The organism is Kutzneria kofuensis (genome assembly GCF_014203355.1).
Lineage (GTDB): Bacteria > Actinomycetota > Actinomycetes > Mycobacteriales > Pseudonocardiaceae > Kutzneria > Kutzneria kofuensis.
The window spans coordinates 3942999-4056495 of the sequence record NZ_JACHIR010000001.1; the positions used below are offsets into that span (position 1 = coordinate 3942999).

Annotated in this window: 110 protein-coding genes and 2 tRNA genes (2 of these 112 only partly in view); 46 read left to right on the forward strand and 66 right to left on the reverse strand. The window is 71.3% G+C overall.

The window, feature by feature from the left end; all coding sequences use genetic code 11:
- Positions 1–187, reverse strand: partial view of a hypothetical protein gene (locus BJ998_RS18135; RefSeq protein WP_184863202.1) — the 5' portion only. Its footprint begins 131 nt before the window's first position; 187 of the gene's 318 nt are visible here — the first part of the coding sequence; its start codon is at positions 185–187; the stop codon falls past the left edge of the window.
- Positions 188–425: 238 nt separating this feature from the next.
- Positions 426–917 (reverse strand): RICIN domain-containing protein, encoded by a 492-nt coding sequence (locus BJ998_RS18140; protein ID WP_184863204.1) that lies wholly within the window; start codon positions 915–917, stop codon positions 426–428.
- Between the two features lie 410 nt (positions 918–1327).
- Between BJ998_RS18140 and BJ998_RS18145 the strand changes: the two genes are divergently transcribed.
- Positions 1328–1477, forward strand: coding sequence for a hypothetical protein (locus tag BJ998_RS18145; RefSeq protein WP_184863206.1), 150 nt, complete (start codon positions 1328–1330; stop codon positions 1475–1477).
- Positions 1478–1534: 57 nt separating this feature from the next.
- Here BJ998_RS18145 and BJ998_RS18150 read toward each other — a convergent pair.
- Both BJ998_RS18150 and BJ998_RS18155 read right to left on the reverse strand, forming a co-directional pair.
- A tRNA-Ser gene (locus tag BJ998_RS18150) sits at positions 1535–1619 on the reverse strand.
- Between the two features lie 21 nt (positions 1620–1640).
- A complete protein-coding gene (locus BJ998_RS18155) occupies positions 1641–2075 on the reverse strand; it encodes a MarR family winged helix-turn-helix transcriptional regulator (RefSeq protein WP_184868746.1) in 435 nt (144 codons plus the stop codon).
- Between the two features lie 154 nt (positions 2076–2229).
- Between BJ998_RS18155 and BJ998_RS18160 the strand changes: the two genes are divergently transcribed.
- The 3 genes from BJ998_RS18160 (at position 2230) to BJ998_RS18170 (ending at position 6249) form a co-directional block, all read left to right on the forward strand.
- The gene (locus BJ998_RS18160) at positions 2230–3921 is read left to right on the forward strand and encodes a bifunctional metallophosphatase/5'-nucleotidase (RefSeq protein ID WP_184863208.1); all 1692 of its coding nucleotides are present in this window, start codon (positions 2230–2232) and stop codon (positions 3919–3921) included.
- Between the two features lie 485 nt (positions 3922–4406).
- The gene (gene ypfJ / locus BJ998_RS18165) at positions 4407–5309 is read left to right on the forward strand and encodes a KPN_02809 family neutral zinc metallopeptidase (RefSeq protein WP_184863210.1); all 903 of its coding nucleotides are present in this window, start codon (positions 4407–4409) and stop codon (positions 5307–5309) included.
- 49 nt (positions 5310–5358) lie between these two features.
- Positions 5359–6249, forward strand: a complete 891-nt coding sequence (locus BJ998_RS18170) for a hypothetical protein (protein ID WP_184863212.1) — start codon at positions 5359–5361, stop codon at positions 6247–6249.
- Here BJ998_RS18170 and BJ998_RS18175 read toward each other — a convergent pair.
- Positions 6246–6884, reverse strand: a complete 639-nt coding sequence (locus tag BJ998_RS18175) for a GNAT family N-acetyltransferase (RefSeq protein ID WP_184863214.1) — start codon at positions 6882–6884, stop codon at positions 6246–6248. The genes BJ998_RS18170 and BJ998_RS18175 overlap by 4 nt on opposite strands.
- A 54-nt stretch (positions 6885–6938) precedes the next feature.
- Here BJ998_RS18175 and BJ998_RS18180 point away from each other — a divergent pair, with 54 nt between their 5' ends.
- The gene (locus BJ998_RS18180; RefSeq protein WP_184863216.1) at positions 6939–7925 is read left to right on the forward strand and encodes an NAD(P)H-quinone oxidoreductase; all 987 of its coding nucleotides are present in this window, start codon (positions 6939–6941) and stop codon (positions 7923–7925) included.
- On the opposite strand, the gene BJ998_RS18185 is transcribed toward BJ998_RS18180, so the two are convergent.
- A complete protein-coding gene (locus BJ998_RS18185) occupies positions 7915–8544 on the reverse strand; it encodes a class I SAM-dependent methyltransferase (RefSeq protein WP_184863218.1) in 630 nt (209 codons plus the stop codon). The genes BJ998_RS18180 and BJ998_RS18185 overlap by 11 nt on opposite strands.
- Positions 8537–9736, reverse strand: coding sequence for a cysteine desulfurase-like protein (locus BJ998_RS18190; RefSeq protein ID WP_184863220.1), 1200 nt, complete (start codon positions 9734–9736; stop codon positions 8537–8539). The genes BJ998_RS18185 and BJ998_RS18190 overlap by 8 nt, the downstream gene beginning before the upstream one ends.
- Before the next feature lie 59 nt (positions 9737–9795).
- On the opposite strand from BJ998_RS18190, the gene BJ998_RS18195 reads away from it, so the two are divergent.
- From BJ998_RS18195 to BJ998_RS18230, 8 genes are all read left to right on the forward strand, one after another.
- The gene (locus tag BJ998_RS18195; protein ID WP_184863222.1) at positions 9796–10353 is read left to right on the forward strand and encodes a bacterial proteasome activator family protein; all 558 of its coding nucleotides are present in this window, start codon (positions 9796–9798) and stop codon (positions 10351–10353) included.
- Positions 10354–10433: 80 nt separating this feature from the next.
- Positions 10434–11342, forward strand: a complete 909-nt coding sequence (gene wzm / locus BJ998_RS18200) for a galactan export ABC transporter permease subunit Wzm/RfbD (RefSeq protein ID WP_312890183.1) — start codon at positions 10434–10436, stop codon at positions 11340–11342.
- 16 nt (positions 11343–11358) lie between these two features.
- Positions 11359–12180, forward strand: coding sequence for a galactan export ABC transporter ATP-binding subunit Wzt/RfbE (gene wzt, locus BJ998_RS18205; protein WP_184863226.1), 822 nt, complete (start codon positions 11359–11361; stop codon positions 12178–12180).
- Complete coding sequence (gene glfT1 / locus BJ998_RS18210; RefSeq protein ID WP_184863228.1) at positions 12177–13079, forward strand: galactofuranosyltransferase GlfT1; 903 nt, start codon at positions 12177–12179, stop codon at positions 13077–13079. The genes wzt and glfT1 overlap by 4 nt, the downstream gene beginning before the upstream one ends.
- Before the next feature lie 499 nt (positions 13080–13578).
- Positions 13579–14001, forward strand: a complete 423-nt coding sequence (locus BJ998_RS18215) for a hypothetical protein (protein WP_184863230.1) — start codon at positions 13579–13581, stop codon at positions 13999–14001.
- A gap of 121 nt (positions 14002–14122) precedes the next feature.
- Positions 14123–17188, forward strand: coding sequence for an AfsR/SARP family transcriptional regulator (locus BJ998_RS18220; RefSeq protein ID WP_184863232.1), 3066 nt, complete (start codon positions 14123–14125; stop codon positions 17186–17188).
- Between the two features lie 86 nt (positions 17189–17274).
- Positions 17275–19551, forward strand: coding sequence for a hypothetical protein (locus BJ998_RS18225; RefSeq protein WP_184863234.1), 2277 nt, complete (start codon positions 17275–17277; stop codon positions 19549–19551).
- Positions 19552–19703: 152 nt separating this feature from the next.
- Positions 19704–20960 carry a hypothetical protein gene (locus BJ998_RS18230; RefSeq protein ID WP_221338051.1) on the forward strand — a complete coding sequence of 419 codons (1257 nt, stop codon included), beginning with the start codon at positions 19704–19706 and terminating at the stop codon, positions 20958–20960.
- Between the two features lie 61 nt (positions 20961–21021).
- On the opposite strand, the gene BJ998_RS18235 is transcribed toward BJ998_RS18230, so the two are convergent.
- On the reverse strand, positions 21022–22968 hold the full coding sequence (locus tag BJ998_RS18235) for a glycosyltransferase (protein WP_184863235.1): 1947 nt from the start codon (positions 22966–22968) through the stop codon (positions 21022–21024).
- Position 22969: 1 nt separating this feature from the next.
- The gene (gene glf, locus BJ998_RS18240) at positions 22970–24157 is read right to left on the reverse strand and encodes a UDP-galactopyranose mutase (RefSeq protein WP_184863237.1); all 1188 of its coding nucleotides are present in this window, start codon (positions 24155–24157) and stop codon (positions 22970–22972) included.
- 149 nt (positions 24158–24306) lie between these two features.
- On the opposite strand from glf, the gene BJ998_RS18245 reads away from it, so the two are divergent.
- Positions 24307–26277, forward strand: coding sequence for a DUF6541 family protein (locus tag BJ998_RS18245; protein WP_184863239.1), 1971 nt, complete (start codon positions 24307–24309; stop codon positions 26275–26277).
- A 66-nt stretch (positions 26278–26343) separates the two neighbouring features.
- Here BJ998_RS18245 and BJ998_RS18250 read toward each other — a convergent pair whose 3' ends face one another.
- Genes BJ998_RS18250 through BJ998_RS47565 form a run of 7 tightly spaced genes read right to left on the reverse strand, consistent with a single transcriptional unit; the run spans position 26344 to position 32741 of the window.
- Entirely contained in the window at positions 26344–27249 is a 906-nt protein-coding gene (locus BJ998_RS18250; RefSeq protein ID WP_184863241.1) for a glycosyltransferase family 2 protein, read from the reverse strand.
- Positions 27250–27256: 7 nt separating this feature from the next.
- The gene (locus BJ998_RS18255; protein WP_184863243.1) at positions 27257–27619 is read right to left on the reverse strand and encodes a DUF2304 domain-containing protein; all 363 of its coding nucleotides are present in this window, start codon (positions 27617–27619) and stop codon (positions 27257–27259) included.
- Positions 27616–28380 (reverse strand): glycosyltransferase family 2 protein, encoded by a 765-nt coding sequence (locus tag BJ998_RS18260; protein ID WP_184863245.1) that lies wholly within the window; start codon positions 28378–28380, stop codon positions 27616–27618. Before BJ998_RS18260 ends, BJ998_RS18255 begins: the two co-directional genes overlap by 4 nt.
- A gap of 55 nt (positions 28381–28435) precedes the next feature.
- A complete protein-coding gene (locus BJ998_RS18265) occupies positions 28436–29749 on the reverse strand; it encodes a lipopolysaccharide biosynthesis protein (protein WP_184863247.1) in 1314 nt (437 codons plus the stop codon).
- A gap of 25 nt (positions 29750–29774) precedes the next feature.
- The gene (locus tag BJ998_RS18270) at positions 29775–30695 is read right to left on the reverse strand and encodes an NAD-dependent epimerase/dehydratase family protein (protein WP_184863249.1); all 921 of its coding nucleotides are present in this window, start codon (positions 30693–30695) and stop codon (positions 29775–29777) included.
- Positions 30696–30704: 9 nt separating this feature from the next.
- On the reverse strand, positions 30705–31901 hold the full coding sequence (gene lhgD / locus BJ998_RS18275; protein ID WP_312890184.1) for an L-2-hydroxyglutarate dehydrogenase: 1197 nt from the start codon (positions 31899–31901) through the stop codon (positions 30705–30707).
- Positions 31902–31928: 27 nt separating this feature from the next.
- On the reverse strand, positions 31929–32741 hold the full coding sequence (locus tag BJ998_RS47565) for an HAD family hydrolase (RefSeq protein ID WP_184863251.1): 813 nt from the start codon (positions 32739–32741) through the stop codon (positions 31929–31931).
- A 54-nt stretch (positions 32742–32795) separates the two neighbouring features.
- On the opposite strand from BJ998_RS47565, the gene BJ998_RS47570 reads away from it, so the two are divergent.
- Complete coding sequence (locus tag BJ998_RS47570; RefSeq protein ID WP_184863253.1) at positions 32796–33680, forward strand: LLM class flavin-dependent oxidoreductase; 885 nt, start codon at positions 32796–32798, stop codon at positions 33678–33680.
- A gap of 188 nt (positions 33681–33868) precedes the next feature.
- Here the strand turns inward: BJ998_RS47570 and serS are convergent, their stop codons facing one another.
- Genes serS through BJ998_RS18305 form a run of 4 tightly spaced genes read right to left on the reverse strand, consistent with a single transcriptional unit; the run spans position 33869 to position 37416 of the window.
- Positions 33869–35128, reverse strand: coding sequence for a serine--tRNA ligase (gene serS / locus BJ998_RS18290; RefSeq protein ID WP_184863255.1), 1260 nt, complete (start codon positions 35126–35128; stop codon positions 33869–33871).
- 49 nt (positions 35129–35177) lie between these two features.
- Positions 35178–35603: a DUF350 domain-containing protein gene (locus BJ998_RS18295; protein WP_184863257.1), complete on the reverse strand. Its 426-nt coding sequence runs from the start codon at positions 35601–35603 to the stop codon at positions 35178–35180.
- Positions 35604–35616: 13 nt separating this feature from the next.
- Positions 35617–36783: a glutathionylspermidine synthase family protein gene (locus BJ998_RS18300; RefSeq protein WP_184863259.1), complete on the reverse strand. Its 1167-nt coding sequence runs from the start codon at positions 36781–36783 to the stop codon at positions 35617–35619.
- A gap of 3 nt (positions 36784–36786) precedes the next feature.
- Positions 36787–37416: a hypothetical protein gene (locus tag BJ998_RS18305; protein WP_184863261.1), complete on the reverse strand. Its 630-nt coding sequence runs from the start codon at positions 37414–37416 to the stop codon at positions 36787–36789.
- Positions 37417–37483: 67 nt separating this feature from the next.
- On the opposite strand from BJ998_RS18305, the gene BJ998_RS18310 reads away from it, so the two are divergent.
- Positions 37484–38434 carry a septum formation family protein gene (locus BJ998_RS18310; RefSeq protein WP_184863263.1) on the forward strand — a complete coding sequence of 317 codons (951 nt, stop codon included), beginning with the start codon at positions 37484–37486 and terminating at the stop codon, positions 38432–38434.
- Complete coding sequence (locus tag BJ998_RS18315; RefSeq protein ID WP_184863265.1) at positions 38434–38784, forward strand: metallopeptidase family protein; 351 nt, start codon at positions 38434–38436, stop codon at positions 38782–38784. The genes BJ998_RS18310 and BJ998_RS18315 overlap by 1 nt, the downstream gene beginning before the upstream one ends.
- Here BJ998_RS18315 and BJ998_RS18320 read toward each other — a convergent pair whose 3' ends face one another.
- Both BJ998_RS18320 and pheA read right to left on the reverse strand, forming a co-directional pair.
- Positions 38785–39411 carry a histidine phosphatase family protein gene (locus BJ998_RS18320; protein ID WP_312890185.1) on the reverse strand — a complete coding sequence of 209 codons (627 nt, stop codon included), beginning with the start codon at positions 39409–39411 and terminating at the stop codon, positions 38785–38787.
- The gene (pheA, locus tag BJ998_RS18325) at positions 39408–40328 is read right to left on the reverse strand and encodes a prephenate dehydratase (RefSeq protein WP_184863267.1); all 921 of its coding nucleotides are present in this window, start codon (positions 40326–40328) and stop codon (positions 39408–39410) included. Before pheA ends, BJ998_RS18320 begins: the two co-directional genes overlap by 4 nt.
- A 112-nt stretch (positions 40329–40440) precedes the next feature.
- Here pheA and BJ998_RS18330 point away from each other — a divergent pair, with 112 nt between their 5' ends.
- Positions 40441–41037 (forward strand): macro domain-containing protein, encoded by a 597-nt coding sequence (locus tag BJ998_RS18330; protein ID WP_312890186.1) that lies wholly within the window; start codon positions 40441–40443, stop codon positions 41035–41037.
- Here BJ998_RS18330 and BJ998_RS18335 read toward each other — a convergent pair.
- On the reverse strand, positions 41034–41537 hold the full coding sequence (locus BJ998_RS18335) for a GNAT family N-acetyltransferase (RefSeq protein WP_312890187.1): 504 nt from the start codon (positions 41535–41537) through the stop codon (positions 41034–41036). The two genes, BJ998_RS18330 and BJ998_RS18335, sit on opposite strands and share 4 nt — an antisense overlap.
- A gap of 47 nt (positions 41538–41584) precedes the next feature.
- Here BJ998_RS18335 and BJ998_RS18340 point away from each other — a divergent pair, with 47 nt between their 5' ends.
- Positions 41585–42217 (forward strand): response regulator, encoded by a 633-nt coding sequence (locus tag BJ998_RS18340; RefSeq protein ID WP_184863271.1) that lies wholly within the window; start codon positions 41585–41587, stop codon positions 42215–42217.
- Positions 42218–42246: 29 nt separating this feature from the next.
- Here BJ998_RS18340 and BJ998_RS18345 read toward each other — a convergent pair whose 3' ends face one another.
- Genes BJ998_RS18345 through BJ998_RS18360 form a run of 4 tightly spaced genes read right to left on the reverse strand, consistent with a single transcriptional unit; the run spans position 42247 to position 49155 of the window.
- Positions 42247–43365 (reverse strand): GAF domain-containing sensor histidine kinase, encoded by a 1119-nt coding sequence (locus BJ998_RS18345; protein WP_184863273.1) that lies wholly within the window; start codon positions 43363–43365, stop codon positions 42247–42249.
- A 15-nt stretch (positions 43366–43380) separates the two neighbouring features.
- The gene (cydD, locus tag BJ998_RS18350) at positions 43381–46635 is read right to left on the reverse strand and encodes a thiol reductant ABC exporter subunit CydD (RefSeq protein WP_312890188.1); all 3255 of its coding nucleotides are present in this window, start codon (positions 46633–46635) and stop codon (positions 43381–43383) included.
- Positions 46632–47639 (reverse strand): cytochrome d ubiquinol oxidase subunit II, encoded by a 1008-nt coding sequence (cydB, locus tag BJ998_RS18355; protein WP_184863275.1) that lies wholly within the window; start codon positions 47637–47639, stop codon positions 46632–46634. Before cydB ends, cydD begins: the two co-directional genes overlap by 4 nt.
- A 10-nt stretch (positions 47640–47649) precedes the next feature.
- A complete protein-coding gene (locus BJ998_RS18360) occupies positions 47650–49155 on the reverse strand; it encodes a cytochrome ubiquinol oxidase subunit I (protein WP_184863277.1) in 1506 nt (501 codons plus the stop codon).
- 339 nt (positions 49156–49494) lie between these two features.
- Between BJ998_RS18360 and BJ998_RS18365 the strand changes: the two genes are divergently transcribed.
- Positions 49495–50097, forward strand: coding sequence for a TMEM165/GDT1 family protein (locus tag BJ998_RS18365; protein ID WP_312890190.1), 603 nt, complete (start codon positions 49495–49497; stop codon positions 50095–50097).
- Positions 50098–50100: 3 nt separating this feature from the next.
- Here the strand turns inward: BJ998_RS18365 and BJ998_RS18370 are convergent, their stop codons facing one another.
- Genes BJ998_RS18370 through BJ998_RS18380 form a run of 3 tightly spaced genes read right to left on the reverse strand, consistent with a single transcriptional unit; the run spans position 50101 to position 52782 of the window.
- Positions 50101–50742, reverse strand: coding sequence for an IclR family transcriptional regulator (locus tag BJ998_RS18370; RefSeq protein WP_184863279.1), 642 nt, complete (start codon positions 50740–50742; stop codon positions 50101–50103).
- A 1-nt stretch (position 50743) separates the two neighbouring features.
- Positions 50744–51919, reverse strand: coding sequence for a fumarylacetoacetase (gene fahA / locus BJ998_RS18375; protein WP_184863281.1), 1176 nt, complete (start codon positions 51917–51919; stop codon positions 50744–50746).
- Positions 51916–52782: a hypothetical protein gene (locus BJ998_RS18380; RefSeq protein ID WP_184863283.1), complete on the reverse strand. Its 867-nt coding sequence runs from the start codon at positions 52780–52782 to the stop codon at positions 51916–51918. The genes fahA and BJ998_RS18380 overlap by 4 nt, the downstream gene beginning before the upstream one ends.
- A gap of 70 nt (positions 52783–52852) precedes the next feature.
- Between BJ998_RS18380 and BJ998_RS18385 the strand changes: the two genes are divergently transcribed.
- A complete protein-coding gene (locus BJ998_RS18385; RefSeq protein WP_184863285.1) occupies positions 52853–54025 on the forward strand; it encodes a homogentisate 1,2-dioxygenase in 1173 nt (390 codons plus the stop codon).
- On the opposite strand, the gene BJ998_RS18390 is transcribed toward BJ998_RS18385, so the two are convergent.
- Entirely contained in the window at positions 54013–55029 is a 1017-nt protein-coding gene (locus BJ998_RS18390) for a hypothetical protein (protein WP_184863287.1), read from the reverse strand. The two genes, BJ998_RS18385 and BJ998_RS18390, sit on opposite strands and share 13 nt — an antisense overlap.
- A gap of 35 nt (positions 55030–55064) precedes the next feature.
- Positions 55065–56003 carry a hypothetical protein gene (locus BJ998_RS18395; RefSeq protein WP_184863289.1) on the reverse strand — a complete coding sequence of 313 codons (939 nt, stop codon included), beginning with the start codon at positions 56001–56003 and terminating at the stop codon, positions 55065–55067.
- Positions 56004–56226: 223 nt separating this feature from the next.
- Here BJ998_RS18395 and BJ998_RS18400 point away from each other — a divergent pair, with 223 nt between their 5' ends.
- The 9 genes from BJ998_RS18400 to BJ998_RS18440 all read left to right on the forward strand — a co-directional run bounded on the left by BJ998_RS18400 (position 56227) and on the right by BJ998_RS18440 (position 67440).
- A complete protein-coding gene (locus BJ998_RS18400; protein WP_184863291.1) occupies positions 56227–57465 on the forward strand; it encodes an SWIM zinc finger family protein in 1239 nt (412 codons plus the stop codon).
- Between the two features lie 2 nt (positions 57466–57467).
- On the forward strand, positions 57468–58835 hold the full coding sequence (locus BJ998_RS18405) for a DUF5691 domain-containing protein (protein ID WP_246489320.1): 1368 nt from the start codon (positions 57468–57470) through the stop codon (positions 58833–58835).
- The gene (locus tag BJ998_RS18410) at positions 58832–59929 is read left to right on the forward strand and encodes an ATP-binding protein (protein WP_184863295.1); all 1098 of its coding nucleotides are present in this window, start codon (positions 58832–58834) and stop codon (positions 59927–59929) included. Before BJ998_RS18405 ends, BJ998_RS18410 begins: the two co-directional genes overlap by 4 nt.
- Positions 59929–62112: a DUF5682 family protein gene (locus tag BJ998_RS18415; RefSeq protein WP_184863297.1), complete on the forward strand. Its 2184-nt coding sequence runs from the start codon at positions 59929–59931 to the stop codon at positions 62110–62112. Before BJ998_RS18410 ends, BJ998_RS18415 begins: the two co-directional genes overlap by 1 nt.
- Positions 62109–63266 carry a VWA domain-containing protein gene (locus BJ998_RS18420; protein WP_184863299.1) on the forward strand — a complete coding sequence of 386 codons (1158 nt, stop codon included), beginning with the start codon at positions 62109–62111 and terminating at the stop codon, positions 63264–63266. The genes BJ998_RS18415 and BJ998_RS18420 overlap by 4 nt, the downstream gene beginning before the upstream one ends.
- Before the next feature lie 85 nt (positions 63267–63351).
- Positions 63352–64140 (forward strand): DUF2470 domain-containing protein, encoded by a 789-nt coding sequence (locus BJ998_RS18425; protein ID WP_184863301.1) that lies wholly within the window; start codon positions 63352–63354, stop codon positions 64138–64140.
- A gap of 18 nt (positions 64141–64158) precedes the next feature.
- Positions 64159–64962, forward strand: coding sequence for a CPBP family intramembrane glutamic endopeptidase (locus BJ998_RS18430; protein WP_184863303.1), 804 nt, complete (start codon positions 64159–64161; stop codon positions 64960–64962).
- Between the two features lie 158 nt (positions 64963–65120).
- Entirely contained in the window at positions 65121–66329 is a 1209-nt protein-coding gene (locus BJ998_RS18435; protein ID WP_184868753.1) for an arginine deiminase, read from the forward strand.
- A gap of 76 nt (positions 66330–66405) precedes the next feature.
- Positions 66406–67440 (forward strand): aldo/keto reductase, encoded by a 1035-nt coding sequence (locus tag BJ998_RS18440; protein WP_184863305.1) that lies wholly within the window; start codon positions 66406–66408, stop codon positions 67438–67440.
- 23 nt (positions 67441–67463) lie between these two features.
- Here the strand turns inward: BJ998_RS18440 and BJ998_RS18445 are convergent, their stop codons facing one another.
- The 3 genes from BJ998_RS18445 to BJ998_RS18455 are packed head-to-tail and all read right to left on the reverse strand — an operon-like array spanning position 67464 to position 69542.
- Entirely contained in the window at positions 67464–68267 is an 804-nt protein-coding gene (locus tag BJ998_RS18445; RefSeq protein WP_184863307.1) for an ABC transporter permease, read from the reverse strand.
- Between the two features lie 28 nt (positions 68268–68295).
- A complete protein-coding gene (locus tag BJ998_RS18450; RefSeq protein ID WP_184863309.1) occupies positions 68296–69102 on the reverse strand; it encodes an ABC transporter ATP-binding protein in 807 nt (268 codons plus the stop codon).
- Positions 69099–69542: a MarR family winged helix-turn-helix transcriptional regulator gene (locus BJ998_RS18455; RefSeq protein ID WP_376775872.1), complete on the reverse strand. Its 444-nt coding sequence runs from the start codon at positions 69540–69542 to the stop codon at positions 69099–69101. The genes BJ998_RS18450 and BJ998_RS18455 overlap by 4 nt, the downstream gene beginning before the upstream one ends.
- Positions 69543–69668: 126 nt before the next feature.
- Here BJ998_RS18455 and BJ998_RS18460 point away from each other — a divergent pair, with 126 nt between their 5' ends.
- The 3 genes from BJ998_RS18460 (at position 69669) to BJ998_RS18470 (ending at position 71873) form a co-directional block, all read left to right on the forward strand.
- Positions 69669–70244 (forward strand): hypothetical protein, encoded by a 576-nt coding sequence (locus BJ998_RS18460; RefSeq protein WP_184863311.1) that lies wholly within the window; start codon positions 69669–69671, stop codon positions 70242–70244.
- Between the two features lie 316 nt (positions 70245–70560).
- Entirely contained in the window at positions 70561–71103 is a 543-nt protein-coding gene (locus BJ998_RS18465) for a hypothetical protein (protein WP_184863313.1), read from the forward strand.
- A 227-nt stretch (positions 71104–71330) separates the two neighbouring features.
- The gene (locus tag BJ998_RS18470; RefSeq protein WP_184863315.1) at positions 71331–71873 is read left to right on the forward strand and encodes a ferritin; all 543 of its coding nucleotides are present in this window, start codon (positions 71331–71333) and stop codon (positions 71871–71873) included.
- A 107-nt stretch (positions 71874–71980) separates the two neighbouring features.
- Here BJ998_RS18470 and BJ998_RS18475 read toward each other — a convergent pair whose 3' ends face one another.
- The 5 genes from BJ998_RS18475 to BJ998_RS18495 form a co-directional block, all read right to left on the reverse strand.
- Positions 71981–72811: a hypothetical protein gene (locus BJ998_RS18475; protein WP_184863317.1), complete on the reverse strand. Its 831-nt coding sequence runs from the start codon at positions 72809–72811 to the stop codon at positions 71981–71983.
- 3 nt (positions 72812–72814) lie between these two features.
- Complete coding sequence (locus tag BJ998_RS18480; protein ID WP_184868755.1) at positions 72815–73324, reverse strand: SigE family RNA polymerase sigma factor; 510 nt, start codon at positions 73322–73324, stop codon at positions 72815–72817.
- Positions 73325–73451: 127 nt separating this feature from the next.
- Positions 73452–73805: a DUF952 domain-containing protein gene (locus BJ998_RS18485; protein ID WP_184863319.1), complete on the reverse strand. Its 354-nt coding sequence runs from the start codon at positions 73803–73805 to the stop codon at positions 73452–73454.
- A 73-nt stretch (positions 73806–73878) separates the two neighbouring features.
- Positions 73879–74835 carry a DUF5926 family protein gene (locus BJ998_RS18490; RefSeq protein WP_184863321.1) on the reverse strand — a complete coding sequence of 319 codons (957 nt, stop codon included), beginning with the start codon at positions 74833–74835 and terminating at the stop codon, positions 73879–73881.
- Between the two features lie 26 nt (positions 74836–74861).
- Positions 74862–75713: a glycerophosphodiester phosphodiesterase gene (locus BJ998_RS18495; RefSeq protein ID WP_312890191.1), complete on the reverse strand. Its 852-nt coding sequence runs from the start codon at positions 75711–75713 to the stop codon at positions 74862–74864.
- 87 nt (positions 75714–75800) lie between these two features.
- Here BJ998_RS18495 and BJ998_RS18500 point away from each other — a divergent pair, with 87 nt between their 5' ends.
- Positions 75801–76994: a cytochrome P450 gene (locus tag BJ998_RS18500; RefSeq protein ID WP_184863324.1), complete on the forward strand. Its 1194-nt coding sequence runs from the start codon at positions 75801–75803 to the stop codon at positions 76992–76994.
- Here the strand turns inward: BJ998_RS18500 and BJ998_RS18505 are convergent.
- From BJ998_RS18505 to BJ998_RS18545, 9 genes are all read right to left on the reverse strand, one after another.
- Entirely contained in the window at positions 76991–77884 is an 894-nt protein-coding gene (locus tag BJ998_RS18505; protein WP_184863326.1) for a DUF4328 domain-containing protein, read from the reverse strand. The genes BJ998_RS18500 and BJ998_RS18505 overlap by 4 nt on opposite strands.
- Before the next feature lie 2 nt (positions 77885–77886).
- A complete protein-coding gene (locus BJ998_RS18510; RefSeq protein ID WP_184863328.1) occupies positions 77887–78222 on the reverse strand; it encodes a rhodanese-like domain-containing protein in 336 nt (111 codons plus the stop codon).
- Positions 78223–78270: 48 nt separating this feature from the next.
- A complete protein-coding gene (locus BJ998_RS18515) occupies positions 78271–79161 on the reverse strand; it encodes a hypothetical protein (protein ID WP_184863330.1) in 891 nt (296 codons plus the stop codon).
- Between the two features lie 5 nt (positions 79162–79166).
- Positions 79167–79676: a SigE family RNA polymerase sigma factor gene (locus BJ998_RS18520; protein ID WP_312890192.1), complete on the reverse strand. Its 510-nt coding sequence runs from the start codon at positions 79674–79676 to the stop codon at positions 79167–79169.
- Between the two features lie 44 nt (positions 79677–79720).
- A complete protein-coding gene (locus tag BJ998_RS18525) occupies positions 79721–81544 on the reverse strand; it encodes a sodium/solute symporter (protein WP_184863332.1) in 1824 nt (607 codons plus the stop codon).
- Position 81545: 1 nt separating this feature from the next.
- The gene (locus tag BJ998_RS18530; protein WP_246488618.1) at positions 81546–81977 is read right to left on the reverse strand and encodes a DUF485 domain-containing protein; all 432 of its coding nucleotides are present in this window, start codon (positions 81975–81977) and stop codon (positions 81546–81548) included.
- On the reverse strand, positions 81974–82858 hold the full coding sequence (locus tag BJ998_RS18535) for a LytR/AlgR family response regulator transcription factor (RefSeq protein WP_184863334.1): 885 nt from the start codon (positions 82856–82858) through the stop codon (positions 81974–81976). The genes BJ998_RS18530 and BJ998_RS18535 overlap by 4 nt, the downstream gene beginning before the upstream one ends.
- Positions 82859–82943: 85 nt before the next feature.
- Complete coding sequence (locus tag BJ998_RS18540) at positions 82944–83828, reverse strand: S49 family peptidase (RefSeq protein WP_184863336.1); 885 nt, start codon at positions 83826–83828, stop codon at positions 82944–82946.
- A 48-nt stretch (positions 83829–83876) separates the two neighbouring features.
- On the reverse strand, positions 83877–85148 hold the full coding sequence (locus tag BJ998_RS18545) for a sensor histidine kinase (RefSeq protein ID WP_184863338.1): 1272 nt from the start codon (positions 85146–85148) through the stop codon (positions 83877–83879).
- Between the two features lie 130 nt (positions 85149–85278).
- Here BJ998_RS18545 and BJ998_RS18550 point away from each other — a divergent pair, with 130 nt between their 5' ends.
- From BJ998_RS18550 to BJ998_RS18560, 3 genes are read left to right on the forward strand one after another with little or no spacing between them, the layout of a single operon-like run.
- Positions 85279–86010 carry a (Fe-S)-binding protein gene (locus tag BJ998_RS18550; protein ID WP_184863340.1) on the forward strand — a complete coding sequence of 244 codons (732 nt, stop codon included), beginning with the start codon at positions 85279–85281 and terminating at the stop codon, positions 86008–86010.
- Positions 85992–87413, forward strand: coding sequence for a LutB/LldF family L-lactate oxidation iron-sulfur protein (locus BJ998_RS18555; protein ID WP_184863342.1), 1422 nt, complete (start codon positions 85992–85994; stop codon positions 87411–87413). Before BJ998_RS18550 ends, BJ998_RS18555 begins: the two co-directional genes overlap by 19 nt.
- Complete coding sequence (locus BJ998_RS18560; RefSeq protein WP_184863344.1) at positions 87406–88020, forward strand: LutC/YkgG family protein; 615 nt, start codon at positions 87406–87408, stop codon at positions 88018–88020. The genes BJ998_RS18555 and BJ998_RS18560 overlap by 8 nt, the downstream gene beginning before the upstream one ends.
- On the opposite strand, the gene BJ998_RS18565 is transcribed toward BJ998_RS18560, so the two are convergent.
- From BJ998_RS18565 to BJ998_RS18575, 3 genes are all read right to left on the reverse strand, one after another.
- Positions 88021–88884: an Fpg/Nei family DNA glycosylase gene (locus BJ998_RS18565; protein ID WP_184863346.1), complete on the reverse strand. Its 864-nt coding sequence runs from the start codon at positions 88882–88884 to the stop codon at positions 88021–88023. It lies immediately after the preceding gene.
- A 3-nt stretch (positions 88885–88887) separates the two neighbouring features.
- A complete protein-coding gene (locus BJ998_RS18570; protein WP_184863348.1) occupies positions 88888–89325 on the reverse strand; it encodes a DUF983 domain-containing protein in 438 nt (145 codons plus the stop codon).
- A 122-nt stretch (positions 89326–89447) separates the two neighbouring features.
- Complete coding sequence (locus tag BJ998_RS18575) at positions 89448–90932, reverse strand: sigma-70 family RNA polymerase sigma factor (RefSeq protein WP_184863350.1); 1485 nt, start codon at positions 90930–90932, stop codon at positions 89448–89450.
- A gap of 239 nt (positions 90933–91171) precedes the next feature.
- Between BJ998_RS18575 and BJ998_RS18580 the strand changes: the two genes are divergently transcribed.
- A complete protein-coding gene (locus BJ998_RS18580) occupies positions 91172–91558 on the forward strand; it encodes a DUF7674 family protein (RefSeq protein ID WP_184863352.1) in 387 nt (128 codons plus the stop codon).
- A 44-nt stretch (positions 91559–91602) separates the two neighbouring features.
- Positions 91603–91675 (forward strand) — tRNA-Gly (locus BJ998_RS18585).
- Positions 91676–91884: 209 nt separating this feature from the next.
- Here BJ998_RS18585 and BJ998_RS18590 read toward each other — a convergent pair.
- The 7 genes from BJ998_RS18590 to BJ998_RS18620 form a co-directional block, all read right to left on the reverse strand.
- Positions 91885–92148, reverse strand: coding sequence for a hypothetical protein (locus tag BJ998_RS18590; RefSeq protein ID WP_184863354.1), 264 nt, complete (start codon positions 92146–92148; stop codon positions 91885–91887).
- A 122-nt stretch (positions 92149–92270) separates the two neighbouring features.
- On the reverse strand, positions 92271–93866 hold the full coding sequence (locus BJ998_RS18595) for a chitinase (RefSeq protein WP_184863356.1): 1596 nt from the start codon (positions 93864–93866) through the stop codon (positions 92271–92273).
- A gap of 221 nt (positions 93867–94087) precedes the next feature.
- Positions 94088–94972, reverse strand: a complete 885-nt coding sequence (locus BJ998_RS18600) for an alpha/beta fold hydrolase (protein ID WP_184863358.1) — start codon at positions 94970–94972, stop codon at positions 94088–94090.
- A gap of 16 nt (positions 94973–94988) precedes the next feature.
- Positions 94989–95357: a hypothetical protein gene (locus BJ998_RS18605; RefSeq protein WP_184863360.1), complete on the reverse strand. Its 369-nt coding sequence runs from the start codon at positions 95355–95357 to the stop codon at positions 94989–94991.
- A 15-nt stretch (positions 95358–95372) separates the two neighbouring features.
- Positions 95373–95660, reverse strand: a complete 288-nt coding sequence (locus tag BJ998_RS18610) for a YiaA/YiaB family inner membrane protein (protein WP_184863362.1) — start codon at positions 95658–95660, stop codon at positions 95373–95375.
- 44 nt (positions 95661–95704) lie between these two features.
- Positions 95705–96085 carry a type II toxin-antitoxin system death-on-curing family toxin gene (locus tag BJ998_RS18615; RefSeq protein WP_184863364.1) on the reverse strand — a complete coding sequence of 127 codons (381 nt, stop codon included), beginning with the start codon at positions 96083–96085 and terminating at the stop codon, positions 95705–95707.
- Positions 96082–96288 carry a hypothetical protein gene (locus BJ998_RS18620; protein WP_184863366.1) on the reverse strand — a complete coding sequence of 69 codons (207 nt, stop codon included), beginning with the start codon at positions 96286–96288 and terminating at the stop codon, positions 96082–96084. The genes BJ998_RS18615 and BJ998_RS18620 overlap by 4 nt, the downstream gene beginning before the upstream one ends.
- A 161-nt stretch (positions 96289–96449) precedes the next feature.
- On the opposite strand from BJ998_RS18620, the gene BJ998_RS18625 reads away from it, so the two are divergent.
- From BJ998_RS18625 to BJ998_RS18640, 4 genes are all read left to right on the forward strand, one after another.
- Positions 96450–97550: a hypothetical protein gene (locus tag BJ998_RS18625; protein WP_184863368.1), complete on the forward strand. Its 1101-nt coding sequence runs from the start codon at positions 96450–96452 to the stop codon at positions 97548–97550.
- A gap of 29 nt (positions 97551–97579) precedes the next feature.
- Positions 97580–99274, forward strand: a complete 1695-nt coding sequence (locus BJ998_RS18630; RefSeq protein WP_184863370.1) for a hypothetical protein — start codon at positions 97580–97582, stop codon at positions 99272–99274.
- 113 nt (positions 99275–99387) lie between these two features.
- Complete coding sequence (locus tag BJ998_RS18635) at positions 99388–100578, forward strand: hypothetical protein (protein ID WP_184863372.1); 1191 nt, start codon at positions 99388–99390, stop codon at positions 100576–100578.
- A complete protein-coding gene (locus tag BJ998_RS18640) occupies positions 100578–104183 on the forward strand; it encodes a glycosyltransferase (protein WP_184863374.1) in 3606 nt (1201 codons plus the stop codon). Before BJ998_RS18635 ends, BJ998_RS18640 begins: the two co-directional genes overlap by 1 nt.
- Here BJ998_RS18640 and BJ998_RS18645 read toward each other — a convergent pair.
- Genes BJ998_RS18645 through BJ998_RS18655 form a run of 3 tightly spaced genes read right to left on the reverse strand, consistent with a single transcriptional unit; the run spans position 104180 to position 108466 of the window.
- Positions 104180–106120 (reverse strand): glycosyltransferase, encoded by a 1941-nt coding sequence (locus BJ998_RS18645; protein WP_184863376.1) that lies wholly within the window; start codon positions 106118–106120, stop codon positions 104180–104182. The genes BJ998_RS18640 and BJ998_RS18645 overlap by 4 nt on opposite strands.
- On the reverse strand, positions 106117–107121 hold the full coding sequence (locus BJ998_RS18650; protein ID WP_184863378.1) for a hypothetical protein: 1005 nt from the start codon (positions 107119–107121) through the stop codon (positions 106117–106119). The genes BJ998_RS18645 and BJ998_RS18650 overlap by 4 nt, the downstream gene beginning before the upstream one ends.
- Positions 107122–107146: 25 nt before the next feature.
- Positions 107147–108466, reverse strand: a complete 1320-nt coding sequence (locus tag BJ998_RS18655; protein WP_184863380.1) for an alginate O-acetyltransferase AlgX-related protein — start codon at positions 108464–108466, stop codon at positions 107147–107149.
- A gap of 445 nt (positions 108467–108911) precedes the next feature.
- Between BJ998_RS18655 and BJ998_RS18660 the strand changes: the two genes are divergently transcribed.
- Positions 108912–109289 (forward strand): hypothetical protein, encoded by a 378-nt coding sequence (locus BJ998_RS18660; RefSeq protein ID WP_184863382.1) that lies wholly within the window; start codon positions 108912–108914, stop codon positions 109287–109289.
- Positions 109290–109845: 556 nt separating this feature from the next.
- Here the strand turns inward: BJ998_RS18660 and BJ998_RS18665 are convergent.
- A complete protein-coding gene (locus tag BJ998_RS18665) occupies positions 109846–110577 on the reverse strand; it encodes a GNAT family N-acetyltransferase (protein ID WP_184863384.1) in 732 nt (243 codons plus the stop codon).
- Positions 110578–110635: 58 nt separating this feature from the next.
- Between BJ998_RS18665 and BJ998_RS18670 the strand changes: the two genes are divergently transcribed.
- Together BJ998_RS18670 and trxA are read left to right on the forward strand one after the other, a co-directional pair.
- Complete coding sequence (locus BJ998_RS18670) at positions 110636–111016, forward strand: MerR family transcriptional regulator (RefSeq protein ID WP_184863386.1); 381 nt, start codon at positions 110636–110638, stop codon at positions 111014–111016.
- Complete coding sequence (gene trxA, locus BJ998_RS18675; protein ID WP_281392968.1) at positions 110992–111309, forward strand: thioredoxin; 318 nt, start codon at positions 110992–110994, stop codon at positions 111307–111309. The genes BJ998_RS18670 and trxA overlap by 25 nt, the downstream gene beginning before the upstream one ends.
- Here trxA and BJ998_RS18680 read toward each other — a convergent pair.
- The 3 genes from BJ998_RS18680 to BJ998_RS18690 form a co-directional block, all read right to left on the reverse strand.
- The gene (locus BJ998_RS18680; protein ID WP_184863388.1) at positions 111306–111971 is read right to left on the reverse strand and encodes a response regulator; all 666 of its coding nucleotides are present in this window, start codon (positions 111969–111971) and stop codon (positions 111306–111308) included. The two genes, trxA and BJ998_RS18680, sit on opposite strands and share 4 nt — an antisense overlap.
- Complete coding sequence (locus tag BJ998_RS18685; RefSeq protein ID WP_184863390.1) at positions 111968–113044, reverse strand: sensor histidine kinase; 1077 nt, start codon at positions 113042–113044, stop codon at positions 111968–111970. The genes BJ998_RS18680 and BJ998_RS18685 overlap by 4 nt, the downstream gene beginning before the upstream one ends.
- Positions 113045–113125: 81 nt before the next feature.
- Positions 113126–113497 carry the 3' end of a gamma-glutamyltransferase family protein gene (locus BJ998_RS18690; protein WP_184863392.1) on the reverse strand. It continues 1425 nt past the right edge of the window, so only the last 372 of its 1797 coding nucleotides appear in the window; its start codon lies off the right edge, out of view — the gene reads right to left on this strand; the stop codon is at positions 113126–113128.

Below are 113497 nucleotides of genomic sequence, written 5' to 3' on the forward strand. Positions count from 1 at the left end.
AGATCGTGCCGTGCGCGGGCACGGTCACACCGGGGCGGGTCCACTGAAGATCGCCCCAGCCGCCCGTGCGGCCGTTCAGCTCATTGCTGTTGCCGATGCGGTTGCACATCACCGTGATACCGCCCAGCGCGCGGTCGCCACTGTTCTTCAGAGTCACGGTGACATGCGCGGCGTCGCCGACCAGCACGTGACTGCGGCCATGCGGGACGACGTTGCGGCCAGGGTGAACGGCTTCCTCTGGAAGCCCAACTGAGGCGAAGAAGCGAAGGGGGTCTCCCGTTGGACCGGGAGACCCTCTTCTGAGCAGGGCGGTTGTATTTGCCCCTGAGCCTGCTTGCGTGCTGGTGTTAGCGGCGACGGATGTGGCGCAGTTACGCAGCGCGCGACTGGTGGCGTTGCCTAGACTCCGCACATCATATTCCCTATTACGGGTAGATGGCATACCAGTTCTGGTACACGTTGCTGTACTGGCAGGTCGGTAGGCCGAAGGTCGGGTAGATGTTAGACATGTTGCCGTCGAGGCACGCCCGGTTTCCGCCATTGTAGAACTCGTATTGGTACTGCCCGCTGAGCCACGACCATGTGAGGTTGCTGGGAGCCGAGCCGCACGACTCGGTACCGATGTAGTACCCGGTTCCGTACTCCTGCATAACCGCAAGGCAGCGGCCGGTCTGCACGTCTACGATGTGGACGCCGCCGGATGCCGATACAATGTTCCACTCTTGGTAGGTGTTGCCGTGCTGGCACGGATTGAAGTAAGCGTCTCCATTACTGTTGCTGTCAAGGCAGTATCCACCGTGCGCATGCTGCAGATGCATCCCGTACGCGTCGGCGTGGGCAGCACCCACATCGATGCCGAAGAGTACGACAGCGGAGATCAGCACCGCCGCAAGCCTCGCGACAAGCTTCTTAGCCACGTTCCCTCCCATGTTCCCCCACAGTCTTCGATGAGCCATGCGCCGCTTGTTGCGAATTGCGCGTAACAACCTCATGGTTTCCTCTGCCGTGAAGACGACCGGCTCGATGTCGACCTACAACCGTCAGCTTGTCCGTGCTCGGTACCCTTTCGGTACCCGACGGTTTCCCTCAGCTTGGCCGCGTGGGCCTATGGGCCGGTAGGTTCGCGGTCAGTCGTGCGGCGCAGGACGACGGCGACGGCTGATCACCGCCCCGGCAGCTATGCGCTGATCTCGTCCCACGTCGGCAAACACGGCACCGCACTCGGCGAATAGGCCGTCGCACTGGGTCTTGTCACGCCCGGTTTGCCGACGTAGCACCAGACCACCGCGTTGCTGACCGGGATCGGCGCGGCGGGCCAGGTCGACCGGTGGGCACACGTCAATGGCCGCGCAAGCTACAGACGGCGATGCCCGAGGTCGTCGACGACACGGCCGACGTCCGCGCCGGCGATCCGGTCATGCGCAAGGAGTGGAACCGGTATCAAGGCAGCCACAAAGATCGCTGGAAGCCCAACTGAGACGAGGCCGAGACGGGGTGTCTTTCCATGATCGGGAGGCACCCCGTCCGACCTGGGCGGAAGCGGAGGGATTTGAACCCCCGGACCCTTGCGGGTCTTCCGCTTTCAAGGCGGATGCATTCGGCCGCTCTGCCACGCTTCCCTGGGGTGTCAGGGTAGCCGGTCAGTCGTCGGGCGTCTCGGCCAGCATGGCGCCGATGCGTTCGAAGATCTTGGCGAGGGTGGCCTGCTGGCTCTCGGTGGTGAGGTCGATCATGTGTCGGCGGACGCCGTCGACGTGGGTGGGGGCGGCTTCGCGGAGTTTGGCCATGCCGCGTTCGGTGAGCACGGCGTAGACGCCGCGGCCGTCGCTGGAGCAGTTGTCGCGTTCGACGAGGCCGGCGCGTTCCATGCGGGCGATCTGGTGGGAGACGCGGCTCTTGGAGGAGGCGACTTCGGCGGCGAGGACGCTCATCCGCATCCGCTGGTCGGGGCGTTCGGCGAGCCGGACGAGGACCTCGTAGTCGGCGAGGGTGATGTCGTGGGCGTCCACGAGTTCGCGGTGCAGCTGACCTTCCAGCAGGATGCTGGAGACGCGGTAGGCCCGCCACGCGGCCATCTCGCCGGCGTCGAGCCACTTGGGTTCGCTCACTTGTCAAGGCTAACCGTCACGTTGCGTTCAGTCGCTGACCCTGGCGTTGTCGCGGGTCACGGGGCACACTCCTGCGCCGAACGCCCGTACGGGGAGTTGGGCGCAGTCCGGAAGGATCCACATGATCGTTTTGGCTAGACGGCTCGGCGCGCTGGCGGTCACCGCCGCGGCGGCGCTGACGCTGACCGGTGTCCCGGCGCAGGCGGCGCAGGCGCCGATCGACGTGCGCCTGATCGCGTTCAACGACTTCCACGGCAACCTGGAGCCGCCGGCCGGCTCCTCGGGCCGCGTGACGCTGTCGGACGGCACGTCGGTGGTGGCGGGCGGCGCCGCGTACATGGCGACGCACGTCCAGCAGCTGCGGACGAAGAACACGCTGGTGTTCTCGGCCGGCGACAACGTGGGTGCTTCCCCGCTCGCCTCGGCGCTGTTCCATGACGAGCCGACGATCGACTTCATGAACGACATCGGCGTGAACGCGTCGGCGATCGGCAACCACGAGCTGGACAAGGGCTACCAGGAGCTGCTGCGCAAGCAGTTCGGCGGCTGCGCCTCGGACGGCTGCCAGTTCGAGAAGTCGTTCAAGGGCGCGAAGTGGCCGTACCTGGCGGCGAACATGACGTTCGACAACGGCCTGCCGGCGGCGCTGCCGTTCACTGTGGACTTCAGCGGCGGTGTGCCGGTGGGTGTGATCGGTGTGCCGCTGAAGGACCTGCCCAGCGTGACGTCGGCCGACGCGATCAAGGGCCTGAAGTTCGGTGACGAGGTGCAGGCGATCAACAAGTCGGCTGACGTGCTGGACAAGCTGGGCGTGAAGACGATCGTGGTGCTGCTGCACCAGGGCGACAACACGGAGGGCGGCGGCCCGAACGACTGCCGGACGACTCCGGGGCCGGCGCTGGCGATCGCGAAGGCGGCGTCGCCGAAGGTGGACGTGATCTTCTCCGGGCACAGCCACCAGCAGTACGACTGCACGGTGACGGACCCGGCCGGCAACCCGCGACCGCTGATCCAGGGCGCCTCGTTCGGCCGGCTGCTGTCTGTGGTCGACCTGAAGATCGACCCGCGCACCCGGGACGCGATCCGCGGCCAGACGGTGGCGCACAACGAGGTCGTGACGCGGGACGTGACACCGGACCCGACGGTGCAGGCGCTGGTGTCGAAGGCCGTGACGGAGGCGGCGCCGATCGCGAACAAGCCGGTCGGCACGATCACCTCGGACATCGTGGCGGCCCAGCAGCCGTCGGGTGAGTCGCCGCTGGGTGACGTGATCGCCGACGCGCAGCTGGAGTCGACGAAGTCGGCGGGTGCGCAGGTGGCGGTGATGAACCCGGGCGGCATCCGGGCGGATCTGAACTTCAAGTCGTCGACCGCCGGCGTGCCGGACGGCACCGTGACGTACGCGAACGCCTTCACGATCCAGCCGTTCGCGAACATCCTGCAGACGGAGACGCTGACCGGCGCGCAGCTGAAGGCGGTGCTGGAGCAGCAGTGGCAGCCGCAGCCGAACGGCTCGGTGCAGACGAAGATGCTGCAGATCTCGTCGAGCCTGCACTACACGTGGTCGGCGTCGGCCCCGGTGGGCTCGCGGATCACCTCGATCACCGTGGCCGGCCAGCCGGTGACCCCGGACGGCAGCTACAAAGTGACCGCGAACAACTTCCTCACCGGCGGCGGCGACGGCTTCACGGTGTTGAAGCAGGGCACCGGCATCGTCGGCGGCGCGATCGACCTGGACGCGTTCACGGCGTACCTGACGGCGCACCAGAACCTGGCGCCGCCGGCCGCCGACCGCATCACACAGACGCCCTGACCCTGTGTGACCAGCACAATCAACCGATTCAGGTATCCAAGGGGGGTTGTGATCAAGGTCACGTAGGGGCAAGCTCGGGACACGGATGGCCCAGCGGGAAACAGGTTTCGCGGACTGCCGGGAAGGGACCAGGTGGTTGCATGGCGGAAGATCTTCGCTGTGACGGTCGGCGTGTCGGCTGCACCCCCGCGGCCGGGTTGGTCGGTGCCTGTCCGGTCGCGACTGTGAGCAGCGCCAGCTAGGTCTCGGGTGCGCAGACGCCGAGGGCGTTCGTCCTTCATTCGCGCACGTCGACGATGTTGAGCCCCACATCGGATGCGTTTCAGGGCGCACCTGGTGAGGTTCCACGCCAACCTCGCGACGACCGCGACCGTCACTTTTTCTGGTAGGACCTGGGTGCGGTGGCCTTCGGGGGCACCGCACCCAGGCATGTTTGGGGTCCGCCTATGGTGGAAGCCGTCGATGGCCTACCCGGGAGGACTACCGTGCAGTTCAACGACGACGCCGACCTGGACACCTCACAGGTACAGGACTACCGGGGCTCGGGCGGCGGCGGTGGCGGTGGTTTCGGCTTCCCGCTGGGCGGCCTGGCGCTGGGCGGCGGCGGGCTGGGCATCGTCGGCCTCGTGCTGTGGCTGGTGATCAGCCACCTCGGCGGCGGGGCCAACCAGCTGTCCGGGCAGCCGAACAACTCCCAGATCAACCAGTGCAAGACCGGCGCGCAGGCCAACGCCAGCCAGGAGTGCCGGGACGTGGCCCTGGTGAACTCGATCCAGGCCTACTGGTCGGACCAGTTCTCCCGGTCGGGCAAGACCTACAAGAAGGCCACCACGATCTTCTTCACCAACCGGCAGCAGACCGGCTGCGGCACCGGCACCACCGGCATGGGCCCCTTCTACTGCCCGGCCGACCAGCACGTGTACATCGACCTGAGCTTCTTCAAGGAGCTGCAGACCCGGTTCGGCGCCACCGGCGGCCCGTTCGTCGAGGGCTACGTGCTCGCCCACGAGTACGGGCACCACGTGCAGAACCTGCTCGGCACCTCACGCAACATCGGCAAGGGCAGCGGCGCGACGTCCGGCTCGGTGCGGCTGGAGTTGCAGGCCGACTGCTACGCCGGCGTGTGGGCCAACCACGCCACCAGCACGCCGGCCAGCAACGGCAAGCCGCTGATCACCAACGTGTCGCAGCAGGACATCAACAACGCGCTGGACACCGCCTCCCGCATCGGGGACGACTTCATCCAGAAGAACCTCGGCAACGGCCAGGTCAACTCCGGCTCGTTCACCCACGGCACGTCGGCGCAGCGGCAGCACTGGTTCACCACCGGCTACCAGAGCGGCAACCCGGCCGCCTGCGACACCTTCAACACCGACAACCTGGGCTGATGTCCGTTCCGTTCAAGACGCCCGGACGCGGGCCCGGCACGCTGGGGCCATGACCGTTGACCTTTCTCGCGCGGCGGCGTTTCTGGCCGGGCACGGACGGGTGCTGGATCGCCGCCGCTTCGAGCTGCTCCTCGGCCGGGCGGATGCCGACGCGGTGCTGGCCGCCGTGGACGGCTACCGCAACCCGGACGGTGGTTACGGCTGGGGGCTGGAACCGGATCTACGCGCGCCGGAGAGCCAGCCCGCCGGTGCCTTGCATGCCTTTGAGGTCTTCGCCGACGTCGCGCCGGCGACGACGCCACGCGCGGTCGAGTTGTGTGACTGGCTCGACTCGGTGACGTTGCCGGACGGTGGTCTGCCGTTCGCGCTGCCGGTCGCCGACCCAACGGCCTGCGCCCCGTTCTGGGCACAGGCAGACCCGACGGTCTCGGCCTTGCAGAGCACCGCGTTCGCCGCCGGCGCCGCCCATCGTGTCGCCGCGCATGACCCGGCGGTCGCTGAGCACCCATGGTTGGCCCGTGCGACGAGGTACTGCCTGGACGAGCTCGCGGCAGTGCAGACGCAGCCGCACGCGATCGCGCTGGCGTTCGCCATCGGGCTCCTCGACGCCGTCCATGACCGTTATCCGGAGGCGCCGGGCCTACTGGCGCGGCTGGGCGAGTTCGTGCCGGCCAGCGGCCTGGTCGCGGTCGAAGGCGGCTCGGAGGGCGAGACCCTGCGGGCGCTCGATTTCGCGTCGGTGCCGGACAGCCCGGCGAGCGCGCTACTGGGTCCCGGTGTGCTCGCAGCCGAGTTGGACCGCCTGGCTGATCGGCAGCAGCACGACGGTGGCTGGACGGTCGACTTCGCCAGCTTTTCCCCGGCCGCAGCGCTGGAGTGGCGCGGTTATGCGACCGTGCGAGCCGTGTCGACGCTGCAGCGGGCCGGCTGGCTGCGTTAGGCGATCAGCATCGGCAGGCAGTCGTCCAGGCCGGCGACCTCCAGCTTCCAGTGTGGACGGAAGGTGGCGAAGCGGTCAGCGGTGACCAGCATGCGCAGCTGCACGGCGGGTTCGCCGCGGCGGTTGTCGCGCATGGTGCCGTCGTCGACGTAGCCGAGGGAGCGGCTGACGTGCAGCGAGGCCTCGTTGTCGACGTACGCCGAGGTACGGGCCTGCACGGCGCCGAGATGGTCGAAGGCGAAGCTCAACACGGCGGCGCGCATCTCGGTGCCGTAGCCATGGCCCTGGAACCGGCGGCCGAGCCACGAGCCGGTGCTGACCTCGCGGGTGACGGCGAAGTCGCGGGCGCTCATGGTCTGCTCGCCGATCACCTTGCCGTCCAGGCGAATCAGGAAGTTCAGGTGCCAGTCGTCGGGCCTCAGCGCGGCCCGCTGCGACCAGTGGTAGCGCAGGCTGTTGACGCCCAGTTCGGCGTCCGGCACGTCGGTCCACGGGACACCGAACGGCATGTACTCGGGCGGGTGCACGCCGGCCCGCGCGACCTCGATGAGCTCGAACAGGCCCGCGTCGTCGTCGGGGCGCAGTTCGAGGCGCTGGGTGCGTAGCACCAGGTTCCGCAGTGGCCAAGGCTCCATGACGTGATGGTGCCCGCACGGCGTCGCGGCAGCCAGCGGATTACGGTCGAGGCCATGCAGGCGATCACGATCAGGCAGCCGGGCGGGCCGGAAGTGCTCGAATGGGCGGAGGCGCCCGATCCCACGGTGCGCCCCGGCGAGGTGCTGCTGGATGTGGCGGCGACGGCGGTGAACCGGGCGGATCTGTTGCAGCGTCAGGGTTTCTACCCGCCGCCGCCGGGTGCGCCGGAGATTCTGGGCCTGGAGTGCTCGGGCACGGTCGCCCAGGTCGGCGAGGGCGTCACGAGCTGGCAGGTAGGCGACCAGGTGTGTGCGCTGCTGGCCGGCGGCGGCTACGCGGAGAAGGTGGCGGTGCCGGCGGAGCAGCTGCTGCCGCTGCCCAAGAACGTGAGCTTGGTGGAGGCGGCGGGCCTGCCCGAGGTCGTGTGCACGGTGTGGTCGACGGTCGTGCAGACGGCGGGTCTGTCCACTGGGGACGTGCTGCTGGTGCACGGCGGCGCGGGCGGCATCGGCACCTGCGCGATCCAGATCGGCAAGGCGCTCGGTGTCACGGTGGCGGTGACGGCGGGCTCGGACGAGCGGCTGGCCCTGTGCCGCGAGCTCGGTGCGGATATCACCATCAACTACAAGACCCAGGATTTCGTCGAGGAGGTACGGAACGCGACCGACGGCCACGGCGCGGACGTGGTGCTGGACAACATGGGCGCGTCCTACCTGGCCCGCAACATCGACGTGCTGGCGATGGACGGCCGCGTGGTCAACATCGGCATGCAGGGCGGTGTGAAGGGCGAGCTGAACATCGGCGCGCTGATGGCCAAGCGCGGCGGCGTGCTGTCGGCCGGCCTGCGGGCCCGCCCGGTCACGGGCAAGGGCAGCAAGGCCGACATCATCGCGGACGTCCGCGAGCGGCTGTGGCCGCTGGTGGAGTCCGGCGCGGTGAAGCCGATCATCGGCCGCACGCTGCCGATGTCTCAGGCGGCCGAGGCGCACCGGGCGCTGGAGGCGTCGGACGTGTTCGGCAAGGTCGTGCTCACGGCGTGAGCAGCGCGTAGCCGATCGTCTCCTCGGTGCGGAAGCGCAGCGCGAACTCCCGCCGCCAGCGGTCCATGACGGTCAGCTCGCCGGGGCGTCCGATGTCGTCGAGCAGCACGGCGGCGCCGGGCGCCAGCACGCCACGAAACACCGGCATAGCCGGGTAGCGGATCAGGTCGTCGCCGGACGGGCCGTCCACCAGCAGCAGGTCGACCAGCCCGAACCGGTCGACGTACTCCGACACCTCGTCGTGCACGACCTCGGGCGCGTACCAGCCGGCCTTGCCGATGGCGGCGGGATGCGGCTGGAGCGGCACGTGCACGACCCGGGCCACGTGCCCGAGTCCCTCGCGGCGAAGCTGGCTCGCGACGAAGGCGGCCTGCCGCTCGTCGTGTTCCAGCGACAGCAGGTGCCCGAAGCCGCGGCGGTGCAGCAGCCGTGCGATGAGGACGGATGCCGCGCCACAGCCGCATTCCACCAGCACGCTGCGCGCCCCTAGCAGCACCTCGTCGAGCAGCACGGTGATGCCGGACGGCCGCAGGTCGCGGCGGGTGAACGGCAGGTACTCGGTCAGCAGCGGCGTCAGCCGGACCCAGGCGGAGACGTCCGCCAGCGCGCGGCTATCCAATGTCGGCCAGCGCGCGGATCAGCTGGTCGACCTCCATCTGGTTGGTGTAGTGCGCCAACCCGATGCGCACTGCCCCGCCGATCTCGCCGACGCCGAGCACGGAGAAAACGCCGTTCTGGCCGGGGTCGGCGAAGGCGCACACCCCGCGTTCGGCGAGGTGCTCCACGGCCTCGACGGCCTTCACCCCGGTCACGGTGAACGCGAGCGACGGCACGCGGCGCATGGCGTCGCCGATGACCATGGCGTTGCGGGACCACCGAAGCTCGTTGATCAGGTGGGCCAGCAGCCCGGCCTGGTACGACTTCATCGAGCCGAGGGAGGCGAGCAGCCGCTCCCGGCGCGGCCCGACCGCCGCGTCGTCCAGCGCCGCGAGGTAGTCCACGGAGGCGACCAGCCCGGCGAGCAGCGGATACGGGTGCGGCCCCAGTTCCAGCCGCTCCGGCCCGCGGGCGCCGGCCTCCAGCGCCACGGACGGCAGCCGGTCGAGCAGCTTGGCGTCGCGGAACACCAGTGCGCCGACCGGCGGCCCGCCCCAGGCGTTGGCCGACACGGCGACGATGTCCGCGCCCATGGCGACGATGTCCAGCGGCATGAACGGGGCCGCCGACGAGGCGTCCACGACGACCAGCGCGCCGGCGTTGTGCGCGGTCTCGGCGATCTTCGGCAGGTCCGGCCGCGTGCCGACCGCGCCGGAGGCGGCGGTGATGGCGACCACTTTGGTCCGCGCCGAGACCAGTTCGTCGTACTGCCAGGCGGGCAGCTCGCACGTCTCGATGTCGATCTCGGCCCACCGGACCGTCCCGCCGGAGCGCTGCGCGGCGCGCTGCCACGGCGACACGTTGGCCGGGTGATCCAGTCGGGACACCACGACCTCGTCACCGAGCAGCCAGCCGTCGCCGAGCGCGTCGGCCAGCCGTTGCAGCAGCACCGCCGAGCTTGTCCCCAGCACCACGCCCGCGGGGTCGGCGCCGACCAGGTCAGCGACGGCTCGCCGGGCCGCGTCCACGATCGCCTCCGCGCGCTGCGATGCCGGGAAGATGCCGCCCGGTCCGGAGACCGGGGCCCGCAGCGCGGTGGAAACGGCGGTCGCGACCTGCTCGGGCACCTGCATGCCCGCCGGTGAGTCGAGGTGCACCCAGCCGTCGCCGAGAGCGGGGAACAGCCCACGGACCCGAGCGACGTCGAACGCCATGGCACACACCGTAGGCGAGCACGCAGCGAAGCGGCACTCCCGGGTGCCAGGATGGAGGTATGACAGCGCCCAACGACAGCGAGTCCAACGGCACGGGACCGCAGCACATCGTGGTGGTGGGCCCGGACGGAGCCCAGCTCGGCTCCGCGCGGGTGCCGTCTGCCGACGAGGCCGAGCCCGGCGGCCAGGACGTGAGCGGCCTGGTCGAGCAGCCGGCCAAGGTGATGCGGATCGGCACGATGATCAAACAACTGCTCGAGGAGGTGCGGGCCGCTCCGCTCGACGAGGCCAGCCGCAACCGCCTGCGGGAGATCCACAAGGCGTCCATCACGGAACTGGAGGACGGCCTGGCGCCGGAGCTGCGGGAGGAGCTGGAACGGCTGTCGCTGCCGTTCACCGACGACTCCACCCCGTCCGACGCCGAGCTGCGCATCGCGCAGGCCCAGCTGGTCGGCTGGCTGGAGGGCCTGTTCCACGGCATCCAGACCGCCCTGTTCGCGCAGCAGATGGCGGCGCGGGTGCAGCTGGAGCAGATGCGTGGCCGCGCGCTGCCGCCGGGCATCGGCGGCGCCGACGCGGACCCGCAGCACGTCCGGGGCAGCGGCCAATACCTGTAGCTACGGTGGTCCGGCGTCATCACCCGACAGTGCCCGCCCAGGCGTAACACCACGGAATGACGCCGGTACCCTCGTTCCTCGTGCATCCATCAAGCACCATCGACCGCCCCGCGGAACCGCTGGCGCCCTCGACCCGCAGCTGGTCGCGCGCCTTCGCGGACATCCGCACCGGCCTGGCGAACCGGCAGCTGTGGGCCCACCTGGGCTGGCAGGACATCAAGCAGCGCTACCGCCGCTCGGTGCTGGGCCCGTTGTGGATCACCATTGGCATGGGCGTCACCGCGTTGGGCACCGGCCTGCTGTACGGCTTCCTGTTCCACGCGAACACCGCGACATTCCTCCCTTATGTCACGGTCGGCTTCATTGTCTGGAACTTCCTGAGCGGCTGCCTGCTGGAGGGGCTGCAGACCTTCATCTCCAACGAGGGTCTGATCAAGCACCTGCCGGCGCCGCTGTCGGTCTACGTGCTGCGCACGATCTGGCGGCAGACGCTGCTGCTGGCGCACAACCTGATCGTCTACGTGATCGTCACGCTGATCTTCATCGGCCAGCTGGTCGAGCCGTACTCGCTGGCCGCCGACGGCGGCGGCACGCTGCAGCCCGGCATCGGCTGGTCGATCCTGCTGGCGATCCCGGGCTTCCTGCTCATCGCCGTCAACGGTGGCTGGGTGGCCACGCTGCTGGGCATCATCAGCACCCGCTACCGGGACATCCCGCAGGTCATCAACGCGATCATCCAGCTGCTGTTCTACGGCACGCCGATCGTGTGGACGCTCGACACCCTCGGCAAGGCGAACCGCGAGCTCGGCCAGCTGGTGCTGGACTGGAATCCGCTCTACCACCTGCTGCAGGTGATGCGCGGCCCGCTGCTCGGCCAGGAGGTCACCCCGCTGAGCTGGATCGTCACCATCGGCATGGCGGTCGTCGGCTGGGCGCTGGCCCTGCTGTTCATGAAGAACTACCGTGCCCGCATCTCCTACTGGGTGTGAGTGAGGCTTTCTGCATATGGTCAGCATCGACGTCTGGAACGCCTCGGTCGACTTCCCCATCTTCGACGCCAAGACGCGCTCGTTGAAGAAGGCGGTGCTCGGCAAGGCGGGCGGCCGGATCGGCACCGAGAACCGGGTGCCGATCATCGAGGCGCTGCGTGACATCACGCTGTCGCTCAAGCACGGCGACCGGGTGGCCCTGGTCGGCCACAACGGCGCCGGCAAGTCCACGCTGCTGCGCATGCTCGCCGGCATCTACGAGCCCACCCGCGGCTCGGCGCGGATCAACGGCCGGGTCGCCCCGGTGTTCGACCTCGGCGTCGGCATGGACCCCGAGCTGTCGGGCTACGAGAACATCATCATCCGCGGTCTCTTCCTTGGCATGACCCGCAAGGAGATGGAGAAGCGGATGGACGACATCGCCGACTTCTCCGAGCTGGGCAACTACCTGTCGATGCCGATCCGCACCTACTCGACGGGTATGCGGGTCCGGTTGGCGCTGGGCGTGGTGACCTCCATCGACCCGGAGATCCTGATCCTGGACGAGGGCATCGGCGCGGTCGACGCGGCCTTCCTGGACAAGGCCCGGACCCGGCTCAACGACCTGGTGCGCCGCTCCGGCCTGCTGGTGTTCGCATCGCACTCGGACGAGTTCCTGATGGAGCTGTGCAACACGGCGATCTGGATGGACCACGGCCAGATGAAGATGCAGGGCGGGCTGCGCGAGGTGCTCACCGCGTACAAGGGCCGCGACCCGTTCGAGCACATGTCCCAGGAGACGCTGGAGCGGCTGGGTCTGGCCGGCGACCCGGTGCTGCCGAACGGTGAGTCGGCATGAGCTCCCGGCGCCTGCCCAAGGGCGCGGTGGTCGCGGTCATCGTCACGCACAACCGGCGTGAGCTGCTGGCCAACTCGCTGAAGGTGATGGCGGCCCAGACCAAGCCGATCGCGCACCTGGTCGTGGTGGACAACGACCCGGAGCACCCGGCCAAGGAGCTGGTGGAGTCCTGCGGGATCCCCACCACCTACCTGCTGTCGCAGCGCAACCTGGGCGGGGCCGGCGGCTTCGCGCTGGGCATGCTGCACGCCCTGTCGCTGGGCGCGGACTGGGTGTGGCTGGCCGACGACGACGGCCGGCCCGCCGACGAGAACGTGCTGCAGATCCTGTTCGAGGAGGCGACCAAGCGCCGGCTGGCCGCCATCTCGCCGGTGGTCGCCGACATCGACGACCCGGACAAGCTGGCCTTCCCGCTGCGCCGCGGCCTGACCTGGAAGCGCGACGCCGGCGAGCTCGGCGACGACTTCCTGCCCGGCATCGCCTCGCTGTTCAACGGCGCGCTGTTCAAGGCCGAGGCGCTCGACGTGGTCGGCGTGCCGGACTACCGGCTGTTCTTCCGCGGCGACGAGGTCGAGGTGCACCGCCGCCTGGTGCGCAGCGGGCTGCCGTTCGGCACCAGCCTGCGCACCCAGTACCTGCACCCCAACGGCAGCGGCGAGTTCAAGCCGATGCTGGGCGGCCGGTTCCACGCGCAGGACCCGGAGAACGAGGTCAAGCGCTACTACACGTACCGCAATCGCGGCTACCTGCTGTCCCAGCCGGGGCTGCGCCACCTCGGCCTGCTCGAGGTGGCCCGGTTCGGGCTGTACTTCCTGACCGTGCGCAAGGACCCGAAGCTGTTCGCGCAGTGGCTCAAGTTGGTCCTCCAGGGCCGGCACGAGCGCTTCTACCGCAGGTAGACGGCTAGGAAGCCGACTCTTCAGACCCCCGCCCGGTTCGCCGGGCGGAGGTTCTTGTGTTGATGGGGCAGGGCCGTTCCGCAGGTCGGCGGGCCCTTCCGCGGCCGGCCGGCGGCGACCTCAAGGTTTTCTCAAGGTTTCCCCACGGACGTTCCGTACTCTTTGCCGCATAAGGCGCGACAAGGGCCGTTCCGGTTCTAGAGGGGAGAACCGGAACGGCTTTTTGTGTTTTCGTTGCGGCACACCTGAAATTCGACCCGAAGATTGCCTCAAGGTTTTCCCAAACGACCTTCCCTAATGTCGTCTCCGTCAGCAGGACACGACAGGGGGTAAGCGGGAGATGTCCGGCTTCAAGGCTCATGTCAGCCGCCCTCACGTCCTCGACAGCACCACCGGCGGCACCGCCCGTATCGGCTGAGAGGCACCACCGGTGGTGTCGGCGCGCAGAGGGGACGCGCCGACCCTGCCGAGCCGCCACCGACCAGAGAGGGGACTCACCATGGCTCGCCGCACGTTCACTCCCGCCCAGGTCACCGAGATGCTGGCCCGCTGGCACCGGGGCGACTCCGCCACCGACGTGGCCGCCGCGGTCGGCGTCGACCGCAAGACCGTGAAGAAGTACGCCGACTGCGCGCTGGCGGCCGGCATCCGGCCGGGCGGCCCGCCGCTGACCGCCGCGGACTGGACCCGGCTGATCGCCCGCCGCCACCCGGTGATCGCGCAGCCGCGGCTGCGCCGCACCACCTGGCTCGAACTGGACGAGAACCGGGACTTCATCGCCCAGCTGCGGGCCGCCGGGGTGCCGCAGGAGCGCATCTGGCGCCGGCTGCGCGCCGAGCGTGGCGTCCTGTCCAGCCTGGCCACCCTCAAGCGCTGGGTCGCCGAGAACCTGGCGCCGGCGGAGCTCGTCGACGTGAGGTAACGAAAGCAACGCCCACCGCCGATAAGCCGGTAAGGGCGGGAATTGTGTGAGCGGGCGTACTTGACCACTCCTCGACCTGCCGGCGACCCTGTACCAGGCAGGCGGCGAGGGGGGATCGGGTTTGCGGTTTCGGCTACTCGGCCCGGTCTGCGTGCTGTCCGGTGACACCACGGTGGAGGTGAGCGGTCGCAAGCCGCGGGCACTGCTGGCGGTGCTAGCGCTCGACGCCGGCCGGGTGGTCCCGGCGGACACGCTGATCGACGTGCTCTGGGGCGAGAATCCGCCGGGCAGTGCACGCGCGGGTGTGCACTCGTACGTCTCGACCCTGCGCCGCACGCTGGGCGAGGGCACGATCCAGCGCCGACCGGCCGGCTACGAGCTGACCGTGCCGCCCACGGACGTCGACGTGCACGAGTTCGGCGCGCTGGTGACGCAGGCGCGGCAGGACCTGGCCGCGGGCCGGTTCGGCGTGGCCGAGCGGGGCCTGGAGGCGGCGCTGGCGCTGTGGCGGGGCGCCCCCCTGGGTGGGCTGGACGGCGAGTGGGCCGAGCGCGAGCGTGACCGGCTGCTGCAGCTGCGGCTGGCCGCCGTCGAGGACCGGATCGAGGCCCAGCTGCGGCTCGGACAGGGTCCCCGGCTGATCGCCGAGCTGTCCGGGCTGGTGGCCGACGACCCGCTGCGGGAGCGGTCCCGCGGGCAGCTGATGATCGCCCTCTACCAGGCCGGCCGGCAGGCGGACGCCCTCGCGGCGTACGAGGCCGGCCGCCGGCTGCTGATCGACGAGCTCGGGGTGGAACCGAGCCCCGAGTTCCAGGCGGTGCACGGCCAGATCCTGCGCGGCGAGGTGCCGACCCCGGTGGTGGACGAGCCGCCGCCGGTCGAGCCCGTCGTTCCCCAGGCACGAACCGAGGCCGCGCCGGCCGCGCCGCGGCAGCTGCCGTCGGACCTTCCCGACTTCACCGGCCGCGAGGCGCAGATCGAGCGGCTGGTGGGCCGGCTGGCCGCCGACACCAACGCCACCAAGGTCTGCGTGATCGCCGGCCAGCCCGGCGCCGGCAAGAGCTCGCTGGCCATCCACGTCGCGCACCTGGTGCGTGAGCAGTACCCGGACGGCCAGCTGTACGTGAACCTGCGCGGTGTGCACGCGTCCTCGCTGGACCCGGCCGAGGTGCTGGCCCGGTTCCTGCGCGCCCTGGGAACGCCGGCGCAGTCCGTGCCGGACAGCCTGGAGGAGCGCGCGGACCTGTACCGCACGATGCTGTCCAACCGCCGGGTGCTGGTCCTGCTCGACGACGCCGCCGACGAGCGGCACGTCCGCGACCTGCTGCCGGGCGGCCCGGGCTGCGCGGTGCTGGTGACCAGCCGCCGCCGGCTGCCGGCGCTGGCCGGCGCGACGCACGTGGACATCGAGGTGTTCGCCGAGACCGAGGCGACGGCCCTGCTGGAGACGCTGGTCGGCGCCAAGCGGATCGCCGAGGACCCGGCGGCCGCCGCGGACATCGTGCAGCTGTGCGGGCAGCTGGCGCTGGCGGTGCGGATCACCGGCGCCCGGCTGGCCGCCCGGCCGCAGTGGCCGCTGCGGCTGCTCGCGACCCGGCTGCGGGAACGGCACCAGTTGCTGGACGAGCTGTCCGCCGGCGACCTGGAGGTACGCGGCAGCCTGCTGCTCAGCTACGAGGGCCTGGACGAGACCGACCGGCGGGCCCTGCGGCTGCTGGGCTGGCTGGGCACCATGGAGTTCGCGTCCTGGTTCGTGGCCCCGCTGCTCGACCTGACCGTGCCGGCGACCGAGCGCATCCTGGAGCGGCTGGCCGACAGCTACCTGCTGGACACCATCCTGGTCGACGCCGCCGGCTCCCCCCGCTACCAGCTGCACGACCTGACCCGGGCGTTCGCCGTCGAGCGGGCGGAGGCCGAGGAGGCGTTGCCGGACGCGACGGCGGCACTGGAGCGGGTCATCCACTGCGCCGTGACGATGATCGACGAGGCGACGGCGCGGATGCCGCGCGGCAGCGCGACGCACGTCAGCGGCCGGCCCCGCTGGCACGCCCCGGACCCGGCGACCATGGCCCGGCTGGTGGCCGACCCGGTGGGCTGGTTCGACGCCGAGCGCACGGTGTTCGTGGCGCTGGTCGAGCGGGCCAGCGAGCTGGGCCTGGTGATGTCGTCGACCAGCCTGGCCGCGGCGCTGTCCTCGTCGGCGTTCACCGCCCGCAACCAGTTCGACCAGTGGTGGCAGACACACTCGGCCGCGTTGCAGGCCGCCGACCTGGCCGGCGACGAGGCGAGCAAGGCGTCGCTGTACGTGGGCCTGGGCCGGCTGCGGCTGGAGCAGGACCGGTTCGACGAGGCCGACGACTACTACGGCCGGGCGCTGCAGATCTACGAGCGGCTGGGCGACGACAGCGCCGTCGTGCTGACCAAGCTGGAGCTGGCCAGCGTGCAGCGGGAGCGCGGTGAGCTCAAGGACGCGGAGCGGACGCTGGTCGAGGTGCTGCCGGCGCTGGCGAACGCGCACTCGTCGCAGATCGAGGCGCGGGCGTGGCACAGCCTGGGCATGACGCTGACCGAGCAGGGCTGTTTCGAGGCGGCGCTGGTCGAGCACAACCGCGCCCTGGCCCGCTATGAGGAACTGGCCGACCGGTTCGGCCAGGCCCTGGTGCTGCGGTCGATCGGCATCGCCCACCGGGCGGCCGACGAGCTCGACGCGGCCGAGCGGTTCTGCGGGTCGGCGCTGCGGCTGATGGTGGAGCTGGGCGACACGCACATGGTCGTCTACGCCGCGCAGTCGCTGGCCAAGGTGCGCATCCGGCAGGGGCGCGGCGCGGCCGAGCGGCAGGGGCTGCTCGACGGCCTGGAGAAGTGCGTGGAGCTGCAGGACGGCTTCGGGCAGGCGCTGCTGCTGCGCACCCTGGGCGAGCTGGACCTGGCCGCCGGCCGGTTCGACGACGCCGAGCAGCACCTGCAGCGGTCGCTGCAGTGGTGGACCGCGCTGTCGCTGCCGCTGTGGCAGGCCCGCACCATGCGCGACCTGTCCACGCTGCTGGCGGCGACCGGCCGCACCGACCAGGCGGACGCCACCTGGTCGGCGGCGCGGCGGCTGTTCGAGAAGCACGGCAGCCACGAGGCGAACGAGCCGCGGCCTCGGCTGTCCGGAGGGATCACCCCGGCGCGATCGCCGCTGTAGGGTGTCGCCCCGGTGACCTCGCCGTCGCCGGGACCCACGCCCGCTCGGACGTGCCGCCGGACGGCGTAATCAAGGGTGGGAAACGGATGCAATCACGAAGGTTCCTGGCGCTCGCCGCCGCCCTGGCCGTCGGTGTCGCGGCGATCCCGGCTTCCGCGGCGGAGACCGCGCCCCAGCCGCACGCCGTGCCGTCGGCGTCTGGTGCGGCCTTCACGCCGATGAGCCCGACCCGGGTGCTCGACACCCGGGACGGCACCGGCACCGGCGGCGTGGTCCGCCCGGTCGGCGACAACTCCACCATCCGGCTGGACCTGTCGGCGGTGATCCCGGCCTCGGCGACTGCGGTGGTGTTCAACCTGACCGCCGCCGACGTCACCGCCAGTACGAGCATCACGGCATGGCCGGACGGCGAGACGCAGCCCGTTTCCTCCAACCTGAACCTGGTCGCCGGCGATGTCCGCCCGAACCTGGTGACGGTGGCGGTCGGCGCCAACCGGGCCGTGGACCTGTTCAACCACTTCGGTTCGGTGGACCTGATCGCCGACCTCGCCGGTTACTACGCGACCGGCGGCGGCTCGCTGTTCACGTCGATGAGCCCGACCCGCGTGTTGGACACCCGTGACGGCACGGGCACCGGCGGTTCGAAGACCCCGGTCGGCCCGAACGGCGTCGTCACCCTCGACCTGTCCGCGGTGCTGCCGACGACCGCCACCGCGGCGGTGTTCAACCTGACCGGCACCGACACCACGGCGTCCACCGTCGTGATCGCCTACCCGGACGGCACGAACCGGCCGAGCGCCTCCAACCTGAACCTCGTCGCCGGGCAGACCGCGCCGAACCTGGTGACCGTCGCGGTCGGCGCCAACCGCAAGGTGGACCTGTTCAACCTGTCCGGCAGCGTGAACCTGATCGCCGACCTCGCCGGCTACTACGCCACCGACCGCGGCAACCCGTTCCACTCGCTGACGCCGGTTCGCGCGCTGGACAGCCGCGACGCCAACGGCAACTCGGTGAATCCCTACGGCCCCAACACGGCCCGCCCGCTCGACCTCACGCCGTGGCTGCCGCAGACGGCTGCCTCCGCGGTGTTCAACCTGACCGGCACCAACACCACGGCGTCCACTGTGGTGACGGCCTATCCGGACGGCGCCGCCCGGCCCGGCGCGTCCAACCTGAACCTGGTCGCCGGCCAGACCGCGCCGAACCTGTCCATCGTGGCCCTCGGCGACGACGGTGCGATCCAGCTCTACAACCTGTCGGGCACCGTGGACCTCATCGTCGACGTGGCCGGCTACTTCGGCCCCGCGCCGAAGCCGTGCGACACCGGCTGCGTCTACGGCAGCGGCGACAACACGCATGCGCAGCTCGCCAACGGCAGCATCGGCGGTTCCACCACTGCGATGACGCCGATCGCCGGGCTGAACCACGTGACCGCCGTGACCGGCGGCCAGTACAACGGCTTCGCGCTGCGCGCCGACGGCACCGTGTGGGGCTGGGGCGACAACTCCGTGCGACAGATGGGCAACGGCAAATCCACCGGCTACTCCACGGTGCCGTATCCGGTGTCCGCTTTGGACGGTGGTGTGAAGGCCATTGCCGGCAACGGTTTCACCACGTACGCGCTGCGGAGCGACGGCAGCGTCTGGGCGTGGGGCGACAACACCTACGGCCAGCTGGGCAACGGCACCACCAACCCGACCACCGTGCCGAGGCGCATCCCCAACCTGACCGGCGTCACGCAGATCGCCGCCGGACAGGCCAGCGGCTACGCGCTGCTCAGTGACGGCACCGTGTGGGCCTGGGGCCGCAACGCCAACGGCGAACTCGGCAACGGCGGCACCACCGACCAGAGCGCGCCGGTGCGAGTGGGCACCTTGACCGGTGTCACGTCCATCGCGGCCATCTGGACCGGCGGCTATGCCGTGAAGTCCGACAACACGGCGTGGGCCTGGGGTTCGAACGTCTACGGCGGACTCGGCACCACCGCCACGACCGGAAACGCCACCGCTCCGGTGCAGATCACCCTGTCCGGCGTGAAGTCGGTCGCCGGCGGCGCCGGTTTCACCGGCTACGCAATCAAGACCGACGGCACGGTATGGGCGTGGGGGGACAACACGGACGGCCAGTTCGGCAACGGCACCTCCGGCGCCGTTTCCGCGAACGCCGTCCAGGTGTCCAACCTGAGCGGTGTCACCGCGCTGGTCGAAGGCAACGGCGGTGCGCTGGCGCTGAAGCCGGACGGCACCGTGTCGGCGTGGGGCGCGGGCGTCGGTCCGACGCCGGGACCGGTCAACGGCATCGCCAAGGCGACCGCGGTCGGCGCCGGCGCGACGTCGAACTACGTGGTGGTTTCGTCCCCCTGACACCAGTGGTGACCAGGAGCCCCGCCCGACCCTCGGGCGGGGCTCTTTCGTTGCAAGACAAGAACCCGGCTGGCGGTGTCCGCGCGTCACCGACTGGCTACCGTGGGACATGCGTATGGTGATCCATCTCACCCGACCCGCCGGAGGCGATCATGACCGAAGCGCAGGCCGCGGACGCCGGTGGACTGCCCCTGATCGGCGGCCCGGACTTCCCGATCGGGATCTTCTGGCCGCCACCGCCGGACCAGACCACCCAGGCCCGGTACCAGGAGATCCGGGACGCCGGGTTCACCTTCGTGATCACCGGCAACTACCTGGACGACGGCAACATCATCGGCTGGGCCCTGCAGCAGGCCGACCAGGTCGGATTGAAGGTGCTCATCTCCGACGACACCCAGCTGCGCAACCTCACCCGCTGGTTCACCATCAGCGACGACCGCTCGGTGCCGATGTCCATCACCACCGCGGACGGCCGGACCCTGGTGCAGCGCGCGCTGGACGCCTACGGCGGGCACCCGTCGTTCGCCGGCTTCAACATGTTCGACGAGCCGTGGGCGGACCTGTTCCCGACGCTGGGCCGTGCCCTGGCCATCGCCCGCTCGCTGCGGCCGACCATGCTGCCGTACACGAACCTGCCGCCGGACCTGGGTTTCCCGCCGGGCGGCTACCAGCAGTTCGTCGAGCAGTTCATCCAGACGGTGCAGCCGGCGCTGCTGTCGTTCGACCGCTACCCGATCCTGTCGTCCGGATTGGACGCCGGCTACTTCTCCAACTGGGCCACCATCCGACAGGCCGGCCTCAACCACGGCCTGCCCACGTGGACGTTCATCCAGTCGGTCGGCAGCAACACCTTCCGCGCCACCAACGGCGCCGAGATGCTGTGGCTGATCAACGTCAGCCTGGCCTACGGCGCCAAGGGCATCCAGTACTTCACCTACTGGACGCCGGATCCGGCCCGCGGTGAGGGGTTCGGCCCGGCGATCATCGACCTCAACGGCCGGCGCACCGAGCGCTACCGGGCGGCGCAGCAGATCAACACCGGCTGGCTCTCGCCGGTCGGCCGGCAGCTCAAGCCGTTGGTGTCCGAACAGGTCGTGCACTTCAACGACCCACAGAACCCGGGCGGCGTCACCCCGTTCGCCGCGGACGACGTGCTGTCCGCGGTCAGCGGCGACCCCGTCATCATCGGCCGGTTCCGCAGCGGCGATCCGAACGACCGTACCCGCTGGCTGCTCGTGGTCAACCGGCAGTACGACCGGCACTCCTCGGTGACGGTCTCGCCGGTGCCGGGCCGGTTCGGCGGCGTCAGCCAGTTCGACGCGCGCAGCCAGAACTACCGGCAGGTGCAGAGCGACCGCATCAACGTCTCGCTGGACGCGGGCGCGGCCGCGCTGTACCGACTGAGCTGAGTCCGAACGCAGCGGCGCCCGCCCCGGAATCCGGGACGGGCGCCGCCCGCGCGAACGCCTGTTACTTGGTGAAGACCTTGCCCCAGGACTCGACCGAGGTCAGCTCGGGCAGCGCGTCCCGGTAGACCCGCTTCATCCGCGGCCACTCGGCGGCCAGCCGCCGGTAGTTGGCCAGCACCCGCTTGCCCAGCTCGCGGAACTCCTTCGGGTCGCGGTGCCGGAACGACACCCCGCTGCCGTCCGCGTTGGACACCGTGGCGCTGTCCAGGTTGCCCAGCAGGAACCAGCGCGCGTTGGTGGCCGGCACGTTGATCTGCGGCCGGTTCACCGCGTCCGGGTCCGGGTCCTTCAGGTTGTGCAGCAGCGCCTCGAACGCCTTCACCATGATCACCGCCGGGTTCACCGGCGGCCGCAGCATGTGCTCGGCGCGGACCATGTCGAAGGTCGGCGGCGGGAACTCCCGGGCCGACGGCACCGTCTTGGCGTCGCTGTAGTTCTTGCGCAGCGCCTGCACGTCCGGCAGCGCCGTGCGCAGCGAGTCGAACAGGCGGTCCGGGCCGGCCAGGAAGTCCTCGATCGCCTTCTGCTGCAACGCGACCGTGGAGTACTCCATGGACAGCAGGTGCCGCAGCGACAGCTTCAGGCCCTGCTGCACCAGCGTCTTGCGCACGTCGTACGGGCTGTGCAGCGCGGCCAGGATCAGCCGGTTGCGGGTGTGGAAGTAGGCCTGCCAGTCGGTGGCGTCGTTCTTGTCCGTCCACGGCATGTGCCACACCGCGGAACCGGGCAGGCTCACCGTCGGGTAGCCGTTCTCCTGCGCCCGCAGCGAGTACTCGGCGTCGTCCCACTTGATGAACAGCGGCAGCGGCATGCCGGTGCGCTGCACGACCTCACGCGGGAACAGGCACATCCACCAGCCGTTGTAGGTGACGTCGATCCGGCGGTGCACCTTCTTGGACTTGCGCAGCGTCTTCGAGCCGAAGTCGTGGTCGGTGACCGCGCCCGGCGCCGCCCGCCAGTAGCAGGAGCCGAGGTCGATGACCTCGCCGAAGCTGTGCAGCCGGGACCGCGCCTGCAGGTTGAGCATGTGGCTGCCGACGATCAGCGGCTGGGTGGCGGCCCGCGCGAACGCGTTGGACCGCAGCAGCGCGTCCGGCTCCAGCCGGATGTCGTCGTCCATCAGCATGATCTGGTCGACGTCGCTGTTGACGATCGACTCGTACATGCCGCGGCCGAAGCCGCCGGAGCCGCCCAGGTTCTCCTGCTCGATGACGTGCAGCCGGTCGCCCAGCCCCGCGGCCGCCTCGGCGAAGCCCTCGGTGTCACGCACCCGGACGTTGCCCTGGTCGGCGACGAACACCCGGTCCACCACGGACAGCACGGCCGGGTCCTCGCCGAGCGTGCGCAGCGCGATCACCGCGTCCACCGGGCGCATCGTGGTGATGGCCACCCCGATGGACTGCCGCGGCAGCTCCAGCGGCGTGGTCCAGGCGCCGTCCTTGATGTCCACCGTGGAGTCGTCGGTGAACACGTCGAACCACAGCCAGCCGCCGTCCTCGAACGGCGTCAGCGCGACCTTCACCTCGGCGGTGGTCCACGCCTTGGGGCTGCGCACCGGCAGGCCCTCGATGTGCACGGTGTCGCCATTGGGCTTGGACCGGTACACGTCGATACGGCCGGAGCCGCGCACGGTCAGCCGCAGCACGACCTGGTCGACCCGGGTCCACCGCTTCCAGTAGCTGGCCGGGAAGGCGTTGAAGTACGTGCCGAAGGACACCTTGGCCGACCGCGGCACGGTCACCTCGGTGCGGCCGCTCACGTGGCTGTGCGAGTTCTTCGACTCGTCCAGGTACAGCGGCCTGACGTCGAGCGGGTCCTCGTCGCGCGGCAGGATGACCCGCTGCAACACCGTGCCGGTGCGGACGGCGGGCTTCTCGGCGGAACGCTCCGCCGAGCCGCCCCGCTTGGCCGCGGGCGCCTGCTGCCCGATGGTCGTCTGCTCGGTCACGTCAGTCCTCCAACGAGCCGTTCGGGGTACGGCCCTCGACGAAGTACGGGGTGATCTTGTTGTCGAACATGCTCAGCGCCGAGCCGATCGCCATGTGCATGTCGAGGTACTTGTAGGTGCCCAGGCGACCGCCGAACAGGATGTTCTTCTCGGCGGCCTCGGCCTTGGCCAGCTCCCGGTACTGCAGCAGCTTTGCCCGGTTGTCCTCGCTGTCGATCGGGTAGTACGGCTCGTCGCCGCTCTCCGCGAACCGCGAGTACTCGCGGACGATGACCGTCTTGTCCGTCGGGTAGTCGCGCTCCGGGTGGAAGTGGCGGAACTCGTGGATGCGGGTGTAGGGCACGTCCGCGTCGTTGTAGTTCATCACCGAGGTGCCCTGGAAGTCGCCGACCGGCAGGACCTCGGTCTCGAAGTCCAGCGTGCGCCAGCCCAGCTCGCCCGCGCTGTAGTCGAAGTACTTGTCCAGCGGCCCGGTGAAGATCGTCAGGGTCTTGGCCGGGATCTGGTCGCGCACGTCGAAGTAGTCGGTGTTCAGCCGCACCTCGATGTTCGGGTGGTCGGCCATCCGGTTCAGCCAGGCGGTGTAGCCGTCGACCGGCAGACCCTCGTAGGTGTCGTTGAAGTACCGGTTGTTGAACGTGTAGCGGACCGGCAGCCGGGTGATGATCGACGGCGCGAGCTCGGTGGGCTCGGTCTGCCACTGCTTGATCGTGTAGCCCTTGATGAACGTCTCGTAGAGGGGGCGACCGATCAGCGAGATCGCCTTCTCCTCCAGGTTGCTGGCGTCGGCGGTGTCGAACTCCGCGGCCTGCTTGGCGATCAGCTCACGGGCCTCGTCGGGCGTGTGCGACTTGCCGAAGAACTGGTTGATCAGACCCAGGTTCATCGGGAAGGAGTAGACCTGGCCCTTGGCCCGCGCGAACACCCGGTGCTGGTAGTTGGTGAACTCGGTGAACTGGTTCACGTAGTCCCACACCCGCTTGTTGGAGGTGTGGAACAGGTGGGCGCCGTAGCGGTGCACCTCGATGCCTGTCTCGGGCTCCGGCTCCGAGTAGGCGTTGCCGCCGATGTGCTCGCGGCGCTCGAGCACCAGCACGCGCTTGTTCAGCTGCGTGGCGGCACGCTCGGCCACGGTCAGGCCGAAGAATCCGGAACCGACGATGATCAGGTCATAGCCCGAGAAGCTCACAGCGAGCCAGGGTACCCGGGTCACCGCGGGTCACCGAATCGGCGGGGGCCCCGGGCATCTTACCCCTACCGACCTCGGGTGAAGGCACGATCGAGCTAACTCCTAGACTGCGGCCGAGTGCCTGAGTGACGACGTGACGAGGTTCTTCGATGAACTGGTGGGACGCCGTTCCGGTCGCATTGGCGTCCGCCGGCTGGTTGATCGTGCCCGGACTTCTGATGACGTGGCTGGTCGGCCTGCGCGGGACAGCCGCGTGGGGCATGGCCCCCACGTTGAGCGTGGCCGTGGTCAGCACGGCCGCCGTGGTCGCCGGCAAGCTGGGGATCGACTGGGGGGTCGGCACGGCCGCCGTGGCCGTCGCGATAGCGGTGGTCGTCACCGGCGTGGTGGCGCTGCTGCTGCGCGGCCGCTCCCGCGGCGCCGTGCTGTCGGACCCGCGGCCGGTCACCCTGGCCGGCCTGCTCGGCGTGCTGCCGGCGGTCCTGTTCGGCGCGGCCGTCGTGGTGCTGGGCATGGGCCGTCCCGACGAGCTGTCGCAGACCTTCGACGCCGTCTTCCACTACAACGCGATCGCCTACATCCTCGACGCCCACAACGCGTCGTCGCTGACCATGGGCACGCTCGGCAACCCGATCGCGCCGGCGACCTTCTACCCGGCCGGCTGGCACGACTTCGCCTCGCTCGGCGTGCTCAGCACCGGCACCTCCATCCCGATCGCCGCGAACGCGCTGACCGGGGTGCTCGCGGTGCTGATCTGGCCGTTGTCCTGCGTGTTGCTGGTCCGCCAGATCGTCGGCCGCAATCCCGTCGCGCTGGCCATGACCGGCCTGTTCAGCCTCGCCTTCAGCCAGTTCCCGTGGGGCCTGCTGTCCTTCGGCGTGCTGTGGCCCAACACCCTCGGCCTCGCGCTGGTGCCGGCCGGCATCGCCGTCGTGCTGTCGCTGTCCGGCCTGGCCCGTGAGGACCTGATCGGCCGCGGCCGGGCCTGGGTGATGGCGCCGTTCGTGCTGCTCGCCGGCGGTTTCGCGCACCCCAATTCGCTGTTCAGCATGGTCGTCATCGCGGTGTTCCCGCTGTTCACCGGCATCTGGCGGTGGTCGCGGCGGATGCGCTCCGAGGGCCAGGGCCGGCGCGGCACCATCGGCCTGACCGCCGCCGTCGTGGTGTTCCTGCTCGGCTGGGCGTTCGTCGCCACCTCGCCGGCGTTCAAGACCGTGCGCACCTTCTACTGGCCGCCGTTCGAGACCTCGTCGCGGGCGCTGGGCGAGGTGCTGCTCAACGGCACCAACGGCCGCAGCTCGCTGTGGGCGGCGTCCATCGCCGTGCTGGTCGGGCTGGTCCTGGTGTGGCGGATGCGGGACCAGCGCTGGCTGGTCGGCGCGTTCACCGCCATCGGCGCGATGTTCATCCTGACCGCCTCGGTGAACCGCACGTACACCCAGTTCATCACCGGCTACTGGTACAACGACTCGTTCCGGCTGGCCGCGATCCTGCCGGTCGTCACGGTGCCGCTGCTCGTGGTCGCCGTCGTGACCACGGCCGGCTGCCTGAAGACCTGGCTCGCCGAGCGCCCCCGGCCGCGCCTGGGCCGTCTCGGCGCCTCCGCGACCGGCCTGGCCATCGTGCTCGCCCTGCTGGTGATCGTCGGGGCCAAGGGCCTGTACTTCCGCAACCAGGTCGAGACCGTCGCCTTCACGTACACGAGGGTCGAGAACTCCCCCAACGACACCATGGTCGACCCGCGGGAGCAGGCGTTCTTCACCCGCATCTCGTCCGAGGTGCCGAAGGACTCGGTCATCGCCAACAACCCGTGGGACGGCAGCGGCCTGATCTGGGCGCTGGCCGACCGGCGGCCGCTGTTCCCGCACCTGGACATCGCGTGGAGCGCCGAGCAGCGCTACCTGGCCCAGCACCTGGTCAGCGCGGCCAGCGACCCCACCACCTGCAAGGACGCCCGGCTGCTGCACGTGGACTACCTCGTGGTCGGCGAGCTGCACTTCTGGCCCACCGACCCCCGGATCAAGAACTACTCCGGCATCGTCGACCCGGCCGGCCGCCCCGGCTTCCAGTTGGTCGACTCGGACGGCGACCTGAAGCTGTACAAGCTCACCGCCTGCTGACGCCGGCGGGGCGCCGTCCACTTCGGACGACGCCCCGCCGGTGAGATTCCGTCCAGTGCGGATCGATCAGGTGTCGATGTGCCGGCTCGGCCCGAAAGCGTGCCGTACCAACGTCTTCACACCGGCGGCGTTGCGCTGCTTGAGCACGGCCGGCAGCACGGTCAGCGCGTGCAGCCGGGAGGACAGGTGCGCCCGGGCCGCCTTGGCCGCCCGCGGCCAGCCACGCCGCTCCATGCGCTCGGCGGCCTCCACGAAGAAGTTGCGCGCCTCCACGAACCGCGAACCCTCGATGGCCGTCCAGCCGGACGCGCTGGCGTTGTGCCGCCGGTAGCGGAAGCTCAGCGTGTCGTCCACGACCAGGCTCTCGCCGCGCTCCATCAGGTCCAGCACCAGGGCCAGGTCCTGGATGATGCTCAGGTCGTCCCGGAAGCCGATCTCCTTGACGGCCTTGGCCTTCCAGGCCACCGACGGGAAGTACAGCCAGTTGCCGCGCAGCAGGCTGACCGCCAGCTCCTCGCCGGCCATCAGCCGGCTGCCGGTGATCTTCGGGGCGTACAGCCGGCGCTTGGTCTCGTCGGCCAGCGTGCGCACCGGGTTGCCGTCGCCGTCGATCACCTCGACGCCGGGCTGGATCATGCCGGCGTCGGGGTAGCGCTGCTCCAGCGCGCGAATCGTGCGCACGTAGTTGGGCAGCAGCAGGTCGTCCGAGCCGAACAGCACCATCCGGTCGTGCTCGGCGAGCTCGACGCAGCGGTTGAAGTTGCCGGTGACGCCCAGGTTGCGCTCGTTGCGGAAGTAGCGCACCCGGTCGTCGCCGAGCCCGGCGAACCACTCCGGCACGCCCTCGGCCTTGCCGTCGTCGACGACGGTCAGCCGCCAGTCCGGGTCGTCCTGCGCGAGCACGCTGCGCACGGCGTCCTGCATCAGGCCGACGTCGCCGTAGTACGGCATCAGGATGTCGATGGTGCCCATCGCCGGCTCAGCCGTCCGCCTTCTGCTTCAGCTTCTCGTCCATCTCCAGCCGGAGGATGGCCACGTCCTCGGCCAGCCGCCGGGTCTCGTCCTCCAGCCGGGACAGCTCCCACGACTGGTGGATGGAGACGCCGACCAGGAAGACGATGGCGACGAAGAACATCAGGTTGGTCGGCACCTGGATGCCGATCACCTGGCTGAACCAGGTGAGCAGGCCCGGGAAGACCGTGAGCACCAGGATCAGCACGCCGACGACCAGCCACAGCACCGCGTACTTCTCGCTGAGCTGGCGGCGGCGCAGCATCTCGATGATGCCGAGCAGCACGATGACGCTGCCGACGATGGCGAAGATGTGCGCACTCAGGCTCATACCGAAACCTCGCTCACAACCGGAGTGGCGGCCTTGACGGAGACGTTCCAGCGGCGGATCAGCGCCAGCAGCAGCGCGAACCCGGCGCGGAACAGGTAGATGGACGCCTTCCACGGGCTGTGGCTGGGCGTGCCGGCCCGGCGCTCCCGCATGTGCGCCGGCACCTGGACGACCTTGCAGCCGGCCCGGCAGGCGATGACCAGCGACTCGATGGTGTCGCCGAGGTATTCGACCGGGTAGTTCTCGGCGAACAGCGGCAGCGCGCGGCGGCCGGTCGCCTTGAAGCCGGAGGTGGTGTCGGTCAGCTTGGTGCCGGCCAGCCGGGACAGCACGAAGGCGAGCACCTTCATGGCCCACTTGCGGGGGCCGCGGACCTGGTAGTCGCCCTCGCCGGCGAACCGGGCGCCGATGACGATGTCGGCCTCGTCCAGCTTGGCCAGCAGGTCCTTGACCTCGAGCGGGTTGTGCTGACCGTCGGCGTCGCACTGCACGGCGGCGTCGTAGTCGTGCCGGACGGCGTAGCGGAAGCCGGCGCGCATGGCGCCGCCGACTCCGAGGTTGATGGGGAGTTCGAGCACCTTGGCGCCGGCGGCGCGGGCGACCTGCGCGGTGCGGTCGGACGAGCCGTCGTCGACCACGAGGACATCGGCTTCAGGCAGCGCGGCGAAGATCTCCCGCACGGTGTCGCCGACGGCCTCCTCTTCGTTCCAGGCGGGCACGACGATCAGCGCGCGACGTCCACCAGTGGATTCACTCGACACGGTGCACAGGGTAGCGGCCACCGCGGCGGATCCCGATTCGGGCCGTTCGCCCCGGTCAGACCGCGGCCGAAGCGGGCGCTGCCGGCCGGGAGCCGGCCGTCCGCAGCCCCCTGGCCAGCGACAACAGCACGCCGGCGGCCACGACCGCCGGCCCGGCCAGCTGTGCGGCCACCGCCACCCAGAGCACGTCGCCGGGCACCAGGAACAGCACCCCGCACAGCACCGCGGTGCCGGCCGCCCACGAGACCGTGACGGCGTGGTGGCGGCCCATCGCGACCAGCGCCGGCTGCAGCGCCTGCACGGTCATCAGGAGGATGGTGCTGACCCCGAGCAGGCCGACGATGCTGCCGGGCAGCGTCACGTCGCCGCCGAAGAACAGCTTCGCCGCCCACGGTCCGAGCAGCCACGACAGGATCGCGCCGGGCACGCCGACCGCGATGACGGCGGCCATCACCAGCCGCACGCGGGACCGCACCGTGTCGAAGTCGCCGCGGGTGACGGCCGCGGTGAGCGCGGGCAGCAGCATGGCCTGCACCGGGGCGAACAGGAACAGCGGCACGCGGACCAGCACGAACACCGAGGCGAAGGCGTTGGCGTCGGGGTTGTCGGTGCCCAGCCGGCCGCTGACCACGAGCGGCAGCAGGTTGGCCACCAGCTGGGTGAGCAGGATCGCGCCGACGAGCAGCAGCAGGCCGCGGGCCATGTCGGACAGCCGCTCGCCGCCCTCGGCGTGCCCCTCCGGGGCGTTGCGCGTCCACGGCAGGCCCAGCAGCGCGCCGATCAGCGTGCCACCGGCGAAGATCAGGCCGTACGTGCCGGCCGCGGCGACCCCACCGATCGCCACCGCCACCGAGGGCAGCAGCCGGAACAGGCCCTCGCCGGCCAGGGTGGCCGCGTAGCCGCCGAACCGCTGCATGCCGCCGAGCAGGCCTCGCATGAGGTAGATGCAGGCCGCGGTGAACGCCGCCAGGAGCACCGCCCACAGCAGCGGCCAGTGCCCGCTCAGCTCCACGTCGACCAGCACCGGGGACAGCGCCGCCAGCACGGCCAGCACGACGACCAGCAGGCCGCCGCCGAGCAGCACGGCGTTGCGCACCACGTGCCGCACCGGGCGGCCGGCGGCGATGGTGCTGGTGGTGGCCCGGCTGGTCTCCTGTTCGAGCGCGAAGAACAGGCCGGGACCGATGATGTTGATCAGGAAGTACACCGACTTCACGGCGGCCTGGTCCGGCACCGAGAGGGTGTGGCCGGCCACGATGAGGAACAGGTAGCCGGCCGCGCCGAGCACGACCAGCCCGCCGCCCATGAGCACGGCCGAGCCGATGTTGCCCCTGCCGTTTGCCTTGGCGGCGCCCGTCGACGAAGTCACCCGGCCAGGGTAATGACCCGGTCGGTCAGCCCCGGAAGTAGTCCACCGTGCGCTGCACGCCCTCGTCCAGTTCGACGGTCGGCCGCCAGCCCAGGTCCCGCTCCGCCGCGGCGGCGTCCAGCGCGGACGCCCGCAGGTCGCCGAGCCGGGACGGGGCGAACTCGGGCGCGTCGGCGCTGCCGACGGCCTTGGCGACGAGGGTGTGCAGCTCCAGGTCGGAGGTCTGGATGCCGGTGCCGATGTTGTAGCGGCGGCCGCTGCCGACGGTGCCCGCCGCCGTCACGAACGCGTCGACCACGTCGTCGACGTAGACGTAGTCGCGGGTGTTGCCGCCGTCGCCGAACACCTTGGTCGGCTGCCCGGCCAGCAGCCGCTCCGCGAACACCGCGACCACGCCGGCCTCGCCGAACGGGTGTTGCCGCGGCCCGTACACGTTGGCCAGCGCGAGGTGGGTGCAGTCCAGGCCATGTAACCGGCGATAGGTGTCGAGGTAGACCTCGGCGCACACCTTCGCCGCCGCGTAGGGCGAGCGCGGGTCGATCGGCGCCGTCTCGGCCACCGGCAGCCGGTCCGGCGCGCCGTAGATGGCGCCGCCCGAGGAGGCGAACACGATCTTGCGTGTGCCGTGCCGGCGGGCCGCCTCGGCGACGTTGAGCGCGCCGAGCACGTTCTGCTGCGCGTCGACCAGGGGCTGGCAGACGCTGAGGCGGACGTCGATCTGCGCGGCCAGGTGGAAGATCACCTCGGGCCGGGCCGCGGCCACCACGCTGTCGACCTGAGCACTGGTCACGTCCAGCTCGACCAGTTCGGCGGCCGAATTCGCCAGGTTTTCCTTGCGGCCACGGCGAAGGTCGTCGATGACCACCACCTCGTGCCCGTCGCACAGCAGCCGATCCACGAGGTTCGAGCCGATGAAGCCGGCGCCACCGGTGACCATCACACGCATGGCGGCAGCCTAGAGAAGCTGGTCCAGCACCTTGTCGGCCACGTGCTCGGCGATCTGCAGCGAGCTGGTCGCGGCCGGCGACGGCGCGTTGAGCACGTGCACCTGGCGCGGGGCCAGCTCGAACAGGAAGTCGTCGACGAGCGAGCCGTCCGGCAGCATCGCCTGCGCCCGAACGCCCGCACCGGCCCGGACGATGTCCTCGGGTCGGATCCGGGGCGCGAGCCGAGCCAGGCTCGCCGCGAACCGGGCCCGCGACAGCGACCGCAGCACCTCGTCCACGCCGGTACGGGCGTACTTGCGGGCCAGCCGCCAGGTGCCGGGGAACGTCGCCGTGTCGAGGATGTCGGTGAGCGAGATGTCGCGCCAGCGGTAGCCCTCGCGGCGCAGCGCGAGCACGGCGTTCGGGCCGGCGTGCACGCTGCCGTCGATCATCCGCGTGAGGTGCACGCCGAGGAACGGCAGCGCCGGGTCGGGCACCGGGTAGACCAGGCCCCGCACCAGGTCGCGGGCCTCGGGACGGAGCTCGTAGTACTCGCCGCGGAACGGCACGATGCGCGCCGCCGGACGCCGGCCGGCCAGCCGGGCGACCCGGTCGGCCTGCAGGCCGGCGCAGTTGACCAGCACCTTGGCCCGCACCACACCGGTCGGCGTCGCGACCTCGACGCCGCTGGAGGACTCCCGGATCGCCAGCGCCGGGCTTCCCCCGCGCAGCTGCGCGCCGTGGTCGACGAGCCGGTCGGCGAGGACCTGGCAGACCTGGCCGTAGTCGATGATGCCGGTGCTCTCCACCCGCAGCGCCTGGACGCAGGCCACCTCGGGCTCGAACTCGCGGGCCTGCTCGGCGCTGATCATGCGCGCCGGGACGCCGTTGGCGGCCGCCCGCTCGGCCAGCACCTGGAGCCGGGGCAGCTCGTCCGGCGTGATGGCCACCACCAGCTTGCCGCCGATTTCGTGCTTGATGCCGTGCTCACGGGCGAACCGCACCATCGCCGCGTTGCCGGCGACGCACATCCGGGCCTTGAGGCTGCCCGGCTTGTAGTACAGCCCGGCGTGGATGACGCCGCTGTTGTGCCCGGTCTGGTGCGCGGCCCAGGTGGTCTCCTTCTCCAGCACCGTCACCGACCGGCCCCGGTTGACCGCCAGCTCGTGCGCGGTCGCCAGACCCACGATTCCGCCGCCGACGACCACCACATCCGATTCGCGCACGGCTGCGCAGCCTAGCCGCCGGCCGGCTCAGAACCAGCGCTCGAGGACGAGGGCCACACCGTCCTCGGAGTTGGGGCCGGTGACCTCGTCGGCGACGGCCATCGCCTGCGGGTGGGCGTTGGCCATCGCGACCCCGTGCCCGGCCCAGGTCAGCATCGACACGTCGTTGGGCATGTCGCCGAAGGCGACCACGTCCGCCGCCGCGATGCCCAGCCGATCGGCCACCTCGGCCAACCCGGTCGCCTTGGTCACGCCGGCGGTGGCGATCTCGATCAGCCCGTCGCTGCTGGAGTACGTCACGGCGACCTCGTCGCCGAGCACCGCGTCCGCCGCCTCGGCCAGCTGCTCGCTGGTCATCTCCGGGTGCCGGGCCAGCAGCTTGATCGCGGCCTTGCCCAGCACCTGACCGCGCGGCGCGGCCGCCGAGTCGGGGTTGGGCCACGGGTGCGTGTAGCCGGGCTCGGCCAGGAACTGCTCGCCGGCGCCGTCCATCGCCGTCTCGCCGACCCGCTCGGTCGCCAGGCGGCAGCCGGGGATGGCCGTTGTCAGTGCACGTGCATATTCCTGGAGCGCGATCGCGTCGAGTTCGTGTTTTCCGATCACGCGATCGGCGCCGATGTCGTAGAGCACCGCGCCGTTGGCGCAGACCGCGTAGCCGGTCACGCCCGCCTTCTCGGCCACCCGCGGCACCCAGCGCGGCGGACGTCCGGTGACCAGCACGAACGGCACCCCGTCGGCCAGCACGCGGGCGATCACGGCGGCCGTGCGGGGACTGATGTCCTCGCCCGGCGTGAGCAAGGTGCCGTCCACGTCGGAGGCGACAAGTAGGGGCTTCTGCACCCCATCATCGTGCCCTGCCTGCGGGCTCGAATGCGCCCCGTTACTGTCCGAAGGGTGCGCGTTGGCATTGTGATCCTCCCCGAACACCGCTGGTGGGTGGCCGAACCGAAGTGGCGGACGGCCGAGGAGTACGGGTTCGACCACGCCTGGACCTACGACCACCTGGGCTGGCGGTCGCTGGTGGACGGGCCGTGGTTCGGGGCAGTTCCCACGCTCACCGCGGCCGCGATGGTCACCTCGCGGATCCGGCTCGGCATGATGGTCGCCTCCCCCAACTTCCGGCACCCGGTGGCGTTCGCCCGGGAGCTGACCACTTTGGACGACGTCTCCGACGGGCGGCTCACGCTCGGCGTCGGCGCGGGCGGGCTCGGTGGTTACGACAACGAGGTGCTCGGCCGGGAGCCCCTGACCGCCGGGCAGCGGGCCGGTCGGTTCGAGGAGTTCGTGGAGCTGCTCGACAAGCAGCTGACCACGCCGCTGACCACGTGGGCCGGCGAGTGGTACGAGGCGGTGGAGGCGCGGTCCGCGCCCGGCTGCGTGCAGTCGCCGCGGGTGCCGTTCGTGGTCGCCGCGAACGGGCCGCGAACCATGCGGCTGGCCGCCCGCTTCGGCAACGGCTGGGTCACCACCGGCGGCGACAGGCGGGACGACGTCGAGCAGTGGTGGCGGTCCGTCGCGGAGGCGTCGGCCCGCATGGACGACGCTCTGGCGGCCACCGACCGCCGTCTCGGCAAGCTGGATCGATACCTCCAGGCCGATGCCTGCCCGACGTTCGTGCTGTCCAGCCGGGCGCTGTACGAGGACACCCTGGGCCGGGCGGCCGAGCTGGGCTTCACCGACGTGGTCGCGCCCTGGCCCCGGCACGACGGCGTCTACGCCGGCGCGGAGGCCGTGCTGGAGGACGTCGCCGCCGAGGTTCTCCCCAAACTTGTCACCTGATCGGGTGACACGCGGAACGGTCCGCCGTCCCCTCGCGTCGTAGGAGATGCAGACCGGGGCGAGGGGAAACCGGGACCTCCGCGGCGCGTCGTTCGGGGCGACAAGGCGACGCTGAGGGCTGGATGACCACGTGCGGCCCGTACCTGATCTCGGGGACCAGGTACGGGCCGCACGTGTTTCGCCGTCGGCTACGGCTTGAGCACCTCGACGCCGCCGACGTACGGACGCAACGCCTCGGGCACCCGCACCGAGCCGTCGGCCTGCTGGTGGTTCTCCATGATCGCGACGATCCACCGGGTCGTCGCCAGCGTGCCGTTGAGCGTGGCCACCGTCTGCGGCTTGCCGTCCGCGTCCCGGTAGCGGATGTTCAGCCGCCGCGCCTGGAAGGTGGTGCAGTTCGAGGTGGACGTCACCTCACGGTAGGTCTGCTGGGTCGGCACCCACGCCTCGCAGTCGTACTTGCGGGCGGCCGAGGCGCCGAGGTCGCCGCTGGCGGTGTCGATCACCCGGTAGGGCAGCTCGACCTTGGCCAGCATCTCCTCCTCCCACGCCAGCAGCCGCTGGTGCTCCTCGGCGGCCAGCTCGGGCGGGCAGTAGGAGAACATCTCGACCTTGTCGAACTGGTGCACCCGGATGATGCCGCGGGTGTCCTTGCCGTACGAGCCGGCCTCCCGCCGGTAGCAGGACGACCAGCCGGCGTAGCGGCGCGGCCCGGCCGACAGGTCCAGGATCTCGTCCGCGTGGTAGCCGGCCAGCGGCACCTCGGAGGTGCCGACCAGGAACAGGTCGTCGTCGCGCAGCCGGTACACCTCGCTGGCGTGCGCGCCGAGGAAGCCGGTGCCCTCCATGATCTCCGGGCGGACCAGCGACGGCGTGATCATCGGCGTGAAGCCGGCCGCGACCGCCTGCTGCACGGCCATGCTGAGCAGGCCGACCTGCAGCTGGGCGCCGATGCCGGTGAGGAAGTAGAAGCGCGAGCCGGAGACCTTCGCGCCGCGCTCCATGTCCAGCGCGCCGAGCGACTCCATCAGCTCCACGTGGTCGCGCGGCGTGAAGTCGAACTCCCGCGGCGTGCCCACGTGCTTGAGCACCACGTAGTCGTCCTCGCCGCCCTCGGGCACGCCCGGCTCGACGATGTTCTGGATCCGCTTCTGCGCGTCGACCAGGGCGGCGTCGGCCTCGGACTGCTCGGCCTCGGCCGCCTTCACCTCGGCGGCGAGCTCCTTGCCCTTGGCCAGCAGCGCCGCCCGCTCGTCGCCCTGGGCCTTGCCGACCTGCTTGCCCAGCGCCTTCTGCTCGGCCCGCAGCGAGTCGGCCCGGGACACCGCGGAGCGGCGCCGCTCGTCGGCGGACAGCAGCGCGTCCACCAGCGACGGGTCCTCGCCACGTGCGCGCTGGGACGCACGGACCGCTTCCGGGTTCTCTCGCAGTGTCCTGAGGTCAATCACCCGGAGAAATCTACCGTGTACCCAGGTCAGGCCCCTCGCGGATATCCGCTCAGCTGACGGAGACCGCCACCACCAGCCCCAACGCCACATTGGCCGCGGCCACCACGATGCTGGCCGGGGTGAACTTCTCGGCCGCCAGCATGGCCCCGATGTCCAGCCGCATGGCGAACTCGAAGATCCGCATCACCACCACCTGGGCGATGATGCCGACCAGGCCGAACACCAGCGAGGTGAGCAGCCCGTCGGACAGCTTGGCCGGCGAGTAGTAGATCGCCACGACCACGATGAAGGCCAGGCTGAACAGGCCGGACGCGGTCACCACGGCCGCGTTCGGACGACCGTCCCGGACCAGCTGCGACAGCTTGCCCGGGGTGGTCCAGTCGATGACGTAGAAACCGGCGAGCATCAGCACCAAACCGATCACCGCGTACGCCGCGATGGCCCCGATGCCCTGACCGAGTGAAGCGATCGTCATGGCCAGGCAGTATTCACGACTCGATGATGCGATGCGGCACGAAAGCGGCCCCGTCGTCGGTCACAAGTCCGACACTTTCCCTGATGCCGAGCCCGGCCGCCGCGTCGTTGACGATCCATGCCCCCAGCACCGGCCGGTAGCCGCCGAACTCGGGCAGCGGATCGAACAGCTGGTAGACGTAGCCCTCACGGCCGTACACGCCGCCGGTCTGCGTCTCGTAGCCCGGCGCGACGATCTGCACGTTGGCGCCTTCCCGGCCCAGCAGCGGCTTGCGCACGTACTCGGTGAGCATGCCCGGCTCGTGCAGGTAGGCCGGCAGCAGGTTGGGGTGGCCGGGGTACATCTCCCACAGCACCGCCAGCAGCGCCTTGTTGGACAGCAGCATCTTCCACAGCGGCTCGACCCACAGCGTGCCCGGCAGCGACTCGACGGCGTAGCGGCCGAACTCCTCCTCGGTCACCCACTCCCACGGGTAGAGCTTCACCACGGTGCTCATCGGCGCCTCTTCGAGGTCGACGAACCGCTTGAGCAGCCGGTCCCAGCCGATGTCCTCGATGGCCAGGCCGACGGTGTCCAGCCCGGCCTCGGCCGCGGTCTCCTGCAGGTAGGCCACGGTCACGTGGTCCTCGCCCGTGGTGTCGCCGCCGGACCAGGTGAAGTGCAGCTCGTTGGACGGCAGCAGGTCCTTGATCTCGCCCCAGCGCTCCACCAGCTTCTCGTGGATCGAGTTCCACTGGTCGTCGTCCGGGTGCAGGTCGGTCTTCCAGTTCCACTGGATGATCGACGCCTCCACCAGCGAGGTCGGCGTGTCCGCGTTGTACTCCAGCAGCTTGGCCGGGCCGGTGGCGTCGTAGCGCAGGTCGAAGCGGCCGTAGACGTGCGGGTCGCGGCGCTTCCAGGACTCCGCGATGGCCGGCCACAGCCATTCCGGCAGCGCGAAGTCCCGGTACCGCTCGGTCGTCACCACCGTGTCCACGGCGGCCAGGCACATCGAGTGCAGCAACTCCACGTCAGCTTCGAGGGACAGGATCTCGTCCATCTCGAAGACGTAGTGCGCCGACTCGTCCCAGTAGGGCCGCTGCGCGCCGTTCGCGCCGGCCGACGGCGAGCCGAACACAAGACCCTGCTCCGCCACGGTCTGCTGCCAGTTCGCCCGTGGCTGTGAGGTTTCCCGCCGCACCGCTCAGCTGCCCCCGCTCTTGCCCGAGCTCCCGTGGCTGGACGACCCGCTGTCGCCGCCGCTGCTGCTCCCGCTGCTGCCGCTCTTCACGCCGAACCCGCCACGCGAGATGGTCGAGCCGCTGGCGGTCTTCACCGTGGCGTTGCCGCTCGGGGCGGTGGTCGTGCCGCCGACCGCCCGCTGTCCGATGCCGCCGGAGCCGCCGTAGTAGTAGTGGTACTGCCGGCCGCCGGGGAAGATGAAGAACCCGCCGCCCGAGTTGTAGTAGCCGCCGTTGCTGGCGAAGTAGGCGGAGTTCGTGTCGCAGTACTGGTCGTCGACGACCACGCCGCTGTCGTCGGTGCAGCGCGCGGTGACCGTCTCCGACGGGGTGGACAGCGCGTACGCGGCCGCCACGATGCCGACGAGGCCGACCGTGACGCCGCCGCCGATCATCACCCGCTTGCGGATCTTCTTCTTGCGCTCGAGGGCGGCCTGCTCGGCCTCTTCGCGCTCGCGCTCCTCCTCGGCCGCCCGCTCCCGCGCCCTGCGCTCCGCGAGCGTGGGCTCACGCGGCGTGGTCGAGCCGTCCTGGAACCGCATTCGCCCCTGTTTCGGCTGCTCAGCCGCGTCGGGCTGCTCTTCGTCCGCCATGGTCGCCCTCCTGCTGTGCACGGTACCTACTCCCGGCCCGCCGGTCCGCACGGGCATCATGGTTGTGATGCCTGAAATCGCTGAGTGGTTTCATCCGAAACGGCGGACCGGCCAGACCCGGCTGCTGATGGTGGGCGCCGTCCTGGGCGCCCTGGTCGTGCTGACGTCGAGCACGCTGTTCTCGTGGCCGGTCAAGGGCCTGTCGGCGACCGCCGCGGCCGACGACCCGAACGTGGCGTTCGACGCGCCCGACGGGAGTTGCCTGACCTGGCCGGCCGGCAGCGCCGACATCACGAAGGTGGACTGCTCCGCCAAGCACCTGTTCGAGATCGCCGGCACCGTCGACCTGACGTCGAAGTACCCGAGCGGCGCGCCGTTCCCGGACGCGACCCTGTGGCAGAAGATCGCCCAGGACAACTGCGGGCCGGTCGTGTCCAAGTACATGAACGGCAAGCTCGACCCGAACGGCAAGTACACCGCCAACGCCCTCAACCCCACCGCCCAGCAGTGGTCCGGGGGCGCCCGCACCATTCGCTGCGGAGTGCAGGCCGCCGGGCCCGCCGGGGGCCTGCAGCCCACCACCGGCTCGGCCAGGACCGCCGACCAGTCGGCGATCTACCCCGTCGGGACGTGCCTGGGCATCAAGGACAAGGCCGTCAGCGACCCCGTGCCCTGCACCTCCGAGCACGCGTACGAGATCGTCGGCATCGTCGACCTGAAGTCTCAGTTCCCGGACGGCTTCCCGGCCGAGGACAAGCAGCAGACCGCGCTGTCCGAGCGCTGCGTGAAGGCGGCCAACGACTACACCGGCGGCTTCGACCTCAGCAAGAACAAGCTTGGGCTGACCTGGGACAACATCAAGCAGGAGAGCTGGAACCTGGGCTCGACCAAGGTCAACTGCAAGATCGGCCAGAAGCTCGAGGACGGCAGCGGGCTGCAGAGCATCACCAACTCGGTCAAGGGCGTCGGCGGCGGCGCGGCCGCCACGTCGACCAGCGCTCCCCCGGCCGGCGGCTGATGGCGTTCACCATGACCGACCGCCGCTTCGACGAGCTGGTCGGCGACGCACTGGACCTCGTCCCGCCGCGGCTGGCCGAGGCCATGGACAACGTGGTGATCCTGGTCGAGGACCGCAATCCCGAGGAGCCGTCCCTGCTCGGGCTGTACCACGGCATCGCCCTGACCGAGCGGACCAGTCATTACGGATTCGCCCTGCCGGACCAGATCTTCATCTACCGGCAGGCGATCCTGGACATCTGCGAGACCGAGGACGACGTCGTCGACGAGATCGCGGTGACCGTGGTGCACGAGATCGCCCACCACTTCGGCATCGACGACAACACCCTGCACGACCTCGGCTGGGGCTAGTCAGTTCACCGTGGCGCCGGCCCATTCCAGGCAGCGCCAGCCGGTGGGCGACGAGTCGTCGGCCTCCAGGACAACCCGGCCGCCGTTGTGCAGCAGGTGCTGGTCGGCCAGTTCGGCGTCGACGTTCGGGGAAAGGGCGAACGAGGAGATGCGGATGGCGGCGCCGTGGCTGACGAGCACGACAACGCCGTCCTCGTGACGGGACCGAATGCCGGCGACGACGGGCAGGAACCGGTCGAGGACCTGCTGGGCGGACTCGCCGCCGGGCATCGGCACGTCGAGCTCGGCGGAGCGGGTCCAGCGGTGGAACACGGCGAAGAAGGCGGCCATGGCGTCGGGGTCGTTGCGGCACTCGAGGTCGCCGACGAAGGCCTCGTGCACGCCCTCGACGACCTGAACGTCCAGGCCGTGGGCGGCGGCGATGGGGGCGGCGGTCTGCTGGGCCCGGACGGCCACGCTGGCGTAGACGGCGACGACCGGCAGGGCGGCGAGCGCGTCGGCGACGGCGGCGGCCTGCTGGCGGCCGAGGTCGGTCAGCGGCGGCCCGGGCGGGCGGGAGTCAAGCGAGTTGACGACGTTGGACGGGGTCTGGCCATGCCGGACGAGCACCAACCGCAGGGCGGTCACGCGCTCTCCCCGCGCCGGATGGCGGCCAGCCACTCGCCGGCGGCCTCGAAGTCCGCGTCGGTGGTGGGGCTGCCGACGACCGTCGGCTCCTTGTCCGTGCGCGGATACGACCCGAGGAACCGCACCTCGATGCAGCGCCGGTGCAGCGCGGCCAGGGCATCGCCGATGCGCTGCTCGGCCACGTGCCCCTCGACGTCGAGGTAGAAGCGGTAGGTGCCGAACAGCTCCCGGGTGGGCCGCGCCTCCAGGCGGGTCAGGTTGATCTTCCGCAGCGCCAGCTCGTGCAGCACGTCGGACAGCGCGCCGACCTCGTTCGGCGTGACGGCGACCAGCGAGGTGCGGTCCGCGCCGGTGGGCGCCGGCACGTTGCCGGGCTTGGCCAGCAGCAGGAACCGGGTCTTCGCGTCCTTCACGTCGCCGAGCCCCGTGACCAGCTCGGTGAGCGGATAGTGCAGCGCGGCCACCGGCGCGCTCACGGCGGCGTCGAACGCCCCGGCCAGCACCTCCTTGGCCGCGGCGGCGGTGGAGCCGGTGGCGATGGCGGTGGCCTTGGGCAGGTTGGTCTCCAGCCACTCCCGGACCTGGGCCAGCGCGTGCGGGTGGCTGGCCACGGTGCGGATCTCGTCCAGCCCCGTGCCGGGCCGCGCCAGCAGGGTGAACTGCACCTGGAGCACGTGCTCGGCGACGGCCACGACGGGCTCGCCCAGCGCCAGCGCGTCCATGGTCGCCGGCACCGCGCCCTCGACCGAGTTCTCCACCGGCACGCAGCCCCGCTCGACCTCGCCCGCGCGCACGGCGGCGACGACCGCCGGAATGGTGCCGAACGGGACGAACTCGTCGGATTCGGGATCGGCCAGCCGGCGCACGGCCTGCTCGGTGAACGTTCCCTGCGGTCCGAAATAGCCGATGCGCGCCACGGCGACACCCTACGACGCGCTGGCGAGCCGTTGGCGTTGAGGCATATATCACCCACTCGGACGGTGGCCTCCCCAGTTACGCGGCGTGTCGGTCGCCTGCAATGCTTGGGCTGTGACCGACGACCCGGAGGGCGACCTGGCCACTCCGCCGCTCGAACTCGTGCTCTGCGCCGTGGAGGCGCCCCTGGCGCGGGCGTGGCTGACCGTCGCCGAGAACCGCCCCGGCATCCGCGTGCATCCCGGATCCGTGCTGGACATCGAGGCGCAGGCCGTGGTCAGCCCGGCGAACTCGTTCGGCTGGATGCGCGGCGGCATCGACGCGCTCTACTCCCGGGCCTTCCCCGAGGTGGAGCAGAACGTCCGCAGCGGTGTGCTCGCCTACCACGGCGGCGAACTTCCCGTGGGTGAGGCCATCATCGTGCCAACGGGTGAAGCCGCGCCCGAATGGATGATCAGCGCACCCACCATGCGTGAGCCCGGCGAGCAGCTGCCGGCCGACACCGTGAACCCGTTCCTGGCCGCCCGCGCGGTGTTCCGGCTGTGGCTGCACGCCCGGCTGGAGACCGGTGTCCCGGTGCGCGAGGCCGTCCGCACGATCGCCATGCCCGGCCTCGGCACCGGTGTGGGCGAGGTGGAGCCGCAGACCTGCGCCCGGCAGGTGGCGGCCGCGTGGGACGAGGTCTTCAGCGAGCTGCCGACGGGCAGCTAGGTCTGTTGACTGCCCAGTTCCCGGGCCAGTTCGAGCTCGTCGTGCAGCGGGATGTCGTAGTGGCCGATCTCGGGGATCTGCGGCTTGAGCCGCCGCGCCTCGTCGGCCGCGCCCGGTCGCACGGCGATCAGGCGGAAGTCCCGGCGCTGGTAGAAGCGCAGCGCGTCCAGGTTGTCGTTGGTGGTGGTGACGACCAGCCTGCGCACCTGCCGCCGCCGCGCCTCGTCGGCGACGGCGGTGACCAGCGCCGAGCCGACGCCCCCGTTGGGCGTCACGGCGTCGATGGTGACGATCTCCAGCGCGTCGCCGCTGACGTCGTAGGTGAGCAGGCCGGCGAGCCGGCCGTCCCGCACCGCGACCAAGCCCGGCAGCTCGGCCGGCCGGAACACGGTGCCGTGCGCGACGGCGGTGGCTGCTCCCCAGCGGCTGGCGATGAACCGGCCCAGCGCCGGCCGGTCCGTGTTCACGACGGGCTTGATCCGCAGCGTGTTCTCGGCCACCCGTCAACGGTGTCACACGGAATCGGCCTTCGGGCTACCTTGTGTGGGTGACGGTCAGCGTGTTGCTCGTCGACGACCACGAGATCGTCCGGCGCGGCCTGCGGGACCTGCTCGACAGCGAGGCCGACATCGAGGTGGTCGCCGAGGCCGGCGGCGTCGGCGAGGCCCTCGTGCTGGCCCAGGCCCGCCGTCCGGACGTGGCGGTGGTCGACATGCGCCTGCCCGACGGCGACGGCGTCACGCTGTGCCGGGACCTGCGGGCGCTCACCGACGGTCCCCGCTGCCTGGTGCTGACCGCGTTCGACGACGAAGAGGCCCTGGTCAACGCCATCCTCGCCGGCGCGTCCGGCTATCTGCTCAAGCAGGTCCGCGGCCAGGACCTGGTGCAGGCCGTCCGTGAGGTCGCTGCCGGCCGGTCGCTGCTCGATCCCGTGACGACCGCTCACGTGCTGGAGCGCATGCGCCGCCCGGTGCCGACCGACGAGCTGGCGGCGCTGACCGAGCAGGAGCGCAAGGTCCTCACGCTCATCGGCGACGGCCTGACCAACCGCCAGATCGCGGAACGGCTGTTCCTGGCCGAGAAGACGGTCAAGAACTACGTGACGGCGGTGCTGGCCAAGCTGGGCATGGAGCGCCGGACCCAGGCGGCGGCCTGGGTGGCGAAGAGGTCTAGGGACTAGAGCGGCCCAACAGCGCCCGCCCAGTCCGGCTACAACGGCACTTCCCAGCGCACCGACGTCCCCGTCCGCGCGCTGGATTCCACCACGCAGGTGCCGCCGGCGGCCTCGGCGCGTTCCTCCAGGTGCAACAGCCCTCGGCGGGCGACGCCGGGCGGGATGCCGCAGCCGTTGTCCACGACCTTGAGCCGCAGGCCCTTGTCGTCCCGGCACAGCGACACCGTGACGGCGTTAGCCCCGGAATGCCGCACGACGTTGGACAGCGCCTCCCGCAGCGCGGCGCGGGCATGGTCGGCGACCGTGGGGGGCACGTCGGTGAAGTCGCCATGGATCTCGAACGACGGCGCGAACCCGAGCAACTCGCCGGCCGTGGCGACCTCGGCGCGGGCGGTCTCCAGCAGCGCCGGCGACGGGTAGAGCGGGTCGGTGTTGCGCAGCGACCGGACGGTGGCGCGCACCTCGGCGATGGTCTGGTCGAGCTGGTCGACGGCGTCGGCCAGGCGTTTGCCCTCGGTCGGCGAGAGCTTGTTGCCCAGCTGCCGGCTGAGCAGGTCCAGTTGCACGCCGGCGCCGTAGAGCCGCTGGATGATCACGTCGTGCAGGTCGCGGGCGATGCGCTCGCGCTCCTGGTAGACGGCGACCCGCTCGCGCGCGGTCGCGCCCTCGGCCAGCACGAGCGCCAACCCGGCCTGGGCGGCGAACGAGTTGAGCACGTCGACGGTGGCCGGCCCGAACGGCTCGTGCCCGCGCCGCCGGTACACGGCCAGCGCGCCGAGCCGCCGCTCGCTGGTGCCGAACGGCACCACCGCGAACGGCCCGTACAGCCGCAGGATCGGCGGCACGAACGGGGCGGTGCTGGGGTCGGAGGTGAAGTCGTTGACCATCACCGGCTCGCCGCCGCGGGCCACCCGAGCGGCGACCGAGCGCGAGGACAGCACGGTGCCGACGGGGTCGACGCCGCCGTACGCCGCCTCCACGGTCAGCTTGTCGTCCTCGCCGCGCACGCCGACCAGGCACAGGTGGGCGCCGGCAAGGTCGGCCGCGCCCCGAACCACCAGCGGCAGCACGGCGTCGGGGTCCTCCCCGGACAGTGCGGCGTTGGTGATCTCGGTGGCGACCTGGAGGGTGCGGCTGGCGAGTGCGGGATCCATGATTCGCATTCGAGCCTAGACCGCCTCTCGCTGGCGCAGCCGGATCGTGCCGTCGCTCACCTCGATCAGCAGGTCGGCCTCGGCCGCCTCGTCGAGTCGGTGGGTGACGTGCACGACGGTACGGCCGGCCAGCCGGGTCCGCAGCCGCTGCCGCAACGCATCCGCGGTCGGCTCGTCCAGGTGCGCGGTCGGCTCGTCCAGCAGCACCAGGCCGGCGTGGTCGGCGCGCAGCAGGGCACGGGCCATGGCCAGCCGCTGCGCCTCACCGCCGGACACCGCCGCGCCGCCGGTGCCGACGACCACGTCCAGCCGGTCGGTCCAGGCGTCGAGCTGGGCGTCGCGCAGCGCTTCGCGCAGTCGGTCGTCGTCGGCCTCGGGATCGCCCAGCCGCAGGTTCTCCCGCACGGTCGTGGACACCAGCTGGGGCTCCTGCGGGCACCACGACACGATGTCCGGCACCTCGGCCACGCCGCGCTCGGGGGTGAGGAAACCCAGCAGCAGCGCCATCAGCGTGGACTTGCCAGCGCCGGACGGCCCGACCACGGCGACGTGACTGCCGGCCGGCACGTCCAGGTCGACGCCGCGCAGCGCCGGCCGCTCGGCCCCAGGCCAGCGCACGTCCACGCCGGCCAGGTGGATTCCGTACTCCGCCCCCGGCTTTCGCCCGTCCACTCCGGCCGGACGAACTTCCCGCTCCGTGCTGGTGTTGCGGGGAGAAGGGCTCTCCCGACGAGTCGAGCCCCCCTCCCCGCAAGTCCCGGTCAGCTCAGTGACCCGCTGATGGGCGGACCTCAGGGCACCCCACTGCTGAGCTGCCGGGGGGATGGCCGCGACCGCCTCGGTCGTGGCCAACGGCACCAGTGCCAACAACGGCACCAGCACCGGGTCGAGCCCGGTGGCCGAGGCGGCCAGCCAGGCGCAGATCAGGGTCGCCACACCGATCGAGCCGGTGACGAGAGCGTTTGCCGCGCCCGCGCCGAGCGCCTGCCGGCGGGCGGTGGCGGCCAGCTCGGCGTCCGCGGCGGCGAGTTCGGCGCGTCGGCGGCGGACCGCGCCGAAGGCGATCAGGTCGGGCGCGGCGTCGAACAGGGTGAGCACCTTGGCGGCGACATCTCGCCGGCCGGCGGCCAACGCCGAAGTCGCCCGCCGCTCCACGAGCAGGGCCACGGCCGGCCCACCGACGCCGGCGACGAGCAGCGCGACCGCCAGCACCGCGCCGGCGGCGGGCAGCACGGCCGTCTCCAGGGCGACCGCGCCGACGGCGATGAGCAGGCCGACCAGCGGCGGAACCAGCACGCGGGGCACCAGGTCCCGCACGGTGTCGGTGTCGTCGACCAGCCGCTGCACGCCGTCGGTGCGGCGCAGTGCGGTGGTGCGGGCCGGGCCGATGCGGACCAGGGCCGCCCACAGCTGCCCGCGCAGGCTGCCGCCGAGCCGGAACGCGGCGTCGTGGGTCACCAGGCGCTCCACGTAGCGCAGCGCCCCCTTGCCCAGGCCGAAGGCCCGCACCGCGACCACGGCGACCGCGAGCGCGGCCTCCGGCGGTTGCTGGGACGCGCGGGCGATCAGCCAGGCTGCGGTGGCGGTCAGCGCGATACCACTGCCCACGGCCAGCACACCGAGCAGGACGCCGATCATGGACCGGCGGTTCACCAGGTCGGCGATGCGTGCCTTGGGCGGTGCCAAGGCCGCCTTGGTGGCGTTCGCGACCGTGCCGGCGACCACGGCGGCGTCCTCCGGCGCGGCGATCCGGTGCGTGGCCAGCAGCACGCCCACGCCCTTGTCGGCGGCGTCGGCGACGGCCGTCATGACCAGGCCGGCGGTGGCCGGGTCCAGGTGCGCGGTCGGCTCGTCCAGCAGCAGCCAGCGCGCCCCCTGTTCCACGCGCAGCAGCGCGCGGGCGATGGCCACCCGCTGCCGCTCACCCGTGGACAGCTCCACGATCGGGCGCTCCAGCAGGTGCGCCGCGCCCACCCGGGCAGCCACGCCGGCCACGTCGCCGCCGACCAGGGCCAGCTCGTCCGCGACGATCTCGGCGCTGAAGGCCGGGCGCTGCGGCACCCAGGCCACCTGCCGTCGCCAAGTCGACAAATCCACTGTAGACAGATCGACACCGCCGACCGTCACCCGGCCCCGCGTCGGCCGCACGAAACCGAGCAGCACGGCCAGCGTCGTCGATTTCCCCGCGCCACTGGGCGAATCCAGCCGGGTGATGTGTCCTGATCGGACGGTGAACGAGGCCCCGTCGGGCGCGAGTTGGCCGCGCCGCTCCACCGAGAGCCGGTCAACGGTGATCTCGCCGTCGGCGATCTCGCCGCGGTGATGGTCGACGGCTTCGATCTCGGCGACGCGGCGCACCGCCTCCAGCCCGTCCTCGCTGGCGTGGAAGGCCGCGCCCGCGGAGCGCAGCGGCAGGTAGCACTCGGGCGTCAGCACCAGCACGAGCAGCCCGGTGGCCAGGCCGAGCGTGCCGCCGACCAGCCGCAGCCCGATGTCCACGGCGACCAGCGCGACCGACAGCGTGGCAATGGTCTCCAGCGCGAACGCCGACAGGAAGGCCACCCGCAGCGTCGCCCCGGTGGCCTTGCGGTGCTGCTCCCCGACCCGGCGCACCGCCTCGGCCTGCGCCTCGGCCCGGCCGAACGCGGTCAGCACCGGCAGCGCGCGCACCAGCTCCAGCAGGTGCCCGGACAGCCGTGCGGTGGCATCCGCCGACTTCGCCGTGCGCTGCTCGGTGTAGCGGCCGATGAGGATGGCGAACAACGGGATCAGCGGCACCGTGACGGCGATCAGCACCGCCGACTGCACGTCCGTGTACAACACGGCCAGGCCCACCAGCAGCGGCACCACGGCGGCGGTCACCAGCGCCGGCAGGTAGCGGGTGAAGTACGCGTCCAAGGCGTCCAAACCCTTGGTGGCCAATACGGTCAGCTCGGCCGGGCCACGCGTGGCAATCCACTCCGGACCGTGCGCCATGGCCCGGTCCAACGCCCGCGCCCGCAGTTCCTCCTTGGCCCCGGCGGCGGCCCGGGCCGACATCGTGTCCAGCGCCCACACCAGCGCCGAGCGGGCCACCACCGCGCCCGCCAGCAGCGCGAACGGCCGGTCGCCGTGCCCGGTGACCACGGAGGCGAGCACCGAGGACAGCGCCCACGCCTGCGCCACCACGGCGACGGCGTTGAGCACCGAGAGCAGGCCGCACACCACCAGCGCGCGGCGTGTGGTCGGCGACAGCGCCGGCAGATCTCCCAGCGGTCCGCGGCGGCTCACGGCACGTGCACCGGGGGAATGTGCGCGGCGCTGATGCGGCGGCGGAACACCCAGTACGTCCAGCCCTGGTAGACCAGGACGGCCGGCGTGCCGAAGGCGGCGACCCAGGTGATCACGCCCAGCGTGTACGGGCTGGACGCGGCGTTGGCCACGGTCAGCGAGTAGCTCGGGTCCACGGTGGACGCGATGATGGTCGGGAAGTCCGAGCCGAACAGCGACACCACCACGCTCGCGATGAGCACGCCCAGCAGCGCGAACGCCTGCCCCTCCCGGCCGGCCGCCAGCCGCACCAGCGCCCCTGCCCCGGCGAGCAGCCCGACGGCGGCGATCACGATCGTCACCAGCCCGCCCTGGCGCACCTGCACCAGCACCATCAGCACCGCCATCGGCAGCAGGCAGAGCGGCCCGACGCGCAGCGCCAGCGCACGCGCCCGCCGGCGGATCTCACCGTCGGTCTTGAGCGCCACGAACACCGATCCGTGCACCAGGCTGAATCCGGCCAACGCCAGCGCGCCCAGCACCGCCGGCCAGGTGAACAGCGCGCCCAGGCCGCCCTCCAGCACGCCGTCCTTGCCGATCGGCAGCCCGGTGGCGACGCCGGTGATGACCAGGCCCCAGCCCAGCGGCGGAATCCACGAGCCGAGCAGGATCACCAGGTCCCAGCCGTGCCGCCAGCGGTCGCTGTCCACCTTGCCGCGGTACTCGAACGCGACGCCGCGGCCGATCAGCGCGAGCAGGATGAGCAGCACCGGCAGGTACTCGGCCGAGAGCATGGTGGCGTACCACGGCGGGAACGCGGCGAAGGTGGCGCCGATGGCGACGATCACCCACACCTCGTTGCCGTCCCAGACCGGGCCGATGGTGTTCACCAGCACCCGGCGCTCGGTGTTGTCCCGGGCCAGCAGGCGGGTCAGCATGCCGACGCCGAAGTCGAAGCCCTCCAGGAAGAAGTAGCCCGTCCAGAGCGCGGTGATCACCCAGAACCACAGGGTAGGCAGGTCCACGGCAGGCTCCTCAGTACGCGAACGCGAGCACGTCGTCGTCGGGCTTCTTCTGGTCGGCGTCGCCGTCGCCCGGCGGCGGCATCACGCCCGCGACGCCCGCCTTCGCGTAGCGCACCAGCAGGAACACCTCCACCACCGCCAGCACGCCGTACACCACGGTGAGCGCGATCAGCGAGGTCAGCACCTGGCCGGCGGACACGCCCGGCGACACCGCCTGCGCGGTGTACATGAAGACACCGTCCACACCGGTCGGATTGGGTACCACCACGAACGGCTGCCGGCCCATCTCCGTGAAGATCCAGCCGAAGCTGTTGGCCAGGAACGGGGTCGCGATCGACAGCAGCGCCAGCCGCGGGAACCACTTCGTGCGCGGAACGCGGCCGCGCCTGGTCAGCCAGAGCGCGAGCAGCGCCGCCCCGGCCGCGATGGCACCGAACCCGATCATGAAGCGGAAGCCCCAGTAGGTGACCGGCAGGTCGGGCACGTAGTCGATCGGCTGGCCGGACAACGCGCCCAGGCTGGGGTCGACCGGGTAGTTGTGCCCGTACTTCTGCTCGTAGAGCGTGGTCAGGTCCTGCACGCCCTTGACCTCGGTGGAGAAGTCGTTGTGGGCCAGGAAGGACAGCAGCGCCGGCACGGTGATGCTCTTGACGTTCTCGCAGTCCGGCCGGGACACGTCGCCGTAGGCGAAGATCGAGAAGCTGGCCGGCGCCTCGGTGTGGCACAGCGCCTCCGCCGCGGCCATCTTCATCGGCTGCTGCTGGAACATCAGCTTGCCCTGGGTGTCGCCGGTGAGCGCGACCGCGGCGAACGCGACCATGCCGATCCAGGCGCCCAGCCTGAGCGAGGCCGACCACACCTTGCGGTCCGGATCGTCCACAGCGGACAGCTTGTGCTTCTTCCACAGGTGCCAGGCCGAGATGCCGACCAGGAACGTGCCGGCGACGGCGAAGCCGCCCGAGACGGTGTGCGTGAACGCCGCGATCGCCGTGTTATTGGTGAGCACCGCCCAGATCGAGGTGAGCCGGGGCCTGCCGTCCACCAGCTCGATGCCGACCGGGTGCTGCATCCACGAGTTCGCGGACAGGATGAAGTACGCCGACGCCGTCGAGGCCAGCGACGCCGCCCACAGGCAGGCCAGGTGCACCCGCTTGGGCAGCCGCTCCCAGCCGAAGATCCACAGGCCCAGGAAGGTCGACTCGACCATGAAGGCGACGATGCCCTCCATCGCCAGCGGCGCGCCGAAGACGTCGCCGACGAAGCGGGAGTAGGCCGACCAGGTCATGCCGAACTGGAACTCCTGGACGATGCCGGTCACCACGCCCATGGCGAAGTTGACCAACATCAGCTTGCCCCAGAACTTGGTCATCGCCAGGTAGTGCGCCTTCCCCGTGCGCACCCAGGCCGTCTGCATCACGGCGACCACAATGGACAGCCCGATGGTCAACGGCACCATCAGGAAGTGGTAGACGGTGGTGATCGCGAACTGCCACCTGGCCACATCGAGTACGTCCACGCTGGAAACACTGCCACCGGGCGGGGGTCCCCGCTCAGGTCCCGGCGTCCCGACCGCACGGGACCTTGGTCCTGGGTGGGCAGGGACCCTGTGACGCGGCTCGCGGCCCCCGAACGCATGCGCACGCTACAATGAGAGCTGCCTGAGGGGAGTAGTTCCCGGGGTCCGCCCTTCATCTCGGCGGCCCGGCGAGGCCATCGACATACTGGTTCCGCCATCGGAATCCGGTGCCTCACCCGCTTGACGCGGGCGAACGAGACCTCCGGCCGGGTGACTTCGCGCCCGGTCGGGGTCGCGCGTCTCCCCGTCCGGGCCACACGTGGGAGGGATCGGACCCCTGTGGCCGCAACGTTTCTGGTGCTGTTGACCGCCTTCGCCGTGGTGCTCGCGGTGGAGCTGCCGGACAAGACGCTCGTCGCCACCCTCGTGCTCACCACGCGCTACCGGGCCTGGCCCGTGTTCGTCGGCGTGTGCGTGGCGTTCCTGGTGCAGTGCGTGATCGCCGTGTCCTTCGGCAGCGTGCTGACGCTGCTGCCCGAACGGGTCACCACCGGCGTCGTCACCGTGCTGTTCGCCGTCGGCGCCGTCATGCTGCTGCGCGAGGGCTTCGGCGCCGAGGAGGACAGCGAGCAGGACGCCGCCCGCTCCGGCCCCGACGAGGTGTCCTTCCGCCGGGCCGCCCTCACCTCGTTCGGTGTGCTGTTCGCCGCCGAATGGGGCGACGCCTCGCAGCTGGCCACCGCCGGCCTCACCGCCCACTACGGCCACCCCTTCGCCGTCGGCCTCGGGGCGTGGCTCGCCCTCGTCGCCGTCGCCGGGGTCGCGGTGCTCGTCGGCCGCAAGATCCGCGCCCGCGTCCGCCCGCAGCTGATCCAGCGCATCGCCGGCTTCGTCTTCGCCGCCTTCGCCGCGTTCGCCCTGTACCAGACGATCGTCGGCTGACGGTCAGCTCAACGCCTGGGCGACGGCCGCCGCGGCGGCGACCACGAGCGGGCCGACGACGCTCTGGTCGAGGGGCTCCATGGAGATGACGCCGACGCTGGCCCGCAGCCCCGGCACGCCCCGCACGGGGGCGGCGACGCCGTAGGCGCCGGGCTGCAGCTCGCCGGTGCTGTCGACCCACTCGGGGCCGCCCGGCGGCAGGGACATGGCCTTGCCGCCGGCGCCACGGCTGACCGGGTGCCTCGTGCCCACCCGGTAGGCCACGTGATACGTCGTCCACGACGGCTCGATGACGGCAACCGCCTGCGCCTCGTGCCCCTCGGCGACGGTGAGGTGGGCGGTGGCCCCGACCCCCTCGGCAAGCTCGCGAAGGGGCGGCGTTGCGGCGTTGCGGAGCTGCGGCACGACCTTGGCGGCCAGCTGCAGCACACCGAGCCCCAGCCGCACCTTGGACCCGTCACGCAGCACGAGACCGCGGGCCTGCAACGGCACCAGCAGCCGGTAGACGGCCGCCCGGGAGGCGCCGATGGCGGTCGCCAGGTCGCTGATGCTCGGCGCACCCGTGTCCGAGTCCGCGACGGCCTGGAGCAGGGCGAGGCCCCGCTCCAGCGTCAGCGAACTCTCACGGGTGGCCGGCTCGACCATCTCAGACCGCCGGCCTCACGGTGCCGGCCACCTCGGAGATGCCGACCACGGTGCCGTCCTCGCCGGGCGCGGTCGCCGTGATCACAACGGTGTCGCCGTCCTCCAGGAACGTCCGCGAACTGCCGTCGGAGAGCTCGACCGGCTCCTTGCCGCCCCAGCTGAGCTCCAGGAAGCTGCCGCGCTGGAACTTGTCCGGCCCGGACACGGTGCCGGAGGCGAACAGGTCGCCGGGCCGCACGGTCGCGCCGTTCACGGTCATGTGCGCCAGCTGCTGCGCGAACGTCCACGACATGCTCGCGAACGGCGGGGTGGTGACGACGGTGTCGTTCCACGACACCCGCAGCGCCAGGTCCAGCCCCCAGTCGACGTCCTCGACGAGGTACGGCAACAGCGGGTTGGGCGGCGCTGGCGGCGCGACCCGGGCCCGGGACAGCGCCTCCAGCGGCGTGATCCAGGCGCTCACCGACGTGGCGAACGACTTGGCCAGGAACGGCCCGAGCGGCTGGTACTCCCACGCCTGGATGTCCCGCGCCGACCAGTCGTTGACCAGCACGACGCCGAAGACGTGGTCGGCGGCCGCGGACGTGTGGACCTCGCGGGCGACCGGGCCGCCGCAGACGAAGCCGACCTCGGCCTCGATGTCCAGCCGCACGCTCGGCCCGAACGCGGGGCCGCGCTCGCCCTTGCGCTGGCCCTTGGGCCGCACCACGTCCGTGCCGGACACCATCACGGTGCCGGCGCGGCCGTGGTAGCCGACCGGCAGGTGCGTCCAGTTCGGCAGCAGCGCCGCCCCGTCGGGCCGGAAGATCTTGCCGACGTTCTCCGCGTGGTGCCGGGACGAGTAGAAGTCCACGTAGTCGCCGACGGTGAACGGCAGCCGGGCCGTCGACAGCGGCGCCAGAACGGCCCCCTGCGGCGCCCTGGTGGCCGTGACGAGCTCGAGGAGCCGGGCCCGCAGTTCGCTCCACAGCGGCCGATCTGCGGCCAGCAACGGGTCGAGGCTGTCGGCCGACACCAGCTCCGCCAGCCGCTCGCCGAATGACGACGCGATCGGCCGCAGCGGCAGCGCCTGACCACCGACCCGGACCGCGACGCCCTCGTCGATCACTCCGTACGGCAGCGTCTGCGGCCCGAACGGGTGGTCCCCGGTGAACTCCGGGTCGTCGATCCAGGTCACAGCAGCCCCAGCTTCTCCAAGTCGGTCACCGGATCCGTCAGTGAGCACGACCCGTAGGACGCGAACACGCCGCGGACCGCGTGCGCGGCCGGGTCGGACAGCGCCTTGGCCTCCTCGGCCAGCTTCTCCCCGTCGGTCTCGGCCAGCGCCTCGCGCACGTCCTTGCCGGACAGCGAGCGCGCGGTGGCCACCAGCAGGTTGAGGAAGCCGTGGTGGGTGAAGCCGGTCTCCTCGGAGGTGTGCCGGACCGCGTTGTGCAGGCCGGCCGTGGCCTTGAAGGACACGCCGCCGCCGGAGACCACGGACAGGAAGTCCGCCACCTGGTCCACGCTGGGGAACGCCTCGTGGCTCAGGCCGCCGCAGCGCAGCTTCGGCCAACTGCCGTGCTCGATGACCCGAGCGACGCCGTCCAGCCATTCCGCGCCGCCCCGGCGCGGCTCGACGACGCGGATCACGTCCTCGGGCACGAACTCCGACACCCGCTCCAGCCACACCTCGTCGACGTCGGACGGGGCCGGCATCTCCACCATCCGCAGCGACAGCAGCTCGCTGCGCGACTCCACGATGGAGACGGCCTTCGGCACACCGCCGAGACCGGTGTCGATGACCAGCGAGATGGCCACCGGCTTGACCGGCTTCGCCTTGATCAACTCGGTGATCAGTTCCGGCAGGCGGGACGCCGGGCACAGGAAAAGGCCCAGCACACCGGCCCATTCGCCGGAGCGCCCGTCGAGGTGCCCACGGACCGCGTCGGCCATCGTCGCGTTGCCCGGCGGGAACAGCGCCGCGTCGTCGACGAGCCTCGCGAGCAGCGGCGGCGTGCCTCGTGGACCGGGCGCACGGAGTTCTACAGCGCTTGACACGGGTGACACGCTAGCGGTGTCACGGCAGCTGAACAAAGATGTCCGACTATCGGACACCTCGGAGAGCCCAATGCCTTACTACCGACAGGTCGGGGAGATCCCCCGCAAGCGGCACACCCAGTTCCGCACGCCGGACGGCGGTCTGTACGCCGAGGAGCTCATGGGCGTGGAGGGTTTCTCCTCCGATTCGGCGCTGCTCTACCACCGCCACCTGCCCACCGCGATCGTCGACGCGCAGACCGTCGAAGATCGTCGCTGCGGCACGAAACCGAACCTGCCGTTGAAACCCCGCCACTTCAAGACACCCGACCTGACCTGGGAGGACGCCGACGCGGTCACCGGCAGGCGGGTGCTGTTCGGCAACTCCGACGTGGTGATCAACTTCGTCGCGGCGACGGCCCCGAGCCCGCTGTACCGCAACGCCACCGGCGACGAGCTGCTCTACGTGCAGACCGGTTCCGGCGTGGTGGAGACGATCTACGGGGCGCTGCCTGTCGGTGACGGCGACTACGTCGTCATCCCCACCTCTTGCACCTATCGGGTGGTGCCAACCGCCGGCGAGCCGATGCGCATCCTCGTGCTGGAGGCGACCGGCCACATCGGCCCGCCCAAGCGCTACCTGTCGGCCAAGGGCCAGTTCCTGGAGCACTCCCCGTACTGCGAGCGGGACGTGCGCGGCCCGGCGGAGCCGCTGCTGGCCGACGGCGAGGACGTGGACGTGCTGGTCCGGCACCGGGCCGGGCTGACCCGGTTCACCTACGCCAACCACCCGTTCGACGTGGTCGGCTGGGACGGCTGCCTGTACCCGTGGGCGTTCAACATCCGGGACTTCGAGCCGATCACCGGCCGGCTGCACCAGCCGCCGCCCGTGCACCAGACGTTCGAGGGGCCCAACTTCGTGGTCTGCTCGTTCTGCCCGCGCAAGGTGGACTACCACCCGCTGTCCGTCCCCGTGCCGTACAACCACGCCAACGTCGACTCCGACGAGCTGATGTTCTACGTCGGCGGCAACTACGAGGCCCGCAAGGGTTCCGGCATCGGCATCGGTTCCCTGTCGCTGCACCCCTCCGGCTGCACGCACGGCCCGCAGCCGGGCGCGGTGGAGGCGTCGCTCGGCGCGGAGTTCTTCGACGAGACCGCTGTGATGGTGGACACGTTCCGGCCGCTGGAGCTCGGCGAGGCGGCCCAGGCGTGCGAGGACGACGCGTACGCCTGGACCTGGGCTCGCCGTCAGCGGGCCTGAAGCTCCTGGAAGCGCACGGCCGCGACGTGCGGGTGGCCGGGCAGCCCCACGGCGGCTGCCTGGCCGTGCTTCGGGTTGCCGGCCACCCACAGCGTGCCCGTGGCCGCGATGTTGGCCACCAGCCACGCCGGCCCGAACCGGGCGCTGACCGGCAACTGGCTACCGTCCGGCAGGGTCAGCGCCAGCCGCAGCCGCCCGACCAGCGCGGGATTGCCCGTCCACGACAGCAGCTGCACCGGATACGCCTGCCACGGGCCGTTGCGCAGCAGCTTGACCATGCGGTGCTGGTCACCGCGCCGGAAGAAGCTCGCGACGAGCGCGACGACCAGCACGAAGACGAACCCGATGGTCGCCGGGAGCCAGCCGTCGATGGTCAGCAACAGGTCGAACACCACACTGGCGCCGCACAGCCCGACGACGGCGAGGCCCAGGTACACGGCCCGAGCCGTGTTGGCCGCGGCCCAGCGTGACAGGTCCTCGTCCGTCACCGGCACGGGCTGCGGATTCGGCGGCGCCGGCACGACCTTCGCCGGCAGCGGGACGGGCAGGCTGTCGAGCATCACGGCCGCGACGCCGTCCGCGTTCGGGCCGATCAGCGACACCTCACGCTGCCGAGCCGCGAACTGCCGAACCGCCCGCTCCGTGTTCGTCACCCGCAGGTACAGCCGCCCGCCGTCGACGGACAGCAACGTCCACGCCCCCGCGCCGCCGACGACCTGGCTTCTCACCCGCACCGGCGGCGCGCCGTCCAGCACCGACTCGGCCGCCGGGAGCCACCAGCCGACCCTTGAGCGGAACTGGACGAAGGCGGTCACCGACACCGCGGCGAGGCCCAGCAACACCACTCCCAGCATGCTGAAGCCGCGATGCAGCACGAACATCAGCACCGCCAGCACGAGGCACACGACGACCGGCTGCACCAGCTTGCGCTTGCGCCAGTAGTTCAGGTGCAGCAGCACCGCCGGGTCGTTGAGCATCGGCGCTCCGACCTGCGGTCTCCACATGTCGTTCACGCGAACCTCACCATCCGTTCCCCCCTCTAGTTGAACCGGACGACCCCGGCGACGGGGAAGTCCGGCACGCCGACTCCGAGCGTTGCCCCGGGCAACGGCGTGCCCGCGATCCACAGCCGCCCGGAAGCGCGCACGTTCGCCACGACGTCCCGCTCCCAGGCGATCTTCGCCACGAGCTCGGCGCCGTCGTCCAGCCTCACGGCGAACGACCGGTCGGCCACCAGTCGCGCCGGGTACTCGACCAGCGGGGCCGCGAGCAGTCGACCGGCCCGCAACACCCGCTCGGGCCGCAGCCAGTCCCGGGCCATGCCGATCGCGATCACGATGCCCGCGACGGCGTACAGCCAGGCCAGCACCTGCGGCTGCGGACCGAGCTCCAGTCCGATGCAGATGGTGATCACGATGGTGAAACCCCAGCGGCAGACGAACAGCCGGAACGCGGCGTCGGCCACGGCGGTCGCCCGGCCTCGCGGGTCCCTGGGGCGGTCGGCGAGGCGGCGTTTCGAGAGCGGCCGGGTCGTCACCCTGGTGCTGTGCGGATACGGGCTGGCCTCGTCGAACACCGCGACGAGTCCCTTGGCGTCCGGTCCGACCAGCCACACCCGCTCGCCGCGAAAGCCTCCGTACCCACGCAGCATCATCTGGTCGGCACGGATCACCGCCGCGCCGGCGAGCTCGATGTCGGCCAGCCGCGCGGGCGCGGCGTCGAGCAGGTCGACCAGGGTCCGGTCCATGCGCAGCCGGTAGTGCAACATGAAGGCGCTGATCACCAGCACGGCCAGCGCCGCCAGGACCGTGCTCACCGGCAGGCCGAACAACAGGCACAACAGCGCCAGGAACACGTGTGTGCCCCACAGCCGCGCGATGCGGTCCCGAGACCAGGACTGCTCCCGCACCGCCCGTCGCACATCGGGATCCCGGCCGACCGGACCGTCCGTCGGCGGCTGCCAGACGGCAGTCCTCACCTTCTCCACCAATCCCCCCTCGGCTGACGCGGTGATTCCTATCAGGGGCGAACTCACCGCGGATACCGGGTTCATCCGACTGTGACCTGCACGAACGCACCAGTGCGAGCCGTGCCGCCCGATCTACCGCCGACACAGGAGAGCACGAGGCCCCCAAGTGGCCGAGCCGCGCGCGGAACGCGCGCCATCCAAAACTGTCAGGGGGTGCCCATATGGTCGTCGCATGGACGTGGAAGCAGTGCTGGCGCAGGCGCCGGACCGCCAGGTGGCGACCGGGGCCAGCAAGCTGGCGGCGCCGGCGAAATGGCCGGAACTGGGCCGCGACGACGCCGCGCTGTGGGGGCTGTGCCAGGGCAGCGGCAAGAGCCCGTACCAGGTCTGCGTCGACCTGTCGGACCGGGCGACGAAGTGCTCGTGCCCGTCCCGCAAGTTTCCGTGCAAGCACGCGGTGGCACTGCAACTGTTGCACGCCAACGGTTCCACCCAGGAAGGCAGCCAGCCGGAGTGGGTGGGCAACTGGCTGCGCGCCCGGCACAACCGGGCCACCACGGAGCGGAAGCCGGCGCAGCCGGGCAAGCGTCGCGAGGAGTCGGTGCGGGCCGGCATCGCCGGGCTCACGGACTGGCTGACCGACCTGTCGGCCGGTGGTCTGCACACGTTGCCGTCGCGGGAACCGTTGTGGTGGCAGGGAATCATGGCCCGGATGGTGGACGCGCAGGCGCCGGGCATCGCCTCGGCGATCGGCGAGCTGCGGTCCGTGGTGGCGGCGAACCGGCCCCGCTGGTACGACGAGGCGACCGACCACATCGGACGGCTCTACCTGCTCACCAAGACCGATTTCTCCGACGCGGCAAGGGTTCGGCTCGGGTTCACCACCACCGAGCAGGAGGTCCGGGCCGGTGAGAGCTGGTCGGACGACTGGGTCGTCCTACTCCGCATGGACAGCGACGACGGCAAGGTCCGCACGGTGCGGCAGTGGGCTTGGGGGCGGTCCCGCAAGCAGTGGGTGTACACGGCGCGGCACGCGGCCGGCGGCGCGATTCCCGTGCCGGCAATGACTCCTGGGGCGGAATTGACGGCGGTGATGCATCCCTACCCGGGCGGTTTGCCCCGGCGGGTGGCGGTCGGCGAGGTGACGCGGTCCGGCCCGGCGGGCCCGATCCCGTTGCCGGACACGTGGGAGCAGGCGCTGGCGGCGGCCGAGCCGCTGCTCGTCAGCGACCCGTGGCTGCGGCTGGTTCCGTTGTGCTGCAAGGCGACGAAGCCGGCGCGTGACGACAAGTCGCTCTACCTCATCGACGCCACGGAACGCGCGCTGCCGGTTCGAGCGGGCGCGTCGCTGGCGCAGGCGCTGGCCCGCACGGGTGGCGAGCCGTTCGACGCGATGGGGTTGTGGGACGGAAACACGGTGCAGCTGTGCGCGATCGCCGAGCCGGGGGCGTTCCCGGAGGTGGTGTCGTGAGCATGGAGCAGCGGTGGCAGGACACGGTGCAGCAACTGCTGGTCGGCACACGGCGGGGCAACGTCGACCGGGACACGCTGCTGACCGACTGTGCGGCGCTCGGGCTGGCCCGGTTCGGGGCGCGGCTACCGATGACGCCGGACGACCTGGCGCCGATTCCCCTTGCCCCGCCGGAGGATGTGCAGCTCGCGGGCGAGTCCGCGCGCAACGTGCTGGCGCAGGTGCTGGGCTGGGACGACGAGGCCCTGCTGACGGAGTGGTGCGCGGCGGCCAGTCGGGCGCAAGTCGTTGCGGCGCATGCCCAGTTGCCGCAGCTACTGGCCCTCGGCGGCGCACGTCCGACGCTCCGGCCGGCGATCCGGCTGGTGCTCGGCGCTCGCGGCCAGTGGCTGGCGCAGCTGAGCAAGGACTGGGCGTGGGCGGTCGGCATCAACGAGCAGGAGCCGTACGACCCGGACGCGCCGGCGGGCAAGCGGCTGACCGCGCTGCGGCAGTGGCGGCGCGCCGATCCGGCGGCGGTACGGGCTTTGGTCGCCGAGCGGTTCCCGGAGGAGCGCCGGGCGACCGACCGGCAGCTGCTGCTCAACGCGCTTGAGGTCGGGCTGTCCATCGAGGACGAGCCGATCCTGGAGGCGGCGCTGGACGACCGCGCCGCCGGCGTGCACGACCTCGCGCTGCGGCTGCTGCGGCGGCTGCCCGGCACGGCGCTGGCGCAGCGGGCGGAACGCCGGCTCTGGGACGGACTGCGCGACGCCGACGTCATCCCGGACGGCCGGTTCGAGCTGGAGCCGGACGCCGCCGAGCAGCGGGACCTCATGCACGACGGCAACGCCGAGACCGGCATCGCCGGCCGGCTGCGGGCGGCCGCCGCGTCGGTGCCGCCCGAGTTCTGGGAGCTGGAGCAGGTGGTGGCCAGTCCGTGGGCGAAGCCGTTGCTGCAGGGCATCGCCGACGCGCTGCCGCTGGCCGCCGACCCGGTGCCGTGGGCGTTGGCGGCGTCCGAGGTGCTGACCGGCATGGCGTTGCTGGACGCGATCGACTCGCTGCCGGCGCGGACGGCCGCCGAGGTGCTGGTCGCCGTCTCCCACGACTGGAAGTACGACCTGCTCGACCACGGCTGCTCGCAGCTGCCGGGCCCGTGGTCGGCGGCGACCACCGAGGCGCTGCTCAACCGCTTCATCGTCGCGGTCACGCCGGGTTGGCGCACCGGGCGGCCGCCGCCCGTGCTGCTGACCAGGGGCGATGTCGGAGTGCTCACGGAGCAGTGGGCACGGATCGCCGAGCGCTGGCCGGAACACACCAACGAACAAGCAGTGCTGCATTTGCGCGTCCAACTGCGGGACGCGTTCGATCGAAGGGGCGATCAGTGACCGAAACAGTGCTGCGGCCGTCAGCCGAGCAGCAGTACGCCAACGAGTTGACCGCCCTCGCGGCGGTCGACGACCGGCCGAAGCCGCCGATGTGGCGGCTGTCCCCGCAGGCGGTCGTCCGCTACGTGCTCGGCGGCGAGCTGCCCGACGGCACCGCGATCACCCCGAAGTACGTCGGCGACCGGCGGATCGTCGAGGTTGCCGTGGCGACGCTGGCCACCGACCGGGCGCTGCTGCTGGTCGGCGTGCCGGGCACCGCGAAGTCGTGGCTGTCCGAGCACCTGGCCGCGGCGATCAGCGGCGACTCCACGCTTGTCGTGCAGGGCACGGCCGGCACCAGCGAGGAGTCCGTCCGCTACGGCTGGAACTACGCGCGGCTGATCGCCGAGGGGCCGAGCGAGGCGGCGCTGGTGCCGAGCCCGGTGCTGCGGGCGATGCGGACCGGGGCGATCGCCCGGGTCGAGGAGCTCACCCGGATGCCGTCCGAGGTGCAGGACTCGCTGATCACGGTGCTGTCCGAGAAGGCGCTGCCGGTGCCGGAGCTGAACTTCCAGGTGCAGGCCGTGCCCGGGTTCTCGGTGATCGCCACCGCGAACGACCGGGACCGCGGCGTGAACCAGATGTCCTCGGCCTTGGCCCGCCGGTTCAACACCGTGGTGCTGCCGCCGCCGGCCACCGAGGACGCCGAGGTGGAGATCGTCTCCAGCCGGGCCGCCCAGCTCGGGCGGGCGCTGCAGCTGCCGGCTGAGCCGCCGGCGCTGGAGGAGGTGCGCCGGGTGGTGCGGGTGTTCCGCGAGCTGCGCAGCGGATCCACTGTGGACGGTCGTACCCAGCTGAAGAAGCCCAGCGGCAGCCTGTCCACGGCCGAGGCGATCTCGGTGATCACCAGCGGCATGGCGCTGGCCGCGCACTTCGGCGACGGCCGGCTCGGCGCCGACGAACTCGCCTCCGGGCTACTCGGCGCCGTGGTGAAGGACCGGGTGTCGGACACCGCCGCCTGGCAGGAGTACCTGGAGGCCGTGGTGAAGGAGCGGCCGGACTGGCGCGACCTGTACCGCGCCTGCCAGGACCACGACCTCGCCGGTTACGCCTGATGCCCAAGCTGCCCGACCGCGTCACGCTGCTCGGCATCCGCCATCACGGGCCGGGATCGGCGCGGATGGTGGCTGCCGCGCTGGCGGCCGTCCAGCCGGAGCTGGTGCTCGTGGAGGGGCCGCCGGAGGCCGACGGCCTGGTCGCACACGTCGGCGGGCTGACCCCGCCGGTCGCCTTGTTGCTGCACGACGAGTCCGATCCGGCGACGGCCGCGTTCTGGCCGTTCGCCGGCTTCTCGCCGGAGTGGCAGGCGCTGCGCTGGGCCGACGAGAACCAGGTGCCGCTTCGGTTCTTCGACCTGGCCGCGGCGGCCACGCTGGGCGAGGACGACGAGCCGGACCGGGTCGCCATCGACCCGTTGGGGCTGCTCGCCGAGGCGGCCGGCTTCGACGACCCGGAGCGCTGGTGGGAGGACGTCGTCGAGCACCACGCGGCGGCCGACCCGATCGGGCTGGCGCAGGCCGTCGCCGAGGCGATGACCGCGCTGCGCGACGAGTTCGCCGACCACGTCGGCCAGCGCACGCTGCGGCGCGAGGCGGCGATGCGGCAGGCGCTGCGCAAGGGCCTCAAGGACGTGCAAGGCCCGATCGTCGTCGTGTGCGGCGCGTGGCATGTGCCGGCCCTGCTGGAACTGCCTACGGCTACGGCGGATTCGGCGCTGCTCAAGGGCCTGCCGAAGAAGAAGATCAGCGGCACCTGGGTGCCGTGGAGCCACGGCCGGCTGGCCAACGCCGCCGGTTACGGCGCCGGCATCGCTTCCCCCGGCTGGTACGCGCACCTGTGGGAGACGGCCGCGGCCGGCGACGCCGTGCCGCGCTGGTTCGCCCGCGCCTGCCAGGTTCTGCGTGAGGAGGACCTGCCCGCGTCGACGGCGAGTGCTGTGGAGGCCGTGCGGCTGGCCGACGCGCTCGCCGCCATGCGCGGACGGCCGTCGCCGGGGCTGGCGGAGGTCAGCGAGGCGACGCTGGCCGTGCTGTGCGGCGGGGACGACACGCCGCTGCGGCTGGTGCACGAGAAGCTGGTGGTCGGCGAGGAGCTGGGCATGGTCGGCGAGGGCGTGCCGCGCTCGCCGCTTGCCGCCGACCTCGAACGCCTGCAACGGCGGCTGCGCATGCCGGCCGCCGCGATCGAGAAGCAGATGCGGCTCGATCTCCGTAAGGACATGGACCGCGAGCGGTCGAAGCTGCTGCGCCGGCTGCGGGTGCTGGACGTGCAGTGGGGCGAGCCGGACAGCACGTCGAGCACCGGCACCTTCGCCGAGGCGTGGCGGGTGCGGTGGGATCCGAGCCTGGCGGTCGCCGTCGCGGCCGCCGCCAGGCACGGCACCACCGTCGAGGCCGCCGCCGAGCAGGTGCTGCGGCAGCGGGCCGAGGAGGCGGACCGGGTCGCCAAGGCCGCCGAGGTGCTGTGGCATTCCGTCGGCTGTGAGTCGCCGGTCGCCGTGGCCGCCGCTCGGCGAGCGCTGGACCGCTGCGCCGCCGCGGCGACCGATGCCGCCGAGCTGTTGGCGGCGTTGCCGTCGCTGGCCAGCACCGTTCGGTACGGCTCGGTCCGTGGCACCGATCCCGAGCTGCTGCGCTCCGCGCTGCATGGCCTGCTCGCCCGCGGCGCGGTCGGGCTGCCGTTGGCCTGCCGCAACGTGGACGACGACACCGCCGACCAGTTGGTCGCCGCGCTCGACGCCGCCCAGGACGCCGCCGGCCTGGCCGCCGATGACGATCATCGGGCGGTGTGGCGGGACGCGCTGCTCCGGCTGGTCGCCCTGCCCGACGCGCACGGTCTACCCGCTGGCCGGGCGACCCGGCTGCTGTGGGAATCCGGCGATTTGGACACCGATTCCGTGGCGGCGCGGCTGCACCGGGCGGTGTCCGCCACCGCCGGAGCGACGGCGTTCGTCGCCGGCTTCCTGCGCGGCTCGGCCGCGTTGCTGGCCGCGGACGACCGGCTGTTCGCGCTCATCGACACCTGGCTGACCGGCCTCTCCGGGGAGGCCTTCGCGGACGCGCTGCCGCTGCTGCGCCGGGCCGTCGGCGAGTTCAGCACGGCCGAGCGCCGCACCCTCGGCGACCGGGTGATGGCCGGCGACAGCCGGGCCGTCACCGTGCCCACCGGCGACTGGGACACCGAGCGGGCCGAGCGCCTGGCCGCCCACGTCCGCGACCTGATCGGAGCGACCGCATGACCGACGAACGGCAACGGCGGTGGCGGCTGCTGCTCGGCGGCGCGGCCGGCGAGATGGGCGGTCTCGGCGAGGACGACCAGCGCCGGGACGGGGCTCTGACCTCGCTCTACGGTGGCGGCGGCGAGGGCCAGGACGGCAAGCGCAGCGCCGGCCTCGGCAGCAGTTCGCCGGTGCTGCACCGCTGGCTCGGCGACGTCCGCACCTACTTCCCCACCTCCGTGGTGCAGGTGATGCAGCGGGACGCCGTCGAGCGGCTGGGCCTGAACAAGCTGCTGCTGGAGCCGGAGCTGCTGTCCACGGTGGAGCCGGACGTGCGGCTGGTCGGCACGCTCGTCTCGTTGTCGAAGGCGATACCGGCTCGTACGAGGGAGACCGCGCGGGCGGTGGTGCGCAAGGTCGTCGAGGACGTCGAGCGCAAGCTGGCCGACCGACTGCTGGCCGCCGTGCACGGCGCGATCGACCGGTCCAAGCGCACCCACCGGCCCCGACTGTCCGATGTGGACTGGGCGACGACGATCCGGGCCAACCTGAAGAACTACCAGCCGGCGCAGAACACCGTGGTCGTCAGCGACCTGATCGGCCGGCAGCGGCGGTCCCGCACCGCGTCGCTGCGGGACGTGGTGCTGCTGGTCGACCAGTCCGGCTCGATGGCCGAGTCGGTGGTCTACTCGGCGGTGTTCGGCGCGGTGCTGGCCTCGATCCGGGCCGTGGACACGAAGCTGGTCGTGTTCGACACCGAGGTCGTGGACCTGACCGAGACCCTGGACGACCCGGTGGACGTGCTGTTCTCCACCCAGCTGGGCGGCGGCACGGACATCAACCGGGCGGTCGCGTACGGGCAGTCGCTGATCAAGCGGCCGGCCGACTCGGTGATGGTGCTGATCAGCGACCTGTTCGAGGGCGGCGTGGCCGGCGAGCTGCTGCGCCGGGTGCGGGAACTGGTGGCCAGCGGGGTGACCGTGGTGGTGTTGCTGGCGCTGTCGGACAGCGGCGCGCCGGCGTACGACCACGAGCTGGCGGCCCGGCTGTCCGAGCTGGGGGCGCCCGCGTTCGCGTGCACACCGGACCGGTTCCCCGATCTATTGGCCGCTGCCCTGCGCCGGGATGACGTGGCAACCTGGGCTGAGGAGGCGGGCATGGCCGTCGGCAGATGAGTCGGCGCTGGTCAGGGTGCACCCGAACGTGCGCTTCCCAAGACCGACCGCCAGAGGTTAGGTTGACCTAACTTGGAGGTGAGCGATGAGCCAGGCCACGTACCGGCCGCCGGCGCCCACCGCGGCGGAGCGGGCAAGGACGATCGCCGCGCGTGGTGGCCGGGCGGCCGTGCTGCCCGGCGCCGACGAGGCCTCGGCCTCGGCGTCCCGCACGGTGCCGATGCTGCACCACGTGCACCCCGACGGGGTCGCCACGCTCCTGTTCCGCGACAACGACCCACTGGTCGCGCTGGCTGCGCAGGCCCCGCGCGGCGAGCTGACCGGCATGCTCGAACTCGCCGACACCGCGCCGGTGCCGTTGCGGGAGCCGGTCCGCGGGCTGCTCTGGATCACCGGCTGGCTGCGTGCGCTGGACGGCGAGCAGGCCAGGGCGGCGGTGCTGGAGGTGGCCGAGAGCAAGCCGGACCCGCGGCTGCTCGACGCCGGCCACGGCGCCACCGTGCTGCGGCTGACGCCGGCCTCGATGGTCGTCGCCGACGCCGAGGGCACCAGCTCGGTCCGGCCGAGCGAGTTCGGCGACGCCGAGCCGGACCCGTTCCACCAGCAAGAGGACCAGTGGCTGCGGCACCTGGAGCTGTCCCACCGGGACGTGGTCGAGCTGCTCAGCCGGCACCTGCCGGAGCACCTGCGCGGCGGCCACGTCCGGCCGCTCGGGCTGGACCGGTTGGGGCTGCGCCTGCGGGTGGAGGCCGTCGAGGGTGATCACGACGTGCGGATCGCGTTCGCGCATCCGGTGCACACGGCCAAGGAGTTGTCCGGCGAGCTGCGCCGGCTCATGGGCTGCCCGTTCTTGACGCAGGCCCAGCGGGGGTAACGGGTAGCGTCCGCCGGCATGGCGAGCACTTTGCGCAGCTGGCTGGCGCCGGCCCGGGTGACGGACGCGATCACCGATCCGGTGCAGCGGCGCGGCTACACCTGGGAGCTGCTGATCGTCTTCAGCGCGACGCTGGGGCTTTCCGGGCTGCGCAGCCTGATCTCGCTGCTGAACGCGCTGCTGCAGCCGAAGCCGCTGAACCAGCAGAGCGTCGCGCTGAACGTGCAGCAGGCCACGGTCAGCCTGCTCGACCTGCTCGCGCAGCTGGCCGGCGTGCTGCAACTGCTGGCCTGGGGCGCGCTGGGCGCCTACCTGCTGTGGCGGGCGGGGATCGGGCCGCGGCTGGTCGGGCTGGACCGCACGCGGCCGGGCCGGGACCTGCTGGCCGGCTGCGGGCTGGCCGCCCTGATCGGCATTCCCGGGCTGGGCTTCTACTTCCTGACCAGGGCGATCGGCATCAACCTGAACGTGGTGCCGTCGGCGCTCGGGGACACGTGGTGGCGGGTGCCGGTGCTGATCCTGTCCGCGTTCGGCAACGCGTGGGCCGAGGAGTCGCTCGTCGTCGGTTACCTGATCACGCGGCTGCGCAAGTTCGGCTGGGCCGAGAACTCGTCGCTGGTCGCCGCGGCCGTGCTGCGCGGCTCGTACCACCTCTACCAGGGCTTCGGCGGCTTCCTCGGCAACGTCGTGCTCGGACTGGTGTTCGGCCGGGTCTGGCAGCGCTACAACCGGCTGTGGGCGCTGGTCGTGGCCCACACCATCCTCGACATCGTGTCCTTCGTCGGGTACGCGCTGCTGCACAGCGTGATCCCCGGATTGTGACAACAACGTATCGATGGTCGGATGGCGCGTTTGTTTAACGGATCGCTGCTACAACGGGCGTTCCGTTTCTGAAATCGCCGTCACACCCGGTTGAGGGGCGACAAATCCACTGTCGCGTGGTTACCCTCGGGGCCGTGACCTCAGACATCAGTTCTGCCATGGACTTGTCGCCGGCGCCGAGGGTCGACAGCGAGGTCGGCCCGCTGCGCACCGTGCTGCTGCACCGCCCCGGCCGGGAACTGAAGCGGCTGACCCCGCGCAACAACGACCAGCTGCTGTTCGACGGCATCCCCTGGGTCGGCCGCGCCCAGGAGGAGCACGACGCGTTCGCCGAGACGCTGCGGTCGCGCGGCGTCGAGGTGCTGCTGCTGGCCGACCTGCTGCGGACCTCGCTGGAGGACCAGCGGGCCCGGGCCGCCGGCATCTACGCCGCCGTCGACGAGCGGCAGCTCGGCATCGACCTGGCCGACGCGCTGCGGTCACACCTGTCGACGCTGGTCCCGTCCGAGCTGGCCACCGTGCTGATGGCCGGCATGACGTTCGAGGAGCTGCCGGCGGCCGAAGGCGCGTCGCTGGTGCGGCACATGCACCAGCCCCACGACTTCGCCATCGCCCCGCTGCCCAACCTGCTGTTCACCCGCGACTCCTCGGCATGGGTCGCGGACCGGGTCGCCGTGTCGTCGCTCGTGATGCCGGCCCGCCGCCGCGAGTCGTCGATCACCGACCTCATCTACGCGTACCACCCGCGCTTCGCCAAGACCTCCCGTGCGTACGGCGCGCACTCGGCGCCCTTGGAGGGCGGTGACGTGCTGCTGCTGTCGCAGGGCGTGCTGGCCATCGGTGTCGGCGAGCGCACAACGCCCGCCGGCGCCGAGTCGTTCGCCCGCTCGGTGTTCCTGGACGGCCTCGCGCACACCGTGCTGGCCGTGCCGATCGCGCAGGAGCGCGCCACCATGCACCTGGACACCGTGTGCACCATGGTCGACCGGGACGCCGTGGTGATGTACCCGGCGATCCGCGACTCGCTGTCCGCCTTCACGCTGCGACCCGACGGCGCCGGCGGCGTCAGCGTCGACGGCCCGTCGCCGTTCCTGACCGCGGCCGCCACCGCGATGGGCATCGACCGGCTGCGCGTCATCGACACCGGGTTGGACTCAGTGACCGCCGAGCGCGAGCAGTGGGACGACGGCAACAACACGCTCGCCGTCGCGCCGGGCGTTGTCGTCGCATATGAGCGGAATGTGGAAACCAATGCACGGCTTGAGGACGCCGGCATCGAGGTGCTCCGGATCAGCGGCTCCGAGCTGGGCTCGGGTCGCGGCGGCCCGCGCTGCATGTCCTGCCCCGTGCTGCGGGATGCGCTGTAAGAAAAATACTCCGCAAATGGAGTAACTCCAGGGCCAGAATGGAAAAGCAAGCCATTCCATGCCCTGGGAGTCCATTGTGGAGTATCGAAAGCTCGGCGGTAGCGGCTGCGCGGTGTCCGCGCTCGCGCTCGGCACCATGACCTTCGGCGCCGCCACCGACGAGGCGGGGGCGTACGCCCAGCTGGACGAGTTCGCGGCGGCGGGCGGCACCCTGCTCGACACCGCGGACGTGTACGTCGGCGGCCTGTCCGAGACGATCGTCGGCAAGTGGCTGGCGTCGCGGCCGAACGAGGTCACCGACTCGATCGTGATCGCGACCAAGGGCCGGTTCCCGACCGCCGAGGGCGACCCCAACGCGGTCGGGCTGTCCCGCCGGCACCTGGACATCGCCCTGAACGCGTCGCTGCGGCGGCTCGGCGTCGACGCGATCGACCTGTACCAGGTGCACGCCTGGGACCCGATCACGCCGCTGGTCGAGACGCTGGAGTTCCTCGACAACGCCGTGCGGGCCGGAAAGATCCGCTACTACGGCCTGTCCAACTTCACCGGCTGGCAGGTGCAGAAGGCCGTCGACCTGGCCGAGGCGCGGGGCTTCGTCAAGCCCGTCACCCTGCAGCCGCAGTACAGCCTGCTGTGCCGGGAGATCGAGTGGGAGATCGTGCCGGCGTGCGCGTCCACCGACCTCGGGCTGCTGCCGTGGTCGCCGCTGGCCGGCGGCCTGCTCACCGGCAAGTACCAGCGCGGCGCGGAGGCGCCGGCCGACACCCGCCTGGCCGACGCCCGTATCGGCAGCTTCTTCGCGCCGCGGACCGCCGAACAGCGGACGTGGGACGTGATCGAGACCGTGCAGGCCATCGCCGCCGAGCGTGAGGTCACCGCCGCCCAGGTCGCGTTGGCGTGGGTCAAGGGCCGGCCGCAGGTCAGCTCCGTGATCATCGGCGCCCGCACGCACGAGCAGTTCACCGACAACCTGGCCGCGGCCGACCTCGTCCTCACCGAGAAGGAGATGGACCGGCTCAACGCCGCGAGCGAGGTGCCGATCGACTACCCGTACGGCGGCATGGCGCTCGGCCAGCGCAACCGGGTCATCGCCGGCGGCTGGGGCCGCTGATTCTTGTTGCCCCGGCTCGTCTTTCAGCGGGCGAGCCGGGGCAGCAACGCCGACGCCACCGCGATCCCCAGCACCGCCGTTCCCACCAGCACCGCGAAGTCCGCCGGCAGCTCCGCCGGCGTGCCGAGCAGCAGTCCCCGCAGGGCATCCACCTCGTAGCTCAGCGGGTTGACGTGGTTGAGCACCTGGAGCCAGCCCGGCATCAGGTCCACCGGGTACAGCGCGTTCGAGGCGAAGAACAGCGGCATCGTGATCGCCTGGCCGATGCCCATCAGCCGCTCGCGGCTCATCACGATGCCCGCGATCGTGATCGACAGGCAGCAGAAGAAGGCCGAGCCGAGCACCACCGCCGCCAGAACCCCCAGCAGCTTCAGGGGATTCGCCGTCAGCGTCACCCCCAGGATCGCCGACAGCACCAGCACCACCACCGCCTGCGCGATCGCCCTGATGCCCGCCGCGAACGCCTTGCCCGCGATCAGCGCCGCCCTCGGCGTCGGCGTCACCATCAGCTTCGACAGCACCCCCGCGTCGCGCTCCCAGATGATCTGGATGCCGTAGAAGATCGACACGAACAACGCCGACTGCGCCAGGATCCCCGGCGCCAGGTAGTCCAGATACGGCAGGTTCCCCGTCGGGATCACCCGCAGCCGTGTGAACGTCTCCCCGAAGATCAGCAGCCACAGCGCCGGCTGGATCGCCCTGGTGATCAGCTCCGTCCGGTCGTGGCGGAGCTTCTGCAGCTCCACCAGGCACATCGTGCCGATGCGGCGGAGCAGCAACACCGGCACCGCCGGCCCCGCGCCCGATGCCACGATTGGCGCCGACATCACGATCTCCCTTCGCCGAGCCACTCCCCTAACCGAGCCGCCGGGCCGTGCGACGGGTCGCGCGGATCTCCCTCATTCCCTTGGCCGCGTCGCCGTCCAGGTCACCGCCGGTGCTGGCGCGGAACACGTCGTCCAGCGTCGCGTCCGGGCCCAAGGCCGCCCGCAGCTCGGCCGGCGTGCCCATGTCCGTGAGCTTTCCCTTGTGCATCAGGGCGATCCGGTCGCAGAACTCGTCCGCTTCGGCCATGTAGTGCGTGGTCACCAGCACGGTCATGCCGGTCTCGGCCCGCACCTGCTGGATCCGTTCCCAGACGCCGGCGCGGGCGATGGGGTCCAGGCCGATGGTCGGCTCGTCCAGCACCAGCAACCGAGGGGCGCTGACCAGCGCCTGCGCCAGTTCCAGCCGGCGGATCATGCCGCCCGAGTAGGTTCCCGCCTGCCGGTCAGCCACGTCCAGCAGCCCGACCGAGTCCAGCGCACCATCCACTTTGGACTGGCGTTCCCGCCTCGGTACGTCGAACAGCCGCGCGAACAGCGCCACGTTCTCCCGGCCGGTCAGCGTCGAGTCCGCCGAGAGTTGTTGCGGCACATAGCCGATCAGCCGGCGCACCGCCATCGTGCCACGGGCCACGTCCCGGCCGAACACCGTGATCCGCCCGGGCGGCGAAGGCAGCAGTGTGGTGATCATCCGGATCGTCGTCGTCTTGCCGGCGCCGTTCGGCCCCAGCAGGCCGAACACCTCGCCCGCGCGGACGTCCAGGTCCACACCGTCCACCGCCACCGTGTCCCCGAAGGCGTGCCGGACGTCCGTGCAGCTGACTGCCAACTCCGTCATGCACCCGCCCCTTCCCCGCCCAGCTCCGCCAGCAGCTTTCCCAGCGCCGGCAGGGCTTTCTCGATCGCCGCCACGTCCTCCGCCGACAGCCCCTTCAGCGCCCCTTCCACCAACTTCGCGCGTTCCTCGCGCCACGCCTCCTGCCGCTTCACCGCCGCCGGCGTCAGATGCAACCTCGCCGCCCGTCGATCGTTCGGATCCGTCTCCCGGCGCAGCAGTTCCTTGTCGACCAGCTGATTCACCAACGTGCTCACCGTGTTGCCGGCCAGGTGCAGCTCCTTGGCCGCCGCCGCCACCCCGATGCCCGGGTTCCGCCGCACCACCCGGAGCAACTCCGTATGCGCCCCGCGCAGCCTCGGCCCCGGCTGCGCCGCCTGCAGCCTCCGGCGCACCACCCGCCGCAGCCCCACCACCGTGGCCATCAGCTCGTCAGCGATCACCTTTCGAATGTATCTCCTATTGAGAGCCAATCTGAGTAAGAGTTACCTGAGACTTGAACACTTTCACTCGAACGTGTTGGCGATTCCCGGCCGCTACGCTCGTCAGTTGAGCAACAAGGGGATCAGGTGGAGATCTACGCCCACATCGACGAAGGCGGCGGGCCATTGCCCAACGGCCGCGTGTACGGCATGGCCGCTGCCCTGTCGACCAGTTCCGACGAGGCGACACTGCGGGCGGGTCTGCGGGCGACACTGTTGCCCAACCAGGACCACCTCCATCACCGGGAGGAGGGGGTGAAGCGCCGGATCGAGGTCGCCAACGCCATCGCCGACCTGTCGTTCAGCGGCGCGGTCGTCGTGACCAAGACGACTACCAACACCCAGCAGGAAGCCGCCCGCGCCCGCCTCCTCACCTGGCTGCTGCCCCATCTTCAACACGTCGAACACGTCGACCAGATCGTCTTCGAGTCGCGGCACACTGGCGACAGGCATGATCGCCGCACCAGCGGATGGCTGCGCCAGTCGCATCTCATCACGGCCGAGATGCGCATCGACCACGAACGCAAGCGCGCCGACGAACGACTGTGGTTGGCAGACTTCCTGGTGGGCAGCTACCTGGCCGCCCAACTTCACGACGATCCCGAACCCTGGCACATCATCACTTCGGCGCATGTCATCGACGTGATCACGGACCCCAGATAGCGCGAAACCCGGGCTCCTGCTATCCCGCAGGGGGTCCCGGGTTCACTTCCGTACGTGTCCGCAGACCGCCGGCTCACTTTCAGGTTACCAGGCATCGAGTGCCGCGTGCAGCGTCACGATCGAGTGATCAAGGCGCGAACAGCGCGAAGCTGGGCTCCTGCTATCCGGCAGGGGTTCCGTGCTCACTTCCAGGCGCGCCCTAGGGCCACTGGCTCCTTGATCGGCCTTAGCGGCTGGGCCGCCCCGCGGTGAACCCTCGTGGGGGCGAAGGGGTAAACATGGCGGCACGGCAGCCGAGAGAACGAGGAGCCATCGGGTGAGCGGTTTCATCCACTGGTACGAGAACGGCTGGTCGGCCGCTCGGGCCGACCGGACCGTGGCCAGGATCGAATCACTGGGGCTGACGCTGTCCGACCCGCAGACGCAGCGGGCGGGCCTGCTGGAGCGGCTGGCGCTGACGGACTGCGCCGCGGTGGACGTGGAGTACTGGCTGGACGAGGAGACGGCCCTGTACTGCCGGTTCCGCCGGGTGAGCGCGGACGTGGTGGCGCAGGAGTTCGACCTGGACGGGCTGTCCACGGTGGAGCAGCACCAGCTGGTGGCCGGCATCGTCGAGCTGTTCAACGAGGACGCGGCGAACACGGTCGGCTTCGTGGTGGACCGGTCGGGCGGTTCGCAGGACGTGGAGTGGGACGACGTGGTGCTCGGCCACCCGAGGATCGTGACGGTGCGGCCGGACGTGCTGGCGCTGCCGGCCGAGCTGGTGGACCGGCTCCACCCGGAGCTGAACCGGCTGACGGGCCGGCCGCTGGGCGCGCTGACGTTGTTCGACCGGGTGAGCGCGGCGGCGTCGGCCTGAGTTGTCCACAGCCGGTGGGCAACCCCCGTGCACAGCGAACCCCGGCGGATCGGCGCTCAAATGCGCTGCTCACCGGGGTTTTCACAATCTGGACACGATTGCTGTCCACCGGCTGTCACCAGGTTGTCCACAACCATCCCCAGGTTGTCCACAGGTCCTCACCAGGGCGGGGGACAACCGGCTCGCCGACCAATTTGTCGTGGGCCGTTCGGGGTACCGTTCTTGACATGTCCCCGAACACCACCACCAAGTTCCACGAGCTGCTCAAGGCGCAGATCCGCAACGAGTTCACGGCTTCGCAGCAGTACGTCGCGATCGCGGTCTGGTTCGACGACCAGGACCTGCCCCGACTGGCCGGGCACTTCTACCGGCAGTCGCTCGAGGAGCGCAATCACGCGATGATGATCGTGCAGTACCTGCTGGACAACGACGTGCGGGTGGCCATCCCCGGCGTCGGCGAGGTGCGCAACGACTTCGAGAACGTGCGCGAGCCGGTCGAGCTGGCCCTGCAGCAGGAGCGCACGGTCACCGAGGAGATCACCACGCTGGCCCGCGCCGCCCGCGACGAGGGCGACTACATCGGCGAGCAGTTCATGCAGTGGTTCCTCAAGGAGCAGGTCGAGGAAGTCTCCTCCATGTCGACCCTGCTGCACACGGTGGACCGCGCCGGCACCAACGTGTTCCACATCGAGGACTTCCTCAGCCGCGAGAACGTCGGCGCCGAGGGCGCCGACCCGACCGCGCCCCGGGTGGCCGGCGGCGCGATCTGAGCAACGGAGAGCAGGCCGGCCCACCCGGACTGCCGGTGGGTGTGCCGGTCTGAACGCCGGGCGCGTGTGGTGAATCGCGGCCGGGCGGTCGCGGACGTCGAATGCGCCTACTGGTAGCAGTCCTGGCTGGCCAATTCCAGCCGGATGTCGGTGACCAGGTGGTTCCTGAGCGTCAGCCAGTAGTGCGCGCTCGGGTTGCCGGGCACCGGCGTCACCCACTCGTCGTGGCCGATGTGCGGCTTGGACTGGTCGGGGTACACGGCGCGGACGTCGTCCTCGGACGACCCGTCGTAGATCCCCTCGGGGGTCTCGGCGTTCGTCCGGCCGCCGATCCGGACCAGTCCGTACTTGGGCGAGAACACCAGCGAGTAGTGATACCCGGCAGCGGGGTGGCCGGCCCAGTCGTAGCCCAGGCAGCCGGCCGCGTTCTGGGGCTCGGAGTTGGCCTGGATCAGGCCGGTGGCCTCCGCCTCGTCGACGGTCATGCCCAGCCGCAGCGGGCCGACGGTGGTGGGGCCGAACGCGAGCGGATTCGCGGGCGGCTTGGCCTTGGTCGGCGTTGAGCTGGACGTCGTGGTAGTCGACGTCGCCGTGGTGTGCGTCGGCTCCTCGGTGGTGGCCGGGGGCGGCACGACGGTGGTGCGCGGCGCATCGGTGGTCGTGGTCGAGCTGGGCGGTGGCGTCGTGGTGGTGGTCAGCCCGGAACTCTCGGCGGCGGCCAGCGGCGTGCGCTGTGGAGCGTCACCGCTGACGCCGAAGGCGGTGCCGGCGACCAGCATCGTCGCCACGGACAGCATGCCGCCGCCGAAGACCACGCCGGCCCGGCGCCGACGAACGCGGCGTGCCCCGGTGACGATGACGCGGTCGGCCTCGGGCCGGACGGGCACGTCCAGGCGATCGTCGGCGAAGAGCTTGCGCAGCTCGTCGTCGAGGTCCACCGGTCACCTCCCCTCCAGGCTCGATCGCAGCGTGACCAGCGCCTTGCTCGCCTGGCTCTTCACCGTCCCCTTGCTGATGCCGAGCGTCTCGGCGATCTCCGCCTCGGACAGCCCCTCGTAGTAACGCAACACGATGACGGCTCGTTGCCGCGGCGGCAACCCTCGCAGAGCCTGCCACAGCGGCTCGTTGTCCAGCCGGTCGAACTGCTCGAACGCGTTGTCGGGCAGCTCGGCGACCAGGCTTTCGCGGCGGGTCCGCCGCCAGAGGCTGACGTGCGCGTTGGCCATCGCCTTGCGCACGTAGGCCAGCGGCTCGTCACAGAAGGCCCGGCGCCCCAGCCACCGCGAGCCCACCTTCTCCAGCACGGTCTGCACGAGATCGGCCGCGTCGTGCGGATTTCCGGTCAGCGCGTGGCCGTATCTGAGCAGGCCGGGCAACGCGATCCGAACGAACTCGGCGAAGTCGGTGTCGGCCGCGGTGGCGGTTGCCCGCACCTCCCGCTGCGCCGGCACGACCGTCCATGTGCCGCTGCTCTCCGCCCCCACAACACTGAGTGGTGCGCCCACTTCGTGATCCCCTCCCCTGTGACCAACTGTTAGAAGGTCGCGTGGGAGGGGCGGAGGTTGCGGCGTTGAAAGGTTACAATTCAGCCAACTCCTTGGGCAGGCGGAAACCGCCTTCCGCCGTTCGAGGGAACTCCATCGCGGCCACCACGGCGCCGACGTTGACCGGTCCGTACACGTGGGGGAACCAGATGCCGGCGGGGTGCGGGGGCACGCCGGCCTCCCAGCGCACCGGGGCGTCCAGTGCCGCCGGGTCGATGACCAGCAGCAGCAGGTCGTCCCGGCCGGCGAACACCGCCTCGGCCGGCAGGTGCACGGTGCCGAAGTCGGAGCAGTGCACGAAGCCGACCTCGTCCAGCGAGGCGGGCACCAGCGCGCCCTCCTGCTCGGCCGCCTCCCACTCGTCCCGCGAGCAGATGTGCAAGATCACGAGTTATCCACATCCTCCTGTGGACAGCCGTTATCCGCTGTGGACAACCGGCCGTCGCTGTGGGCAAAGGCTTTCAGCGCAGCGTGACCTGGCGTCCCCGCAAGCCGTCGAGTGCCCGCCGCTCGGCGTCGGTCAGCTGGCTGTCCACAGCCAGCGCCGCGTCGAGCCGGCTGCCGAGCGCCTCCGCGCCGGGCTCCCACTCGCGCACGTGCAGCTCTGAGTCGAGGTCCCAGACCGGCACCAGCAGGCCGTGCGCACGGAACGAGCCGGCGTACCGGGAACCCTCGCCGAGGTGCAGCTCGTCGCGGGCGGCCAGCCGGGCCATCGCCTTGAGCAGCTGCTCCTCCGGCTCCGGCCGCACCCAGCGCAGGTGCGCCTTGTCGCCGGCGTCCACCCAGTACGCGGCGTTGAGGCCGGCGCCGGCGAGCCGGGCGCTGGGCATGATCGCGGCGTTGGCCCGCTCCAGGGAGAGCGCGACGTCGCCGGTCGGCTGCGTGTCCTCCGGCAGCCACCAGGCGAAGTCCTCGTGCAGCGTCGGCAGCAACGGCTCGTCGACCTTGAGCACGTCCTGGAGCCGGCCCGGCTCGGAGCCGTCGTCGACGCCGACGACCGGCAGCGCGTCGCCCGGCTCGGCGGTCAGCACCCAGCGGATCGCCCGGGCCAGGTCGCGGGACAGGTCGCCGGAGCGGGTCTGCACCTGGAGCCCGACGAACGCCGTGCCGTCGGCGCGGACCAGCGCGGCCGCGGCCATCGGCAGCACGGTGGCTAGCGTGACGCTGCGGTCGTGCGGCTCGGCCAACGTGAGCGGCGCCGTCGCCGACGGCACGAACTCACGCAGCGCGATCAGCTCCGGCTCCGCGGCCAGCCCCTCGAAGGGCCGCGCCACCATGACGTCCGCCGGCCCGCCCGCCATACCGTGGCACGCCTTGTACCGCTTGCCCGAGCCACACGGACATGCCTGCCGCGGGTTGATCCCGTCGGCCGTGGCCGTTGTCCTCGCCGCGCGCTTGACAGCCGTCCGCCTGGACACGGTTCCTCCTCGCAGTGGGGCCCGGGTCACTCCCCGGGTAGGGACTGGGCGACCGTAGCCGACGGCCCGGACTCCAGGTGGCGACGGGTGTGCGCGGGGGCGTTGGTGGCGAGGTAGCGCACGCCGGCACGCCGGCACAGGTCGATGTCGGCGGGCTCGTCGACCGTCCAGCAGTAGGTGTCGTGGCCCTGCTCGGCGCAGCGGGCGACGTAGTCCGGGTCCTCACGCAGCAGATGTACGCCCGGACCGGTGATGTCGGCCCAGTCAGGCAGCGCCCCGCCGCGCAGGCCGGGCTGGAACCGGTCGAGCAGCAGCACGGTCGGCAGCTTCGGCGCCTGCTGGCGGACGCGGCGGACCGCCATGCGGGAGAAGGACATCACGACCACGCGCGACTCCTCCTTGCTGACCGGCGTGCTCAGGCCGTGCCGGCGGAGCTGGGCGACCAGCTTCGCCTCGACCAACCCCGTGTAGCGAACCGGGTGCTTGGTCTCGATGAACAGCTTCACGTGCTTCGGGCTGTCCTTGAGCAGGCCGAGCAGGTCGTCGAGGGTGAGCAGGCCGCGCTCACGGAGGTCCGCGGAGGGCTGGCCGATCGGCTCGTGCATCAGGTCGTCGGCGGATTCCGGCAGTTCGTGGTGCCACTGGCCGAAGTCCAGCTCGGCCAGCTTGGCCAGGGTGAGCGTGCTGACCACGCCGCGGCCCGTCGACGTGCGGTTGACCGTGCGGTCGTGCACGCACACCAGGTGGCCGTCCCTGGTCAGGCGGATGTCGCACTCGAGGCCGTCCGCGCCCTGCTGGAGGGCGAGTTCGTAGGCCGCCCGGGTGTGTTCGGCGCGGTGCTCGGAGGCGCCGCGGTGCGCGACGATCTCGGGTCTCACGGCCGCATCATGCGGCAATCGAGTGAACGCCGGGTGACCGGGTCCACGCTGGACCACGGACGGGTGAGCGAATTACCGTCGGTCACCATGACGACGTTCGACCCGAAGGACCCGGCGTTCATCGCGGATCCCTACCCCGTGTTCGCGCAGATGCGGGCCGAGGGCGAGGTGCACCGGCACGCCGACTTCGGGCTGCCGGTCACGCTCTCGCATGCGGCGTCCGCCGCCGTGCTGCGGCACCGGGGCCTCGGCCGGATCTGGTCGGACGCCAAGCCGGTGGACGCCTTCGCCGCGTTCAACCTGCTGCACCGCAACTCGCTGCTGGAGAACGAACCGCCGACGCACACCCGGCTGCGGCGCTTGGTGTCCGGCGCTTTCGGCCGTGGCCACATCGAGCGGCTGCGGCCGTGGATCGGCGAGCTGGCCGGCCGTCTCGTGGACGACGTCGTCGCGCACATCGATGCCGACGGCGACGCCGACCTGCTCGAACTGGTCGCCGCGCCGCTGCCCGTCGAGGTGATCGCCGAGCTGCTCGGCGTGCCGACCGAGGACCGGGCGCTGCTGCAGCCGTGGTCGAACACGATCGTCAAGATGTACGAGTTCGGGCTGCCCGAGGAGCAGCGGGCACGGGCCGAGCAGGCCGCCGCCGAGTTCGTCGGCTACCTGCGTGAGCTGATCGCCTTGCGGCGCAAGAACCCCGGCAGCGATCTCGTCAGCGATCTCGTCGCCGAGACCGACGCCGACGGCGGCAAGCTGACCGAGGACGAGTTGGTCGCCACCGCCGTGCTGCTGCTGATGGCCGGGCACGAGGCGACCGTCAACGTGATCGGCAACGGCGTGCTCGCGCTGATGCGGCACCGCGACCAGTGGCAGCGGCTCGTCGACGACCCCGGCCTGCTCGCCACTGCCGTCGAGGAGCTGATCCGCTTCGACTCGCCGCTGCAGCTGTTCGAGCGAACCGCCACCACCGAGGTCGAGATAGCCGGTGTCACCCTGCGCCCCGGCGACAAGATCGCCGCCCTGCTCGGCGCCGCCGCACGGGATCCACTCGTGTTCGCCCAGCCGGACGTGCTGGACATCGGCCGCTCGCCCAACCCCCACCTCGGCTTCGGCGCCGGCATCCACTACTGCGTCGGCGCGCCGCTGGCCCGCATCGAGGTGTCGGCGACGCTTCAGGCACTGGCCCAGCGGCTGCCCAAGCTGGAACTCGCCGCCGAACCCGTGCGGCGGGCCGAGTTCGTCATCCGAGGGCTCAGCTCACTGCGCCTGACCAGCAATTAGCGCGGTGAGGCCACGGTGCGCACGGCGCGCAGGGGTGGTTCGGGGGCGTCGGCGACCTTGACCACGCGGAGTCGGTGCACGGTCGCCGGGTCGACGGGTTCGAGCAGCTGGGTGACGCGGCTGACGAACAGGGCGCCGGAGCCGGCGACGAAGGCGGCCACGAGGTCGGCGAGCAGGTGGAGTTCGACGCCGTTGGCGAGGGCCTGGACGCTGGTGCCGAAGATCGTCACGAGCCAGACGACGGCGAACAGGAGCTCGCCGGCGACCCAGGCGATCCACCAGAGCAGCAGCAGACGGGAGGGGCTGGGGCGCTGGTCGACGGGCTTGCGGGCGGCGGCGTGTTCGAGCTCGGCGAGGACGGAGCCGGCGACGGCCAGGTTCAGGCCGGGCACGAGCAGGCCGATGAGCACGTCCCGGACGGAGCGGGCGGGCCGCTGGCCGGAGACGACGGAGGCGACGTCGCGGGCACGGAGCACCCAGAGGACGGCGAGCACGAGGGAAGCCAGGGCGGCGAGCCCGGAGACGACGCCGGCGGTGACGACGAGGGCGTCGGAGAAGGCGACGACGGTACGGGACAGGGCGCCGCTGCGGCTGAGGATGAGCAGCACGTACCGCCACCCCTCACCGACGACGGCGACGCCGAGCGCGGCGGTGGTGACCCAGAGGGTGGCGACGAGGTTCCGGGCCAGCATCCGCAGCTGGTCGAGGGGCTTGGGCTTGGCCTTACGCCCCAACGAGACCGGCCAACGCCAGCTGAGCTGTGGAAATCCCCACCGGGGCGGCACGGGGTAGGACGGCGGCCCGGTGTACGGCAGCGGCCGCCGGGGCACGGACCGGGACGCGCCGGGCTGCGGTGGCGGGGTCGCCACCCACTGCCACCGCCCGGCCATCGTCAGATCACCTCGGGAACGACGCCCTCGGCGGCGACCAGCGGCAGCCCCTGCTGGTGCCACACCTGCATGCCGCCGGCGACGTTGACGGCGTCCCAGCCGCTCTGGTTGAGGTACATGGTGGCCCGAGCGGACCGGCCGCCCATGCGGCAGACCACGTACACCTCACCGCTGTCCTGTGGCACCTCGCCGATGCGCTCGGCCAGCTCGCCGAGGGGGATGTGGATGGCCTGCGGGGCGTGTCCGGCCGCCCACTCGTCGTCCTCGCGCACGTCGAGCAGCACGGCGTCGACGGGCACCTGGTCGACCGACGTGGTCGGCACCTCCTGCGGCATCATGCCCCGAATGCTGCCACGCGACGGCGTGGGACAGGCGTGAACCCCACCTCAGCCGAGCGCGGCGATGCGCTCCCCGACGGTGGCGAGCTGGTCCTCGGTCAGCGGCAGCGAGTGCCGGCCGGCGCCTTCCGGCACGGCGAGGGTGCCGGGTTCGGCGTTGGCGACCTGGGTCCAGTCGGTGCTGGCGAAGCCTTCGGCGGTGATCACGTACAGCCGGTGCGCGGGCGTGTACACCCGCAACGCCTGCGACGGATGCCCGGGGTCGTAGTCCAACGGGGCGTAGAGCTGCATGACGGTGCCGTCGGGCAGGGACTTGCGCCGCGGCGGGGTGCATTCGCCGCCGACGAACTGGTCGTTGTCGGCGGCCTGCGCCGGCGTGCCGCTGAAGCCGTGCACCTCGACGTAGACGCTGCCGCCGCCACCGGAGTCGACGACGTCCGCCCAGGTGCTGGCCAGCACCGCGTCGGCGGTGGGCTTGTTGGTGGTGCGGGTGATCTTCATGGTCGCTTTGGGCGAGACCTCGTGCAGCGACGCGAGCAGCGTCTTGTTCACGCGGTCCAGGTCCACAGGGGAGTTCTGGGGAGTGCCGGGCACGCTCAGCCCGCTGGTGCAGTCCTTGCCGTCCGCCGCGGTGGCCCGTGTGGAAGGGATCACCCAGCCGGACAGCGTCGACGTGCGCGAGGCGCTCGAGGTCGACGCGACGCCGAGTTGGTTCGCCGGCAGCCCGCCGCCGGGCAGGGCGCCGCGCAGCACCGACGTCGCGACACCGACACCGGCCACGACGGCGACCACGCCGAGGGCGGCCCCGATGCGACGGGTGCGCAGCCGGCGGCGGCCGCGCCGCACGACGTCGTCCAGGGCGGTATGCACCGGTGGCGGCGTCTGGGCGGAGACCTCGGCGCGCAGCAGGGCGAGCAGTTCCTCGTCCTCGGTGTCCACGCTGCTCACCCCGCCGCCTGCAACAAGCCGGTCACGGCACCGTACGCCTTGCGGAGGGTGGCCAGGCCACGGGAGGTCTGACTCTTGACGGTGCCGGTGGTGCAGCCCAGGGCGTCGGCGACCTCCTCGACGGATAGGTCCTCGATGAACCGCAGCACGAGCACGGCCCGCTGCCGCGCCGGCACCTCCTGCAGGGCCTTCAGCAGCGACGGCCGGTCCTCGACGCTGGAGGTGTCCTGCTCGACGACGACTTCCGGCGGCTCGGCCATCACCTGCTCACGCCGCCGGCCCCGGCGTTTGGTGTCGAGGAACGCCCTGGTCAGCACGGTGTGCAGGTACGCGTCGGCGCTGTCGATGCGCACCTTGTTCCAGCGCCCGTACATGCTCACGAACGCGGTCTGGGCGATCTCCTCGGCCTCCAGCCAGTTGCCGCACAGCGCATGCGCCATTCGCCGTGCGCTGTCGAAGCGGCTGGTGAAGAAGTCGGCGAAGCCGTCGTCGCGGTTTGCCACCACGTCTGGGGGGACGCTCCGTCCCCCGAACGGGTTGCGCACGGGCGTCAGGCCGTGGAGGACGAGCGCCGTGACCGCAACCGCGGCCGGATGGCCAGCCGACGGTGCCGGCCGTCGGTCTGCCCATCGCCGAACCGCAGCACGTCCCGGTCGCGGGTGAAGCCGAGCGGGTCGGGGGCGTGCAGCCGCAGCATGATCCGGTTGACGTCCTCGGGCCGCCGCCGGTGGGTGGCCTTGCTGACGATGATCATGGTGATGAACGCGGCCGGCACGGTGATCAGCGCCGGTTGCTGCAGCACGGCGGGCGCCCAGTTGCCGGTGTAGCCGCTGACGATGTTGCCGATCAGCGCCAGCGCGACCAGGGTGCCGCCGAGCACCATGCCGGCGCCGGCGCCGACCCAGGTCAGGCCCCGCCACCAGATGCCGAGCATCAGCACCGGGCAGAAGGTGGACGCGGCCATCGCCAGCGCCATGCCGACGCCGAGCGACACGTCGTTGCTCCGGAGCAGCAGCGCGCCGACCAGCGGCGCGACCACGACCAGCACGGTCGACCACCGGAAGTCCCGGACCCGGCCGCGGGAGACGTCGGTGGAGACCACGCCGGCCAGGCTGACCAGCAGCCCGGACGAGGTCGACATGAACGCGGCGAACGCGCCGGCCGCGACCACGGCGCCCAGTATCTGGCCGACGATGCCGGGCACCATCGCGGACGGCAGCAGCAGCACGGCCGCGTCGGTCTTGCCGGTGACCAGTAGCTGCGGTTCGTAGATGCGGGACAGCGCGGCCAGTAAGGCCGGGAACAGGTAGAAGGTGCCGAGCAGCAGCAGCACGTGCAGCGTGGTGCGGCGGGCCGAGCGGCCGTCGGGGTTGGTGTAGAAGCGGGCCAGCACGTGCGGCAGGCCGAGAATGCCCAGGAACGTGGCGAAGATCAGCGAGTAGGTGTCGAACAGCTCGGGCAGCCCGCCGGACTGCGGCCGCAGCCAGTCGGCATTGCTCTGCACGGCGCCGTCGACCATCGGCACGGCGCTGCCGGCGCTGAAGGTCAGCTGCGTCTTCGGCCCGATGTCCTGCCTGCTCACCCCCCACACGGCCGGTCCGTCCACCCGCTGCCCGTTCACCCAACCGTGCACCGCGGGCAGCCGGACGGGGTGCTCGACGCGCAGCTTCACGGACTGCTCCAGGGTCACCGTGGTGTCCCGGGTGAACATCGGCGGTCCGTCGGCGGCCAGGCTCTGCTGCCCGTCCGGCGGCCCGCCGCCGGCGAACACCACGCACAGCACGAACGCCGGCACGGCGATCGCGAACAGCTTCACCCAGTACTGGAACGCCTGGACCAGGGTGATCGCGCGCATGCCGCCGCTGAGCACGTTGACCACGACGACAACCGTGACGACAACCATGCCGAGCCAGTCCGGCGCCCACGGCAGCACGCTGTTCAACGTCAGCCCGGCGCCCTGCAGCTGCGGGATCAGGTAGATGTAGCCGATCGCCACGGTGATCACGGCGGCGACGCCGCGCAGGCCGCGGGAGCCGAGCCGGGCCTCGACGAAGTCGGGCAGCGTGTACGCCCCCGAGCGGCGCAGCGGGGCCGCCACGAACAGCAGCAGCGCCAGGTAGCCGGCGGTGAAGCCGATGGCGTACCAGAGCTCGTCGGGCCCGTTCTTGAGGACGAGGCCGACGATGCCGATGAACGAGGCCGCGGACAGGAACTCGCCGGCGATGGCGGCCGCGTTCTGGTGGACCGACACGCGGCGGCGGGCGACCAGGAAGTCGCGGGTGGTGTTGGCCGAGCGGGAACCGTGATAACCCAGGTAGAACGTGCCGAGCACGATGATCGCGATGCTCACGCACGCCAGCGCGTTGATCCCCATGTCAGTGGTCGACCATGCTCACGAAGTCGCGCTCGTGCCGTTCCGCTCGCCGCACGTACCACACGCCCAGCCCGTAGAGCAGCGGATACGGCAGCGCGCCGAGCAGCACCCACGGCAGCCGGACGCCGAAGACCGTCAGGTCGCCGAAGGACGGGAACAGGAAGAACAGCAGCGGCAGGCTGGCGATCGTGACGATGAGCAGCACGGCCATCCAGAACGAGGTGCGGAACTGCGCCCACACCAGGCTGCGCACCAGGTGCTCGCCGACGCTGGTCTGCTCCTCCAGCTCGACGATCGTGCGGGCGACCGTCCGCGAGCCCTTCGCCTCGGCCAGCACGACCTTCTTGCGCCGCGGCGGCTTGCGGGGCGCCTGCGGCTGCTCGACCGGCACCAGCTCGGTCGAGGGCTCCCCGGGCGTCCGCTCACCCGTCATGTGCCGGCGCCCCAGCCGTGCTTGGGCTGTCGGACCAGCCGGTCCTTGAGTTCACGGGTGTGCCGCCGGCTGACCGGCAGCTCCTTCTCGTCGGTGCCGGCGCCGACCACCACGGTGTAGCCGGACGAGCCCATCCGCAGCTCGGTGACCAGCGGCAGGGACACCAGGAACGACCGGTGGATGCGGATGAAGCCGGCCTCGGCCCAGCGCTCCTCCAGCTGGGCCAGCGGGATGCGGACCAGGTGGCTGCCCTCGGCGGTGTGCAGCCGGGCGTAGTCGCCCTGGGCCTCCACGTACCGCACGGTGGAGCGGGGCACCAGTTTGGTGGTGCCGGCCAGCTCGACCGGGATCACCTCGTCGTCGTTCTGCTGCTCGACGACGCCGCCGACCGGGGCGGGCGGGACCGCGGTGAGCAGCCGGAACTTGGCCACCCGGTCGATGGCCATGTCCACCCGGGCCTGCTGCGGCGGCTTCACGATGTAGTCCAGCGCGCCCAGCTCGAAGGCGGTGACCGCCTCCTCGGACAGGCCGGTCACGAACACCAGCTGCGGCTTGTCCCGGAACGCGTTGATGACCTGGGCCAGCTCCAGGCCGGACAGGCCGGGCATGGAGATGTCGGCGAACACGGCGTCGACCGGGCACAGCCCGCGGTCCAGCCGCTGCTTGGTCTCGGGGTCGCTGCCGCGGATGACGCGCAGCGCCTCCGCCGCGTCGTACGCCCCGATCACCCTGCGGACCTGCGGATTCTGGCCGAGCAGGTAGGTCAGCTCGTCGAGCCCGTGCGCCTCGTCATCGACGGCCAACACGAGGAGACCTGGCGTGGTGTCCTGAATGCTCACTGTGCCGCGCAATCTTGCCGATCGACCGGTGGGTGTGTCCATCTTCGACCACCGTTCGATCGAGGTGAAGCCGGCCCCACCACACGGGCCACGCACGCTGATGTACGTGGCCGGTGGGCTGGTCGGTTCAGAGCCCGAAGCGGGACCAGGCGGCGCGCTGCTCGACGGCGTCGATCGCGGACAGCACCTTGTCGCCGGCGGTGCCGAACACCGAGGCGCCGCCGCCCGCGATGCCCAGCCGGGCCAGCAGCGGCTTGCGCGGCTCGGCCACCGAGATCTCCGCCTCCGGGTACTTCTGGCCGACGATCTCGCGCAGCGACCCCAGCCCGTCGACCAGGCCGAGCTCGAGCGCCCGGGCGCCGGTCCACACCTCGCCGGTGAACAGGTCCGGGTCGTCGGCCAGCTTGTCGCCGCGGCGCTGCTTCACCCAGTCGGTGAACTGGGTGTGCAGCTCACCCTGCAGGCCCTTCAGCCAGGCGACGTCCTCCTCCTTGACCGGGCTGAACGGGTCGAGCCGGTGCTTGTGCTCGCCGGCGGTGTAGACCCGGCGCTCGACGCCGAAGCGCTCCAGCAGGCCGGTCAGGCCGAAGCCGGCGGTGATCACGCCGATGGAGCCGACCATGGACGTGCGGTGCGCGTAGATCTCGTCGGCGGCGCAGGCCAGCCAGTAGCCCCCGGAGGCGGCCACGTCCTCGCAGAACGCCAGCACGGGCACGTTCTTCTTGGCGGCGAGCTCCCGGATCCGCTCGCCGACCAGCGCGGACTGGGTGGGTGAGCCGCCCGGGGAGTTGATCGCCAGCGCCACCGCGAGCAGCCGGTCGTGGCCGAACGCCTTGGCCAGGGCGCTCTCCACCGTGTTCAGGCTGATCGAACCGCGGCTGACCGGCGACGGCGTCGGCGTGATGACGCCGTGCAGCCGCACCACGGCGACCACCGGGGACCGGTCCACCCGGTCACCGATCAGGGGCAGCCTCGCGGCCAGCTTGTCGGCCAGTTTCTCCGGGACGTTCATGGTCACGACCCTACGCGTGAACGGTGTTCAACGGGCGGCGCTGCGCCGTCAGCGAACCGGGCTCAGCTTGGCCCGCCGGTCGTCCGGGCCGGGGCCGTCGTCGGCGCCGTCGTCGGGCACCACGGCCAGCACCGGCCGCACGCCCGGGCTGAACTTGGGCACCCGCATGGTGACCTTCATGCCGGCGTCCGGCGCGGTCTCCACCATCAGCGCGTAGTCCTCGCCGAACACGGTGCGCATCCGGTGGTTGATGTTGCCGATGCCGACGTGCGCGCCGGACTTGTGGGCATCCTTGAGGTCGTCCAGCAGCAGGTCGGCGTCCATGCCGACGCCGTCGTCCTCGACGCTGATCAGCGCCTCGTTGCCGTTGTCCTGGGCGATGATCGTGACGGTGCCGCCGCCGGGCTTGTTGGCCAGTCCGTGCTGCACGGCGTTCTCCACCAGCGGCTGCAGCACCAGGAACGGCACCACCACGTTGAGCACCTCGGGCGAGATGCGCAGCCGCACGGACAGCCGCTCGTTGTAGCGGGCCCGCTGGATGGTCAGGTACCGGTCGATGTTGCGCAGCTCCTCGGCCAGCGTGGTGAACAGGCCGTTCGCCCGGAAGGAGTAGCGGGTGAACTCCGCGAACTCCTGGAGCAGCTCGCGGGCGTGCTCCGGGTCGGTGCGCACCAGCGAGCCGATCGCGTTCAGCGCGTTGTAGACGAAGTGCGGCGAGATCTGCGCGCGCAGCGCCTTGACCTCGGCCTGCGCCAGCCGCTGCCGGGACTCCTGCAGCTCGCCCAGCTCCAGCTCGGTGCAGACGAAGCGGGCGACCTCCTGGGACATCCGGTAGAGCCGCTTGCTGCCGACGCCGCCCACGATGATCAGCGCGCCGCGGGTCCGCGACTCCACGATCAGCGGCACGATCACCGCCTGGCGCATCTTGCAGTTGCTCTTGTCGGTGCACTCCAGCTCGTCGTGCTCGACGAACTCCTTGCGTTCGCCGCTGATCGCCTTGACGATCGCGTCCTGCAGGTCGACGTAGTGCTCGTTGGCGTCGCCGTCCCAGGACAGCAGCGCGCCCCGCTCGTCGGTCATCCCGACCGCGACGCACTTGAGCAGCTCGACCAGGTTCTTGCACGCCTTGTCGGCGGCGTCGGGGGTCAACCCGTCCCGCAGGTCCGGCGCGGCCTTGGACATGCGGTGCAGCGCGTCGGCGACGGCCTCGTCCACCGACGTGCTGACCCGACGCGCTCGGCACAGCAGAACGAACAGCCCGAGCACGGCGAGCGTCGCGATGATGCCGAGCACTGTTTGCTCGGTCAGGAGCTCGACCACCCCGCAATGCTCCGCCGAACAGGGCCGATGGGCAAGCTCTCGTCAGGCTGACGGACGGGTACATCGGTGAACGGTCCACTACCGCCAGCGACGGGTAGACATCCGATGAATCACCAGGCAGGGTGGTCGCGTGCCAGCTCCACGTGTAGGCCTGTTCGCCACCTGCCTCACCGACACGTTCTACCCGTCGACAGCCCGCGCGGTGGTCCGGCTGCTGGAGCGGCTCGGCTGCGACGTCGACTTCCCGATGGACCAGACGTGCTGCGGCCAGATGCACTACAACACCGGCTACCGGGACGAGGCGCGGTCGCTGGCGGCCAAGTACGCCACGGTCTTCGCCGGCTACGACGCGATCGTGGCGCCGTCCGGGTCGTGCGGCGGCATGGTGCGGGAGATCCACCCCGAACTGCACGGGTCATCGGATGCCTTCACCCGCACCTACGAGCTGTCCGAGTTCATCGTCGACGTGCTCGGTGTGACGGATGTCGGCGCGTACTTCCCACATCGAGTGACCTATCACCCGACCTGCCACTCGCTGCGGATGCTCGGCGTCGGCGACAAGCCGATGCGGCTGCTGCGCGCGGTGCGCGGGCTCGACCTGGTCGAACTGCCGGCGGCGGAGACCTGCTGCGGCTTCGGCGGCACGTTCGCCGTGAAGAACGCCGACACCTCGACCGCCATGCTCGGCGACAAGATGCGCTGCGTGCTCAACACCGGCGCCGAAGTGCTCTGCGCCGGCGACAACTCGTGCCTCATGCACATCGGCGGCGGCCTGTCCCGGCTGCGCACCGGCGTGCGCACCGTCCACCTGGCGGAGATCCTGGCCAGCACCGAGGAGGAGCCGTGGGCAGCAACCCCGTGATCTGGCTGGGCAGCCCGGTCTTCCCGAAGGCCGCCCGAGCCGCGCTCGCCGACACCCAGCTGCGGCGCAACCTGCGCAAGGCCACCCACACCATCCGGGACAAGCGCGCCCGCGTCGTGTCGGAACTGCCGGACTGGGAGGCGCTGCGGCAGGCCGGCGCGGCGATCAAGGACGACGTACTGTCCAATTTGGACACATATCTGGAACGGATCGAGGCGGCGGTCACCGCCCGCGGCGGAGTCGTGCACTGGGCGCGGGATGCCCGTGAGGCCAACGAGATCGTGCTGCGGCTGGCGCGCGAGGCCGGCACCGACGAGGTGGTCAAGGTCAAGTCCATGGCCACCGCGGAGATCGGCCTCAACGAGGCGCTGGAGGCGGGCGGCATCCGTGCCGTCGAGACCGACCTCGCCGAGCTGATCGTCCAGCTCGGCAACGACCGCCCGTCGCACATCCTGGTGCCGGCGATCCACCGGAACCGCTCGGAGATCAGGGAGATCTTCCGCCGGGAGATGACCGAGCAGCCGGTCTCCGACGAGCCGCGGGAGCTGGCCGAGGCGGCCCGGCGGCACCTGCGGCGCAAGTTCCTCTCCGCCCGGGTCGCGGTGTCCGGGGCCAACTTCGGCGTCGCCGACACCGGGTCGATCGTGGTCGTGGAGTCCGAGGGCAACGGCCGGATGTGCCTGACCCTGCCGGAAGTGCTGATCACCGTGATGGGCATCGAGAAGCTGGTGCCGACCTGGCAGGACCTGGAGGTGTTCCTGCAGCTGCTGCCCCGGTCCTCGACCGCGGAGCGGATGAACCCGTACACCTCGGTGTGGACCGGCGTGACGCCCGGCGACGGCCCGCAGCAGTTCCACCTGGTGCTGCTGGACAACGGCCGCACCGAGGCGCTGGCCGACCGGGTCGGGCGACAGGCGCTGCGCTGCATCCGGTGCTCGGCCTGCCTGAACGTGTGCCCGGTGTACGAGCGGACCGGCGGAAAGGCGTACGGGTCGGTGTACCCGGGGCCGATCGGCGCGATCCTGTCGCCGCAACTGGTCAACGACATGCACGACAAGCAGGCGGCGTCGCTGCCGTACGCGTCCTCGCTGTGCGGCGCCTGCTACGAGGTGTGCCCGGTGCGGATCAACATCCCGGAGGTGCTGGTGCACCTGCGGGCCGAGGCCGTCGAGGCCAAGGGCCGCACCCCGGAGTCCGTCGGCATGGCGGCGCTGGGCTGGATCTTCGCCGACGCGCGCCGGTACGAGAACGCCCAGAAGGTGGGGTCGCTGGCCCGGCACCTGGCGCCGTCCGGGCGGATCAGCAGCCTGCCGTGGCCCGGCTCCAAGTGGACGTCCACCCGTGACGTCCCGACGCCGCCGGCCGAGTCGTTCCGGATGTGGTGGAGGCGCAACCGTGGCTGACGCGAGGTCAGTGGTTCTCGGCCGGATTCGTCGCGCCCTGGCGGACCGGCCCGCGGCGCGGGAGATTCCCCGCGCGTACGACGTGAGCCGGCCGCTCGGCGACCTGGTGGAGCTGGCGGCCGAGCGGATCGCCGACTACCGGGCCGAGGTGCACCGGGTCGCGTCGGCCGACGTGCCGGCGAAGATCGCGGAGCTGCTGGCGGAGCGCGGCGTTCGGCGAATGGTCGGACCTGTCGACCTGCCGTCGAACTGGCGGGTTGACGGCGCGGAATGGTCGACCGACTCCCCGCCGCTGTCAATCGATCAGTTGGACGCCGCCGACGGCGTGCTGACCGGCTGCGCCGTGGCCATCGCCGAGACCGGCACCATCGTGCTCGACGGCGGCGAGGCGCAGGGCCGTCGGGCGCTGACGCTCGTGCCGGACTACCACCTGTGCGTGGTCCGGACCGACCAGATCGTCGGCATCGTGCCGGAGGCGCTGGCCCGACTGGAGCCGACCCGGCCACTGACCTTCATCAGCGGGCCGTCCGCCACCAGCGACATCGAACTGGACCGGGTGGAGGGCGTCCACGGCCCCCGCACCCTGCACGTGATCATCGCCCACTGACTACTTGAGCAGGCGGGACAGGCGGCGGTCGGCCAGCGGCTTGCCGCCGGTCTGGCAGGTCGGGCAGTACTGGAACGACTTGTCGGCGAAGGAGACCTCGCGGACGGTGTCGCCGCAGACCGGGCAGGGCAGGCCGGTCCGGCCGTGCACCCGCAGGCCGGAGCGCTTCTCCCCCTTGAGCGTCGCCGAGCCCTGGCCGACGGACCGGGTGACGGCGTCGGTGAGCACGCTGCGCATCGCGGCGTGTAGCCGGTCCAGCGCGTTGTCGTCGAGCTTGCCGGCGGTGGCGTACGGCGAGAGCTGCGCGGTGTGCATGATCTCGTCGGAGTAGGCGTTGCCGACGCCGGCGAGCAGGGTCTGGTCGGTCAGCGCCGTCTTCAGCCGCTCGGTCCGGCCCTTGAACAGCGCGGCGAGCGCGTCCCGGTCCAGCGACAGGGCGTCCGGCCCGAGCCGGGCGATGCTGGGCACCTCGGCCGGGTCCTTGACGATCCACACGGCCAGGCCCTTCTTGGTGCCGGCCTCCGTGAGGTCGAAGCCCGGGCCCTCGCCGGGCGGCCCGAGGTGCACGCGCAGCGCCAGCGGCCCCTTGCCGGGCTTGGGCGGGGTGGCGGACAGCGTGTTCGCCCAGCGCAGCCAGCCGGCGCGGGCCAGGTGCACGATCAGGTGCAGCCCGCCGCAGTCCAGGTCCAGGTGCTTGCCGTGCCGGCCGGCGCCGGTGACCTCGCGGCCGTGCAGGTCGGTCCACGGCGGGCTGGCGGTCTTGAGCACCGACAGCGACGCCACGTCGACCCGCGCCACCGTGCGGCCGACAGCGAACTCGCGCAGGTGATGCGCGAGCGCTTCGACCTCGGGCAGTTCAGGCAAGGGCTAGTCCACCGGTTGCAGCGGCCCGTCCACGTTGGGCAGGGAGTACACCTCGATGTTACGCGCGACCTTGCTGGTCTCCTGCCGCACGTTGAACACGCCGCGGACGGTTCCCACCCACCGCTCCGGCGGGTGTTCGTCCAGGTCGCCGGGGGTCTCGGCGACGATCGTCCAAGGCCGGCGCAGCGCCCAGCGGGCCGGGAAGAACAGGAACAGCAGCACCAGCGCGAGGATCAGCCAGCCCGGCACGACAACACCGGCCGGCCGCCAGACCAGCAGCACGACGGTCAGGATGACCAGGATGGAGATCATGCCGATGCCCGGGCCGTGGCCGCCGGCCACGTCGTGCTCGAAGTCGTCGGCCCCGTCCATGTTCGCCCACGACATGCGGCCCCGAACGGTCCACATCCGGCCGTCGGCACCACGTACCAACCGCGTCATCACCGCCTCCTCGCGATCGCGAACCGGTCACCGGAGCGTGTGTTCACGGTATCGCGATGGGACTGGACCCGGCGGGTGAACCTGTGCACGCGGCAATTGTGACGGTTCGCACCCGCCCGCGCTCAACGGGGCGTTCGGGGCGCGGTCGGACCGGTCGCGGTTTCGGCCGGCATGCTGGTCGAGGTCGGTGTGGTCGTCGTCGGCGTGGCGGTGCTCGAGGACTGCGGCGGCTTCTTCGGGGCCGTGGTCCTGGACGGCGTGCTCTTGCTCGGCTCGGTGGTCTCCGGCGTGGAGCTCTGCAGCACGGCGATCGTCGGCGTGCTGTCGGAGCTGCTGGTCACCGGGTCGTCGAGCACTCGCCCGGAGGTGCCGGTCGGCGCGGTCGACGTCACGCTGGTGCTGGTCGGCGTGGGGTCGGCGGCGACGCCGGTCTGCTGCGGCGGCGCCAGCTGGCCGCCGTGCTGGGCCGGCTGCTTGCCGAAGAACGCCGTCTTCGCGCCCTCGGCCGCCTGGAACTTGCCGGACGCGGGCTGGCCGCTGGCGAACGTGCTGGTCGGCATCGCCGACGTGCCGGCCTGGCCGTTGCCCGGGGTCGGTTGCCCCGGCGACGGCGCGCAGTACGTGGACACGACCTGGTTGTCGCTGGGGTTGGGCAGCGCCTCGTGGGTGTGCGACAGCCACGGGCCGATGGCGATACCGAAGACACCGACGGCCGCGACCGAGCTGGCGGTCAGCGCCAGTTTCACCCGGGTCGCGAGCAAGGCGCCCTTACCGACGACGGCGGCGCCGAATCCGCCTCCAGTGGCGGCTTGGCTGGCGACGGCGGCGGTAGCGCCGAGGCCGACCACCGGCACGAGCACGCCGGCGTGCGCACGCAGCGCGGAGCAGACCTCGCGTAGCTCACCCTGCAGCGACTTGCACTGGGCACAGCCGCGCAGGTGTGCCTTGATCCGACGGCCCTCAAGGCCCTTCACGGTGCCGGCGGTGTAGCCACCGAGCTTCTCCCGCACCGACTGGCAGGCCGTCGCGCCGAGATCCTGCGTCAGATGCGCCTGCAGGTAGGCCGCGCGCAGACCGTCACGGGCGCGGCGGGCCAGCGCCGCGGTGGCGTTCGCGCTCAGGCCGAAATGCGGCGCGACCACTGCCGGCCGCTCGCCCTCCACCTCGACCTGCCACAACACCGTCCGCCAGCGCTCCGGCAGGCTGCTGAACGCCTGGCCGATCAACGTGCTCTCGGCCAGCCGTGACGAGTTGTCCGTGTACGGCTCCGCCCGGCGGTCCAGCTCCGCGTCCTCCACCGGCACGTCCCGCCGGCGGGCGCTCCACTCCCACGACACCCGGCGGGCCACCGTCAGCAGGTAGGTCCGCACGTGATCGGTCGGTCCGTTGCCGCGGCGCACCGCCTGCAACACGCGGAAGAAGGCCTCCGCGGTCAGGTCGTCGGCCTCCGCCGCGTCCCGCACCTGCTGCATGGCGAACCGGCGGACCGCGTCCGCGTGCCGCGAGAACAGCAGGCCGAACGCGCTGTCGTCGCCGGCGCGAAGTCTGTCGAGCAGGGCTTGGTCGTCATCGGCTCCCGCCGACACCGGGCGGCTGAACTCTGCCATCCCCGCCCCCTCCCCAGCCGACGCCACCGAGTGGGTGACGATAATCCCACGAACAGGTGTAACCAAACGTAACAGGACAGGACAACCTGAGTCGTTCTTACAAGGTCGCCGACCACCGCTGATACCGCCGATTGGCCTCAGCCAGCCGTAATAACGCCTGGTGTCGGACCGGTCACGGCTCGGCGTCAGGTGGTCACGGCCGTGTCCTGCGACCCGCCCCGCTCCAGTAACCTTCAGCCGTGGTGGAGTGGCGTGGAGAAGCGTCGGCGCGGTTCCCCGAACTGCGTCCCTACCTCGAACGCGACTCCTGGTCCTGCCACGTCTTCCTGTTCGAGGTGCTGCAGCTCGCCCTCGAAGCGCACCGCTCCGGCGACGAGGAGCTGCTCGGCCGGGCCTACGGCTTCGCCCGCTGGTGCTTCGAACAACCCGGCCGGTTCCTGTCCAACGCCGCCGTCGTCAGCTTCTACGAACACGTCTTCGACGACTGGGACCTCCGCCACGACGTCGCCCACCGGCTCCCCACGGAGGTCATGGCCCAGGTCCGCCCCCTGTGGGAATGGCGCCTGCCCGCCGAGAAGTTAGCCGAGGTGGACCGGCTGCTGGGGGTCGCCGACCACCCCGCTTGAAACCCCCTCCCGCGCATGGGATATGCTGTGCGCAGCACGGCGTTGCGGACGTAGCGCAGTTGGTAGCGCATCACCTTGCCAAGGTGAGGGTCGCGAGTTCGAGTCTCGTCGTCCGCTCGGGGTTGAGGGGTCTGTGGTCGCAAAAAGCGCTCCCACAGACCCCTCGCCATTATTTTGGGGGGCCGAGCCCCCCCACGCACTAGCTGGGCGGTGTTCTGAAGGCGGCTGGCCCTTCCAACCCCTGGCTTCCTGGCCCTTCTGGCGGCTGCTGGTCCTTGGCCCGGGTTCTGCTTCGTCAGGCCGTTTCCGACTTCCTCCTGGTGCCTTCAGACTTCCAGGCGGTACATGCCGAAGATCATGAAGGCGGTTTCGAAGCGGATGGCGAGATCGCTGAAGCCGTTGCCCCAGACGCGGACGGAGAGGACCTCGGTGCCGGGGCTGGTGGCGAAGGCGAGGGTCACGTCGGAATCACCCTCGAGGGGGAACTCGTACCAGCCGTCCTGGGCGGTGGAGTCGCTGGTCATCAGGCCCAGATCGACGTTGCGCCAGTCGCCGTCCTCCAGCTGCTGGCCGGCGAAGGTGCTGGCCACCTCGACGAAGGCCTTCGCGTTCTGGGCCAGGATCCAGCCCTCGGCGAGCAGCTCACCCTTGCTCTTGCTGATGACGGCCTCCCGGGGTGGGCCGGCGCTGCGCCCACCCCGGAAGGGTGCGGTCAGCTGCCGAAGTACGAGGTGAAGTTGGTGGCGAACTCCCAGTTGTTGAACTTATCCCAGTTGATGGACCAGGTCATCAGGCCGCGAAGGTCGGGATGGCGGCCGTGCACGGCATAGCCGCCGCAGTTGGAGCCCTTGGTCAGGCAGTCAAGAGCCTGATCGAGAGTGCCGGTGGGGATCCAGCCGTTGCCGGCGTTCTGGTTGGCGGGAACGCCGATGGCGACCTGGCCGGGGCTCAGCGCCGGGAACATGCGTGAAGTGTTGCCGGCCACCGGGAAGCCGGTCAGCAGCATGTCGGTCATGGCGATGTGGAAGTCCGCCCCGCCCATCTGGTGGTACTGGTTGTCCAGGCCCATGATCGGCCCCGAGTTGTAGTCCTGGACGGTGAGCAGTGTCAGGGAGTCCCGCAGCGCGTAGATCACGGGCAGGAAGGCGCCGGCGCGCGGGTCCTGGGCGTTGTTCGGGCCGGGACCGTAGAACTGGTAGCCGAGCTGCACGAAGAACGTCTCCGGCGCCATCGTGAGCACGAACTTGGTGCCGTAGCGGGCCTTGAGCTGCTTGAGGGCCGAGATCAGGTTGACCACGACCGGGGTGGTCGGGCTGCGGAAGTCGGAGTCGCCGGCCTGCAGCGACAGGGACTGGTTCTCGAAGTCGATGTCGACGCCGTCCAGGCCCCACCGGTCGATGATCGCGCTCACCGAGTTGACGAAGTTCGTCGCGGCGGCGGCCGAGGTCAGCTTCACCTCGCCGTTGGCGCCGCCGATGGAGATGACCACCTTCTTGCCCTTGGCCTGCTGCGCCTTGATGCCGGCCAGGAAGTCGGCGTCGCTCTCCACGCCCGCGCACTCGCTGGCCGAGCAGCGGTTGAACACGATGTTGCCGTTGCCGGCGGAGTCCGCGAAGGCCAGGTCGATCACGTTCCACGCGGCCGGCACGCTCGCGATCGGCTGGTAGCCGGAGCCGTTGGCGAAGCTGGAGTGCAGGTAGCCGACGAGGGCGTGGGTGGGCAGGCCGGAGCTGGGCGGGGTGGTCGGCCCGGTCGTGGTCGTGGTGGTCGTCGTCGTGGTTGTTGTGGTGGTGGTCGTCGTGGGCGGCGGCTGGTTGCCAGCCGGGCCGGTCAGCGACACATCGTCGAGGTAGTAGGTCGGCTGCCCGTACCAGCCGTGCACGTAGATCGTGACGCTCGTGGTGGACGCGCCGGTGGTGAACGACGTGGACAGCTGCTGCCAGCTGGAGCTGGACGTCCAGGTCTGCGGATCCGTCGTGCCGGTGCCGGTGGCGCCGAGGTAGACGTAGCTGCCCTGGACCCAGGCGGACAGCGTGTACTGCGAGTTCGGCTGCACGCTGACCTGTTGGGAGCACTGGGCGAAGTTCTGGCCGGCGGGCGTGCCGGCGACGGCGCCGGAACCCGAGTGCGTCGGCGCGCCGGCGGCCGCGGCCGCCGAGCAGGTCCAGCCGGACAGGCCGGACTCGAAGCCGGGATTGGCCGCCAGGTTGGCGGTGGCGCCGGTCGCGGGCTGGGCCACGATCGCCAGCGTGACCAGGGCGGTTGCGGTGAGACCGGCTAACACGTGAAGCAGGGAGCTGCGGGTCATGCGTGCCTCCACAGGGTGCGATCCGCGGTGCCCGAAAGTGGACTAGACCACATTTTCGGTGTCAAGGTCTAGACCAAAATCGGTGGAGCGGTCCTGGGCGGCGGGCGAGGCCCGCAAGCGCGGCCGGCCGGCGGCGGCCCGACGCCGATCAGCCCGACGGGCGCGGGCTGTGGCTGGTCAACGGGTCGTCGCCGGCCGGCACGGTGGTGCGGGTACGGATGTCACACGGTCGCTGAGGACCCCGCGCGGGCGGCGTTGTCGGCGATCGCGTCCACGATCTGTGGCCAGGCCGGCGCCGGGAGGTCGTGGCCCATGCCGGGGATGACCAACAGCCGCGAGTTCGGGATCGCGGCCGCGGTGGCCTTGCCCCCGGAGACGTTGAGCAGCGGGTCCGCCTCACCGTGGATCACCAGTGTCGGCACCGTCACCGAGCGCAGGCCCTCCGTGCGGTCGCCGGAGGCGATGATCGCGGCGAACTGGCGGACGAAGCCCATCGGCCGGCGGGCCCGCTCGAACGAGGCCTTGCCCGCGGCGCGGACGCGTTCCTCGTCGAACGGGAAGCCGGTCGAGCCGATCACCCTGCTCGCCCGGACCGCGGCCTCCCCGGCCTCCTCGGCGGTCTGCGGCGGCGGGGCCTGCAGCGCCGCCATCGCCTCCGGCGTGGACGCGCCGACCGTGGTGTCGCCGGTGGTGGACATGATCGAGCAGGCGGACAGCAGCCGGTCGGGGTGCCGGATCAGCAGCTCCTGGACGATCATTCCGCCCATCGACGCGCCCACCACGTGCGCCCGGTCGATGCCCAGCTCGGCCAGCAACGCCGCGGCATCGTCGGCCATGTCCGCCAGCTTGTACGGAGCCGAGGAGGCGTCGCCGGCCATCACCGCGGCGGCGTCCACCGGGTGGTCGTCGAAGGACTGCGACAGGCCGGCGTCGCGGTTGTCGAACCGGATCACGTGGAATCCCTTGTCCACCAACAGCTGGCACAGCCCCGGGTCCCAGGCGGTCATCTGCGCGCCGAGGCCCATCACCAGCAGCAGGGCGGGATCGGCCGGGTCGCCGAAGGTGTCGTACTCCAGCGTGATCCCGTTCGCGGTCAGTTGCGGCATCGAGTGTCGTGTCCCTTCACAGATCCGGCAGCGGGTCCGGCGGGAGCCCGGCCCGGTCGGCGTGCGCCGCGTCCGCGGCCCGCGCCACCGGCACGTACTCCTCGTCGATCTCCAGCCGCATCGTGCCCAACTCGATGATCTGCCCATCCGCCATCGGCTCCGGCGAGAGCCGGACCGAACGCGGGAAGGTCGCCCACACCGACTCGGGCACGTGCCGCTGGAAGAACTTGCAGGCCAACAGAGTGACCCCGGAGGTGCCAACAACGACGAGCAAGCTGATCATCCCCGGCTGGCCTACCGACAGCGCCGGGAACACGTACTCGATCTGCTCACCCGGCGGCAGCAGCGCCCGGCACAGCTGCCTGACCTCGGACGACAGGGCCACGAATCCAGTCTGCCATCAGTCGACCCGGAACGGATCGTGCTCGGCGATCAACTTGTCCACCCGGGCCCGGTCGACGCGGTGCGCGAGGCTGGTGTCCTCGTGCCGGTCGCGCACGACCTTGGCCAGCGTGAACGCGGACGTCACGGTGTAGAGCACGCCGACCGCCAGGAAAGCTCTGATCCACGGGTCGACCGGCAGCAACGCGACCCCGACCGCCACCGCCAGCAGCGACAGGCCGAACGAGATCGCGGCCTGGGCGAAGAAGGCGGGGGTCGGACCGGACGCGGGAGGCGAGGTTGTCATGGAAGAGAGGGTCCCGGGCCGGGACCCTCCCGTCTTGAGTACAGCTACTCAGTTGACGACCATTCCCGCAGGGTCGCCGCCACCGTATCCAGGTCGTCCGATTCGCCGGCCGCCGCCGCGAGCACGAATTCCACGGCCCGATCCTCGTCCGGCGTGAAATCGATGCCGTTCAACGCCAGGAACACCCGGGCCGCGACCCAGGCCAGCCGTTTGTTGCCGTCGATCAGCGGGTGGTTGCGCAGCACGGAGTGCATCAGCGCGGCCGCCTTCCGGTGCGGATCCGGATAGGCCTGCTCGCCGAACATCGTCGTCATCGGCCGGGCCGCCGCCGAGTCGATCAGCCCCGCGTCCCGGACCAGCGCCTCGCCGCCCATCGTGGCGTGCGCGATCGCCAGCAGGTCGGCCGTCGTCAGGTACCTGGTCATGCCGTGCCCAGCCGGTACACGATCGCCGCGTCCTTGGTCAGGACCCGCTCCGCGATCGCCATCACCTCGGCGTGCCGCCGCGCGTCCAGCGCTTCCGCGATCACCGATGCCGCGAATTCCGCCTCCGTCGCGCCGGCGGCGTCGGCCGCCGCGCGCAGTTCGACGTCGAGTTCCTCAGGCAGATGCACGGTCAGGGTGGTCACCGCACGACCTTAGCGACCGGCGGCGACAAGCCGGACCTCGTTCATCGCCGGGGCATGACAGCCGAAAGGCAGCTCGGCATCGTTCCGGTTCACTATGTTGTGACGAGCGGACACGCCTGGTAGCAAGGCCGGACACGTGCCGCGGACCCCGGAGGATGATCGTGACCTGGCAGGAGGAACTGCGCGCACTGGACGCCGAGCTGGCGGACAAGGGCATCACACCCGCCGAATACCGGCGTCGGCGTGACAACCTGCTCGCGGCGGCGTCGGGCGGCTTCCCACCGGCCGGCCAGGTCGCGCCGCAGCGCCCGGTGTCGGCTCACCCGGACCAGCCGGCGCAGCCGACGCCACCGGTCCAGCAGCCCCCGGTCCAATCACATCAATCCCATTCGCCCGCCCAGGCGCAGGCTCCGAGCCAACCGGTTCAGCAGCAGGCCCCGCCGTCCCAGCCGGTTCCCGGCCCGCCGTCCCAGCCGTTCGCCAATCCGGCGATCCAGCCGATGCCGTCCGCTCAGCAGCCGAACAACCACTCCGTGCCGCCCTGGTCCGCGGTCACCGAGCTGCCGATGTACCAGCCGCTCGCCGACCAGCAGGCGCCCGCGCCGCAGTACGCGCCCCGCCCGCCGCTGGACGAGGACATCTTCAACGCCCGCATGACCAAGAAGAAGTCGCGGGCCGCACTGCTGGTCGTGGTCGTCGTCGTGGTCCTGCTGCTGCTTGCCGGCGGCTGGTGGTTCGGTGTCCGGCCGCGCACCGAGGCCGCCTCCACCCCGCCCGCGCCGAAGGCGCTGCACCTGGAGGACATTCCCGCGCTGCCCGGCACCGCCCGGCTCGACCGCGCCGAGCTGTCCGTCTTCGAGGGCCAGAACCGGGGCCTGTTCGACGCCCGCGAGGGCGACTTCCTCCAGGCCGACAAGGTGAGCCAGGTCACCTTCACCGGTTCGGCTGACGGCAAGGTCAACTACGTGGTCTTCGCCTTTGTCACCGACAGCACCGCGGCGGCCAAGAAAACCAGCGCCGACCTGCTGGAGTACCAGGACCTGGGCGGACTGCACCCGGTCGACGGCAGTGGCCTGCCGGACCAGGTGAAGGTGGTCAAGCTGGTTGCCGGCGACCAGGTGCAGTACCGCGCCATCTACGCTTCCGGTCTGAACGCGGTGATGGTGGCGGTCGCGCAGGCGCAGCCGGCCGACGAGTCGTCCGTCGCCAAGGCGCTGCACGACGCCGTCACCGCACTGTTGACGAAGGCACCGGCGAGCTGAGCCGGCCGAGCGGGGGAACCGGAGCTCGCATGACCACCACGGAATTCCCGCGGGTGACGGCCGAGCCGGCGGCCGAGGCCGCTCGCTCGCGCTGGAACTGGCCGGTCGTGTTGCTGTCGCTGCTGGCCGCGGCGCCGGTGGTCTCGATGATCGTGGAGGTCGTTCGCTCGCCGCGGCTGAACTTCCTCGACTACTGGTCGGTGCTGAGCCTGGCCAGCTACCCGACCGGCCAGTACCACCTGGCCGGCCTGTTCGTCGTCTACAACCAGCACCCGGTGGTCGTCGCGGGCACGCTGTTCTGGCTGGACGCGAAGTTCTTCGGCGGCTCCAACCACGCGCTGGGCGCGCTGGTCGTGGTGCTCAGCCTGATCGTCGTCGCGGCGATGGCCTCGATGCTGCCGCGCCGGCTGAGCCCGACGGTGCGGGCGGCGGCCCTGGCCGGCTTCACCCTGCTGGTCTTCTCCGCGGGCAACCTGGAGAACTTCGCCGAGGGCATGAGCGGCACGCACTGGCTGTCCGGGCTGGCGCCGGCGATCGTGGCGGTCGCGCTGGCACACCGCGGCCGGACCGTGCCGGCGCTGGTGCTCGGCGTCATCGCCTGCCTAGGCCACGGTGCGGCCTTCCCGGTGTGGGCGGCGCTGGCGCTGATCCCGTGGCTGCGCGGCGATCGGCGGTGGAAGATCATCGCGCCGATCGTGATCGCGGTGCTCGGGCTGGTCGGCGCGGCGATCGCGTACACCACGTTGCCGGGCTCGTCCTCGATCCCGCCGCCGACGCTGACCCTGGACCGGATCCTGGCCGTCACCTCCGGCGTGGTCGGCCAGCTGTGGTCCTCGCAGGTGCCGGACATCGCGATGCTGGCCGGCACGCTGACGATCATCCTGCTGGTGACGGCGATCGCCCTGGTCGTGGCGGCCAGGGTGCGGCCGCGCGACGCGGAGCCGCAGGCGGTCGAGGCGGCCGGCTGGACCGGCTTCGCGGTGCACGCCCTGCTGGCGGCGATCATGATCGCGGTCTCGCGTTCGGGCGTCGCGGACAACATCGGCGAGTCCGGCCGGTACGCGCTGCTCAGCGGTCTCGCCATGTGCGCTCTGCTGGCGCTCGGCGTGATCCTGTGGCGTCGCCTCGCGGTGCTGCCGGCCGTCGTGCTCGCCGTGTCCATCGGCCTGGTGACGTACACGCTCGGCAGCGGGCAGGCGACCAATGTGCGCAACCAGTACCCGAATCAGGCGGTGCTGGCGGTCGCGATGCAGCTGGACGCCAAGAACGTGATGCTGTCGCTGCGCACCAAGGACAGCGTCCTGCCGGCCGTGAAGGGCCTCGGCGCCTATCCGTTCACCAGCGACTTCACGCTCGGCTGCGGCGGTCCCGAACTGGGCGCCAAGCTGGACGTCGCCACCGCGCCGCAGTTGGTGCCCGGAACAGGAAACGCCCCCAGCGGCGGCTACGTGGAGTCGGGCAAGGTGACCGGCGACACGATGCTGTCCGGCTGGGCCGTGGTGGACGGCAAGAGTGCCGACTGCGTGCTGGTGGTTGACGACCACGACAATGTCGTCGGCGGCGGTTACGTCGGCCTGCCGAGGCCGGACGTGGCGGCGGCGATGCACACCACCGTCACCGGCACCGGTTGGCACGCGGTGGCCGCCCCGAACGCGACGAACCCACAGGTCGTGGTCATGTCCGGGGGCAAGGCGTACCGGCTCCCGGTGGCGCCGAAGCAGTGATGCACGGGGTCGGGTCACAACCCGATCTCTCAACGACCCAGTCGAGTACGGCGGCCGAGGGGCCTCCGGCACAATGGCCCCCAGACGCGAGACGTGATCCGGAGGGTGTGGAGATGTCCTGGCAAGAGGAGCTGCAGCAGCTCGACAGCGAGCTGGCCCAGGGCCGGGTGACTCCAGAGGACTACCGTCTGCGTCGGGACCAGCTGCTGGGCGTCGCCCAGGGGCAGCAGCCGCAGACGCCGCCGGGGGGCCAGCCCCAGCAGCCGGCGGCCGAGCAGCCGCCGCAGCAGAGCAGCCCGTTCGGCCAGCCGTTCCGCTGGCAGCCGCCGGCCAACCAGCAGAACCAGACGCCGCCGGAGACTCCGTCCGAAAGCACCCAGGTGCTGCGGCCGATCACCGACCCGCCGGCCGGCGACAACGCGGAGCGCACGCAGGTGGTGCGCAACACCGGCGGTGACAACGCCGAACGCACCCAGGTGGTGCCCAACACGGGCGGCTTCGCGCAGGGTCCGCAGACCCCGCCGCCGTGGCAGTCGATGCCGCAGCAGCCGGGCATCGGTCAGCAGCCGCAGGAGTACGGCGCGGCGCCGTGGAGCAACGAGCTGCCGCCCGACTTCGGCAAGGCCAGCTGGCCGCTGCAGGGCCCGGAGGTGTTCGACAGCGGCAAGAGCGGCAACAAGACCGGCAAGATCATCGCGATCGCGGTGGCGGTCGTGCTGGTGCTCGGCCTCGCCGGCGGCATCTACTTCTTCACCGCCGGCTCGAGCAACAACGCCACCACCACGACGTCGACCAGCGCGAAGCCGACGACCACCACGTCCACGCCGCCGCCCCTGCCGGCCGGCCCGTTCGTCCAGGTGCCGGGCAAGCAGGTCTACAACGTCAACTACTCCATCGCGGACGCGGTGACCAACCACGCGCCGACGGAGCAGGAAGTCGCGCTGCTCAGGAACAACGGCGCCATCCAGGTGGCCGGCGTCGTGACCCAGAACGACGCCATGCACGAGGGCATCTGGGCGTTCCAGGCCGGCACCGGCGTCGACCCGAAGGCGATCCTGAACGCGATCGACAACTTCTACGCCCAGTCCAAGTACACGCAGGTGACCAGCGGCATCCCGACCGGCGTCACCGCCCGGACGCTGCCGGCCAGCGGCCCGGACGGCCAGACGGCGTTCCGCGCGCACTACATCACCAACGGCTACGTCGTCCGGGTCGAGGCGTACGGTCCCGACGCGGCGGCCGCGGAGAAGGCGTTCCGGGACCTGCTCAAGACCGAGACGCAGAAGTACGCGCCTGCCTCGTGATGTCGGGTGAGATCGGCTATGCCGACGGCGCGGAGTCCGAGGTCCTGCTCGCGCTGAAGGCCGCGGAGGACATCAGCGCGGGGTCGACGGAGCTGGCGGCGAAGGTCGACTCCTGGGAGACGGCCTACCACTTCTCGCCGCAGCGGCTGGGCCTGCTGGCGCCGCTGCGGCTGCGGCCGGAGCTGCGCGCGGTCGACCTGGGCTGTGGCACGGGCGTGCTGACCCGCGCGCTCGGCGAGGCGGGCCTGGATGTGCTCGGCATCGAGGGCACGGAGGATCGCGCGGCGGCGGCTCGGGAGCGCTGCCGGGACCTGCCGAACGTGCGAATCGTGCGCGGCGAGATCGAGGGCGAGCTGGCCGCTGTGAGCGGCATGGACCTGGCGGTGCTGTGCGGGGTGCTGGAGTACAGCACCCGCTTCGGCGCGGGTCCGGAACGGTTGCTGGCCGGCGTTCGCAAGGCGCTGTCCGACCGCGGCGTGGTGGCGCTGGCGATCGAGAACCAGCTCGGCGTCGGCTATTTGCTCGGCCGGCCTGAGGATCACCACGGCAAGTCCTGGGTGGGCGTCGCCGACTACCCGGGAGCCCAACCGCAGGCCCGCACGTGGACGCGACGGAAGCTGGCTTCGCTGCTGGCCGACGCCGGCCTCAAGGCGCAGCGCTGGCTGCTGCCGTACCCGGACTACAAGCTGCCGCGCGTCGTGCTGAACACGGCGTTGTTCGATCGTCCGGACGCCCCCGAGCTGGTGGAGAAGCTGGTCCGCGACCCGCTGCGCGGTGCGTTCGGCGGTGGCCGGATGGCGGCCCCGGTGCGTGAGCTGTACCGGGCGGCGGTGGCCGAGGGTTTCGGCGTGGAGGTCGCCCCCTCGTTCCTGGTGCTCGCGTCGGCGTCCGAGGAACCGCTGGACGAGTTGCTCGACCCGAGCCTGGCCTGGCTGGTGAGCGCCGGCCGCCGGCCGGAATGGCGGCGCACCCGCGGACTCGGCCGCGACCTCGTGCTGACATCGGGCACTGCCCGCAGCTCGAAGCGTGACTGGTTGCGGCAGCAGACCGTCCTGACGGAGTCCTGGCTCGCCGGCCGTCCGCTCGACGCCTGGTTGCTGGATGCCCTGCGGGTCGGTGACCTGGCGGAATGTCGCCGGCTGGCCGCATTGTGGCAGCGGACGGTGCTCGCCGAGGCTCGCCCACTGGCCGCCGATGACGAGTTGCACCCCTACCTGCCGGGGCGCGAGGGCGTGGCGGTGCTGCCACCGGATCACCTGGACGTGCACCCGGGCAACCTGATCATCACCCCGAACGGCCGCGTCGGGCGGGTGGACCGCGAATGGTTGGCCGGCACCGGAGTGGATGCGGAGTTGGCGCAGCTGCGGTCGCTGCTGGAGTTCGCGAACGATCTGTACGACAGCGGCGCGCCGCACGTCTGGGGCGACGCGGCCACCGTCCGCGATCTCACCCGTGGCCTGGCCGGACTGGTCGGGCTCGAAGCAGTGGCCGATGAGCGTTGGACCGAACTGGTCGAGGCCGAGGGCGTGCTCCAGTGGCTGGTCGCCGGCACGTCCGCGGCGGCGACCGTCAAGGCGCTGCACGAGCGGGCGAGCCGGCCTCGCCCGGAGCCGCTGTGGTCGGTCGAGGGCGGTCTCGACGGACTCGTCGCCGAGCGCGATCATCGCAAGCGGGTCGAGCAGAGCCTGCGCGACGTCACCGCCGATCTCGAACGCCACCGCCAGGTTCTCCTCGACGTCACCGCCGATCTCGAACGGCACCGCCAGGCGCTGGCCGACGCGCATGCCCACGCCGAGGACCTCGGGGGACGGCTCGGCATCTCCGAGCAGGAGCTGTCCGTGGCCCGTGCCGAGGCCGCGCGGCTGGACCGCCGGCTGGGCCTGGTCTTCGCGGAACTCGCGGATGCGGCGCTGGAGGCCGAGTGGTCGCAGGCGCGCGCCGCGGAGTTGGAGCAGCAGGCGGCGCAGGTCGCCGATCGCCTGTCGAAGACCCGGGCCCGCTTGGACGCGTTGGAGAACGCCAAGATCGTGCGCGCGGCGCACCGCTACCTGTGGCCGTCGGCGCGGATTGCCCGGGGCATGCGGGACATCGCGCTGGGTCGGGCCGGCGATGAGGGCGACGCCGTGCTGCGGCGGTCCGGTCCGCTGGCCGGTGTGTTCGGGGCCCGGATGCGCGAATCGGCGCGGCCGAAGCGTGAGGCGGAACTCCTTTACCTGGTGAACGTGCCGGAGAAGCCGGTCGCGGTCGGCCGCGGTCAGGTGGTGGACCTGGACGGCTGGGTGGTCAACGCCGGCATCGCGGTGAAGGACGTCCGGGTACTGTTCGAGGGCACCTGGCACGTGGCGAGCCTGGGCCACTCACGGCCGGATGTCGTTGCCGCGCTTGGGCCTTCGGTCGTGCGCACGCCCGAGGGCTGCGGCTTCCGGGTCCGGCTGCCGCTCTCGCCGGTCGCCGCGCCGGTGGACAAGCCGCTGGCGCTGGGCGTGCTGCTGGTGGACGGAACGCTGCTGCGGCGCGAACTTCCGCCGCTGCGACTCGTTCCGTCCAATTTGGACCCGGTGACGGTGTCGTGGCCCGGCAGCGGTCCGAAGGTCGCGGTGTGCATGGCGACCTACCGGCCGGATCCGGCTTTCCTTGCCGCGCAACTGGATTCCATCAAGGCCCAGACGCACGACAACTGGGTGTGCGTGCTCAGCGACGACAACTCCGGTCCGGAGTCGGTCGCGGTCATCCGCCGGCTGATCACCGGCGACGACCGGTTCGTGCTCGTGGCCCACGAGGACAACGTCGGCTTCTACGCCAACTTCGAGCGCGCTCTGGCCGCCGCGCCGTCCGACGCGGACGCGGTCGCGCTGGCCGACCAGGACGACGTGTGGGACCCGGACAAGCTGGCGACGCTGCTCGCCGCGCTGGAGGGCCACGGGCTCGCCTACTCGGACATGCGGCTCGTCGACGAGGACGACACCGTGGTGGCCGGCTCGTTCTGGCAGGACCGCCGCAACCAGTGGACGGACCTGGAGGCGTTGCTGCTGCTCAACACCGTCACCGGGGCGTCGAGCCTGGTCGACGGTCGGACGCTGCGTGAGCTGGTGCTGCCGTTCCCGCCGGGCACGCCGTCGGCGTTCCACGACCAGTGGACCGCGGCAGTCGCGCTGGCCGACAGCAAGCTGGCATTCGTGGACCGCGCCCTGTATTCGTACCGGCAGCACGGGCAGGCCGTGACCGGCCACCGTCAGGAGCGGCTGGACAAGGGGTTGCCCGGCCGTATCGGCATGGCGCTGCTTGCCTTGGGACGCAACGAGGTGCTCACCGCCGAGCAGGAGGCACAGCTGGAGGCCGTCGCCGAGTACGAGCTGCGCCGGGTCGCCCAGTTCGCGACGACGCTGCTGCTGCGGGTGGACGGCATGACCGCCGAGGACCGCGAGCGGCTGACCGAGCTGAGCGAGGTGGAGAACCGCCGCGCGCCGCTGCTGAAGCTGGCTGCCCGCGCTCGGGAGGAGACCGCGGGCGCCGAGCGGTTCCTGCTCAGCGCCGCCCTGCGCTGGCACGCGCTGCGCCGGTCCCGCGCGAAGATCCCGCCGCTGGTGCCGCCGAGCATCGACTAGCTGGTAGCGCCTGCTTTGTGGGCCGGCAGCGCCCCGCAGTCGGCGATCACGCCCTCCATCTCGGCGCGGAACGCCGCGGCGGAGAACTTGGTCCGGCACACCTCGACGAGCGCCTGCTGGATCTCCGCCCAGAGCACGTCGTCGGTGAGCATCCGGTCGCACAGCTCGACGATCTCGGCCGGCGACTCGCCGACCAGGTGCCGGGCCATCCAGCCCAGGTGCAGGCCCTCGCCGCCGACCGGGGTGGTGACGAACGGCAGTCCGGCCGCCATCGAGTCGACGAACTTGATCTTCACGCCGGCGCCGTAGCGCATCGGCACCACGTGCAGGCGCGCCTTGGACAGCCACACGCCCGGGTCCGGCACCTTGCCCAGCACCTCGATGTCGTCACGGGCCAAGGCACGCACGGCCGGCGACGGATCCGCGCCGATGACCCGCAGCCGGAGGCCGGGGTGCCGGCGTGACAGCTCCGGCAGCACGTCGTCGACGAGTTCCAGGACCGCGAACTCGTTGGGCGTGCGGGGCGTGTTGTCGAAGCCGCCGAAGAACGCCAGCCCGTCACGGCCCTCGAGACCGGGCACCTCGCCGGGCAGGTTCGCCGGGTAGCAGGCGACGTGCACGGAGGTGTCCGGCGCGATGCCACGGGCCCAGCGCGCCTCCTCCTCGCTCACGCAGACGGCCACGTCGGCCCAGTTGAAGGCGTGTTCCTCCTGCTCACGCAGGTGCCGCGCCTCGATCGCCAGCCGGCGGCGCTCCGCCGACGTCAGCGCCGTCTCGAAGTACTGGCCGGGGCGGCGGTAGAACAGCGCCTCGGAGTCGTAGACCTTGACCGCCTGCGGCTGCGACTTGGAGATCGTCAGGCCGACCTGGGCGAAGTTGTGCGGCCGGAACACCACGATCACGTCGTACAGGCCGGCCCGCTCGGCCGCCCAGCGCCGGGCGTCGGTGACACCCCACACGACCTCGATTCCCTTGGCCTGCAGGCCCGGCGCGTACTCCTCGGCGCGCTCGGGCGAGTAGGCGTAGAAGGTGACGCGGGCGTTCGGGTCGGCCAGCCGCCAGGCGTCGACGACGGCCATCGTGCGGGGGTCGCCGCGGCCGCGGTCGGCCTGCGGCACGCGGTCGTCGATCAGCAGCACCCGATAACCGGCGTTGCGGTCGCGCAGCCAGAACTTGTGGTGCGCTCGCTCCGGCTCGTCGAGACCGACGACGTCCGGGCGGTCGACCAGTTCCTGCGGCCAGCGGCGGAGGAAAACCTTGTGGTTGAGCCGCATCAGCTCCATGGCACGGTCGGTGGTGCTGCTGCCGTGGCGGGCGTGCACGACCTTCGACCGCGGGTCCAGCCACACCGTCCAGCCCAGGGCCTTGAGCTGGACCTGCAGGTCGACGTCCTCGAAGTAGGCGATCTCGTAGTCGGCGCTGAAGCCGCCGGCCTGGTTGAAGGCGCTGCGCCGCATCAGCAGGCAGGCCGCCGACGCGTAGTCCACCTGGCGCGCGAACATCTCGTGCTCGGGACCGTCCCAGGCACGGCACCAGCCGTCGCCGCCGATGATGCTGCCGGCCTCCTGAACGGTGCCGTCGGTGTTGAGCATGACCGGCGCGACCGCCGCCACCTCCGGCCGCTCGTCGAGCACCGCCAGCAGCGGCTCCAGCCAGCCCTCGGTGACTTCGACGTCGGCGTTGAGGAAGCACACCAGCTCGGTCTTCGCCTGCCGCACGGCCAGGTTGCAGCCGGCGCCGAAGCCGAGGTTGCGGTCCATGCGCAGCACGGTCGCGCCGGTGAGGTTCTTGGCCAGCCACTCGCCGGTGCCGTCCGGCGACGCGCTGTCGGCGACGATCACCTCGTACGGCTGCGGGGTGTGTTCGGCCAGCTTCCGCAGGCAGTCCACGACGAGCTCGCGGCCCCCGTAGGAGACCAGGACGAACGTGATCCTCATGCCCGCCTGATCTTCCCGTAGGTGTCCCGGAGCGGCTGCGACCAGCGCAGCAGCTTGGTCTGGCGCAACGCGTTCAGCTCGCGGTGGTCCTCGGCGGCGCGGGCCAGCGCCTCCCGGTGCAGGTGGCGTTCGTGCTCCAGCTCGGCCCGCAGCCGCTCGACGGCCTCGGAATCGTCGGCGGCCATCAGCTTGTCCACCAGGATCTGGCGCTCGTGCAGCATGCGGTGGCGCAGCCTCGCGTGGGCGTGCCGGAGGGCCGCGTTCTCGGCGGCGAGGTCGGCGATCCGCCGCTTCAGGTCGCCGCCACGTTCGACCAGCGCGGCCTCGGCGGCCTCGGCGAACTCGTCGATCTGGGCCCGCGCCTGCTTGGCGAGCATGCGGACGTCGATGACCGGACCCTGGACGGGCGTGCCCAGCGCGGCGGCCGTGGCGGCGACGTACGGGTCGTCGGTGACGACCTTCTTCGCCGAGGCGATCGCCGCCAGCTTGTCCTCGACCACCACGTCCTCGGGCAGTTCGATGCCGTCCGGGCCGATGACGTAGTCGCCCTCGGGCAGCTCGCCGAGCTGGCGGAGCTGAAGTGTCCGTGCCGCAAGGATTTCCGCCGGCACCAGGGTGTCCGCCAGCACCGCGAGATTGACCGTCACGGTCGGGAGGTCCATGGCGAAGAACGGCTCGGCCGCCGACGTCCCGTACAGGGCGGTCAGGTTGGTGCCACGGGAAAAGGTCGCGCACAGGATGCTCAGGTGCACCGCGTCGGCGATCTGCTGGAGGCGCTCGGGCGTGTGCTCGCCCAGCGGCTCCGCGACCAGGCCGCCGTCAGCCACCGAGGGCCGGCTCCAGCCCAGCGGGGCGTAGTGCGTGACGCGCCAGCCGGGCAACCGGGTCAGCAGCTCGCGTTCCAACACCCGGGGCACCACCTGGTCGCCGAGCCCCGGCAGGTCGCTGCTGCCCCACAGGGCGATGGCGCCGACGGTGGTCGGTCGGGACTCTGCACGCACGTCGGGCACTGTACCGAGTGGCCTTTCAGCGTTTGGGATGCGCGGCCAACTGCTGGACGATCGTGTTCAGCACTGCCGGCTGGGTCAGCGGGCTGATACCCGAGGCGACGTTGCGCTCGACGACCTCGAGCACCACTGTGTCGCTGTCCACCATGCGCTGCGCCTCCGCGCTCGGGTCCTGCTGCACCACCGCGCTCGGCGTGAGGGTGATGTCGCCGAACGCCGCCGCGAGGAAGGGCATCGCGTAGTTGGTGAACGAGTCCGTGACCATCGCCGTCTTGCCGGCGACCATGCCGTTGACCGGGTTGTCGGTGTGGAAGGTCAGGGTGTTGTGGGTGTCGAACGGCCCCTGCTGCGTCCGGTCCACGCCGCCGTCGGGGGCCAGCCGGTAGGTGTGGCTGGTGTCGGTCCCGGTGCGGGTGATCATCGGCGGCAGGTCGGCCGGGCCTTCCACCTTGGCCCCCTCGGTGACCCGCCACGGCACGTCGATGCCGGGGCTGATGGCGCCGGCCAGCGCCCTGGTCATGATCAGGCCGCCGGCGTAGGTCCAGTGCGTGTCCTGCGGGAAGTACGCGGACGAGCCCAGGCGGGCCAGGGCCGGCCTCAGGTCGACGGCGCCGGCCTCGGCCGTCACCGCGGACCAGAACTTCGCGCTGTAGGCCAGCGCGCAGGACTTGCCCGGGTATTGGTCGGGCAGGTTCTCGGGCACCGCCGTCGACTTGTCCGGCGGCACCAGCAGCACGAACTTGCGTCCGGACTGCTCCACCGCCGCGCGAAGCTTGACCAGGCTCGAGATGACGTCGTCGAGCGGCTGCTGCGGCTGGCACTTGCCCTGCGTGTCGTAGCCGAAGTACAGCCAGTTGTTCTTGCCCTCGATCACCCGTGGGTAGCCGGCGATCGGCGGCGGCTCGTTGTCCAGCGGCTGCGATCCCGGGGTGGACGAGCCGACCGTCGGCGGGGGCCCGGCGGCGATCGGGCCGCTCGTCGGCTGCGACGGGTCGCCGCTGTCCTGGTTGGGCGGCTCGCCGAAGATCGAGCGGCTGATGCCGTCCGTCAGCTTGATCGCCTGCTCGCGGAAGGAGAGGTGGTCGGTCGCCCACGGGCCCAGTTCGGTGAAGAAGGACCAGCCGTCTCCGATGCTCGGGAACGGGTGCAGGGCGCGGTTCTCGATCGACGGCGGCGTGCCGAAGATGGTGAGGCCGAACAGCGGTGTAACGAAGAAGACGACCGCCGCGATCAGGGCGAAGCGCTGCTTGCCGTGCCGGGGGCGGTAGAGCGGGTGGTCGTCCGGCAGCCACGACTCGTGTCGGCTGATCGGCTGCGTGTCCTCGCCCGGCTCCCCCACGGCCAGCACGATAACCCAGCGCCGGCGGCCGCCGGGGCCGGTACGGTGACCCATCGCACGCGACGTTCTCCCGTGCAGATGGCGGCCCTAGATCGCTCGACGGGTGGTCACGTATTACCGGCAAATATGTGATCCCGATCACTTCAGAATGGGTTCAGCAGCCGAGCGTGACAGGAAACGTCCAAGACGGTCAAACCGCGCTACACACAGTGTTTAACTGTGAATCTGTCAACGACCACTGTATTCCCCAAACGGGTGAATCCCTGTCACCTTGATGTCGAAGGTTCGTCGGTGCCAAGGGGCCGGCGAAGGTGGGGGCCACACCTTGGAGGCAGCTGTGGCGTTGCAGGTGGCAGCGTTGGTGGCGGTCGGTTTGGTGCTGTTGGTCCGCGTAGTGGTCGCCACGTACGACCGCCCGTCCAACCCGTCCGACCGGTAGCCCACCATGGACGGCGTCCTGGGCAAGCTCGCCGAGCTGCGCGACCGCGGCTTCCAGTTCATGAACATCCCGGACGAGGACGGCCGGCTGGACCGGATCATGGGATACCGCCAGCTGCGCGGCTTCGTCGACACCATCCTGTTCCGCTCCGAGCACGACGCCAAGGCCGGCCGTATGCCCGCCGTGCACGACTCCACCCAGCCCGGCAAGGCCGTGTGGCTGTTCGAGGGCAGCCTCGCCGAGGCCATCGACCGTTTGCTCGAACTCCCCCCGCCCGGCGCCCCGGCCGCGCCCACCCTGTCCGGCTCCGCCGCCGCACCGGACCTCGTGCCCACCCACCTCAACCCGTTCCGCATCTGGACGTCCCAGGAGGGCATCGCCTGACGCTAGGTTCGGCGGCATGTCGTCTGGGCAGGTGCCGTTGTGGGTGCCGGTGGTGGTGGCGTTACTGGGCCTGGCCGGTGTGCTGGGGGCGCAGCTGATCGCGGGGTGGCGGGAGAACCAGCGGTGGCGTCGCGAGACCGAGCGCGAGGAGCTGCGGTGGAGCCGGGAGCGGGAGAAGGACCGGGAGAACCGTAGCTACGAGGGTCGGGCCAAGGCGTATGCCGAGGTGATCGGGGCGATCGAGTCGTTCGACTGGGTGCTGTACGACGCCCGCCGCGCGTTACGGGAGGGCGGGACGGTGGACGAGGCGTCGGCCGCGGACCTGCGGAAGGCGACCGCGCAGGCCCGGAGCGCGCTGGGGGCGGTGAACGTGCACGCGCCGGAGCGGATCCGGGCGATGTTGCGGGAGTCGCTGGTGCGCAGGTCGACGCTGGCGACCAAGCTGCTGGCCAACCGGCACGGCGAAGAGGAACGGGTGCTGTGGCGGGAGGCCCAGCGCGAGTACAAGATCATGCGGCGGGCCATGCGCGAGGACCTGGGGCTGGACGCGGAGCCGTCACCGGGAGATGTGCAGGACGCGGCCGGTGGTCCGAAAGCCGACACGGGTGTAGACGCGGGCGGCGTGGTCGTCGGCAGCCATCAGGAAAGGGACCCGCACGTCGAGGTCGCGGGCGGCCAGGACGAGGCGGGCGGTGATGGCGGCGGCGATGCCGCGGCGGCGCCAAGTGGGGACGACGCCGATGCCGGCGAGTTCGGCGACACCGTCGATGGGCACGGTGACGAACCCACCGCCGATCGGCTCGCCGGTGGCTGACCGGGCCAGCAGCGCGAAGCCGCCGCGGTCCCGGGAGCTGGCGTGGCTGGCGACGTCGGCCGGGGTGGGCGGCGGCTCTCCGTAGGCGAGGTTCAACGCGGTGGCCATGGCGAACACGGTGTCGTCGGAGTCGGCGGGAACGAGCTCGACACCGGCGACCAAGGGCGGCTCCACCAGGTCGGACATCGTCATCAACGGCAGCAGGCCCTCGGCGACGAAACCGGCGTCCTCCAACAAGGGCCGCACATGGGGGCTGACGCTGGGCAGGTATTCCAGGCGCGGCTTACGGTCCCGGTCGAGGAAGGCGCCGATCAGCGCGGCGACGTCGGAGGCGGTGGGCCGGGCGTCGTCGTCGGGCACGGCGTAGTTGGCGTACGGATTGGCGCGGTCCGCCGAGAACCCGGCGACGAACGGGCCGATGCGGACGCCGTCGCGGCGGCCGGCGCGCAGGTAGGCGGCGATCTGGGTGTCCATCGGTTCCACAGTATGAGCGCTGGCCTTCACATCGGCGTCAAGGTTTACCGTCGCTGGCATGCGCATCGGCGAGCTTGCGGACCGGGCCGGCACCACGACACGCTCGCTCCGCTACTACGAGGAGCAGGGCCTGCTGCCGGCCCGCCGCACGGCCAACGGCTACCGCGACTACGACGAGGACGACCTGCGCGCGGTGAACGAGATCCGCTCGCTGCTGGCGATCGGCTTCGCGCTGGAGGACACGAGGCCGTTCGTGGAGTGCCTGCGGGCGGGCAATCCGACGGGCGACGTCTGCCCGGCGTCGGTGGCGGTGTACCGGCGCAAGCTCGACGAACTGGACGACTGCATCGCACGGCTGCAGGCGGTGAGGGCGCAGGTCGCCGCCGCGGTCGAGCGGACAACCGGGGAGGAACCATGCTGCAAGAGGTCACGGACGTGAACTTCGCGGACCGGGTGCTGACCAGCGACAAGCCGGTGCTGGTGGAGTTCTGGGCCACCTGGTGCGGCCCGTGCCGGATGGTCGGGCCGGTGCTGGAGCGGCTGGCCGACGAGCACCCGGAGATCGGCATCGTGAAGATGGACCTGGACGCGAATCCGGCGACGGCTCGCAACTACCAGGTGATGGCCGCGCCGACGATGCTGCTGTTCGAGGGCGGCGAGGTGGTGAAGACGATCGTCGGCGCGAAGCCGAAGGCGGCCCTGGAGCGGGAGCTCTTCCAGCCCGTCGGCTAGTCCCGCGGGGTCACCAGTTTCGACTCGTACGCCAGCACGACGAGCTGGGCGCGGTCCCGCGCGCCCAGCTTGGTCATGATTCGGCTGACGTGGGTGCGGGAGGTCGCCGGGCTGATCACGAGATGCTCGGCGATCTCCTCATTGGACAGTCCACCCGCGACCAGCGCCAGCACTTCCCGTTCCCGCTCGGTCAGCTCACGCAGCGCGGCCGGGTCGGGACGCCGGTGCTCGGGCCGGTTGGCGAACTCGGCGATCAGCCGCCGGGTCACGGTCGGCGCGAGCAGTGCCTCGCCGGCGGCGATGACCCGGATGGCGTGCAGCAGGTCCACCGGCTCGGTGTCCTTCAACAGGAATCCGCTGGCTCCGGACCGCAGCGCCTCGAACACGTACTCGTCGACGTCGAAAGTGGTCAGCACCAACACCTTCACGCCGGCCAGCGAGGCGTCGGAGGTGATCTGCCGCGTCGCCACGAGCCCGTCGACGCCGGGCATCCGAATGTCCATCACGACCACATCCGGCCGGTGCGCCCGCGCCAGCTCGACGGCCTGGGCGCCGTCGGCGGCCTCGCCGCACACCTCGAAGCCGCCCTCGGTCTCCAGCAGCAGCCGGAAGCCGGCGCGCACGAGCGCCTGGTCGTCGGCCAGCACCACTTTGATCGTCATAGCGGCAGCTCCGCCCGCACCACGAATCCCCCCTCGTCCCGCGACTGCGCCAGCAGCGTGCCGCCGAGCGCCAGCGCCCGTTCCCGCATGCCGCGAACCCCGTTGCCCGGCTCGGTCTGCACGGGCCGACCGTCGTCCCGCACCTCCACGGTCAGACAACCGTCGTCGCGCGAGAACCGCACGCTGACGGTACGCGCGTCCACGGCGTGCCGGACGGTGTTGGTGAGCGCCTCCTGCACGATCCGGTACGCCGTCGAGTCGACCGGCGCCGGCAAGTCGCCGGGTTCGCCGCTGACCTCCACGGACAGCCCGGCGCCCCGGGCGGAGCCGAGCAGCTCGTCGAGCCGGGACAGGCTGGGCGCGGGCGCCCGGTCCTCGCCGGAACGCAGCACACCGAGCGTGGCGCGCAGGTCGACGAGCGCCGCCCGGGAGGCCTCCTTGATCGCCAACAGCGCCTGCTTGGCCTCCTCGGGCCGCCGGTCGGCGACGTGCGCGCCCACCCCGGCCTGCACGTTGATCATCGCCAGGCTGTGCGCGACGACGTCGTGCACCTCGCGGGCGATACGCAGCCGCTCCTCCTCGGCGACCCGGCGGGCCCGTTCCTCGAAGACCTCGTGCTGCGACCGGCGACTGGCCCGCACGTATCGCGAGGCGACGCCGATCGAGACCGCCACCGGCACGAAGAACACGTACCGAACGTCGGTCATGTCGCCGCCGGTGACGAACTGCGCGGCCACGAAGCCGACGATCAGCACCAGCCCGGCGATGCTCGACCGCAGCGGCCCCACCCGCTTGGCCAGCGTGTACAGCGCCAGCGCCGGGAACAGCGGCGTCGGGGCGAACGGGTTGCCGGAGTAGAGGTAGCTGAACGCCAGCACCGTCGAGATCACGTACACCATGTACGGCCAGCGGTTGCGCCAGAACAGCGGCACCGCGCCGGACAGCATCCACGCCACGCCCAGCGCGTCGAACTGCGGCGGCGGCTGGCGCCAGTGCGCGGAAGCCCCCGCGATCAGCAGGCAGCCGATCGCGAGCGGAACGGGAAGCAGCACGGACTTCCGCCGGTGGGGCACACCCGGACGCTACGACATCGCACGCCGCTCCGCGTACGTCACGAAGCGGCAATGCGAACTACGTTCCACGTGGAACCTTGATCACCGCCCGACGGCGTATCCCTGCATGCCACGGGCGTTGGCGCCGGCCCGCAGCAGCCCGCTCTCCGGATCACGGGACACCGCGGACAACCGCCCCAGCGCCCATGGCCCGGCATCGACGACCTTGTGACCACGGGCGCGCAGCTCGTCGAAAGCCGCAGCGCCGAGTCGCGACTCCGCGACCAGCTCACCGGGCTGCCAGCTGCGCGGATAGAACGACAGCGGGAACGCGGCGGAGTGCCACATCGGCGCGTCGATCGCGGCCTGGAGGTTCAGCCCGCCGATGGTGTGGGCCAGCCAGAAACACAGCTGCCACTGGTCCTGCTGGTCACCCCCGGGCGTGCCGAACGCCAGCGGCGCGCCGTCGCGCAG

Excerpts from the sequence above, each read along its gene's own strand:
- BJ998_RS18435 (WP_184868753.1), top strand. The coding sequence starts at position 65,121 with ATGGACTTGTCGCCGGCGCCGAGGGTCGACAGCGAGGTCGGCCCGCTG.
- BJ998_RS18255 (WP_184863243.1), bottom strand. The coding sequence starts at position 27,619 with ATGAGCCTGAGTGCGCACATCTTCGCCATCGTCGGCAGCGTCATCGTG.
- trxA (WP_281392968.1), top strand. The coding sequence starts at position 110,992 with ATGCTGCAAGAGGTCACGGACGTGAACTTCGCGGACCGGGTGCTGACC.
- BJ998_RS18570 (WP_184863348.1), bottom strand. The coding sequence starts at position 89,325 with ATGACGCGGTTGGTACGTGGTGCCGACGGCCGGATGTGGACCGTTCGG.
- BJ998_RS18345 (WP_184863273.1), bottom strand. The coding sequence starts at position 43,365 with ATGGATCCCGCACTCGCCAGCCGCACCCTCCAGGTCGCCACCGAGATC.
- BJ998_RS18680 (WP_184863388.1), bottom strand. The coding sequence starts at position 111,971 with ATGACGATCAAAGTGGTGCTGGCCGACGACCAGGCGCTCGTGCGCGCC.
- BJ998_RS18510 (WP_184863328.1), bottom strand. The coding sequence starts at position 78,222 with ATGATGCCGCAGGAGGTGCCGACCACGTCGGTCGACCAGGTGCCCGTC.
- BJ998_RS18190 (WP_184863220.1), bottom strand. The coding sequence starts at position 9,736 with ATGGCGTTCGACGTCGCTCGGGTCCGTGGGCTGTTCCCCGCTCTCGGC.
- BJ998_RS18505 (WP_184863326.1), bottom strand. The coding sequence starts at position 77,884 with ATGGCCGGGCGGTGGCAGTGGGTGGCGACCCCGCCACCGCAGCCCGGC.
- BJ998_RS18540 (WP_184863336.1), bottom strand. The coding sequence starts at position 83,828 with ATGAACGTCCCGGAGAAACTGGCCGACAAGCTGGCCGCGAGGCTGCCC.
- BJ998_RS18425 (WP_184863301.1), top strand. The coding sequence starts at position 63,352 with ATGAGCCAGGCCACGTACCGGCCGCCGGCGCCCACCGCGGCGGAGCGG.
- BJ998_RS18615 (WP_184863364.1), bottom strand. The coding sequence starts at position 96,085 with ATGACCAGGTACCTGACGACGGCCGACCTGCTGGCGATCGCGCACGCC.
- BJ998_RS18180 (WP_184863216.1), top strand. The coding sequence starts at position 6,939 with ATGCAGGCGATCACGATCAGGCAGCCGGGCGGGCCGGAAGTGCTCGAA.
- glfT1 (WP_184863228.1), top strand. The coding sequence starts at position 12,177 with ATGAGCTCCCGGCGCCTGCCCAAGGGCGCGGTGGTCGCGGTCATCGTC.
- BJ998_RS18315 (WP_184863265.1), top strand. The coding sequence starts at position 38,434 with ATGGCGTTCACCATGACCGACCGCCGCTTCGACGAGCTGGTCGGCGAC.
- BJ998_RS18175 (WP_184863214.1), bottom strand. The coding sequence starts at position 6,884 with ATGGAGCCTTGGCCACTGCGGAACCTGGTGCTACGCACCCAGCGCCTC.
- BJ998_RS18195 (WP_184863222.1), top strand. The coding sequence starts at position 9,796 with ATGACAGCGCCCAACGACAGCGAGTCCAACGGCACGGGACCGCAGCAC.
- BJ998_RS18645 (WP_184863376.1), bottom strand. The coding sequence starts at position 106,120 with ATGAGGATCACGTTCGTCCTGGTCTCCTACGGGGGCCGCGAGCTCGTC.
- BJ998_RS18385 (WP_184863285.1), top strand. The coding sequence starts at position 52,853 with ATGCCTTACTACCGACAGGTCGGGGAGATCCCCCGCAAGCGGCACACC.
- BJ998_RS18525 (WP_184863332.1), bottom strand. The coding sequence starts at position 81,544 with ATGGGGATCAACGCGCTGGCGTGCGTGAGCATCGCGATCATCGTGCTC.
- BJ998_RS18170 (WP_184863212.1), top strand. The coding sequence starts at position 5,359 with ATGACCGTTGACCTTTCTCGCGCGGCGGCGTTTCTGGCCGGGCACGGA.
- BJ998_RS18400 (WP_184863291.1), top strand. The coding sequence starts at position 56,227 with ATGGACGTGGAAGCAGTGCTGGCGCAGGCGCCGGACCGCCAGGTGGCG.
- BJ998_RS18535 (WP_184863334.1), bottom strand. The coding sequence starts at position 82,858 with ATGGACACACCCACCGGTCGATCGGCAAGATTGCGCGGCACAGTGAGC.
- BJ998_RS18610 (WP_184863362.1), bottom strand. The coding sequence starts at position 95,660 with ATGACAACCTCGCCTCCCGCGTCCGGTCCGACCCCCGCCTTCTTCGCC.
- BJ998_RS18450 (WP_184863309.1), bottom strand. The coding sequence starts at position 69,102 with ATGACGGAGTTGGCAGTCAGCTGCACGGACGTCCGGCACGCCTTCGGG.
- BJ998_RS18415 (WP_184863297.1), top strand. The coding sequence starts at position 59,929 with ATGCCCAAGCTGCCCGACCGCGTCACGCTGCTCGGCATCCGCCATCAC.
- BJ998_RS18225 (WP_184863234.1), top strand. The coding sequence starts at position 17,275 with ATGCAATCACGAAGGTTCCTGGCGCTCGCCGCCGCCCTGGCCGTCGGT.
- BJ998_RS18295 (WP_184863257.1), bottom strand. The coding sequence starts at position 35,603 with ATGACGATCGCTTCACTCGGTCAGGGCATCGGGGCCATCGCGGCGTAC.
- BJ998_RS18595 (WP_184863356.1), bottom strand. The coding sequence starts at position 93,866 with ATGACCCGCAGCTCCCTGCTTCACGTGTTAGCCGGTCTCACCGCAACC.
- BJ998_RS18230 (WP_221338051.1), top strand. The coding sequence starts at position 19,704 with ATGACCGAAGCGCAGGCCGCGGACGCCGGTGGACTGCCCCTGATCGGC.
- BJ998_RS18670 (WP_184863386.1), top strand. The coding sequence starts at position 110,636 with ATGCGCATCGGCGAGCTTGCGGACCGGGCCGGCACCACGACACGCTCG.
- BJ998_RS18500 (WP_184863324.1), top strand. The coding sequence starts at position 75,801 with ATGACGACGTTCGACCCGAAGGACCCGGCGTTCATCGCGGATCCCTAC.
- BJ998_RS18405 (WP_246489320.1), top strand. The coding sequence starts at position 57,468 with ATGGAGCAGCGGTGGCAGGACACGGTGCAGCAACTGCTGGTCGGCACA.
- BJ998_RS18430 (WP_184863303.1), top strand. The coding sequence starts at position 64,159 with ATGGCGAGCACTTTGCGCAGCTGGCTGGCGCCGGCCCGGGTGACGGAC.
- BJ998_RS18160 (WP_184863208.1), top strand. The coding sequence starts at position 2,230 with ATGATCGTTTTGGCTAGACGGCTCGGCGCGCTGGCGGTCACCGCCGCG.
- BJ998_RS18445 (WP_184863307.1), bottom strand. The coding sequence starts at position 68,267 with ATGTCGGCGCCAATCGTGGCATCGGGCGCGGGGCCGGCGGTGCCGGTG.
- BJ998_RS18470 (WP_184863315.1), top strand. The coding sequence starts at position 71,331 with ATGTCCCCGAACACCACCACCAAGTTCCACGAGCTGCTCAAGGCGCAG.
- BJ998_RS18310 (WP_184863263.1), top strand. The coding sequence starts at position 37,484 with ATGCCTGAAATCGCTGAGTGGTTTCATCCGAAACGGCGGACCGGCCAG.
- BJ998_RS18635 (WP_184863372.1), top strand. The coding sequence starts at position 99,388 with ATGTCCTGGCAAGAGGAGCTGCAGCAGCTCGACAGCGAGCTGGCCCAG.
- BJ998_RS18530 (WP_246488618.1), bottom strand. The coding sequence starts at position 81,977 with ATGACGGGTGAGCGGACGCCCGGGGAGCCCTCGACCGAGCTGGTGCCG.
- BJ998_RS18600 (WP_184863358.1), bottom strand. The coding sequence starts at position 94,972 with ATGCCGCAACTGACCGCGAACGGGATCACGCTGGAGTACGACACCTTC.
- BJ998_RS18640 (WP_184863374.1), top strand. The coding sequence starts at position 100,578 with ATGTCGGGTGAGATCGGCTATGCCGACGGCGCGGAGTCCGAGGTCCTG.
- BJ998_RS18245 (WP_184863239.1), top strand. The coding sequence starts at position 24,307 with ATGAACTGGTGGGACGCCGTTCCGGTCGCATTGGCGTCCGCCGGCTGG.
- BJ998_RS18215 (WP_184863230.1), top strand. The coding sequence starts at position 13,579 with ATGGCTCGCCGCACGTTCACTCCCGCCCAGGTCACCGAGATGCTGGCC.
- BJ998_RS18270 (WP_184863249.1), bottom strand. The coding sequence starts at position 30,695 with ATGCGTGTGATGGTCACCGGTGGCGCCGGCTTCATCGGCTCGAACCTC.
- BJ998_RS18155 (WP_184868746.1), bottom strand. The coding sequence starts at position 2,075 with ATGGCCGCGTGGCGGGCCTACCGCGTCTCCAGCATCCTGCTGGAAGGT.
- BJ998_RS18390 (WP_184863287.1), bottom strand. The coding sequence starts at position 55,029 with ATGTGGAGACCGCAGGTCGGAGCGCCGATGCTCAACGACCCGGCGGTG.
- BJ998_RS18630 (WP_184863370.1), top strand. The coding sequence starts at position 97,580 with ATGACCACCACGGAATTCCCGCGGGTGACGGCCGAGCCGGCGGCCGAG.
- BJ998_RS18665 (WP_184863384.1), bottom strand. The coding sequence starts at position 110,577 with ATGGACACCCAGATCGCCGCCTACCTGCGCGCCGGCCGCCGCGACGGC.
- BJ998_RS18370 (WP_184863279.1), bottom strand. The coding sequence starts at position 50,742 with ATGGTCGAGCCGGCCACCCGTGAGAGTTCGCTGACGCTGGAGCGGGGC.
- BJ998_RS18575 (WP_184863350.1), bottom strand. The coding sequence starts at position 90,932 with ATGGCAGAGTTCAGCCGCCCGGTGTCGGCGGGAGCCGATGACGACCAA.
- BJ998_RS18660 (WP_184863382.1), top strand. The coding sequence starts at position 108,912 with ATGGACGGCGTCCTGGGCAAGCTCGCCGAGCTGCGCGACCGCGGCTTC.
- wzt (WP_184863226.1), top strand. The coding sequence starts at position 11,359 with ATGGTCAGCATCGACGTCTGGAACGCCTCGGTCGACTTCCCCATCTTC.
- BJ998_RS18305 (WP_184863261.1), bottom strand. The coding sequence starts at position 37,416 with ATGGCGGACGAAGAGCAGCCCGACGCGGCTGAGCAGCCGAAACAGGGG.
- BJ998_RS18250 (WP_184863241.1), bottom strand. The coding sequence starts at position 27,249 with ATGGGCACCATCGACATCCTGATGCCGTACTACGGCGACGTCGGCCTG.
- BJ998_RS18420 (WP_184863299.1), top strand. The coding sequence starts at position 62,109 with ATGACCGACGAACGGCAACGGCGGTGGCGGCTGCTGCTCGGCGGCGCG.